The 115,343-nt window shown below is 52.0% G+C and carries 101 protein-coding genes and 2 pseudogenes; 51 read left to right on the top strand and 52 right to left on the bottom strand.

Features of this window, described 5'->3' with window-relative positions; genetic code table 11:
* Positions 1-69: 69 nt before the first annotated feature.
* The 15 genes from atpA to rpmH form a co-directional block, all read right to left on the bottom strand.
* Positions 70-1,614: a F0F1 ATP synthase subunit alpha gene (gene atpA, locus ACCI49_RS02110; protein WP_371837314.1), complete on the bottom strand. Its 1,545-nt coding sequence runs from the start codon at positions 1,612-1,614 to the stop codon at positions 70-72.
* A 49-nt stretch (positions 1,615-1,663) separates the two neighbouring features.
* Complete coding sequence (locus tag ACCI49_RS02105; RefSeq protein ID WP_371837313.1) at positions 1,664-2,200, bottom strand: F0F1 ATP synthase subunit delta; 537 nt, start codon at positions 2,198-2,200, stop codon at positions 1,664-1,666.
* A 12-nt stretch (positions 2,201-2,212) separates the two neighbouring features.
* Positions 2,213-2,683, bottom strand: coding sequence for a F0F1 ATP synthase subunit B (locus tag ACCI49_RS02100; RefSeq protein ID WP_371837312.1), 471 nt, complete (start codon positions 2,681-2,683; stop codon positions 2,213-2,215).
* Between the two features lie 52 nt (positions 2,684-2,735).
* Positions 2,736-2,981: a F0F1 ATP synthase subunit C gene (gene atpE, locus ACCI49_RS02095; protein WP_020413895.1), complete on the bottom strand. Its 246-nt coding sequence runs from the start codon at positions 2,979-2,981 to the stop codon at positions 2,736-2,738.
* Positions 2,982-3,037: 56 nt separating this feature from the next.
* A complete protein-coding gene (gene atpB / locus ACCI49_RS02090) occupies positions 3,038-3,964 on the bottom strand; it encodes a F0F1 ATP synthase subunit A (RefSeq protein WP_371837311.1) in 927 nt (308 codons plus the stop codon).
* A gap of 45 nt (positions 3,965-4,009) precedes the next feature.
* On the bottom strand, positions 4,010-4,372 hold the full coding sequence (locus ACCI49_RS02085; protein WP_371837310.1) for an ATP synthase subunit I: 363 nt from the start codon (positions 4,370-4,372) through the stop codon (positions 4,010-4,012).
* A 202-nt stretch (positions 4,373-4,574) separates the two neighbouring features.
* Positions 4,575-5,477, bottom strand: a complete 903-nt coding sequence (locus ACCI49_RS02080; protein WP_371837309.1) for a ParB/RepB/Spo0J family partition protein — start codon at positions 5,475-5,477, stop codon at positions 4,575-4,577.
* A 12-nt stretch (positions 5,478-5,489) separates the two neighbouring features.
* Positions 5,490-6,299 carry a ParA family protein gene (locus ACCI49_RS02075; RefSeq protein ID WP_371837308.1) on the bottom strand — a complete coding sequence of 270 codons (810 nt, stop codon included), beginning with the start codon at positions 6,297-6,299 and terminating at the stop codon, positions 5,490-5,492.
* Positions 6,300-6,425: 126 nt separating this feature from the next.
* Complete coding sequence (gene rsmG, locus ACCI49_RS02070) at positions 6,426-7,055, bottom strand: 16S rRNA (guanine(527)-N(7))-methyltransferase RsmG (protein WP_108735096.1); 630 nt, start codon at positions 7,053-7,055, stop codon at positions 6,426-6,428.
* Between the two features lie 85 nt (positions 7,056-7,140).
* Entirely contained in the window at positions 7,141-9,030 is a 1,890-nt protein-coding gene (gene mnmG / locus ACCI49_RS02065) for a tRNA uridine-5-carboxymethylaminomethyl(34) synthesis enzyme MnmG (RefSeq protein ID WP_371837307.1), read from the bottom strand.
* 872 nt (positions 9,031-9,902) lie between these two features.
* Complete coding sequence (gene mnmE / locus ACCI49_RS02060; RefSeq protein ID WP_371837306.1) at positions 9,903-11,279, bottom strand: tRNA uridine-5-carboxymethylaminomethyl(34) synthesis GTPase MnmE; 1,377 nt, start codon at positions 11,277-11,279, stop codon at positions 9,903-9,905.
* Positions 11,280-11,354: 75 nt separating this feature from the next.
* Entirely contained in the window at positions 11,355-13,019 is a 1,665-nt protein-coding gene (yidC, locus tag ACCI49_RS02055; protein WP_371837305.1) for a membrane protein insertase YidC, read from the bottom strand.
* Between the two features lie 8 nt (positions 13,020-13,027).
* Positions 13,028-13,261 (bottom strand): membrane protein insertion efficiency factor YidD, encoded by a 234-nt coding sequence (gene yidD, locus ACCI49_RS02050; protein WP_371837304.1) that lies wholly within the window; start codon positions 13,259-13,261, stop codon positions 13,028-13,030.
* Entirely contained in the window at positions 13,258-13,644 is a 387-nt protein-coding gene (rnpA, locus tag ACCI49_RS02045) for a ribonuclease P protein component (RefSeq protein ID WP_371837303.1), read from the bottom strand. Before rnpA ends, yidD begins: the two co-directional genes overlap by 4 nt.
* Positions 13,645-13,671: 27 nt before the next feature.
* Complete coding sequence (gene rpmH, locus ACCI49_RS02040; RefSeq protein ID WP_020413885.1) at positions 13,672-13,806, bottom strand: 50S ribosomal protein L34; 135 nt, start codon at positions 13,804-13,806, stop codon at positions 13,672-13,674.
* A 545-nt stretch (positions 13,807-14,351) separates the two neighbouring features.
* Between rpmH and dnaA the strand changes: the two genes are divergently transcribed.
* The 4 genes from dnaA to gyrB all read left to right on the top strand — a co-directional run bounded on the left by dnaA (position 14,352) and on the right by gyrB (position 20,806).
* Entirely contained in the window at positions 14,352-16,001 is a 1,650-nt protein-coding gene (gene dnaA, locus ACCI49_RS02035) for a chromosomal replication initiator protein DnaA (RefSeq protein ID WP_442928481.1), read from the top strand.
* Positions 16,002-16,033: 32 nt separating this feature from the next.
* Positions 16,034-17,140 (top strand): DNA polymerase III subunit beta, encoded by a 1,107-nt coding sequence (dnaN, locus tag ACCI49_RS02030; RefSeq protein ID WP_371837300.1) that lies wholly within the window; start codon positions 16,034-16,036, stop codon positions 17,138-17,140.
* Between the two features lie 120 nt (positions 17,141-17,260).
* A complete protein-coding gene (recF, locus tag ACCI49_RS02025) occupies positions 17,261-18,367 on the top strand; it encodes a DNA replication/repair protein RecF (protein WP_371837299.1) in 1,107 nt (368 codons plus the stop codon).
* A gap of 18 nt (positions 18,368-18,385) precedes the next feature.
* Complete coding sequence (gene gyrB / locus ACCI49_RS02020; RefSeq protein ID WP_371837298.1) at positions 18,386-20,806, top strand: DNA topoisomerase (ATP-hydrolyzing) subunit B; 2,421 nt, start codon at positions 18,386-18,388, stop codon at positions 20,804-20,806.
* A 397-nt stretch (positions 20,807-21,203) separates the two neighbouring features.
* Here the strand turns inward: gyrB and ACCI49_RS02015 are convergent, their stop codons facing one another.
* Together ACCI49_RS02015 and ACCI49_RS02010 are read right to left on the bottom strand one after the other, a co-directional pair.
* A complete protein-coding gene (locus ACCI49_RS02015; RefSeq protein ID WP_371837297.1) occupies positions 21,204-21,884 on the bottom strand; it encodes a phosphoadenosine phosphosulfate reductase domain-containing protein in 681 nt (226 codons plus the stop codon).
* Between the two features lie 139 nt (positions 21,885-22,023).
* Entirely contained in the window at positions 22,024-22,467 is a 444-nt protein-coding gene (locus tag ACCI49_RS02010) for a GNAT family N-acetyltransferase (RefSeq protein WP_371837296.1), read from the bottom strand.
* A 230-nt stretch (positions 22,468-22,697) separates the two neighbouring features.
* Between ACCI49_RS02010 and ACCI49_RS02005 the strand changes: the two genes are divergently transcribed.
* Entirely contained in the window at positions 22,698-24,887 is a 2,190-nt protein-coding gene (locus ACCI49_RS02005) for a TonB-dependent receptor family protein (protein WP_371837295.1), read from the top strand.
* 80 nt (positions 24,888-24,967) lie between these two features.
* Here the strand turns inward: ACCI49_RS02005 and ACCI49_RS02000 are convergent, their stop codons facing one another.
* Positions 24,968-26,155, bottom strand: coding sequence for a class I SAM-dependent rRNA methyltransferase (locus ACCI49_RS02000; protein ID WP_371837294.1), 1,188 nt, complete (start codon positions 26,153-26,155; stop codon positions 24,968-24,970).
* A gap of 330 nt (positions 26,156-26,485) precedes the next feature.
* Positions 26,486-29,467: a S8 family serine peptidase gene (locus ACCI49_RS01995; protein ID WP_371837293.1), complete on the bottom strand. Its 2,982-nt coding sequence runs from the start codon at positions 29,465-29,467 to the stop codon at positions 26,486-26,488.
* A gap of 582 nt (positions 29,468-30,049) precedes the next feature.
* Here ACCI49_RS01995 and ACCI49_RS01990 point away from each other — a divergent pair.
* A complete protein-coding gene (locus tag ACCI49_RS01990) occupies positions 30,050-30,283 on the top strand; it encodes a recombinase family protein (protein ID WP_371837292.1) in 234 nt (77 codons plus the stop codon).
* A 1,003-nt stretch (positions 30,284-31,286) separates the two neighbouring features.
* Here the strand turns inward: ACCI49_RS01990 and ACCI49_RS01985 are convergent.
* The 4 genes from ACCI49_RS01985 to glyQ form a co-directional block, all read right to left on the bottom strand.
* Entirely contained in the window at positions 31,287-34,268 is a 2,982-nt protein-coding gene (locus tag ACCI49_RS01985) for a S8 family serine peptidase (RefSeq protein ID WP_371837291.1), read from the bottom strand.
* A 356-nt stretch (positions 34,269-34,624) separates the two neighbouring features.
* Positions 34,625-35,176: a D-glycero-beta-D-manno-heptose 1,7-bisphosphate 7-phosphatase gene (gmhB, locus tag ACCI49_RS01980; RefSeq protein ID WP_371837290.1), complete on the bottom strand. Its 552-nt coding sequence runs from the start codon at positions 35,174-35,176 to the stop codon at positions 34,625-34,627.
* 54 nt (positions 35,177-35,230) lie between these two features.
* Positions 35,231-37,312, bottom strand: a complete 2,082-nt coding sequence (gene glyS, locus ACCI49_RS01975; protein WP_371837289.1) for a glycine--tRNA ligase subunit beta — start codon at positions 37,310-37,312, stop codon at positions 35,231-35,233.
* Positions 37,312-38,268, bottom strand: a complete 957-nt coding sequence (gene glyQ / locus ACCI49_RS01970; protein ID WP_371837288.1) for a glycine--tRNA ligase subunit alpha — start codon at positions 38,266-38,268, stop codon at positions 37,312-37,314. Before glyQ ends, glyS begins: the two co-directional genes overlap by 1 nt.
* 160 nt (positions 38,269-38,428) lie before the next feature.
* Between glyQ and ACCI49_RS01965 the strand changes: the two genes are divergently transcribed.
* The gene (locus tag ACCI49_RS01965) at positions 38,429-39,316 is read left to right on the top strand and encodes a lysophospholipid acyltransferase family protein (RefSeq protein WP_371837287.1); all 888 of its coding nucleotides are present in this window, start codon (positions 38,429-38,431) and stop codon (positions 39,314-39,316) included.
* A 45-nt stretch (positions 39,317-39,361) separates the two neighbouring features.
* Here ACCI49_RS01965 and ACCI49_RS01960 read toward each other — a convergent pair whose 3' ends face one another.
* The 9 genes from ACCI49_RS01960 to def all read right to left on the bottom strand — a co-directional run bounded on the left by ACCI49_RS01960 (position 39,362) and on the right by def (position 49,430).
* Complete coding sequence (locus ACCI49_RS01960; protein ID WP_371837286.1) at positions 39,362-40,549, bottom strand: ABC transporter permease; 1,188 nt, start codon at positions 40,547-40,549, stop codon at positions 39,362-39,364.
* 76 nt (positions 40,550-40,625) lie between these two features.
* Positions 40,626-41,786 (bottom strand): ABC transporter permease, encoded by a 1,161-nt coding sequence (locus ACCI49_RS01955; protein WP_371837285.1) that lies wholly within the window; start codon positions 41,784-41,786, stop codon positions 40,626-40,628.
* Positions 41,783-42,478, bottom strand: a complete 696-nt coding sequence (locus ACCI49_RS01950; protein ID WP_371837284.1) for an ABC transporter ATP-binding protein — start codon at positions 42,476-42,478, stop codon at positions 41,783-41,785. The genes ACCI49_RS01955 and ACCI49_RS01950 overlap by 4 nt, the downstream gene beginning before the upstream one ends.
* A gap of 51 nt (positions 42,479-42,529) precedes the next feature.
* Positions 42,530-43,552 (bottom strand): efflux RND transporter periplasmic adaptor subunit, encoded by a 1,023-nt coding sequence (locus ACCI49_RS01945; protein ID WP_371837283.1) that lies wholly within the window; start codon positions 43,550-43,552, stop codon positions 42,530-42,532.
* 98 nt (positions 43,553-43,650) lie between these two features.
* A complete protein-coding gene (locus ACCI49_RS01940) occupies positions 43,651-45,102 on the bottom strand; it encodes a TrkH family potassium uptake protein (RefSeq protein ID WP_371837282.1) in 1,452 nt (483 codons plus the stop codon).
* 85 nt (positions 45,103-45,187) lie between these two features.
* Positions 45,188-46,573, bottom strand: coding sequence for a Trk system potassium transporter TrkA (trkA, locus tag ACCI49_RS01935; protein ID WP_371837281.1), 1,386 nt, complete (start codon positions 46,571-46,573; stop codon positions 45,188-45,190).
* A gap of 30 nt (positions 46,574-46,603) precedes the next feature.
* Positions 46,604-47,911, bottom strand: coding sequence for a 16S rRNA (cytosine(967)-C(5))-methyltransferase RsmB (gene rsmB, locus ACCI49_RS01930; RefSeq protein ID WP_371837280.1), 1,308 nt, complete (start codon positions 47,909-47,911; stop codon positions 46,604-46,606).
* A 2-nt stretch (positions 47,912-47,913) separates the two neighbouring features.
* Entirely contained in the window at positions 47,914-48,861 is a 948-nt protein-coding gene (gene fmt / locus ACCI49_RS01925) for a methionyl-tRNA formyltransferase (protein ID WP_371837279.1), read from the bottom strand.
* A 62-nt stretch (positions 48,862-48,923) separates the two neighbouring features.
* Positions 48,924-49,430, bottom strand: coding sequence for a peptide deformylase (gene def / locus ACCI49_RS01920; protein ID WP_371837278.1), 507 nt, complete (start codon positions 49,428-49,430; stop codon positions 48,924-48,926).
* Between the two features lie 183 nt (positions 49,431-49,613).
* On the opposite strand from def, the gene ACCI49_RS01915 reads away from it, so the two are divergent.
* The 9 genes and pseudogenes from ACCI49_RS01915 to ACCI49_RS01875 form a co-directional block, all read left to right on the top strand.
* On the top strand, positions 49,614-50,684 hold the full coding sequence (locus ACCI49_RS01915) for a LysM peptidoglycan-binding domain-containing protein (RefSeq protein WP_371837277.1): 1,071 nt from the start codon (positions 49,614-49,616) through the stop codon (positions 50,682-50,684).
* An 84-nt stretch (positions 50,685-50,768) separates the two neighbouring features.
* Positions 50,769-51,902, top strand: a complete 1,134-nt coding sequence (gene dprA, locus ACCI49_RS01910; protein ID WP_371837276.1) for a DNA-processing protein DprA — start codon at positions 50,769-50,771, stop codon at positions 51,900-51,902.
* A gap of 243 nt (positions 51,903-52,145) precedes the next feature.
* Positions 52,146-52,658: a 5-(carboxyamino)imidazole ribonucleotide mutase gene (gene purE / locus ACCI49_RS01905; protein ID WP_371837275.1), complete on the top strand. Its 513-nt coding sequence runs from the start codon at positions 52,146-52,148 to the stop codon at positions 52,656-52,658.
* Between the two features lie 16 nt (positions 52,659-52,674).
* Positions 52,675-53,241 carry an L-threonylcarbamoyladenylate synthase type 1 TsaC gene (tsaC, locus tag ACCI49_RS01900; RefSeq protein WP_371837274.1) on the top strand — a complete coding sequence of 189 codons (567 nt, stop codon included), beginning with the start codon at positions 52,675-52,677 and terminating at the stop codon, positions 53,239-53,241.
* A gap of 29 nt (positions 53,242-53,270) precedes the next feature.
* Positions 53,271-54,176, top strand: a complete 906-nt coding sequence (gene hemF / locus ACCI49_RS01895; protein ID WP_371837273.1) for an oxygen-dependent coproporphyrinogen oxidase — start codon at positions 53,271-53,273, stop codon at positions 54,174-54,176.
* Positions 54,177-54,206: 30 nt separating this feature from the next.
* Positions 54,207-54,656: a DUF6841 family protein gene (locus tag ACCI49_RS01890; protein WP_371837272.1), complete on the top strand. Its 450-nt coding sequence runs from the start codon at positions 54,207-54,209 to the stop codon at positions 54,654-54,656.
* Positions 54,653-55,483 carry a shikimate dehydrogenase gene (aroE, locus tag ACCI49_RS01885; protein WP_371837271.1) on the top strand — a complete coding sequence of 277 codons (831 nt, stop codon included), beginning with the start codon at positions 54,653-54,655 and terminating at the stop codon, positions 55,481-55,483. The genes ACCI49_RS01890 and aroE overlap by 4 nt, the downstream gene beginning before the upstream one ends.
* A 12-nt stretch (positions 55,484-55,495) precedes the next feature.
* Complete coding sequence (locus ACCI49_RS01880) at positions 55,496-55,897, top strand: hypothetical protein (RefSeq protein ID WP_371837270.1); 402 nt, start codon at positions 55,496-55,498, stop codon at positions 55,895-55,897.
* Positions 55,898-56,589: 692 nt separating this feature from the next.
* A pseudogene (locus ACCI49_RS01875) lies at positions 56,590-56,967 on the top strand (TonB-dependent receptor plug domain-containing protein); the annotation flags it as partial.
* Here the strand turns inward: ACCI49_RS01875 and ACCI49_RS01870 are convergent.
* A complete protein-coding gene (locus ACCI49_RS01870) occupies positions 56,952-57,164 on the bottom strand; it encodes a hypothetical protein (RefSeq protein WP_371837269.1) in 213 nt (70 codons plus the stop codon). The pseudogene ACCI49_RS01875 and the gene ACCI49_RS01870 overlap by 16 nt on opposite strands.
* Before the next feature lie 109 nt (positions 57,165-57,273).
* Positions 57,274-57,837, bottom strand: a complete 564-nt coding sequence (locus tag ACCI49_RS01865; RefSeq protein ID WP_371837268.1) for a gamma carbonic anhydrase family protein — start codon at positions 57,835-57,837, stop codon at positions 57,274-57,276.
* Between the two features lie 65 nt (positions 57,838-57,902).
* On the opposite strand from ACCI49_RS01865, the gene ACCI49_RS01860 reads away from it, so the two are divergent.
* From ACCI49_RS01860 to ACCI49_RS01850, 3 genes are read left to right on the top strand one after another with little or no spacing between them, the layout of a single operon-like run.
* Positions 57,903-59,951, top strand: coding sequence for a M3 family metallopeptidase (locus tag ACCI49_RS01860; RefSeq protein WP_371837267.1), 2,049 nt, complete (start codon positions 57,903-57,905; stop codon positions 59,949-59,951).
* A 36-nt stretch (positions 59,952-59,987) separates the two neighbouring features.
* On the top strand, positions 59,988-60,266 hold the full coding sequence (locus ACCI49_RS01855) for a YheV family putative zinc ribbon protein (RefSeq protein ID WP_371837266.1): 279 nt from the start codon (positions 59,988-59,990) through the stop codon (positions 60,264-60,266).
* Between the two features lie 14 nt (positions 60,267-60,280).
* Positions 60,281-61,093, top strand: a complete 813-nt coding sequence (locus ACCI49_RS01850) for a hypothetical protein (protein ID WP_371837265.1) — start codon at positions 60,281-60,283, stop codon at positions 61,091-61,093.
* A 212-nt stretch (positions 61,094-61,305) separates the two neighbouring features.
* Here the strand turns inward: ACCI49_RS01850 and ACCI49_RS01845 are convergent, their stop codons facing one another.
* Complete coding sequence (locus ACCI49_RS01845; protein ID WP_371837264.1) at positions 61,306-62,694, bottom strand: MATE family efflux transporter; 1,389 nt, start codon at positions 62,692-62,694, stop codon at positions 61,306-61,308.
* A 1,002-nt stretch (positions 62,695-63,696) separates the two neighbouring features.
* Between ACCI49_RS01845 and coxB the strand changes: the two genes are divergently transcribed.
* The 4 genes from coxB to ACCI49_RS01825 are packed head-to-tail and all read left to right on the top strand — an operon-like array spanning position 63,697 to position 67,900.
* The gene (gene coxB / locus ACCI49_RS01840; RefSeq protein WP_371837263.1) at positions 63,697-64,842 is read left to right on the top strand and encodes a cytochrome c oxidase subunit II; all 1,146 of its coding nucleotides are present in this window, start codon (positions 63,697-63,699) and stop codon (positions 64,840-64,842) included.
* 20 nt (positions 64,843-64,862) lie between these two features.
* Positions 64,863-66,413, top strand: a complete 1,551-nt coding sequence (ctaD, locus tag ACCI49_RS01835; RefSeq protein WP_371837262.1) for a cytochrome c oxidase subunit I — start codon at positions 64,863-64,865, stop codon at positions 66,411-66,413.
* Between the two features lie 18 nt (positions 66,414-66,431).
* Positions 66,432-67,004 (top strand): cytochrome c oxidase assembly protein, encoded by a 573-nt coding sequence (locus ACCI49_RS01830; protein WP_371837261.1) that lies wholly within the window; start codon positions 66,432-66,434, stop codon positions 67,002-67,004.
* Positions 67,005-67,009: 5 nt separating this feature from the next.
* On the top strand, positions 67,010-67,900 hold the full coding sequence (locus tag ACCI49_RS01825) for a cytochrome c oxidase subunit 3 (RefSeq protein ID WP_371837260.1): 891 nt from the start codon (positions 67,010-67,012) through the stop codon (positions 67,898-67,900).
* A gap of 61 nt (positions 67,901-67,961) precedes the next feature.
* Here ACCI49_RS01825 and ACCI49_RS01820 read toward each other — a convergent pair whose 3' ends face one another.
* Positions 67,962-68,186: a DUF2909 domain-containing protein gene (locus tag ACCI49_RS01820; RefSeq protein ID WP_371837259.1), complete on the bottom strand. Its 225-nt coding sequence runs from the start codon at positions 68,184-68,186 to the stop codon at positions 67,962-67,964.
* A gap of 33 nt (positions 68,187-68,219) precedes the next feature.
* Between ACCI49_RS01820 and ACCI49_RS01815 the strand changes: the two genes are divergently transcribed.
* The 8 genes from ACCI49_RS01815 (at position 68,220) to ACCI49_RS01780 (ending at position 75,080) form a co-directional block, all read left to right on the top strand.
* Positions 68,220-68,966 carry an SURF1 family protein gene (locus ACCI49_RS01815; RefSeq protein WP_371837258.1) on the top strand — a complete coding sequence of 249 codons (747 nt, stop codon included), beginning with the start codon at positions 68,220-68,222 and terminating at the stop codon, positions 68,964-68,966.
* A 12-nt stretch (positions 68,967-68,978) separates the two neighbouring features.
* The gene (locus ACCI49_RS01810) at positions 68,979-69,620 is read left to right on the top strand and encodes a redox-active disulfide-containing membrane protein (protein ID WP_371837257.1); all 642 of its coding nucleotides are present in this window, start codon (positions 68,979-68,981) and stop codon (positions 69,618-69,620) included.
* Entirely contained in the window at positions 69,610-70,728 is a 1,119-nt protein-coding gene (locus ACCI49_RS01805) for a COX15/CtaA family protein (RefSeq protein WP_371837256.1), read from the top strand. Before ACCI49_RS01810 ends, ACCI49_RS01805 begins: the two co-directional genes overlap by 11 nt.
* Before the next feature lie 163 nt (positions 70,729-70,891).
* Positions 70,892-71,785 carry a heme o synthase gene (gene cyoE / locus ACCI49_RS01800; protein WP_371837255.1) on the top strand — a complete coding sequence of 298 codons (894 nt, stop codon included), beginning with the start codon at positions 70,892-70,894 and terminating at the stop codon, positions 71,783-71,785.
* Between the two features lie 4 nt (positions 71,786-71,789).
* The gene (locus ACCI49_RS01795; protein ID WP_371837254.1) at positions 71,790-72,476 is read left to right on the top strand and encodes an SCO family protein; all 687 of its coding nucleotides are present in this window, start codon (positions 71,790-71,792) and stop codon (positions 72,474-72,476) included.
* 191 nt (positions 72,477-72,667) lie between these two features.
* Complete coding sequence (locus tag ACCI49_RS01790; RefSeq protein ID WP_371837253.1) at positions 72,668-73,339, top strand: CPBP family intramembrane glutamic endopeptidase; 672 nt, start codon at positions 72,668-72,670, stop codon at positions 73,337-73,339.
* 106 nt (positions 73,340-73,445) lie between these two features.
* Positions 73,446-74,642, top strand: a complete 1,197-nt coding sequence (locus ACCI49_RS01785) for a dipeptidase (RefSeq protein WP_371837252.1) — start codon at positions 73,446-73,448, stop codon at positions 74,640-74,642.
* Positions 74,643-74,858: 216 nt separating this feature from the next.
* Positions 74,859-75,080, top strand: a complete 222-nt coding sequence (locus ACCI49_RS01780; RefSeq protein WP_371837251.1) for a hypothetical protein — start codon at positions 74,859-74,861, stop codon at positions 75,078-75,080.
* Positions 75,081-75,517: 437 nt separating this feature from the next.
* Here ACCI49_RS01780 and ACCI49_RS01775 read toward each other — a convergent pair whose 3' ends face one another.
* The 3 genes from ACCI49_RS01775 to znuC all read right to left on the bottom strand — a co-directional run bounded on the left by ACCI49_RS01775 (position 75,518) and on the right by znuC (position 79,947).
* Positions 75,518-78,121, bottom strand: coding sequence for a TonB-dependent receptor (locus ACCI49_RS01775; RefSeq protein ID WP_371837250.1), 2,604 nt, complete (start codon positions 78,119-78,121; stop codon positions 75,518-75,520).
* Positions 78,122-78,341: 220 nt separating this feature from the next.
* The gene (locus ACCI49_RS01770) at positions 78,342-79,151 is read right to left on the bottom strand and encodes an iron chelate uptake ABC transporter family permease subunit (RefSeq protein ID WP_371837341.1); all 810 of its coding nucleotides are present in this window, start codon (positions 79,149-79,151) and stop codon (positions 78,342-78,344) included.
* 10 nt (positions 79,152-79,161) lie between these two features.
* A complete protein-coding gene (znuC, locus tag ACCI49_RS01765) occupies positions 79,162-79,947 on the bottom strand; it encodes a zinc ABC transporter ATP-binding protein ZnuC (RefSeq protein WP_371837340.1) in 786 nt (261 codons plus the stop codon).
* Positions 79,948-80,083: 136 nt separating this feature from the next.
* Here znuC and ACCI49_RS01760 point away from each other — a divergent pair, with 136 nt between their 5' ends.
* Positions 80,084-80,989 carry a metal ABC transporter substrate-binding protein gene (locus ACCI49_RS01760; protein ID WP_371837249.1) on the top strand — a complete coding sequence of 302 codons (906 nt, stop codon included), beginning with the start codon at positions 80,084-80,086 and terminating at the stop codon, positions 80,987-80,989.
* A gap of 69 nt (positions 80,990-81,058) precedes the next feature.
* Here ACCI49_RS01760 and ACCI49_RS01755 read toward each other — a convergent pair whose 3' ends face one another.
* A complete protein-coding gene (locus ACCI49_RS01755; protein ID WP_371837248.1) occupies positions 81,059-81,355 on the bottom strand; it encodes a hypothetical protein in 297 nt (98 codons plus the stop codon).
* Between the two features lie 356 nt (positions 81,356-81,711).
* On the opposite strand from ACCI49_RS01755, the gene polA reads away from it, so the two are divergent.
* From polA to ACCI49_RS01730, 5 genes are all read left to right on the top strand, one after another.
* Complete coding sequence (gene polA, locus ACCI49_RS01750) at positions 81,712-84,450, top strand: DNA polymerase I (RefSeq protein WP_371837247.1); 2,739 nt, start codon at positions 81,712-81,714, stop codon at positions 84,448-84,450.
* Between the two features lie 514 nt (positions 84,451-84,964).
* Positions 84,965-85,609 (top strand): dienelactone hydrolase family protein, encoded by a 645-nt coding sequence (locus ACCI49_RS01745; protein ID WP_371837246.1) that lies wholly within the window; start codon positions 84,965-84,967, stop codon positions 85,607-85,609.
* The gene (locus ACCI49_RS01740) at positions 85,606-86,574 is read left to right on the top strand and encodes a ribose-phosphate diphosphokinase (protein WP_371837245.1); all 969 of its coding nucleotides are present in this window, start codon (positions 85,606-85,608) and stop codon (positions 86,572-86,574) included. Before ACCI49_RS01745 ends, ACCI49_RS01740 begins: the two co-directional genes overlap by 4 nt.
* Positions 86,575-87,191: 617 nt before the next feature.
* Complete coding sequence (locus ACCI49_RS01735) at positions 87,192-87,650, top strand: hypothetical protein (RefSeq protein ID WP_371837244.1); 459 nt, start codon at positions 87,192-87,194, stop codon at positions 87,648-87,650.
* 4 nt (positions 87,651-87,654) lie between these two features.
* Positions 87,655-87,831: a hypothetical protein gene (locus ACCI49_RS01730; protein ID WP_371837243.1), complete on the top strand. Its 177-nt coding sequence runs from the start codon at positions 87,655-87,657 to the stop codon at positions 87,829-87,831.
* A gap of 130 nt (positions 87,832-87,961) precedes the next feature.
* On the opposite strand, the gene yihA is transcribed toward ACCI49_RS01730, so the two are convergent.
* Positions 87,962-88,621, bottom strand: a complete 660-nt coding sequence (gene yihA, locus ACCI49_RS01725) for a ribosome biogenesis GTP-binding protein YihA/YsxC (RefSeq protein WP_371837242.1) — start codon at positions 88,619-88,621, stop codon at positions 87,962-87,964.
* Positions 88,622-88,745: 124 nt separating this feature from the next.
* Here yihA and ACCI49_RS01720 point away from each other — a divergent pair, with 124 nt between their 5' ends.
* The 9 genes from ACCI49_RS01720 (at position 88,746) to ACCI49_RS01680 (ending at position 96,814) form a co-directional block, all read left to right on the top strand.
* The gene (locus ACCI49_RS01720) at positions 88,746-89,405 is read left to right on the top strand and encodes a c-type cytochrome (RefSeq protein ID WP_371837241.1); all 660 of its coding nucleotides are present in this window, start codon (positions 88,746-88,748) and stop codon (positions 89,403-89,405) included.
* Between the two features lie 230 nt (positions 89,406-89,635).
* Positions 89,636-90,322 carry a thiol:disulfide interchange protein DsbA/DsbL gene (locus tag ACCI49_RS01715; RefSeq protein ID WP_371837240.1) on the top strand — a complete coding sequence of 229 codons (687 nt, stop codon included), beginning with the start codon at positions 89,636-89,638 and terminating at the stop codon, positions 90,320-90,322.
* A 115-nt stretch (positions 90,323-90,437) separates the two neighbouring features.
* The gene (locus ACCI49_RS01710) at positions 90,438-91,637 is read left to right on the top strand and encodes a c-type cytochrome (RefSeq protein WP_371837239.1); all 1,200 of its coding nucleotides are present in this window, start codon (positions 90,438-90,440) and stop codon (positions 91,635-91,637) included.
* A gap of 46 nt (positions 91,638-91,683) precedes the next feature.
* Positions 91,684-92,148, top strand: a complete 465-nt coding sequence (locus ACCI49_RS01705; protein WP_371837238.1) for an ecotin family protein — start codon at positions 91,684-91,686, stop codon at positions 92,146-92,148.
* 269 nt (positions 92,149-92,417) lie between these two features.
* Positions 92,418-92,903, top strand: coding sequence for a hypothetical protein (locus tag ACCI49_RS01700; protein ID WP_371837237.1), 486 nt, complete (start codon positions 92,418-92,420; stop codon positions 92,901-92,903).
* 88 nt (positions 92,904-92,991) lie between these two features.
* Positions 92,992-93,714: a hypothetical protein gene (locus ACCI49_RS01695; protein ID WP_371837236.1), complete on the top strand. Its 723-nt coding sequence runs from the start codon at positions 92,992-92,994 to the stop codon at positions 93,712-93,714.
* Between the two features lie 150 nt (positions 93,715-93,864).
* Positions 93,865-94,275: an ACT domain-containing protein gene (locus ACCI49_RS01690; RefSeq protein WP_371837235.1), complete on the top strand. Its 411-nt coding sequence runs from the start codon at positions 93,865-93,867 to the stop codon at positions 94,273-94,275.
* A 10-nt stretch (positions 94,276-94,285) separates the two neighbouring features.
* The gene (locus ACCI49_RS01685; protein WP_371837234.1) at positions 94,286-95,029 is read left to right on the top strand and encodes a hypothetical protein; all 744 of its coding nucleotides are present in this window, start codon (positions 94,286-94,288) and stop codon (positions 95,027-95,029) included.
* 156 nt (positions 95,030-95,185) lie between these two features.
* Positions 95,186-96,814: a M28 family metallopeptidase gene (locus ACCI49_RS01680; protein ID WP_371837233.1), complete on the top strand. Its 1,629-nt coding sequence runs from the start codon at positions 95,186-95,188 to the stop codon at positions 96,812-96,814.
* A 41-nt stretch (positions 96,815-96,855) separates the two neighbouring features.
* On the opposite strand, the gene ACCI49_RS01675 is transcribed toward ACCI49_RS01680, so the two are convergent.
* Entirely contained in the window at positions 96,856-97,737 is an 882-nt protein-coding gene (locus ACCI49_RS01675) for a LysR family transcriptional regulator (RefSeq protein WP_371837232.1), read from the bottom strand.
* 124 nt (positions 97,738-97,861) lie between these two features.
* On the opposite strand from ACCI49_RS01675, the gene ACCI49_RS01670 reads away from it, so the two are divergent.
* Complete coding sequence (locus ACCI49_RS01670) at positions 97,862-98,638, top strand: ferredoxin--NADP reductase (protein WP_371837231.1); 777 nt, start codon at positions 97,862-97,864, stop codon at positions 98,636-98,638.
* A gap of 140 nt (positions 98,639-98,778) precedes the next feature.
* Positions 98,779-99,339 (top strand): lipocalin family protein, encoded by a 561-nt coding sequence (locus tag ACCI49_RS01665; RefSeq protein WP_371837230.1) that lies wholly within the window; start codon positions 98,779-98,781, stop codon positions 99,337-99,339.
* On the opposite strand, the gene ACCI49_RS01660 is transcribed toward ACCI49_RS01665, so the two are convergent.
* From ACCI49_RS01660 to ACCI49_RS01615, 10 genes are all read right to left on the bottom strand, one after another.
* A complete protein-coding gene (locus ACCI49_RS01660; protein ID WP_371837229.1) occupies positions 99,331-101,022 on the bottom strand; it encodes a hypothetical protein in 1,692 nt (563 codons plus the stop codon). The two genes, ACCI49_RS01665 and ACCI49_RS01660, sit on opposite strands and share 9 nt — an antisense overlap.
* Entirely contained in the window at positions 101,019-103,247 is a 2,229-nt protein-coding gene (locus ACCI49_RS01655) for a hypothetical protein (RefSeq protein WP_371837228.1), read from the bottom strand. Before ACCI49_RS01655 ends, ACCI49_RS01660 begins: the two co-directional genes overlap by 4 nt.
* Positions 103,240-104,463, bottom strand: a complete 1,224-nt coding sequence (locus ACCI49_RS01650; protein WP_371837227.1) for a BatA domain-containing protein — start codon at positions 104,461-104,463, stop codon at positions 103,240-103,242. The genes ACCI49_RS01655 and ACCI49_RS01650 overlap by 8 nt, the downstream gene beginning before the upstream one ends.
* 1 nt (position 104,464) lies before the next feature.
* The gene (locus ACCI49_RS01645) at positions 104,465-105,367 is read right to left on the bottom strand and encodes a DUF58 domain-containing protein (RefSeq protein WP_371837226.1); all 903 of its coding nucleotides are present in this window, start codon (positions 105,365-105,367) and stop codon (positions 104,465-104,467) included.
* Positions 105,368-105,372: 5 nt separating this feature from the next.
* The gene (locus ACCI49_RS01640) at positions 105,373-106,371 is read right to left on the bottom strand and encodes an AAA family ATPase (protein WP_371837225.1); all 999 of its coding nucleotides are present in this window, start codon (positions 106,369-106,371) and stop codon (positions 105,373-105,375) included.
* Between the two features lie 2 nt (positions 106,372-106,373).
* A complete protein-coding gene (locus ACCI49_RS01635) occupies positions 106,374-107,099 on the bottom strand; it encodes a DUF4159 domain-containing protein (protein ID WP_371837224.1) in 726 nt (241 codons plus the stop codon).
* Between the two features lie 204 nt (positions 107,100-107,303).
* On the bottom strand, positions 107,304-108,935 hold the full coding sequence (locus ACCI49_RS01630) for a TldD/PmbA family protein (RefSeq protein WP_252084063.1): 1,632 nt from the start codon (positions 108,933-108,935) through the stop codon (positions 107,304-107,306).
* 27 nt (positions 108,936-108,962) lie between these two features.
* The gene (locus tag ACCI49_RS01625) at positions 108,963-110,294 is read right to left on the bottom strand and encodes a TldD/PmbA family protein (protein ID WP_371837223.1); all 1,332 of its coding nucleotides are present in this window, start codon (positions 110,292-110,294) and stop codon (positions 108,963-108,965) included.
* Positions 110,295-110,329: 35 nt separating this feature from the next.
* Entirely contained in the window at positions 110,330-111,961 is a 1,632-nt protein-coding gene (locus ACCI49_RS01620; protein WP_371837222.1) for a TldD/PmbA family protein, read from the bottom strand.
* A gap of 212 nt (positions 111,962-112,173) precedes the next feature.
* Positions 112,174-113,556, bottom strand: coding sequence for a nicotinate phosphoribosyltransferase (locus ACCI49_RS01615; protein WP_371837221.1), 1,383 nt, complete (start codon positions 113,554-113,556; stop codon positions 112,174-112,176).
* Between the two features lie 610 nt (positions 113,557-114,166).
* On the opposite strand from ACCI49_RS01615, the gene ACCI49_RS01610 reads away from it, so the two are divergent.
* From ACCI49_RS01610 to ACCI49_RS01600, 3 genes and pseudogenes are all read left to right on the top strand, one after another.
* Entirely contained in the window at positions 114,167-114,313 is a 147-nt protein-coding gene (locus ACCI49_RS01610) for a hypothetical protein (protein WP_371837220.1), read from the top strand.
* Positions 114,314-114,352: 39 nt separating this feature from the next.
* Positions 114,353-114,625: pseudogene (locus ACCI49_RS01605) on the top strand (flotillin domain-containing protein); the annotation flags it as partial.
* A 134-nt stretch (positions 114,626-114,759) separates the two neighbouring features.
* Positions 114,760-115,323 (top strand): TFIIB-type zinc ribbon-containing protein, encoded by a 564-nt coding sequence (locus tag ACCI49_RS01600; protein WP_371837219.1) that lies wholly within the window; start codon positions 114,760-114,762, stop codon positions 115,321-115,323.
* Positions 115,324-115,343 lie beyond the last annotated feature (20 nt).

The following is a 115,343-nucleotide window of genomic DNA, read 5'->3' as shown; positions in this document are numbered from 1 at the left end:
ACCTTGTTCGCTGGAAGTTAGATTCCGAAAGAGCGGCACTGCCGCTCTTTCGCGCTCTCCAGGGAGTTCTTACCAGCTGCTAGTAGCAACGAACTTCTCGATAGCGGCTTTGAACGCTGCATCGATTTCGTCGTTGTAGTTACCAGTGCTGTTCACTTTCTCCATCAGCTCTGCGTGTTCGCTGTTCATGTAAGCGAGCAGGGCGGCTTCGAAATCGAGAACCTTGGCAACTTCTACTTCTTTCAGATAACCCTTGTCGGCGGCGTAAACGGAAACAGCCATCTCGGCGATAGACAGCGGAGAATACTGCTTCTGCTTCATCAGCTCGGTTACGCGCTCACCGTGATCCAGCTGAGCCTTGGTGGCTTCGTCCAGGTCTGAGGCAAACTGGGAGAATGCCGCCAGTTCGCGGTACTGGGCCAGAGCGGTACGGATACCACCGGACAGCTTCTTGATCACCTTGGTCTGCGCTGCGCCACCTACACGGGATACGGAGATACCCGGGTTGATCGCAGGGCGGATACCGGAGTTGAACAGATCGGTCTCGAGGAAGATCTGGCCGTCGGTAATGGAAATCACGTTGGTCGGTACGAACGCGGAAACGTCACCAGCCTGGGTTTCAATGATCGGCAGGGCGGTCAGAGAACCGGTCTTGCCTTTCACTTCACCGTTGGTGAACTTCTCTACGTACTCAGCGTTTACACGCGCAGCGCGCTCCAGCAGACGGGAGTGCAAGTAGAAAACATCACCGGGGTAAGCTTCACGTCCTGGTGGACGCTTCAGCAACAGGGAGATCTGACGGTAGGCCCAAGCCTGCTTGGTCAGGTCATCGTATACAATCAGGGCGTCCTCACCGCGATCGCGGAAGTACTCACCCATGGTACAGCCGACGTAGGGAGCCAGGAACTGCATCGCAGCCGGATCGGCGGCGCCAGCGGCGACTACGATGGTGTGATCCATAGCGCCGTGCTCTTCGAGCTTGCGCACTACGTTGGCAATAGAGGACTGCTTCTGGCCCACGGCAACGTAGATACACTTAACGCCGGTGCCTTTCTGGTTGATGATGGCGTCGATCGCCACAGCAGTCTTACCGATCTGGCGGTCACCGATGATCAGCTCACGCTGGCCACGGCCAATCGGGATCATGGTATCAACCGCTTTCAAACCAGTTTGTACAGGCTGGTCAACGGACTGACGGGCGATAACGCCAGGCGCTACTTTTTCCACCGCATCGGTCAGTTTGTTGTTCAGCGGGCCCTTGCCGTCGATCGGGTTACCCAGCGCGTCTACAACGCGGCCGAGCAGTTCCGGACCAACCGGGGTTTCCAGGATACGGCCGGTACAACGACACTTCTGGCCTTCAGCCAGGGCCTTGTAGTCACCCAGGATTACAGCACCAACGGAGTCGCGCTCCAGGTTCAGCGCCATACCGTAAACACCGCCTTCGAACTCGATCATCTCACCGTACATCACATCGGCCAGGCCGTGGATGCGGATGATGCCGTCAGATACGGAAACAATGGTGCCCTCATTTTGGGCTTCAGTGCTCACATCGAGATTTTCGATGCGGCTCTTGATGATTTCACTGATCTCAGAGGGATTCAGTTGCTGCATGCTCTGTTCCTCAAGTCCCCCACCGGCTAATGCCGACGGGGAGAGTAATTTAGGAGTTCGTCGCCTCGGCGAGCTTGGCCAGACGGCCGCGTACGGTACCGTCGATGACTGTATCACCGGCGCGGATGATCGCGCCGCCCAGCAGGCTCTCGTCCACCGAGCTGTGCAGATGTATTTCGCGTTCAAACTTCTTGCTGAGTTTCTGGCTCAGCTCCTGCGCCTGTGCATCGCTCAGGGCGTGCGCGGAAACAACTTCCACCTCGAGGGTGGCTTCCGCATGCGCTTTCAACTCTTCGAACAGTTCGGAAATTTCCGGCAGCAGCTGCAGGCGGTGATTTTCCGCCAGCAAGCGGATGAAATTCTTTCCGTGTTCGCCGAGTTGATCTGAGCAGATCGACAGGAAACTATCTGCGCGCTCTTCGCTGGTGAGCTGTGGATTATCCAGCAGCTCACGCACTTTTTCGTTCTGGCTGACCGCTGCCGCAGTGACTAGGGCAAGACTCCAACTACTGAGGTCGGAGGCTTGTTGCGCATAGGTAAATGCAGCTTTAGCGTAGGGCCGGGCCAGTGTGCTGAGTTCCGCCATGGGGTTCCTCGCTTACAGCTCGGCTGCCAGTTTATCGATCAGGTCGTCGTGCGCTTTGGCATCGATATTGACCGCAAGAATCTTCTCCGCACCCAGAACAGACAAAGCTGCCACACGGCTGCGCAGTTGCTCTTTAGCGCGATTCACTTCCTGTTCGATCTCAGCTTTGGCTGCAGCTTTCAGGCGGTCACCCTCAGCGTGTGCAGCCTGCTTGGCTTCATCGATAATCTGATTGGCGCGCTTGTTGGCACCTTCGACAATCTCAGTCGCCTGATCTTTGGCTTCTTTTAGCTGCTCGGCAGCCTTGCGTTGGGCCAGTTCCAGATCTTTTTGCGCGTGCTCGGCATCAGCGAGACCATCAGCAATCTTCTGCTCACGCTCTTTCATCACGCCCAGCAGCGGCGGCCAAACAAACTTCCAGCAAAACCAGACGAAAAACAGGAATGTGATCGACTGGCCGATTAGAGTCAGGTTGATATTCACACCGACACCTCTTGCTCTTTAAATAGGGTTAAGGGCAATTGGAACGGCGTAATTAAACCAGACCAGGAGCTACGGCGAAGATCAGGTACATAGCGATACCAACACCGATCATCGGAACCGCGTCAAGCAGACCAGCCATCAGGAACATTTTGCCCTGTAGAGCAGGAGCCTGTTCTGGCTGACGAGCGGAACCTTCCAGCAGTTTGCCACCCAGAGTACCGAAACCGATAGCGGTGCCCAGGGCGCCCAGACCGATCAGCAGTGCACTTGCGATGTAAACCAGACCTAATGCTTCCATTGTGTTCTCCAAATCAAAGTTAAAGAGTTGCTGTAAAAGGGTTAATTGTTAAAAACTTAATGATCGTGCTCGTGTTCGTCGTCGCGATGGTGCGCCATCGCCATATATACGGTGCTCAACACCATAAACACGAACGCCTGCAAGGTAATTACCAGTACGTGGAAAATTGCCCAGCCCATGTGCAGCAGGCCCGCACCGATAAAGCCGAGGACACCCACGCCAAATACAATCGCGATCAGAATAAAGATCATCTCACCGGCGTAGAGGTTGCCGAACAGGCGCAGGCCCAGGGAGATCGGTTTGGCGATCAGGGAAACCGCTTCCAATACGAAGTTCACGGGGATCAGCAGGATGTCAAAGAACCACTTGCCGGTGTGGAAGGGGTGCAGGGTTAGTTCTTTGATAAACCCGAGCGGGCCTTTTTCACGGATGCTGAAAAAGATCATCAAAACAAATACCGCCAGCGCCATACCCAAAGTGGCATTGGGGTCAGTCGTGGGTACAACCTTAAAGAAGATATGCTCATTGCCGGAAATTTTCGCAGCCAGCTGTGGCAGCCAATCCACGGGCACCAAGTCCATCAGGTTCATCAGGAATACCCACACAAAAATGGTCAGGGCCATAGGCGCCACCATACTGTTGCGGTGCGGGAAACTCTCTCTTACCAGCTGGTCGATCTTCTCAGTCACCAGCTCCACAAAGCTCTGAAAGCCGGTAGGTCTGTCCACACTGGCTTTCTTGGCTGCACGGGCAAACAGGAAACAGAAAACAAGGCCGAGGCCGATAGCCCAGCCCAGTGTGTCCACATGCAAGGCCCAAAAGCCCATATCTGTGGCCTCTTGGGAGGAGTGCGCCATAGTCCACGTAGACTCATTAAGCACAGTACCATCGGCGCGGGTATACCCAGCCGGCAGCTTGCCATAAGTCATATTTTGCAGGTGGTGTTGGATATACGCCGTCGCGGTTTGAGCTTCGCCTGCCATAGTTCCTCAACAATCGTAAAAGTAAGAATTCTTCTTCTGCACCGGCTAGCGCACCATGCGCGCTACTAATACCCACTGCACGATCACACAGAGGCCGTAGCTGATAAACAGCGCCGCCGCATTCAGCGGCTTGACGGTGGCAAACACCGTCGCGAACCCAGCCAGGGTCAATATAAATTTGCCGGTTTCCGCGCGATAGAAATTGCCTACCACGCGCTGGGCGGCGCGCGCACCACTATCGCGGAAAGCGCGCCAGCCAAAATATGCTCCGGGCAGCGCACACAAGGCGCCACCGATCAATACGGAGAGCGCGGTCACCGGTTTGCTATTCAGATGCAAGATTGCACCAGCCACCGATACCAGCAGAAGCTGTACCGCGGCAATTCGTAATACCGGGGGTTTTGTCATAGACGGGATAAGCCGACTTATTTTGCGCTGTCCGCCCAAAATTTGGGCGTGCGAATTATGCTGCAACAGCATCGTCGATTCAACCGGCAAATGTCGTCAACTTAATTGATTTTCAGGAGGTTTTGCACGGAATTACTCGCCGCAGTGAGTATTTGCCAACAGTTATTGCGCGCGCCACCAGGACGCACATTTCATTGTGGCTTCAATCCTCGGCATAACCCAGGTGGGCGAGGATTCCATCCAGCTCTTCCAGACTGGTGTATTTGAGTACCAGGCGGCCGCTGCCCTTGTCGTTGTGATCGATAGACACGGGCACACCGACTTTTTCTGCCAGGCGCTCGGTAAGGCGGCGGATATTGGGATCGGGCTTGGGCTTTTCCGGTGCAGGAGCCGCCGGCTGTTGCAGGCGGCGCACCAGCGCCTCAGTCTGGCGCACGGTGAGACTGCGCTCAACCACTTGGCGCGCGGCGGAGCGCTGGGTAGCTCCAGAAAGGCCGAGTAGGGCCTTGGCGTGCCCCAACTCCAGGTCGCCGCGCTCGAGAAAGGTGCGCACCTCTTCGCTGAGGCTCAAAAGGCGCAGCAGGTTGGTCACTGCGGTACGGGATTTACCCACCGCATCGGCCACTTCCTGCTGAGTCAGCTTGAATTCATCCTGTAGACGCTTGAGGGCTACAGCTTCCTCTACCGGGTTCAGGTCTTCGCGCTGGATATTTTCAATCAGCGCCATGGCGATCGCAGCTTCATCGGAAACGCTGCGTACCAGCGCAGGCACTTTTTCCAATCCCGCCAACTGGGCGGCGCGCCAACGTCGCTCACCGGCAATAATCTCGTAGCTCTGCTCGCCGATACCGCGCACGACGATCGGCTGCATAATGCCTTGGGCGCGAATCGAGTCCGCCAGCTCTTGCAGGGATTCCTGTGGAAAATCCCGGCGCGGCTGGTAGCGGCCACGCTGCAAAAACTCGATTGGCAATTCTTTCAACTCACCGTCGACCGCGGCGGTTTCGGTTTCAGCCTCACCGGTAGCCTCGGCGATCGCAGTGCTGGTGTTATTGCTGATCAGGTGGGATAAACCCCGGCCCAGTCCTTTGCGTTTGGCGGCCATAGTAATTACCCCTTATACGGCTTCCGCCACAGGGCGGTTTTTCTTATTGGAAGATTGACTGGCGGGATGGCGGCGATTGATTTCGCAAGCCAGTGCCAGGTAGGCAATAGCCCCTTTCGAATGGCGGTCGTAATCCAGCGCCGGCTTGCCGAAGCTGGGAGCCTCAGCTAGGCGCACATTGCGCGGAATACAGGTTCGATACAGGCGATCGCCGAAAAACTCCTGCAACTGCGCCGACACTTCGCTGGTGAGACTGTTGCGCGGATCGTACATGGTGCGCAAGATGCCCTCGATTTTCAGGTCCGGATTGGCGGTCTGCTGGATCTGGGTAATGGTGTCCACCAGTGCTGACAATCCCTCCAGCGCATAGTATTCGCACTGCATGGGAATCAACACGCCGTGAGCCGCACAGAGGGCGTTTACCGTCAGCATATTCAGCGACGGCGGACAGTCGATGATCACGTAATCGTAACGATTACTCACCGCTGCCAGGGCGCGGCGCAGGCGGGATTCGCGCCCGTCCAGATTCAGCAACTCCACCTCTGCCGCAGACAGATCACCATTGCCGGGGATCAAATCAAAACCGCTCTCTGTGGATACAATGGCCTGCTCTACGGGTAATTCAGCGGCCAGCACATCGTAACCGGACACCTCCAGGTCACTTTTATCCACACCACTGCCCATGGTGGCATTGCCCTGGGGGTCCAGGTCAATCAGCAATACGCGCCGCTTGTTGGCAACCAAAGATGCGGCCAGGTTGACGCAGGTAGTGGTCTTGCCAACCCCGCCTTTCTGGTTGGCCACAGCAAATATCTTGCTCAAGATTCTTGTCCTTTGTTGTTTCCGGGTGCGTTTGCCCCGACGCCGGCACGGCTTCGGGCGGCGGCTGTTGTGCCCCACGATAGGGGAGCAGGATTGGGCGGGCGACAGGCCCGCCAAGCTATCATCTTATTCTGTGCGACAGAGCTGAATCATATGCCGCTCACCGTCGCAGCCAGGCACCGACAACCGGTGCACCTGCTCGACCTTAATGCCTTTTGGCAGAGCGCTCAACTCATCCTCAGGCAGCTTGCCCTTCATGGCATAAAAACGACCCTTGGGTGCCAACATGTGCTCACTGCCATTGACCATATCTTCGATGGAGGCAAAGGCGCGGGACACCACACCGGCAAAAGGCTGTTCTGGCACAAAGGCTTCTACCCGCTCATTGACTACCGTGATATTGGGCAGGGGCAAGGTGCTGGCGACTTGGAACAGGAAGCGGGTCTTCTTGCCATTGCTGTCGAGCAAGGTGATGGCGCGCTCCGGATGCACAATTGCCAGGGGAATTCCCGGCAGGCCGCCACCGCTACCCACATCGATTAAAGAGCCTTCGCCACAGAGATTTACCACACTGAGGCTGTCGATAATATGGCGCTCCAGCATCTGCTCCGGGTCGCGTATGGCGGACAGGTTGTAGGCACTGTTCCAACGGGCAAAAAGCGCCAGGTATTCCAGTAGCTGATCCTGCTGCCGGTCACTGAGTACCACCGACATCTGTGCCGCCGCCTCTAACAGGCGCGGACGAAACTGTTCCATTGAGTGAGAAATGGGTCTATCCCCCAGTAATCCCGCGAAACTCAAACCCCGCAGGGCCTCGCGGGATACCCTGTGGAAAACCGATTTATACCGCTTTTTTACGCTTCAGCAGCCCGCGCTTTTTCAACTGAATCAGCAGCAGGGATATGGATGCGGGCGTCACACCCGGTATCCGCGAGGCCCGCGCCAGGGTATCCGGGCGGGTCTCTCCCAGCTTTTGCTTTACCTCATTGGACAGACCAGAAATATCGCTGTAGTCGAAGTCCGCCGGGATCGGGGTATCTTCGTAGGCCTGCAAGCGCTCAATTTCCTCGCGCTGGCGATCGATATAGCCGGCGTACTTGGCCGAAATTTCCACCTGTTCGGCAACCTGCTCGTCGGTTACCGCTTCCCCTTTGAGGCCCGCCACATCCTGATAGCCCAGTTCCGGACGGCGCAGCAGGTCCATCAGGCTGTATTCCCGCGCCAATGGCTGCGGCAATTTGGTTTCTACAGAGGCGGCCTGGGGCGTCTTTGGGTGCACCCAGGTATCTTGCAGTCGCTGGGTCTCCCGAGCGATCGCCTCGCGCTTTTCACTGAACGCGGCCCAGCGGGTATCATCGACCAGGCCCAATTCGCGGCCTTTTTCAGTCAAACGCAGGTCAGCATTGTCCTCACGGAGTAGCAAGCGATATTCCGCACGGCTGGTAAACATGCGGTAGGGCTCTTTGGTGCCACTGTTGATCAAATCATCCACAAGCACGCCCAGGTAGGCTTCATCCCGACGCGGGGACCAGGCTTCGCGCTCTTGGGCCTGCAGGGCTGCGTTGGCGCCAGCCAGGAGTCCCTGGGCGGCCGCTTCTTCGTAGCCGGTGGTGCCATTGATCTGGCCGGCAAAATAGAGCCCCTGGATAAATTTGGCTTGCAGGGACGGCAAAAGATCGCGCGGGTCGAAGAAATCGTACTCAATCGCATAGCCTGGGCGGGTGATATGCGCCTTTTCAAAGCCCTTGATGGAGTGCACCAGCTCAATCTGTACGTCGAAGGGCAGGCTGGTGGAAATACCATTGGGGTACAGCTCGTTGGTGGTCAACCCTTCCGGCTCGATAAACACCTGGTGGCTGTCTTTGTCCGCAAAGCGGTGCACCTTGTCCTCGATGGAGGGGCAATAGCGCGGGCCAATCCCTTCAATCACGCCGGAATACATGGGCGAGCGATCGAGCCCCCCCTGGATAATTTCATGAGTGCGGGCATTGGTGTGGGTAATCCAGCAGCAGACCTGGCGCGGGTGCTGATCGCGGCTACCCAGATAAGACATTACCGGTGTGGGGCTATCTCCCCACTGCTCCTCCAACTCACTGAAATCTACTGAGCGGGCATCAATACGGGGAGGGGTGCCGGTTTTGAGGCGGTCGACGCGAAAAGGCAGTTCGCGCAGACGATCTGCAAGGGCAATCGAGGGCGGGTCTCCGGCGCGGCCGCCGGCATGGTTATCCAAGCCAATGTGTATACGCCCACCGAGGAAAGTCCCTGCGGTCAGTACCACTGTCTTGGCGCGAAAGCGCACCCCCGCATTGGTGACAACGCCCACAACGCGTTCACCTTCGACAATCAGGTCATCCGCCGCTTGTTGGAAGATCTCCAGGTTTTCCTGTGCCTCCAGGATCGAACGGATAGCGGCGCGATACAGGGCTCTATCGGCCTGGGCGCGAGTTGCCCTTACTGCGGGGCCTTTGCGGGCGTTGAGGACCCGGAACTGAATTCCGCCCAGGTCTGTTGCCGTTGCCATAGCGCCACCAAGGGCATCCACTTCCTTAACCAGATGGCTCTTGCCTATACCGCCAATGGCTGGATTACAGGACATCTGCCCAAGCGTCTCAATATTGTGTGTCAGTAGCAGGGTAGTGGCCCCCATTCGCGCGGCTGCCAAGGAGGCTTCGGTACCCGCGTGGCCTCCGCCGATCACGATCACATCATAGGTTTTGGGGAAATCCATAGTGGCTGCTACTGGTTACAACTTGGGGCGCACATTTTATAGTCAGTAAGTGTCCTCAGCAATTGGCTTTATTCAAGCCGTTTAGGAAATCTCTGCCTTTGTCTTTCTCTCTCCTTCCTGAATATCAACTTCTGATCGGATGAATTTCAAAACTCTGTCTAGCTTTCTTAAATACTCTTATTTAATGAATAGTATGTATATCTTAAAGAGTATTTTTTTATATTTGTTGTTTTTATTAGACCTGCGGCCAATTCGGTATAAACCCAAAAAAACCTTTAAAAACAATAAGTTATGAAGACGAAAACCCTGCAGACAAACCCTTGATGGACACAGGGGTAACCGCGGTATGAGGCTGTGAAAACTTGGGACAACTTTGCCCTATCTACCCTTATTAGGAAGTTATCATCATACAATTATTCTATTTTGCAGGTGCTTATCCCCTCTTTTGCCCACAGTCAGTTTTTTTTGACTAGTGTCTGTGATGCTTTACCTAGACTTTCTGGGGGGTACCTGTGAGTAGTCGAACGCAATGTATAAATCTGTGCATATACCTACTGAATGGGTGTGGGTTAATAGTGAGATAACTGCCAATAAGCTTATCCACGGGAAATCCCCGTGGACATGTATAACTTCTTTCTGTGAAAGTCCCTTACACAGCGACAAGTCGACTGTTTTCCTTACAGTTCGTGGAAAAATTTGCGGGTAAGCTGGGGATTAAATAGAAACTTTCAATAACCTAGGAATAAGCCCTAGCTTTTCCTGTGTGCAAGAGGTGTGGAACTTGTGCGGGAAGGGATATTGAGGGAGGGAATAGTAGGAGGGGCGATTGTTAGCGCCCCCAATTGGATTAGTACGTGGAACTCCACACCTTCTTATTTTCCGATACAAAAGCTGCCGAAAATTTTCCCGAGCAGCTCGTCCGCACTCATCGCACCGGTGATCTCCCCCAGCGCCTGTTGGGCTTGGCGTAAGTCTTCCGCGAGTAACTCACCTGCACCATGGCTGTGGAGCTGCTGGGAACCTTGCTCAATAAAGGCACCGGCGCGCTTAAGAGCCTCTAAATGGCGTCTACGCGCACTAAAATTGCCTTCGGCAGCACCGCTGAAGCCGATAGACTGTTTCAAATGCTCCTTCAGTGCTTCAAGGCCTGCGCCAGTCTTGGCGCTGATGGCTATTACCGGCACTCCTTCAGTGTGAGCTTGGAGTCCGGCACTGTAATCGCTGAGATCAATTTTGTTCAGTACCAGTGTGAGCTTGTCTAAGTCCTGAAGCTGGTTGGTAAATTCCGGCCAGGCCTCTGCCGGGTCTAGTGAGTGAAGTTGCTCTGCATCCATTACCAGGAGCACGCGATCCGCATGGTGAATCTCCTCCCAGGCGCGCTCGATTCCTATCTGCTCTACTTTATCTGGCGCATCCCGCAGGCCGGCGGTATCGGCGAATTGCAGGGGCATGCCGTTAATGTGAATATCTTCCCGCAAAATATCCCGTGTGGTGCCGGCGATATCTGTGACGATAGCGGTATTGCGCCCCGCGAGGGCATTGAGCAGGCTCGACTTGCCGGCATTCGGACGCCCGGCAATGGCTACCCTCATACCCTCGCGCATAATGGCGCCCTGGCGCGCTTGGGCTTCTACGCCAGCCATTTGTGCCAGTAGGGCTTGAATATCCGCAGCCACCTTGCCATCGGCGAGAAAGTCGATCTCCTCTTCGGGAAAATCGATGGCGGCTTCCACGTAGATACGCAGGTGGGTAAGACTTTCCACAAGGTCTTCAATTTTGTCGGAAAAAGCGCCCTGTAGTGAACGCATGGCGTTGCGCGCCGCTTGGGCACTACCGGCATCAATCAGATCGGCGATCGCTTCGGCTTGGGTGAGATCCATTTTGTCGTTGAGGAAGGCGCGCTCAGAAAACTCCCCGGGACGTGCCTGGCGGGCTCCCAGTTCGATCGCTGCCTTCAGCAGTTGATCGAGAATCACCGGGCCACCGTGGCCCTGCAGTTCCACCACGTCTTCTCCGGTAAACGAGTTGGGACCCGGGAAGAATAGGGCGAGCCCCTGGTCGATCAGTTGCTCACTGTGGAAAAAGTTTCGGTAATGGGCGTAGCGCGCTTTAAGTGGTTTGTCACCGCAGATTTGCTGGGCAATAAATAGGGCTTTGGGACCAGAGAGGCGGATTACACCAATACCACCGCGCCCGGGCGCGGTGGCAACGGCGGCGATGGTGTCGCGATTAAGGCTTTGTTGTGTCATCGGCTGAGTGTACTCGACATAACGGAAAAGGGCCGCAGTAGCGGCCCTTGTTGTTTGTGATCTGTGGATACTTGATCAGTATTTTCCGGCATCTACCTGCTTGTTGATATACCAGGTCTGGCCGATGGTGATCAGGTTGTTGGCAATCCAGTAGAGTACCAGGCCGGCCGGGAACCACAGGAAGAACACAGTCATCATTACTGGCATCAGTTGCATAATACGCGCCTGGGTTGGGTCGGTAGGGGCTGGGTTTAGCTTCTGCATAAACCACATGGAAGCGCCCATCAGAACCGGCAGAATAAAGTAAGGGTCCTTTGCCGACAGGTCGTGAATCCAGAATATCCAGGGGGCATGGCGCAGCTCCACAGTTTCCGTGAGCATCCAGTAGAGCGCGATAAATACCGGCATCTGTAACAGGATTGGCAAACAGCCGCCCATCGGGTTGATCTTCTCCCGGCGGTAGAGCTTCATGGTCTCTTCGGCCAGTTTCTGCCGGTTGTCCTTATATTGCTCCTGCAGTTTTTTCATCTGCGGCGCGAACTTGCGCATACGTGCCATGGACTTGGTGCCCGCGGCGGACAGGGGCAGCAATAGTGTTTTGATAAACACTGTTAGAAGTATGATCGCCCAGCCCCAGTTGCTGACAATATGCTCCTGGATAAAGTGCAGCACGCGGAACAGTGGTTTGGCAATCCACCAGAGCCAGCCGTAATCCACGGTCAGGTCCAGGTAGGGTGAGATTTCTTCCAGGCGGTAAACATCTTTGGGGCCCGCGTAGAAGGAAGCGCTGAGCTCACCCTGGTTAGCAGCGGGAATTTGAACCTGCGGAGCGGTAAAGCCCATACGGAACAGACCGTTGGAAAGCTCCTTCAATTCAAAGGTGTTGCGCTCGTCCTGGGGGGGGATCCAGGCACTGAGAAAATAGTGCTGCACCATGGCCACCCAGCCGCCTTCAACCGTAGTACGGGTGGGTTTCTCGGCGATTTCCTCAAAATCCTGTTTGAAGTAGTTTTCATCATTGGTATGCAGGGCGGCACCAAGGAACGGAGACATGCCAAAGCCTGTGTCAGTAACTGGCTCGCTGGCGTCGCGTTTGATTTGGCCAAACATGGCCGCAGACCAAGGGGTGTTGCTGGTGTTGTCTACTAGGTAGGCCACCTGGATCAGGTAGTCACCGCGTTTGAATGTGAAACGCTTAGTGATATTGGCGCCTTCCTGCTGCAGGGTCAGGTCCACAATCAGGGTGTCATCGCCTTCAACCATCGCAAATTCGTTTTTTTCCACGTTGAACACCGGGCGACCAGCAGCGCTATCAGTGCCATTCCTACCAATCAGGCCGCTCTGGGCAATATAGGTATGATTGCGGGTCTGGTTCAAAAGGATCAGTGGTTGATCTGGGGTATCCAGTTTTTCTTGGAAATCGCGCAGGGCCACTTTGACGATATCGCCGCCGTGGGGGTTGATTAGGAGATCAAAGACATCAGTGGTAACACTAATTAACTTTATTTCTGTGCCCTTAGCTTCGATTTCAGCAGGAGCCTGCGACTGTAACTGGGGTACATCGCTACTCTCGCTGGTGGCCTCAGTGGGGGCTTGAGTGATGGTTTCGCCGCCAGTTTGCACGACAGTTTCGCGGTCTACCTCGGGGGTATGCTGTTCTTGAAAAGCATTCCACTGGAAAATAAGTGCCAGGAGAACTGCGATGATTCCGCCGACCAGCGTATAGCGTTGCCAATCCATCTTAATACCTAAAGAGTGTTCTTGTATCTGGCGGGAGGGACAGGGTCCAATCCGCCTGGGTGCCAGGGATGGCATTTTATAAGGCGACGCACAGTTAAATAACCCCCTTTTAAGACTCCATAGGTGTTAAGAGCTTCCTCGGAGTAGTGGGAGCAGGTGGGGTAGAAGCGACATTGGTTGCCCACCCAGGGGCTGGCCAGGTAGCGGTAGACATGAATCAGCTTAATCAGTAACCATTTCATGGTGTGGACTGTGGCTGTTGTGCGCGTTTGGCCAATTTGCGCCAGAGTTTATTTAATATCTTCGCCAGAGCGGCTTTGTCCAGATCCGCAGCTCCCGGGCGTGCCAGGACTACGGCGTCCAACGGCGGCAATTGGTGTTGCTGCAAGCGGAAAGTTTCCCGGGTAATACGCTTGATTTGATTGCGATCGCAGGCATTGCGCACATGTTTCTTGGCGATTACCAAGCCGAGACGCGGGTGCTCCAATTCATTGGGGCGGGCGAGGATCAGGAGATGGGGATGTGCGGCGCGCACCAGGTTTTTATTAAAAACCTCGCGATACTGCGCCGCATTGAGCAGGCGCAGCGTCTTGGCAAATCCGAAGTTGCTGCGCACCTGCTGCATAAAGAGATATCTCTAAGGGAAGAGATCTTATGCAGACAGTACTTTGCGGCCTTTGGCGCGGCGACGGGCCAGGATCTTACGGCCGTTTTTGGTTGCCATACGAGCGCGGAAACCGTGAGTGCGTTTGCGCTTCAAGTTGCTGGGTTGAAATGTACGTTTCATTGTCTTGCTACCTGAGACTTTGTGTTCGAAATTTCTCGGGACCATCCCCGGCCGCGGCCTGGGCTCCGGTCCGGCACAGAGCCGGCGCAGACGGAGCTACGCGCTGCGAAGGCCGCGGATTGTATAGAAAGGGAACAGCGAAAGCAACGCACCGGCCGGGGAAATTCGATTCGTTTGCGGACAGAAACCTGGTGCCATTTTACGCTAGTGTATCAAGCCATTGAGGCGCTTGAGGTATCTCGTGATGCCCACCGATTGATCCCAAGATATGCACAGATTGCTGTGGATAAGTTTCCCCGTTAGTGCTGGATCATTGTCTAATTGTTGAGCAAATACTTGATTGTGTGGACTTTTTCGCGCTGATTTTTCAACAGCGACGGCCTTTCTTGTGGATAACCCAGCGTTGGAAAGGTATACTGCGCCGATCTTATTTGACGGCCGCGGGCGCTTTCTGTCCGGTCTTGCCGTTTTCTCCGTGGTCTTACCATATTGGGGTTTTGGGGGGTTTCTTGACTGAATCCGTTTGGAAGCAGTGCACTGGCTGTTTGCAGGACGAGTTGCCGTCGCAGCAGTTCAATACCTGGATCAGGCCGTTGCGTGTCAATCCCGCCTGTGCAGAGGGCGAATTGCGCCTGATCGCGCCGAACCGCTTCGTGTTGGACTGGGTTGGCGGTAAATTTCTAAATCGTATCCGTGAGCTTGTACACCAGTTTTCTCCTGGCCAGCCATTACAGGTGGCTTTGGAGATCACTGCGCGCCGCCCTGCGCGTTTTCAGCGCAACCACGCAGCCGTTGAGGCTGCTTCGACAACGGTGTCGTCGCCTCCGCCAGTCCCCACACCCGGTGCACATGCGTCGACGGGGGGGGGCAGAGTACATGGCGATGTAACGCCTAATACGGCTGGTTTGCAAAGTTCTTCGGGCTCATCTTTGTCGACTTCAGCAGTGTCGACGTCTCATTCTTCCACACCACCCCAGCCCATGCCTGTTGGCGGCTTTGGCAATGGTTTGCGAGGCACTCCCCATCCAGTGGTGGCGGAAGAAGCAACGGCGGAGCAGATGACTACCGGGGAACTAGCACTTACCGACCTGCGTCCACCTGCGATGAACGAAATGGCGCGCTCGGTGCCTGAGCCGCCGGCACGGCAAGTTGAAGTAGAGGGTGCTATCAAACACGGGAGCTCGCTCAACCGTAATTTTACTTTTAAATCTTTTGTAGAGGGTAAGTCGAACCAGCTGGGTTTGGCGGCAGCACAGCAGATTTCCGATAACCCCGGGGGCGCCTACAACCCGCTCTTTATTTATGGCGGTGTAGGACTCGGCAAAACCCACTTGATGCATGCCGTAGGCAATGCGCTATTGGAACGCAACCCTAATGCCAAGGTGGTTTACCTGCACTCTGAGCGCTTTGTCGCTGATATGGTGAAAGCTTTACAGCTCAATGCTATCAGTGATTTTAAGCGCTACTACCGTTCGGTGGATGCACTACTGATCGACGATATCCAATTCTTTGCTGGTAAGGAGCGCTCTCAGGAGGAATTTTTCCACACTTTTAATGCCCTGCTTGAAGGTGGCCAGCAGATTATCCTGACCTGTGACCGCTACCCGAAAGAGATTGATGGCCTTGAGGAGCGCCTTAAGTCTCGTTTTGGCTGGGGGCTGACGGTAGCGGTGGAGCCTCCGGAACTGGAAACTCGTGTGGCCATATTAATGAAGAAGGCTGAACAGTTTGGGGTAGAGCTGCCCCATGACTCTGCCTTCTTTATTGCTCAGCGTATCCGCTCCAATGTGCGGGAGCTTGAGGGAGCTCTGCGTAGGGTGATTGCTAATGCCCAGTTCACCGGTCGTGCTATCGACGATGTATTGGTGCGCGAGGCCCTTAAAGACTTGTTGGCTCTGCAGGATCGCCTAGTGAGTGTGGACAATATCCAGCGAGTGGTAGCTGAGTACTACAAGATCAAGGTGGCGGATCTGCTTTCCAAGCGGCGCAGCCGCTCCGTGGCGCGTCCGCGCCAGGTTGCCATGTCCCTCGCCAAGGAGTTGACTAACCATAGTTTGCCGGAGATCGGCGATGCTTTTGGGGGGAGGGATCATACCACCGTCCTGCACGCCTGCCGTAAAATCCGCCAGCTGCAGGAATCCGACGCTGATATCCGCGAGGATGTAAAGTTACTGACACGGTCGTTGACCACGTAATCGAATAATTGACAAACAAGGCGAAACTACCGATGAAATTCAATGTAAGCCGGGACGCCCTACTGAAACCGCTACAACTGGTAGCTGGCGTTGTCGAGAAGCGCCAGACCCTGCCGGTCCTGGCCAATGTATTGATGCAATTACAAGGTCAGGAGTTGTCCCTGACCGGTACCGATCTCGAAGTCGAGATTGTTGGTCGCTTGCCGGTGGACGGTGTGGAGATAGAAGGTGAGGTCACGGTTCCGGCACGCAAATTGTTGGATATTTGCCGCTCCCTGCCCGATGGTGCTGAATTGAAATTTGAGCGCGATGGTGAGCGCTTGGTTCTGCGCAGTGGGCGCAGCCGTTTCCAGTTATCAACTCTGCCTGCAGCCGACTTTCCTAACCAGGAGGAGGCCAGCGCCCAGACCCGTTTCGATATTTCCCAGCGTGAAATTCGCAGGCTGATAGAAGCCACTAGTTTCGCGATGGCCCAACAGGATGTTCGCTACTACCTGAATGGTCTTTTACTAGAGTGCCGCCCGCAGCAGCTGCGTGCTGTAGCCACTGACGGTCACCGCCTGGCACTGTGCGACCGCGATGCACCCGGGTTGAATGTGTCCGCCCCCATCCAGGCTATTGTGCCACGCAAGGGTGTTCTGGAGCTTGGTCGTCTCCTCGAGGATACCGATACCCAGGCGCAGGTAGTTCTGGGTAATAATCATATCCGTGTTGTCAGCGGTCAATTTACCTTTACCTCCAAGCTGGTCGACGGGAAATTCCCTGATTATGAGCGCGTGTTGCCGCGCGGAGCTGGTAATGTGGTGTACGCCGATCGCCAGGGCCTGCGCCAGGCATTCTCTCGCGCAGCAATTCTCTCTAACGAGAAATATCGTGGCGTGCGCTTACAGGTTTCTGAGGGATTGCTGCAAATAGTTGCCAACAACCCGGAACAGGAGGAGGCCGAGGAGCAGATGTTGGTGGATTACGTGGGAGAGCCGATGGAAATTGGTTTTAACGTCTCCTACCTACTGGATGTTACCGGTGCTATCCATAGCGACCAGATTCGTATCAGTCTGGCAGATGCCAACAGCAGTGCTCTGCTGCAGCAGCCGGAGGAGGGCGATGCCCTCTATGTAATAATGCCAATGCGCCTGTAAGGCGTGAAAACTCTTGCCTCTGAATAGAGAGGGGACCGCGTTGAAAGCTCTATTTGCGGTTCCCTTGTTTTTTGATGGTTTCCATCTGGGAGACTCTCGACTCCGCAAGGGAAAGTGTCTATGGCGCTGACCCGTCTCCTTTTGTCCAATTTTCGCAATATCTCCCACGCCGATTTCGCTCTGGATACGGGGGTCAACTTATTTTGTGGTGCCAATGGCAGTGGCAAGACTTCCCTTCTTGAAGCCGTACATATGCTTGCCACAGGTCGTTCATTTCGCTCCCGTCAGCATAAATCTGTTATCCAGCATGATAGTGGTGGGCTAACGGTTTTTGCCCAGTTGGATACGGGGTTCAATCTTGGGGTAGAGCGCCTTGCCGATGGTGGTGGCCGTGTGCGGATTAACCAGGCGACTGCGGACTCCAGTTCACAGCTGGCCAGCTGCTTACCACTGCAGTTAATTAACAGTGATAGTTTTTCTGCTTTGGATGGCGGCCCCGGGGTAAGGCGGCGACTTTTGGATTGGACAGTGTTCCACGTGGAACATATTTTTGCTCAGGAATGGAAAAACTACCAAATCGCTCTACGGCAGCGAAATGCATTGTTGCGTCGTGGTAAAATCGATGCGGATGTTATCGGTGTCTGGGAGGACCAGCTTGCGCAGAGCGGAGAACGAGTGGATACATTGCGCCAAGCCAGCTTCGCTCAATTGAAGGCATCTGTCGCAAGTCTCTTAGCGGAATTGCCGAAGAGCTTACTCGGGCAAGTTGAAATGAGCTACCGGCGCGGATGGCGAAAGGAGCTACAGCTGGGCCGAGCTCTGTCGGAATCCCGTGAAGGGGATCTCGCTCAGGGGCATACGCGTACAGGTCCACACCGAGCCGATGTGCGATTCACTGTTGCTGGTGAACCTGCACACAATATTTTATCGAGGGGCCAGCAAAAGATGCTGGTATGCGCTATGCGTACTGCGATGGCAGAACTGGTTTGCCGGCATCGGGAGAAGCCGGTGTTTCTGGTGGACGATCTGCCTGCGGAACTGGATGAAAGTAATCAGCAACTATTTGCACATTGGGTTAGCCGTTGTGCCAGCCAAGTGCTTGTAACTGGAATTGAGGAGGGCACTACGAGCCGCCCATGGCGACAGCTCGCGTCCCCTTGGAATTGCCCAAAAGTGTTCCACGTGGAACATGGGAATATCAGCGCCGAAGCATCGGCCGCACAATAAGTTGAATGGAGCGAATAAATGTCAGAGCAGCAAAGCTATGACTCGAGCAGTATCAAGGTATTAAAAGGCCTGGATGCGGTGCGCAAGCGCCCCGGAATGTATATTGGTGATACCGATGACGGTACCGGTCTGCACCACATGGTATTCGAGGTGGTCGACAACTCCATCGACGAAGCGCTGGCCGGCCACTGCGACGAGATCCGCGTAACTATCCACCCGGATGAATCGATTTCAGTATCCGATAATGGTCGCGGTATCCCTACAGAAATCCACCCGGAAGAGGGGGTTTCCGCTGCGGAAGTGATTATGACCGTGCTTCATGCCGGTGGTAAGTTCGATGACAATACCTATAAAGTCTCTGGCGGCTTGCACGGCGTAGGCGTCTCGGTAGTAAACGCCCTGTCCAAGGAACTCAAGCTGATTATCCGCCGTGGGGGAAAGATCCACGAGCAGATCTACCACCACGGCGTGCCGCAAGCGCCCTTGGGAATCGTTGGCGACAGCGATACCACGGGCACCACTGTGCACTTTAAGCCCTCTGAAGACACCTTCAGCAATATCGAATTCCACTTCGATGTGTTGGCCAAGCGCCTGCGCGAGCTATCTTTCCTGAACTCCGGTGTGCGTATCGTGCTGAAAGATGAGCGAAGCGGCAAGGAAGAGATCTATGAATATGAAGGTGGTCTGAGTGCTTTTGTGGAGTTTCTCAACCAGAACAAAACCCCTATCAACAAGGTGTTGCACTTCCAGAGTCAGCGCGATGATGGCATTGCGGTGGAAGTAGCTCTGCAGTGGAACGACAGCTTCCAGGAGAGCATCTTCTGCTACACCAACAATATTCCCCAGCGCGACGGTGGCACCCATCTGGCAGGTTTCCGCGCGGCACTAACCCGAGGCCTGAACAACTATATCGAGAAGGAAGGCCTGGGTAAGAAAGACAAGGTGAATACCACTGGTGACGATGCTCGTGAAGGCCTCACCGCAATTATCTCGGTGAAGGTGCCCGACCCTAAGTTTTCCTCCCAGACCAAGGATAAGCTGGTTTCCTCCGAAGTGAAGCCCGCCGTAGAACAGGAGATGGGACACCACTTCAACGACTACCTGCTGGAGAATCCGCAGGAGGCTAAGTCCGTTGTCACCAAGATGATCGATGCGGCCAAAGCCCGTGAGGCTGCTCGTAAGGCCCGTGAAATGACTCGCCGCAAGGGTGCTCTGGATATCGCCGGTCTGCCCGGCAAGCTGGCAGACTGTCAGCAGAAAGATCCGGCACTGTCCGAAATCTACCTCGTGGAGGGTGACTCAGCCGGTGGTTCTGCCAAGCAGGGCCGCGACCGCCGCACCCAGGCGATCCTACCGCTAAAGGGCAAGATCCTGAATGTGGAAAAAGCGCGCTTCGACAAGATGCTCTCCAGTGCCGAGGTGGGCACCCTGATTACCGCCCTGGGTTGTGGCATTGGTAAGAGTGAGTTCAACCCGGACAAGCTGCGCTATCACAGTATTATTATCATGACCGATGCGGACGTGGATGGCGCCCATATCCGCACGCTGTTGCTCACTTTCTTCTTCCGCCAGATGCCGGAGCTGATAGAGCGCGGTCATATCTATATTGCCCAACCGCCCCTGTACAAGATCTCCAAGGGTAAGCAGGAGCAGTACCTGAAGGATGAGGGCGCCCTGACACAGTTCCTCACCAATGCCGCCCTGGAAGGCGCCACGCTGTTCGTAAACCCGGATGCCCCTGGTTTGTCTGGCCAGTCGCTGGAGAGCCTGGTGGGCGAATACCGTAGTGTCCTGGCGACAATCGATCGTCTATCGCGCCTGTATCCAGAGGAAGTGCTGCGCAGCATGATTTACCTGCCCAGCCTCTCTCAGGAAGACCTGCAATCCAAGGAGAAGGCGACCGCCTGGTGTGCCCAATTGCAGGAAAAGCTTGCCGATGAAGAGAGCGGTGGAACACGTCGCCATGAAGTTACCGTGCAGGAGAACACCGAGCGCGGCCTGTTCCTGCCCCATATCCATATCGTCGCCCACGGTGTCGGTAGCGATTATCTGATCAACCATGAGTTCTTCGATTCCGCGGAATACGCTTCTATCTGTGCATTGGGTGAGAAGATGGTGGGCTTGCTGGAAGAGGGTGCCTTTATCCAGCGCGGCGAGAAGCAGCACGCCGTTAGCAACTTCCCGGAAGTCATGGACTGGTTGATGGGGGAAAGCCGCCGTGGTTACGGTATCCAACGCTATAAGGGACTGGGTGAGATGAACCCGGAGCAACTGTGGGAAACCACTATGGACCCCGAGAGCCGCCGTATGTTGCAGGTAACCGTCGAGGATGCCATTGCTGCGGATCAGATCTTTACCACGCTGATGGGGGATCAGGTGGAACCACGCCGTGACTTTATTGAAACTAATGCACTGGCAGTGGAAAACCTGGACGTCTAAAGCGTATAGCTGTCAATCTAGCTAGCCCCGAAGGTGACAAGGGTCAGGGTCGCCCCAGGGGCTAGGTTTACGGCTGCTCAGCGTCGAAATATTCTAGCTGCGTTCACTTATTCAGTTTTCCCTTCAGCCTCCCCTCTAGGTGCGTGAACACCACCACACACAATGCATTCAACAAAAAGAAACCGGGAAAACTTTAAAGTTATTCAGGAAATTCAAAAAATAAAATAACAACCCGCTGTTGCCTGCTGACTGGGAAAATATCTGAGATAGGAATTACAGGTGTTGCTCGATAAATCAAATACGTGAGATAAAAATCGAGGGTTTCTGAAATCTGAATATTTGATGGTAAAAAATAATCCAGTGGAGGGTGAAACCTCCACCAGAACACACCATGTACCTATTTTTCCAGCATTAAACCACATTCACGATGCTCCTCCCCCTTAGTGGGGTCATAGTAAACATCGTTATCCGGCAGCTCTTTCTCGTAAACGTATTCTTCCACATCGATTTCTCTCAAGTGGAACATGGGGGCCACACGAATAGTGCCGTGGTTGCCAGGGGTAAACACATCTAGGTTTTTTCGGTGCGCATTTTGATCGTGGCGGATACCATTCAACCACACATCGGGTTGAAGCTCCTGCATTGCTCGGTTGAAGGGTTCGAGCTTTACCGTGCGCGAAAAGAAGTCGTGCTCAGGCGTATCTAATTGGGGGATGCCACCATAGACCGCATTGTAGTGGGCCGCAGACATCTTGGGCGAATAGGTCCGCAGATTCAGCTTGAGCGTCTTCACAACATTTTCAATGTGGCGATAGGTTTCCGGGGTATTGTAGCCGTGATCTACCCAAATAACTGGGATGTCAGGTTTGGCCCTGGTAACCAGGTGCAGGAAGGCCACTGCAAGAGGGCGGAAGTTTGTGAAAACCACCGGGTTCTGTGCCTTATCCATGGTGAACTGCATGATCTCGCTGGGTTTAGCTTCCGCGAAATCCCGGTTCAGTGCTGCTAGATTGGCACCATGGTGAAAGAAACGGTTGGGAAAAACCTGCAGGGCGTTAGAGGAAGCGTTGTGTGCCATAAAAAATCAGCGCATAGGAAATTTTGGATGGAAAGCATGCTACCCGGTTAACCTGTCGCGTAGAAACAATAAATAGAAGTGAATCAATAAGCTTCAGTTATAAGTAAAGACAGTCGACTTGAACAGATGAGTATATGGCTTATCCAGGGGACTGCACACAGCACATCTGGATCAGGTGTTGGCCATACTCCGCGTTATAGCTGCGCTCAGTTTCCACAAATCCGTGCTTTTGTAGGAAGTAACGGGTGCGCAGATTCTCCCGCAGTACCTGCGCTAGTAATTGAGACTTACCCTCGCTGGCCGCAGCAATCAAGTTCGAGCCAATACCACAGCCTGAAAATATTGGGCTGACACATAAATAAGCAATCCGGTCCCCGTCAAGGAGTGTAATAAACGCCTCAGCAACAGCGCTGTGACGCCCGGTAAATACAAGGCAACGGTTGGCTTGGCGACAATCCCTGCGAAACTGAGCCGCATGATCAAGCCAGAACTGGCGGGGCAAGGAGGGGTGTGAATTGACCGCTGCGTGTAGCCAAAGTTGTTCAAGCCTGTCTAACTCTCTGAGTTCTGCCTTTCTAATCATGGGCACCCCTGAAGCGGATACATGGGCCCAATGCTAGCCAGGTCAAAGGTTAGATCCTAGAAAACATCCAGTTGTTAGGATGAAAACTAAAAAAACAGCCCTTTCTTCCTCATAAAAGCATCAAAAGGTAAGAAATAATTCTTTCCTACCATATAAATATTTGTAGTAAAATACAATCATTCTCATTAGTGAAAGCAATTACAAAGCTACAAAAATTCAATGGAGGGTTCATGAAGAGGTTTTTCCTGTCGCCTTTGGCCTTTGCCCTGGCGGCCATTACCGCGGTACCGAGTCTGGCTGAACAACGTTTGGAGACTATCACCGTTATCGGCGATCCCGAGTCCATTTCGAATTTGCCGGGTTCCGCGCACCTGGTTGATGCTGATGAGCTGGCTGAATTTGAGTATGTAGATATCAACCGCATGATGCGCTCTGTACCGGGTGTATACATCCTTGAGGAGGATGGCTATGGCCTGCGCCCGAATATTGGTATTCGTGGCGCACAGGGTGGCCGCTCTGCCAAGATCTCACTGATGGAAGATGGTGTATTGGTAGCTCCGGCACCTTACTCGGCACCGGAGGCATACTATTTCCCGAGTGCCGGCCGCATGGATGCCATTGAAGTTCTTAAAGGCCCCGCCGCATTGCAATACGGCCCATTTACTGTTGGTGGTGCGGTAAATATGTTGAGCACACCAATCCCAACTTCCAGCCAGGGCATGGTGCAGCTCGAAGCCGGTGAATATGGCGAGACCCGTCTGCACGCCCACTATGGCACTAGCACAGAAAATACCGGCTGGCTGCTGGAGACCCAGCAACAGTATGCTGACGGCTTCCGCGAAATCGATCGCTCGGACAGCGCGGATATTGCTAAAGAAGATTACCTGCTGAAAGGCCGCCTGCAGTCCGATGCGGATGCGACCTATCGCCAGCAGTTGGATATCAAGCTGCAGTACTCCGAAGAGGAGTCAGGCATGAGTTATCTAGGCCTGACGGATGCCGACTTTAACGATGATCCTAATCGTCGTTATGGCATCAGTGCCCTGGATGAAATGCAGAATCGCCACAGCACCGTCCAGCTGAACCACAGCATCGAGTTGAGTGACAACTTTACCTTGCATACCCAGGCTTATTACAACAAGTTTAAGCGCGACTGGTTTAAGGTCAGCGAGGGTGAATTGATAGATGCTGTTAATACCGGCGGCACTGTTGACGGAGTTATAGATCCCCAAGCGGTGTTGGATGGCACTGAGGACTACACCTTTGGTATCAAGCATAACAACCGCGAGTACGAGGCCGAGGGTCTGCAAATCAGTGCCGATTGGCGCTTTAACACTGGTGCTATTGTCCACGAGCTGACATTCGGCCTGCGTCAACATCAGGATGAAGTCGACAGATATCAACCTGTAGAAATTTACAACCAAATTGATGGCCAACTGGTATTTGATAGTGTTGAACTGCCTAGCGCCAGCAATAACCGTATCGAAGAAGCTGAGGCTACCTCGTTCTTTGTTTACGACGATATCAAGCTGAATGATAAGCTGACTCTCACGGCTGTTCTTCGCTACGAGGATGTGGAAACCGAACAGCAGCGCTATGGCGACGCCGATCGTACTGAGAAGGGCAGCTACCGCTCCAATCAGGTGGATGAATGGCTGCCGGGCCTGGGGCTTGTTTACCAGGCCAGTGAGCAGTGGAGCCTGCTGGCAGGAGTGCACCGTGGCTTTGCACCTCCCGGTGCAGGCGCAGCCGATGGCCAGGGCCCGGAGTTATCCACAAACTATGAATGGGGTGCTCGCTTCGATAACGGTAGCGTAAGTGCCGAGTTAATTGCCTTCTACAGCGATTATGAGAATGCTGTGCAGAACTGTTCGGTAGCTGTGGAATGCCCCAATGGTGCTGACAGTGGTACCTACCAGCTGGGTGAAGCAGAGATCAAAGGCTTGGAAGCATCCTTCGGTGGTGAGTGGGTACTTGCAAACGGCTGGGCGGTGCCAATGCGTGCTACCTACACATACACTGACGGAGAGATTTCTGCAGACCAAGACCGAATCAGTGAAGATGATGAAGACTACCTAAGAGCCGGTGATAACCTGCAGGATCTCCCAGAGAATGTCTTTGCTGTATCTGCAGGCCTGGATAGTGGTGCTGCTTGGCGTATAAATCTGACAGCGGCTTACCAAGACGAAATGTGTGTTGACTATGAATGTAACCGAGATGATAGTTCGGAGCAATTAGATTACACTGAGTCTCTGTGGGTTGTGGATGCCGCTGCGCACTACGACTTTAGCGCGGGCCTGACTGGTTACCTGAAAGTGGATAATCTGTTTGATGAGCAGGTGATTATCAGTCGCAGCCCCGATGGTGCTCGTGCTAACCGGCCGCGTACTGCCACTTTGGGTATGAAGTACACCTTCTGATCTCAGCTTCGGCAAAACCACTGGATAAGGAAAACCCCGGCTAGAACCGGGGTTTTTTATTGGGAGGTGTGAGTATCAGCCTACCAGCGGTTTCCACTCAAGTGCGCAAAATGAGCTTTGAGATAGCTCGTTTCGGGGATTGCTGGGTGTACCGGGTGGTCTGCGCCTTGGCCACCACTGGCGAGGATACGTGCATGTCTTCCCAGCCGATGTGCGGCGCCACGGACACAGTCCAGTAACTCGTCTGATTGCAGGTGCATGGAACAGGAAGCACTTACTAACAGTCCATCTTCGCCAAGCAGCCGCATGGCCAACTCGTTGATATGGCGGTAGGCTGACAGCCCGGCCTTGTGATCCTTACGTCTCTTTATGAAGGCCGGCGGGTCCAACACGATGACATCGAACTTTTCCCCATCAGCAACCATAGCCTTGAGCACGTCCAAGGCCTTGCCATGGACAGTGTTGAGCTTATCCACAAGTCCATTGTGATCCGCGTTGACCCGGCACCAGTCCAGGGCCTGTTGTGAAGCATCCACACAAGTTGTGCTGGTGGCACCGTTGGCCAGGGCCTGAACCCCCCAACCGCCGGCGTAGGAAAATAGATCCAATACCCGCTTACCCTTAACCCAGCGGTTAAGTAGCCGCCGATTTTCGCGATGATCGTAGAACCAGCCAGTTTTTTGTCCCTCATGTATCGGTGCAAGCAGAGGAACGCCATTCTCCTCAAAAGGAGCCATCTCTGGGACATCTCCAAAGACAACTTCCTTGACTTGTGGCATTCCTTCTACGGCGCGCCCCTGGTGATCATTGCGAAGTAATATGCCTTCCGGTTGGACTAACTCAATTAACTTATCCACAACCTGCTGTTGAAAGTGTTCCATTCCCCAGTTGCTCACCTGAACAGCCAGGTAATCACCAAACCTATCCACAACCAAACCGGGCAGGCCATCAGAATCCCCATATATCAATCGGTAGCTTGGGTGTTCAAAGTAGCGTTGGCGCAGGCTTAAAGATGATAGTAGGCGCTCACTTATGTCGATTTCGTCGAAACTGGATTTTCTGCTAACTAGACGCCCACAAATCAACTGACTTGGGTTAACAAAAGCAGTACCGAGAAGTTTCCCCTTGCTGTCGTGCACCTGGCACAGGCTGCCAGGCGCTATTCCCTTGAGAGGAGAGCGCTTGGTATCCACTTCATTACTGTAGATCCACAAGTGGCCACGCTTCAAGCGGCGTTCGGCGCCGCGATTCAATAGTAATTCCAGCAAAGGGAATCTCCCTGGGGTTGTGCAAATAGGTGGGCAATTTTGCTTGGCCTGTCATTCAGGTCAAGTAGTAGTCGTTATAAGGAAGTGTGTAACTAACAGACAGATGGGATAAGTTATCCACAAATTTTGGGATGGCGATATAAAAGAATGTGATGTGTGGAAAAGCTGTCGAAGACAATTGCACAGGGAAAGGTACCAGGAGAGATTGCTACCGCCCTTTGTGGCCATTGGGCGAGCTTGATCGTGAATAAAAAACCGGTCAAGGCACAAGGCCTTGACCGGTGTTCAATTTCATAATTCCCGTTATTTCTCAGCGGGGGAAATTATTCTCTACTGAGTGTCCACCATAATCTCAGTTTCAGCGAATACTTGTTCACCGTTGCCATGGCTGAGGATGCCCAAGGCGCGGGTACCCGGTGCTAGCCCCATCCACTCGAGGTTGACATTGCCATTGGTATTCATCTGCGCCTGAGAGGGAGCGGTCAGCTGGGTATTACTGTTATCGCCATTGAGGTTGAAGTTAAACAGGGTAAATGGCGAGGGACCCTCCGCAGTCACATAATCCACTACGAATACTGCATATTGGCCTGCGACGGGGTTAATCAGATCCACAGACTCGGCCGATGTCGGAGAGCCACTAGTGCCCACTTGTGGGAAATCAGGTCCGGGGCCATAGACTTGCAGGTCTAGATCATCGCTGCCACTGCCATCACCCACGTCGGCATCAAACAGGGCGACACGGGCGAGTTCGGTACCCTCGGGGATATCAAAGAAGATCAGTTGGTTACCACCGTCCTCAACAGTGCCGGGGAAGGGGACTCCTTCTGCTAGGCCTTTAATGTCCACCTCGTAATCACCGTTGTAGCCAAAGTTTACGCCCAGGTCCAGGGTGCCATCGGTGCCTTCAGTGTTAACAAGTTGGGAAGTGGATAAGTGAACCGGCCGCACAGCTATCGGGCTGCGCACGTCCTGGCGCGATCCTACCGATTTCCAAGTTAGGTCGCCAAAGACCCACTCGTTCATGGCCGCCTCTTCGGTGACTGTAAAGGTAATTTCAAACTCCGCACTGTCCCCCTCAGTCAAGCGTAAAACCCTGGGATGAACATTGACCTCGATTCCCTCCGGCGCATTTATAGAGGCCCAGTACCACCTTTGGCCGCGAGCCACACTGGTCACCCGGCGTTTAATGGTTTGGCTACTCACCAAGTCACCAATACCGATGGAGGGCAGGTTCAGATCACTGGAATCAAGAGAGTAGCCCAAGGCAGTTAAATCATTACATGTAGTACTATCGATGATTTGCGGCTGGTTTTCGGCACCACATAAAAACGCTAAGTAGTCATTGAGGCCGGCATCGTACACAAGGCCTGGGTTGAATGCCGCTGAGGGCACAATGGCACCTGCGCCAATATCAAAAGGATCAGCACTTTCCGGCCCAAATGACTTGAGGAGATCGTTGCGTGACGTGCTCATCAGAGCTGACTTAGCCATTGCTGGGGACCAGTCGGGGCGAGCTTGTTTAAGCAGCGCCATAATACCGGCAACGTGAGGGCTGGCCATGGAGGTGCCACTTTTGGCGCCGAACAGGCTGCCATCGCTCAATACCGGTGACGTACCCGCAAGTATACCGACACCCGGCGCCGACACGTCCGGCTTGATAATATCGGGCGCGCCTACATTGTAGCCGCGGGAGGAGAAGCTGGCGATTCTGTCCTCGCGGGAAATCTGCAGTTCAGGGTCCAGAATACCATTGGCGCCTGTACTGCTGGCGAGTAGCTCGCCGTCAGCGTAGCGGATCATTACACCGGGAATAGCGGTATCTGGTGCGGACATAACGATGGGGTCTACACGATCTTCAGCAGTGCCGTCGTTATACACTACGATAGCCACGGCGCCGGCATCTGCAGCATTGTTATATTTGTCGGTAAAGGAACAGCCTCCGCGCCTTACCAGGGCAATCTTGCCCTCCATGGTATCTGGATTACTGAGTACAGAGCAGGCTTCCAGAGGCTCGCTGACTGCGATTGGGGCTGAAAGTAGACCGCTATCTTCTAGCGTTACCGAACCATTGCCTTCGCGCGCATCGTATGTACCAGCGATTGCTTCTGGCGTGTCTACCTGTAAGGCGGTACCAAAGCTCTGGTCATCTTCAGCTGCAGCCACCGCGGTGATCCAGGGAACCCCTGAAGGAGTACCCATAGTGCGTGGACCGGGGCCATTATTGCCGGCGGAAGTTGCGACAAATACACCGGCATCGGCGGCGAATAGGAAGGCGATATCGTCCGCATTGGTAAAGACGGTGCTTGAACCACCGACAGAGAAATTAATTACATCGACACCGTCGGCCACGGCTTCGTCAATGGCTGCCATGGAGTCGGCAGAAGAACAGCCGCTATCATCTGGGTCTGGTGCATCCCAACACACCTTGTATGCAGCAACTCGCGCACGCGGTGCCATGCCGGTGAGGGTTTTCCCGTCCGGGGTTACTACGCCATAGTTACCTGCGGCAGTGGTCGCGGTGTGAGTGCCATGTCCGTCTGCATCGCGTGCGGACAGGAATTCATAATCCGCCAAGGTATTACTGGAGAGGAAAGCGTCAGAGAAGGACTTAGCTTTGATCAGTTTGTTGTTGCAGGTAAACCCCGCGTCATCTGGATTGAACTCGGTATTGCCGAATTCACAGCCCTCACCGATAAACGATGCAGGAACAGGCCCGTAGGCAATGTTTCTACCGCGATTACCCTGCTGCGGAGTAGGAATATCGGCGAGGCTTGGGTGCTCAGGATGGATACCAGAGTCGATGACTCCCACCACCATATCTTCACCAGTGATGCCCCACAGCCAGGGACTGGGAATACGAGTCAAGCCGAGGAAGTCCGCGGTGGAATCTGTGTGCATCTTGAGTAGACGGTCTTCCCAGACCCCTCTCACATCTTTGTGGTTGCGTAATGCTTCGGCTTCCTTCTCACTCATTACTGCGGCGAAACCGTTAAAGGCAGCCTCATACTCATGGACTTTGCGTGCGCTGGGAACCGCGGAGAGTACTTGCTGACGGCGGGACTTTAGGAAGTTGGCATAGTGACGGTAGCTACTACTGCGTGGATCGAGTTTGCGTCGTACACTGGGTTTAGTCGCGGAGAGCCCAGGAATGGTGCCACTGTAGGAGGAGAGCGGTTCTCCATCTAGCTGGACAATAAAGAGCTTTTTGTGTTTTTCCAGACTGGGGGTGAGCGTATCTCTGGGACTTTCAGCAAAGCTGCTAGCTGAAACCAGCACTCCCGCGAGAATAGAGGAAATTATTTTTTTTTTCATTGAGATATCCCATTTTTATTTTTTGTGGCAGGTGGGCTTTAGCATGAAGGAGGACTCTCCGCTGCACAAAAAAATAATAGAACTAAGAGATCAGCGGTACCAAAAAGTGATGCCTTCAAGCTGGGTCCATCCATCGTGTAGCGGAAATCAGCTTAACGAAGCTGAACAGGCCCATCCTCCTATATGCTTTTAAAGGAATATGTGGTGTAACTCAATGAACTGCCATTGAATTTAATACTTCGCATTAATTTAAATACAAAAGAATGAGAAAGAAAGGCAGTTAAATTATTTAAGACTAATAAACGAAATTAGATCTGGCTCTTTGTGGAGCCCGGGGAGTTAGCCCAATCGCAGCTTAAGTAATCCTGAAATAGCTGACTGTCCGCGTCTTTGTAGTTATTCGAAAAAATTATAATATAGAGTATGTTTCATTTGTGACATCTCCGAGTATGGAGTATGGAGTATGGAGTATGGAGTATGGAGTATGGGGACATGAGCAGTTACATATTTTAAATTACAGCCTCATGTCCTGCGTTTCCCCAACATCCGCGTGTCACTAAAATTTTGGGAGTGGTTGGAATTATGACCATTGTTGTAGCCCATCCATATATCCGCTATAGCAGCGGCATTCGGGCAAGAGGCGATTCTGTGCGTCGTCAAATAGATAAAACCAGAGAGTTTGCAGAAACTCATGGATTAGATTTTGATGATGACTTAGGGCTTCATTACCTTGGTGTAAGTGTATTTAGGGGAAACAATCTTGAAAGTGAGCAGCAGAGGCGTTTTATAAGTCTTGTCAAAAAACGGAATAGTTGAAAAGGGAGCTTACTTCTTAGTAGTGAATTTTGATCGATTCTCATGCCTAGAGGTAAGGATAACGTTGAGCCCATTTCTTCAGTTGGTCAATTATGGAATCAACATGGCAGTAATCGATAATAATAAAATTCACAATGATCAAGATAACTTTAATGTAGATTTATACAACAGATATTACGTATGAAGACACACAAATTTAATTCTGCCTATATGTCCATTTAAAAATTTCATAGAATGAAGTTTTTTTATGCCTAGATTACTAGGTGCCTATATTGCTAATAGATTAATACGATGAAGACCGAAAAGGATTTCAATATTTCTGATATAAGAAATATTGAACTTGATTTATGTAGAAATGGTAATGCATCACAGCCCAAATTTACCCATAAGGATGGGAATATACGACCTCTTAATTCGAAATTAGTTAAAGATGTTCATACAGGAATCATTTACTACTGGGGCAGAAGGAAAGAATACACTGCACTCGAGACGCGCTGTGAATACATCCCTGTAAGCTCGTAATCGGCATCCATGCCTCATATGATCCCGAGCGCAGTGTATTCTTTCCTTCCCCCTTTTTAATATTTTGAGCCATCTCATGCTGGAGTATCCGCCAATGAAGTTATTGATGGTGGTAAAAATAGATGGAAAATTACGAAAAATAGTGTAATTCCATCGGGGGTGACGATAGCTGTGGATAAGATAAATGAAGGGCATTTTCACATAATCGCAACCAGACGTATGAAACAAAGTGAATATATTCAGAAAATTGAACAGATGTTCGAAAAGGCTACGAAAGTAATCAATGTGGCAGCTGAATTAGAGTTAAACAAGAAAAAGTTAGAATTTAATCAGGACCTGATAGCTAATAGGAGATCCAAACGGTGAGTAAAGATAGTGTGGAAATATACTGGGCTGAATGTAAAAAAACCGGTCGAGGCATTAAGCCTCGACCGGTTTCTAATAACTGAATTCCCTCATTAATTAATGGGGGAATTAATCTCTACTGGGTGTTTACCATAATCTCGGTTTCAGCGAATACCTCTTGACCGTTGCCATGGCTGAGAATTCCCAGGGCACGGGTGCCGGGGGCAAGATCCATCCATTCTAGTTTGATATTGTCGTTGCTACCCACTTGCGCCTGGGAAGGCGCTGTCAGTTGAGTATTGCCGTTGTCACCGTTCAGGTTGAAATTAAACAGGGTAAATGGTGTAGGGCCCACTGCAGAGGCATAGTCCACTACATGCACCGCATACTGGCCTGGGGTGGGATTAAGCATGGTGACAGACTCGGCGGAAGTCGGAGATGTACTGTCGCCCACTTCTGGGCCGTTAGGGCCGGGACCATAGACGGTTATATCAAGATCATCGCTGCCACTACCGTCACCAACATCGGCATCAAAAAGGGCAATACGGGCCATTTCAGTACCTTCGGGGATATCGAAATAGATCACTTGATTAGCCTGATCTTCGATACTGCCGGTCACTGCCACACCTTCAGCCAGGCCGTTGATGCTGGCTTGGAAGTTGCCGCTATAGCCAAACAATACCCCCAGGTCCAGGACACCATCAATACCTTCTACATTTACTAACGCGGAAGTAGACAAGGGGGTGGGTCGCACTGCGATTGGACTGCGTACATCCTGGCGGGCACCTACGGATTTCCAAGTTAAGTCACCGAAGACCCACTTGTTTATAGTGGCAGTGTCAGTAGTACTGAAGGTAACCTCAAATTCCGCACTTTCCCCTTCTTTAAGATGCAGGACTTTCGGGTGGACACTCACTTCAATGCCTTCTGGAGCATTTACCGTGGCCCAGTACCATCTTTTACCAGGAGCTACACTGGTGACTCGACGTTTGATTGTCTGGGTGCCTACTAACTCACTAATACCGATGGAGGGCAGATTTAGGTCGCTGGAGTCCAGAGAGTAACCCATGGAAACCAACTCCTCACAGGTTGCGGGTTCGAGAATCTGTCGTTGATACTCGGCGCCACACAGGAATGCCAAGTAGTCATTTAAGCCGGCATCATAGACCAAACCTGGGCGGAAGGCGGCGGAGGGCACAATAGCACCGGCCCCCATATCGAATGGGTCTGCAGCTTCAGGACCGAAAGATTTCTGCAGGTCGCTGCGTGCGGTGGTCATTAGTGCGGACTTCGCCATTGCTGGAGACCAGTCTGGGCGAGCCTGCTTGAGCAGAGCCATAATACCGGCCACATGAGGGCTGGCCATGGAGGTGCCGTTTAGGGATTCAAACAGGCTGCCGCCGCTTAACACCGGCGAAGTACCTGCGAGGATACCGACCCCCGGTGCTGCGACATCCGGTTTAATAATATCTGGTGCACCAACGTTATGGCCGCGGGAGGAGAATTCGGCAATTCGATCCTCACGGGATACCTGCAGCTCTGGATCAAGAATTCCGCTAACACCAGAGGTAGCGGCAATAAGCTCTCCGTCTTTGTAGCGGATCATTACACCTGGGATAGTGGTATCCGGAGCAGACATCGGGAGTGGATCCATGCGGCCATCGTCAGCCCCATCGTTGTACACTACGATAGCCACGGCACCCGCATCAGCGACATTGTTGTATTTACTTGTGAAGGAGCAGCTGCCGCGTTTTACCAGAGCAATCTTGCCTTCCATTGCTTCGGGATTGCCCAGCGCGGAACAGGCTTCCAACGGCTCGCTTACAACGATAGGCCCTGATAAAAGGCCGCTATCCTCGAGGGAGACAGGTCCACCACCTTCCATCAATTCATAGGTACCAGCAATAGCCTTGGGTGCATCGACTTGGAGTACAGTTGCGAAGCTTTGGTCGTCCTCAGATGCCGCTACTGCAGTGATCCAGGGAACGCCGGAGGGCGTACCCATGGTACGTGGGCCGGGACCATCATTGCCTGCGGAAGTCGCAACAAATACGCCTGCATCGGCGGCGAAGAGGAAGGACATATCTCGAGCACCGGTAAATACGGTGCTATCACCGCCCACCGAGAAGTTGATTACGTCCACTCCATCGGCTACAGCTTCGTCAATGGCCGCCATAGAATCAGATGAATAACAGCCGCTGTCATCTGGATCTGGTGCATCCCAGCAAACTTTATATGCAGCAATTCGCGCTCTGGGTGCCATACCGGTAAGGGTCTGGCCATCCGGGGTTACCACGCCATAGTTTCCGCCGGCGGTAGTGGCAGTGTGAGTGCCGTGTCCGTCTGCATCCCGCGCGGACATAAACTCGTAGTCTGCCAAAGTATTGTATTCGAGGAAGGACGCATTGAAGGCCTTGGCCTTGATCAATTTATTATTACAGGTAAAGACGGCATCATCGGGGTTGAACTCGGTATTACCAAAGTCACAGCCCCCGCCGATAAAGGATTCGGGAACCGGTCCGTAGGGAATATCAATTCCGCGATTGCCCCGGCGAGGAGTTGGGGTATCGGCAAGGCTCGGGTGCTCGGGGTGAATGCCTGAGTCAATTACGCCAATAACAATATCCTCACCGGTAACACCCCAGAGCCAGGGGCTGGGAATCTGGGTCAGTCCGAGAAAGTCCGCGGTGGAATCCGTGTGCATCTTGAGCAGCTGGTCTTCCCAAACACCTTTTACATCTTTATGAGCGCGTAGCGTCTCAGCTTCTTTTTCACTCATTACCGCAGCGAATCCATTAAAGGCTGCTTCGTACTCATGTACTTTACGAGCACTGGGAACAGCAGAGAGCACACGTTGGCGACGGGTTTTCAAAAAGTTGGCATAGTGGCGGTAGCTGCTGCTACGAGGATCCAGCTTTCGCTGCAAAGCCGGCTTGGTGGCAGAGAGGCCTGGGATAGTACCGCGATAAGCAGAGAGCGGTTCTCCATCCAATTGAACAATGAACACTTTTTTACGCTTTTCCAGATTCGGAAAGTGTGTACTGTTAGGTGTGTCTGCAAAGCTGCTAGCTGAGGCCAGCATCCCCGCCAAAAGCGAGGAAATAATTTTTTTCTTCATTGTAAATTCCCATTATTTTTTTACGGGCAGGACTAAGTGTGAATAAATAATTTTCGCTAGTTATAAATTTATAAAAAAATTTTATAAATAAAGGGATGAGAAATTATAGTTTTTCAAACTACGCCCAATTTCTGCCTTGCCGATCAATCCAGAAACCAAGATAGATAAGCCCACCCTGCGATAAGCTTTTAAAGGAAAATGCCGCCTAACTCAATAAACTAGCGCCAGAATTAACCATTAGTAAAATTTAAATGTAAAGCAAATGGATAAACGACAGCTTGGACATTTAAGTCCAACAGGTTAATTTCTATTTTTTATCTTGTAGTGAAAAAAAGAGAGAGTGGCTGTATTAATAATTATTTGTTTAAAAAAAATTCAGAGAATTGAGTTAGATCGCCGAATACTGCAGTATCGCTGAGGCGACGGTCAGGATTCTGGATTAATGCCTGTAAAGTTTCTTTGCCTTTGCCTGTTTGTACCAACACAGGTTTACAGCCTTTTTCCAGAGCCAGTTGTAAGTCCGTTAGCTTGTCGCCAATCAGATAGCAACCGTGCAGGCTGGTATCGAATTCCGCCTCTATAGCATCGAGTAGGCCCGCCAGGGGCTTTCGGCAACGGCAATTGTCCTCAGGGCCGTGGGGGCAGTAAAAGATAGCAGCGATCTCGCCGCCGGCGTCTTCCACCAGATTTCGCATTTTGGCGTGCATCGCCTCCAGGTCATCCAGGTCAAATTGGCCCAAGGCCAGGCCGCTCTGGCTGGTTGCAATGACCAGTTGGTGGCCGGCCTGACTGAGCGCAGCCAGCGCCTCAATACTGCCGGGCAGAGGCTGCCACTCGTCTGCCGATTTCACGAAATAGTTGGGGTTTTGGTTGATCACTCCGTCGCGGCCGAAAATGATAATTGCCATATGCGTCTCCCTGTATCGTTGAACCGGGGCTCGGTGCCCCGGTTCAATTCGCCATTACTTGGCAGGAACCAACAGGGAAATGTCGGCAACTTCGAGGAACAGTGCGCGCAGCTGGGCCAATAGGGCCAGGCGGTTATTGCGCAGTTGTTCGTTGTCGCTCATCACCATTACGTGGTCGAAGAAGTTGTCCACGGTCTCGCGAAGACCTGCCAAGCCGGCGAGGCCTTCGGCGAAGAGCGCATCTTGATACAGCGGCTCCACCTCAGAACGGGCAACTTGTACCGCAGCGAATAGGGCCTTCTCTGCCTCCTCCTGTAACAATGCCTCATCGACATTGCTCGGCACGGCGGATTCCAGTTTGGCAAGGATATTCGAGACGCGCTTGTTGGCTGCTGCCAGGGCGCCAGACTCAGGCAGCTGGCTGAAGGCGTTTACCGCATGCACGCGGTTGTCGATATCCAACGGGCGAGACAGCTTGCGCGCGGCAACCGACATAAATACCTCGGCGGCAATACCCTGGTCCTCGTAGCGGGCTCGGAAGCGCTCCAGCACATATTGCAGGGTCTGCTCTACCACCTTGTCGTACTCCCCCAGGGCGGTGCGCGGGTAATTATCGCGGGCCAGTTCCAGGAGCTCGCGCAGGTCCAGGTCGAGACGCTTTTCCACCAGGATACGGATAATGCCCAGGCTGGCACGGCGCAGGGCGAATGGATCGCGGGAGCCACTGGGAGGCTGGCCGATACCAAAGATACCCACCAAGGTATCCAGACGATCTGCGAGGGCGATGACAGTGCCGGTTTCGCTGGCGGGCAGCTCGTCTCCGGCAAACTTGGGCATGTACTGCTCGTACATAGCCTTGGCCACATTTAATGGCTCGCCGTCGTTTTCCGCATAGTAGTAGCCGGCGATACCCTGCATATCGGCAAACTCGAACACCATCTCGGTAACCAGGTCCGACTTACACAGGCGGCCGGCGCGCTCGGCCCAGTCGCCGTTACTGCCGGTTTTCTCGGCGATGGTGCGCGCCAGGGCGGACACCCGCTCAGTCTTGTCGTAGACGCTGCCCAGGTGTTGCTGGAAGACGATTTGGCGCAATTTTTCGCGGCGCGATTCCAGGCTGGTCTTCTTGTCAGTTTCGAAGAAGAAGGCGGCATCGGCCAGGCGCGGGCGGATTACGCGCTCGTTGCCGTGGATAACCTGGGCGGCATCCTGGCTTTCGATATTGGATACAGTGATAAAGAAAGGTAGCAGCTGGCCGTCTTCATCTACCACGTGAAAATACTTCTGGTGCTCCTTCATGGAGGAGATCAGGGCCTCAGCGGGCACATCAAGGAAGCGCTCTTCGAATCGGCCAGTGAGGGCTACAGGCCACTCCACCAGCGCAGTCACTTCGTCGAGCAGCTCATCGTCGATTACCGCTTCACCGTTAACGTTATTGGCCTCGGCGATGACCTGAGCGCGAATGGCTTCGCGGCGCTCGGCGAAGTCGGCCATTACGTAGCCGGGCTCACGCAGTACTTGTGCATAGTCGTGGGCGGAGTGGATTTCCAGCTCACGGTTACAGTGGAAGCGATGACCACGGCTGGTGTTACCGGCCTTTAAGCCGAGTACTTCTCCATCCACCACTTTGTTGCCGAACAGCATGACCAACCAGTGCACCGGACGCACAAATTCCTCGCGGCGCGCACCCCAGCGCATACGCTTGGGGATGGGCAACTGAGCCAGTGCTTTCTCAACGGTGCCCGCCAACAGGGATTCAGTTTCAGCACCTTTCTGTTCGCTGAAAAAAGCCAGGCGCTCCCCTTTATCGGTCTCTTTCCGTCCCAGCTGTTCAACGGTTACGCCGTTGCTGCGGGCGAAACCCTCTGCGGCTTTGCTGGGCTTGCCCTCTTTGTCGAAGGCGGCTTTGAGGGCCGGGCCCAGCTTTTCAATTTGCTTGTCCTGTTGTTTGTCCGCCAAGCCGAAAACCGCCACTGCCAGGCGGCGGGGAGCCGCGTAGGCTTTTACTTCGCCAAATGACAACTCGGCGCCTTTGAGGCCTTGGGTAATACCTTCGGCGAAAGCGCTCATCAATTTGTGTAACGCCTTGGGTGGCAGCTCTTCGGTGCCCAGCTCTACCAGAAAATCCTGAGCCATTACTGCTTCTCCTCTTGCTCGATGTTTTCCGCCAGAATATCCGCACGCAGTGTCTCATCCGCCAGCGGGAAGCCTAAGGCGCGGCGCGCATCGTAGTAGGCTTGGGCTACCGCGCGGGCCAGGGAGCGCACGCGCAGAATATAGCGTTGGCGCTCGGTGACCGAGATGGCGTGGCGCGCGTCCAGCAAGTTGAAGGCGTGGGAGGCTTTCATCACCTGCTCATAAGCGGGCAGTGGTAAGCCCAGCTCGATCAGGCGTGTACTCTCACGCTCGCAGTGATCGAAGGTAGCGAACAGGAACTCCACATCGGCGTGTTCGAAGTTGTAGTGGGACATCTCCACTTCGTTTTGGTGGAAAACATCGCCGTAGGTAACGGGGCTGCCGTCCGGGTTGCGGGTCCACACCAGGTCGTAGATGGACTCGACACCCTGCAGGTACATAGCGATACGTTCGAGTCCGTAGGTAATCTCACCAGTAACCGGGTAGCACTCTAGGCCGCCCACCTGCTGGAAGTAGGTAAACTGGGTTACCTCCATTCCATTCAGCCAAACTTCCCAGCCGAGGCCCCAGGCACCCAGGGTTGGGGATTCCCAGTTGTCCTCGACAAAACGGATATCGTGGATAGCCGGATCCACGCCCATGGCGCGTAGGCTGTCGAGGTACAATTCCTGAATATTGTCTGGGGACGGCTTCATCACTACCTGATATTGGTAGTAGTGCTGCAGACGGTTGGGGTTCTCTCCATAGCGGCCATCGGTGGGGCGGCGGCAGGGCTGTACATAAGCCGCATTCCAGCTTTCTGGCCCTATGGCGCGTAGGAAGGTGGCCGGATGAAAGGTGCCAGCACCCACTTCCATATCCAGAGGCTGTAGAATGACGCACCCTTGGCGCGCCCAATAATCCTGAAGGGCAAAAATAAGCCCCTGAAAGGTACTGAGATCGTATTGCTTGGACACCGCTATCTCCGGATCAGTATCTGCTGTGGGCAAAGGGACGCAATTATAGCGGTAGCGGCTGTCGCGCTTAAAGCGTTGTGACCTCGCCGCATGATTTGAATCGCCATACTTGGCATTAGGGCCGCCTGACGGCGCCAATTTTGTATAGGAAGTAGTTACTTTGGATATTAAGGGGCACTTGGTTGCAGGTGCACTGAAACTGATGGGCAGGTTACCGCTGTCCTGGTCGCGGCGCCTGGGGCGTATCGCAGGCAAGCTGGCTGTTCTGCTGCGTAGCGAGGGCTTGCGTCTGAGTAGAATCAACCTGGCACTGTGTTACCCGGCGATGAATCCCAAGCAGCGGGAGAGGCTGGCACGGGAAAGTGTAGTGAATACCGCCATCACCGGTTTCGAAATAGCCAGTATTTGGCATCACCCCTGGGCCACCAATGAAAAAGCCATATTGCAGGTCCGCAATCAACACCTGTTATTCCAAGGGGAAGGGGACGGTTACGGTACGCTAGTATTGATGCCGCACACGGGCAACTGGGAAATTTTTGGCATGTACCTGGCTGCCATGGGGCCCTCCATGGCCTTGTACCAACCACCGAAAATTGCCGAGTTGGACCCGGTGATTCGCGGTGGCCGCGAAAAGACAGGAGCAAAAATGGTACCTACCAATATTCACGGTGTGCGTTCATTGCTCAAGTGTTTGAAAGCAGGTCATGTGGCCATGGTATTGCCGGATCAGGAACCGGATATGGGCGGTGACTTTGCCCCTTTTTTCGGGCGCCCAGCATTGACTATGACTCTCGCTCACAATCTGCTGCAACGCACTAAATGCCATGTGGTTTTCGGCTTCGGTAAGCGCGTAGAGGGAGGGTTTGAGTTGGTTTTCCTCCCGGCAGAGAATGCAATTCACAGTGAGGAACAGAAGGTTTCCCTGGCGGCGATGAATCGCGGTGTGGAAGCTTGTATTGCCCAGGCACCGGAGCAGTATCAGTGGGAGTACAAACGCTTCCGCAAACAGCCGGAGGGTAAAAGTAAAATTTACCGTAAGAAAAAATAGGGCCGCCTCGTGGCAGCCCTTTTCTGATTCAATACAGTCTCGGTTTTAAGTTGCGTGGCGAAAGGCCACTATGACCGGCATACGTGCCGCGCGCCAGGCGGGAAAAAAGCCGCTGACGAAGCCGATGACCAGTGCAAGTATGGCACCTTGCAGGAATAGGTCTGGGGACATCTCGAAACTGAACACCACCTGGGTAAAGCTACCCCCCAGGGTAGAAGTGTTGAGTCCATCGAAGAAGATAAATGCCGCCAACGAGCCCAACAGTCCGCCTGTCACTGCCAGTACCATGGCTTCGGCAATCGTACCGCAGAAGGCGGAGAAGTTACTGAAGCCGAGCGCACGCAGAGTGGCAATTTCCTTAGCGCGATCCGCCACCGAGGTGTACATGGTATTGAGCGCACCTGCGAGTGCGCCGAGAGCCATCACCGCGCTGATAATCCAACCGAAAGTGGCGATGTACTGTAATTGCTTGCCCTGGCTGGCGAAATACTCTTGTTCGGTTTGGATATCCAAGTTCAGGCGAGGTTCCCGCTCAATAGTTTCTTTCAGAGGCCCCAAGTCACCGTCATTTTCCAACTTCGCCCGGATCGACTGATAGCTGTTACCGCGGTTGTAATGACTCTGGATAATTTTGATATCTGCCCACAATTCACTTTCAAAAATATTTCCGCCAGTGGAAAACACACCAACTACAGTCCACAGATTTTTGCCAAAACGCACTTCCTTACCAATTTCAAAGCCATCAAACTCCCTGAGCACCCCTTGCCCAACTACCATTTCATTAGTGCCAGGAGTAAACATACGGCCCTCTACCAAACGCATATTGGTACGCATATTCATGCCGGTTTTATTGAGACCTCGTAAAGGAATATTGGCCTCGGTACCGGTAGATTTCTTGATGCCATCAACAATTACATAGAGCTCCGGCGAAATCAGCGGGCCACTGCTGTCGTGTGTGATCCCCTCAGACTCTCCAATCAGGTTGACTTGCTCTTGCTGGATGACTGAATTGATCTCGCTCGAGGAGCTTTTACGCATCAGGATAGCGATTTGACTAGAGCCAGCTCCGCGCATGGTTTCCTCAAAGCCCTTGGCCATGGCGAGAAACGCCAGCAATATTGCTACCACTACAGCCGAGGCTAATACCATGGCCAGCGACATCCACAAGCGCCGGCGCAAGCTGCCCAGGTTCATCAGGGTGACCGAAACTATTTGTGCAATTAGAGAACCCATTCTTTTTCCTCCATACAGGAGCTTGTTGCGATACCCAATTGCAAGAGGGTCACAACAGGGTTGAATTTCAGACGCTTCACTGTTGACGGTTAAATGCCGTGACGATATTTAGCCGCAAGGCGTTAAACGCAGGCAGTAGTCCGGTAATTATGCCAAGCAGTAACATAAAAATCAGAGCTTCTAAGGCAATATGACTGTCGAGAACTAGATTCGGGAGAAATCTTGCGAAAAAACTCTTTGTGCCTTCCAATAGCATCCAGGCGGCCGCCAAGCCAGAAAGCCCGCCGATTAATGCGATTAATATCGACTCGGACAATACCATACGAAAAATACGTGGGCTGGAAAAGCCCAGGGTTTTCAGTACAGCAATCTCTCCCGTGCGTTCACGAATAGCCAGGGCCATAGTATTGCCAACCACTACCAAAATGGTGAAAAAAGCGGTAAACACCACGGAGAAAATAATCAGGCCAATATTGCCTATTTGCTCAATAAAGGCTTTATTAAAAGCTTTCTCGGTGCTGGTGTCGGTCTCATTTTGAGAGTTGGCAAAATTGTCATCGATAGTTTTCGCAACTTTTTCATTCAGGCCCGGATCATCGGTGGTAAGTGCCATCCAGCCTATCCAGTTATCACCAAATGTTTGGGTTTCTATAAAGTACTTGTAATGAAATACCATATGTCGTGTATCGTATTGCTCAGTATTTCCCCTAAAGATTCCTGAAACTACCAACTCCCAAGTATTGCCTCCATCTCTATGGGAAAAAATTGTGGAGGAAATAGGGATTCTATCGCCAACTTTCCACCCATTAATTTGCGCGAGTTTTTCACCGACCAGGGCACCCTGGCGATTATTAAACCAAGCTTGTTTTTGTTGGTCATCTATGATGATTTCTTCGTAGACGCGCAAATAAGTCTGCGGATCTACAGCAAATGAAGCAATTTGATTGCTCGGTTCCTGATAGAAACCACCGAACCAATTAAGATGGGTAATATCTTTGACTCCCTCAAAGTTAGCTGCTTTTTGGTAGTAGGAGAGAGGTAAGGATTGGGTAAAGTTAATCCGGTTAAAAACTACCAGGCGATTATCTGCAGAAAGATTTATGGTGGAATTTAACGCATATTGCAAACTGGTAACCGCGCCAAAAATCAGGAAGGCAATAAATATTGCGAAACAGGTGAGGAACAACCTCAAAGGCTTCCTCGTCATGTTTTTATAAATTAAATAGAGATCGTTCATGCCACAATTTCCCTCTGCACAAATTGTCCCTTATCGAGATGCAGAGTGCGCTTTGCGTATTTGGCTGCGGCAGGGTCATGGGTCACCATAACAATAGTTTTGCCGTGATCCCGGTTGAGCAGCTGCAGCATTTCCAGAATTTCATCGGCGGTCGCGCGATCCAGATCACCAGTGGGTTCGTCACAGAGTATCAGTTTTGGATCGGATACTATGGCCCGGGCAATGGCGACCCGTTGCTGCTGGCCACCGGACATTTCGCTGGACATATGCTTGGCGCGGTCACTCAACCCCACTAAAGCAAGGGCGGTCTCTACATTTTTACGGCGCTGGGCCTTAGACAGTTTGGTCAGTAGCAGCGGTAATTCCACATTACGCTGAGCGTTTAACATAGGCATCAGATTATAGAACTGGAAAATAAAGCCGATATTTTCCGCTCGCCAGCGAGTCAGGGCACTTTCACTGAGGAAATCAATACGCTTGCCATCAAACCAAACCTCGCCGCCACTGGGTTGGTCAACACCGCCAAGCATATTCAGTAGGGTGGTTTTGCCGGACCCGGATGGCCCCATAATGGCGACAAAATCCCCACGTGCAATTGTCATATTGAGGTCGTCAAAAATAGAAATTTTTTCCTTACCTTTGACAAAATTTTTGCTGATATTTTTTAATTGAAACAACACATCTTCTGACATCTCCAAATTCCTCTTATAAGAATAAGCTCATTGATGCTGTAGTCTGTGCCGCTAGAGAGAAGCCTCCTCTTCGGCGAGAAATCCCACTTTTATCCCCATATCCGGCAGAATACGCGGATCTTTATTATCAATACTGATTCGTACACGCACAGTGGCCTTGGCACGATCGGCAGTTGGAATAATGGCGACCACTGTGGCTGGAATATCCCACTCAGGATAGGCATCGAGGTTGGCACTGACTTTTTGTCCGGCGGAAACCCGGCCGATAAAAGCTTCGTTAACATCCACCTCTATTTCCAGGGAGTTCATATCCACAATGGTGCAGATACCGGTGCGGGTAAAGCCGCCGCCGGCGGAACTGGGTGCGACAATCTCGCCGGGTTGCGCATTTTTTTGGGTGACTATGCCAGCGAAGGGGGCGCGGATAATATGATCCTCCAGTCGCTCTCGCTGACGCTCGGCTTCCAGTTTGGCCACTTCTATATTAGCGCGTGCACTCTTCAGATCTGCCTTCAGGCTTTCCACGCTGGACTCACTCTGGGTCAGCTGCGCTTTGCTGGAATAATTTTTATCACGCAACCCGGCAAAGCGTCGGTACTGCCGTTCCGCCTCCTTGAGCCGGGCATGAATACTGGCTTCCTGTGCTTGCAATACCTGGATTTGTGCCTGGGCAAAATCCAGGCTCACTCGCGCCTTGGCATCGTCCAGACGCGCCAAGACCTGTCCTTGTTGTACCTGCATGCCCTCTTCCACATCCACGGTACTGATCAGGCCCATGACTTCAGCGGAAACGGTGGCCATACGGCGGGCGGTGATATAACCAGAGGCGTTGAGCACGGTCTCAGCACGCTCGCTGGTGACGGCAACAGGTGTTGTAATGGACACTACCTGCTCAGGCTCGACAGTGGGTTGATCGTCGGCCATCAGGGTGGCACCGGTAAAACCGATAACCACACCGGCGATGGTACCAATAGAGGCCGCCAATAGGGTTTTACGAGGCGTTGAAGGTGTTTCGGAAACCGTATCCCGGTCAATTTTTAACTGACCGAGCAGCTCACTGGTGTTTCTGCTCATACAGCCATGTTCTTATTGGTTACTTCCTGTAGAAGACAACTTTGACAGAAACTAAAAAATATTGCTATTCGATATCGTTACTAGGAACAACTGGTACTTTAGTGGCGCCAAAATGCCGGGGTAAGCAATACAAGCAGAGTGAAAATTTCCAGGCGTCCCATCAGCATAGCCAGTATCAGGAACCACTTGGCCACTTCATTGACTGCGCCATAATGGGAGGCCGCATCTCCCAGGGCCGGGCCGATATTGCTGAGGCAGGATGCGACGGTGGTAACTGCGGTGACAAAATCCTCGCCGGTAGCGATCACAATAATGGAGAGAATAAAAAACGACAGTACATAGACGGCGAAAAATCCCCATACCGCGTCTGTTATCCGGTTCGGCACAATCTTGCGGTTAATCTTAATCGGGATTACCGCGTTGGCGTGCACAAGTCGGTTTAGCTCGCGCAGGCCGGATTTCAAAATCAACATACCGCGCACTACCTTGATACCACCGGAGGTGGAGCCGGCACAGGCACCCAGAATACCCAGCAGCAATAGCGCATAAGGTAGAAATACGGGCCATGCAGAAAAATTCTCAGAGGCGAAGCCCGCGGTAGTGCTGATGGAAACTACTTGGAAAAAACCATGTAAAAGGCTGTTGCCGGGGGAGAAAATATTTAATATCCACAGGTAGCAGCTGATCAGCAGTCCAGCGCCAAGAATTAGCATTACGTAGAAACGAAATTCGGAATCGCGCCAGTAGTGCTTGATGGTTTTATTGCGGAAAGCGTAAAAATGCAGTCCGAAGTTGATCGCCGCAGTGAACATAAACAAGATGCAGATCACCATAATCGCACGGTTGTGCGCGTAGAAGCCCATACTGGCATCGTGCGTAGAGAAACCGCCGTTGGCCACGGTTGAAAAAGCATGACCAACGGCGTCGAAAACGGTCATGCCGGCCCACCAGTAACCGATACCACACAGGATAGTGAGGATCACATAAATCACGATCAACGCTCGCGCCGTCTCGGCGATACGCGGTGTTAATTTGGTGTCTTTCACCGGTCCGGGAATTTCCGCTTTGTAGAGCTGCATGCCACCAATACCGAGCATGGGCAAGATCGCCAGCGCGATTACAATTACGCCAATACCGCCAAACCACTGTAGTTGTTGACGGTAGTAAAGGATCGCCGGAGGCAGAGAGTCCAAGCCGGTAATTACCGTAGCACCGGTGGTGGTGAGTCCCGAGATGGATTCAAATATGGAGTCGGTAATACTTAAATCCGGTTGGGGACTGATAATAAAGGGTAGGGCGCCGAAGCTACCGAGAATCAACCAGAACAGCGAAGTCACCACAAAGCCGTCGCGGGTGCGCAGATCCTGGCGCAGGTCATGCACGGGCAGCCACATAAACAGGCCAGTAATCAGAGTAATTGCAAAAGCGGCGACAAAGGCGCTGTGTGTGTCGTCGTCATACCATAAGGATACGGCGATCGGCGGCAGCAGCGTCAGGCTGAACACCGTCAGGAGAATTCCAAAAACTCGCGCAATTACCGCAATTCGCATTGGCGCCTATCAGCCTGTTATCTGAAGTTACTTTATCTGGACGGCGGAGATAGTGATCGCCGGAGTTATAAATAAGATCTAGATTTTAAAAAAAGCCGAAACCCACTTGGAACAGCTGTTCAACATGGCGTGTCTGGCGGCGATCCACCAGGAATACAATCACGTGATCGTCACTCTGCACAACTACATCGTCATGGGCCATCAATACTTCGCTGCCATTTTCTGTCTCGCGCACAATAGCGCCGATAGACGCTCCCTCGGGCAAATCGATATCCTCGATCTTTTTTCCTACTACCTTGGAGGTGCGTTCGTCACCGTGTGCCACGACTTCGATAGCCTCGGCAGCGCCGCGGCGCAGGGAGTGTACATTGACCATATCTCCACGACGCACATGGGTAAGCAGGCTGCCAATGGTGTTTTGCTGCGGGGAAATTGCAATATCAATCTCGCCGCCCTGCACCAAGTCGACATAAGCTCGGTTGTTGATCAGGGTCATGACTTTACGCGCACCCAGGCGCTTGGCCAGCAGCGATGACATGATATTAGCCTCGTCATCGTTAGTGAGTGCGAGGAACACATCGGTGTCCTCGATATTTTCCTCTAAAAGTAATTCCTGATCAGAGGCGCTGCCGTGCAGGACAATGGTGTGGGAAAGTTCTTCGGATAAAAATACGCAGCGCTCGTGACTCCGCTCAATAATCTTGACCGAGTAGCGGTTCTCCAGCTTGTTGGCGAGACGCAGACCGATATTGCCGCCACCGGCGATTATCACCCGTTTATAGCCGTGCTCGAGGCGGCGCAACTCGCTCATCACTGCGCGGATATCGGCACGTGCAGCGATAAAAAATACCTCGTCTCCGGCTTCGATAACGGTATCGCCCTGGGGAATAATAGGGCGATTGCGCCGGTAGATGGCCGCCACGCGGGTGTCCACCTTGGGCATATGCTCGCGCAGATAGCGCAATTGATGCCCTACCAGAGGGCCGCCCTGTACCGCCAGTACGGTGACCAGCTGAACACGCCCGTCGGCGAAATCCAGTACCTGTAGGGCGCCAGGGTGTTCCATCAGGCGTGCAATATATTCCGATACCAGTTGTTCGGGGCTAATCAGGACATCGATGGGAATGGCTTGATTATCGAACAGTTCGGGGTATTGCAGGTAAGAGGAGGCACGTACCCGCGCGATTTTGGTGGGTACGCGGAACAACGAGTGGGCAATTTGGCAGGCTGCCATATTAGTTTCATCGTTGTTGGTTACCGCCACCAGGATATCGGCATCCTCGATACCTGCTTCCATCAATACATCCGGGTGCGAGGCATGGCCTATCACCACGAAAATATCGATACGATCTCGCAATTCACGCAGGGTTTTCTCGTCGCTGTCGACCAGGACAATATCATTGCGCTCGGAGGCCAGGGCCTCAGCCAGTGAGCCGCCCACCTGGCCGGCACCGAGAATGACAATTTTCATATCGGTTGAGACTCGCAGCTCGCGCCGCTGTTATTCGGCTTTGCTCAGCAGAGCGTAGTAGAAACCGTCACCGCCACCGGTCTGAGGTAACCTTTGCATACCCACAGGCTGTTTTTCTCCCCAGGACTTGCCGTCTAGCAGTTCGGGAGTATTGTCGCTCGCATCCTCGGTCTCCGCAATGAAGGTAGCGACAACTTCACTGTTTTCAGCGGGTAACACTGAGCAGGTGGCGTAAACCAGGCTGCCACCGGGTTTCAGCAGTGTCCAGGTGGCACGCAATATTTCACCCTGCAGTTGGGACAGTTCGTGAATATCCTCGTCGCGTCGCAATAGCTTGATGTCCGGGTTGCGACGGATGACACCAGTGGCGGAGCAGGGTGCGTCAAGCAGGATGCGATCATATTGTTGGCCATCCCACCAGGCCTCGGGTGCGGCTGCATCAGCGCAGATCAATTGCGCACTCAGTCCGCAACGGTCGAGGTTTTCCTGCACACGATCAAGACGATTTTCCTCGATATCCAATGCGCTTAATTCGATGGCAGGTTGTTCTTCCAGCAGATGGCAGCTCTTGCCGCCTGGTGCCGCGCAGGCGTCCAGTACTCGTTCGCCTGCCTGTGGAGCCAGCAGCAAGGCTGCCAGCTGTGCAGATTCATCCTGCACACTCACCAACCCTTTGGTGAAGCCCGGCAGGGCGTCCACCGCTACCGGTTTGATCAGAGTGATGCCGACCGGCGATATGGCACAGGGTTCGGCGGACAGGCCTGTTTCATTAAGTTGCTGCAAGTAGCCCGCACGGGAAATCCTGGAGGTGTTTACCCTCAGGGTCATGGGCGGATTGGCGTTATTGGCGCGAAAAACCTCTGACGCCTGATGTGGCCAGGCGGCCTTGATGCGCTGCTGCAGCCACGCTGGGTGTATGGAGCTGAACTGGGGGTTACCGGATAGTTTACGCTGCAATTGCTCGCTATTGCGCAGGGCATTGCGCAATACACCATTAATGACACCGGTGGCTCGATCGAGGCCGAGACTGCGCGCGGCATTTACTGTAGCGGAAATGGCGGCATGATCGGGGATGCGCATATATTCCAGCTGATACAGGCCCAGCAAAATCAGTGCACTTACCAGAGTATCGCCGGGTTTCTTGCGCAGTAATTTAGCTGCAATGAGTTGCAGGCGCGGTGCGTAGCGTGCGCTGCCATAGCAGAGCTCACGCAATAGGGCGCGGTCGCGTTTTTCAACCTTATCCTCGGCTTTTGGTAACAATCGCGCCAGCGATCCCTGTTCTTCTAACAGGGAAGTGACAACTCGAGCCGCCTCCGCGCGTACATCTCTACTCATGGCTATCCCAGTTGTGTATCGGGCGCGAACTGCTCCCGGTAACCTTTTAAAATTTCGGTAGCGGGCAGCGCCTTTTTACCGGGCAGCTGCAGCAGTTGCAGACGTAGTGCCTCACGGCCACAGGCGACGAGAATACCCTCATCGTCACTGGCGATAATCTTGCCCGGACTGTAGTTATGGCAGCCGTGCTCTAAGGCGGCGCCGTAGATACGTAGGCGCTGTTCGCCCTTTTTATCCTTATAGGTGGTCCAGCATACCGGGAAGGGGTTGAATGCGCGGATCTGTCGCTGTAACTCCTCTGCGGGGCGCTGCCAATCGATGCGTGCCTCTTCTTTACTGATTTTGTTGGCGTAATTCGCCAATGCGTTATCTTGCCTTTGTGGCCGGGCGCTTCCATCGGCCATCTGTGCCAGGGCTTCAATCAGTGCCGGGCCGCCAAGCTCAGCCAACTTGTCGTGCAGGCTGCCACCAGTATCCGCTTCGGTAATGGTACAGCGGCGCTCTACCAGTACAGGGCCAGTATCCAGACCGGCCTCCATTTGCATAATGGCTACACCGCTCTCATGATCCCCAGCTTCCACGGCGCGTTGTATGGGGGCGGCCCCGCGCCAGCGTGGTAATAGCGAGGCGTGAACGTTGACGCAGCCGAATCGCGGTGTATCAAGTATTACCTGGGGCAGGATCAGACCGTAAGCCACGACCACCATAATATCTGCACTCAGCGCTGCCAGTTCTTCCTGGGCTTTGGTATCGCGCAGGCTCAGGGGTTGGAATACCGGGATATTGTGGGAGAGTGCCAGTTGCTTGACTGGACTGCCCAGTAATTTTTTACCGCGGCCTGCGGGCCTGTCTGGCTGGGTGTAAACGGCAATAATATTGTGCTCGCTGTTGAGCAGGGCTTGCAGGTGCACGGCGGCAAAATCCGGCGTGCCGGCGAAGATAATATTCACTGGCTGGCTCTCAGATTGGGTGTGGAGGGCGCGCCGGGGGTAACGGCGGCCGATTTTCTACATCAGGCGCGTCGGCGCTGGGATTTTTCCAGCTTGGAGCGAATGCGGTTGCGCTTGAGTGGAGAGATGTAATCCACGAATAGCTTGCCATCCAGATGGTCGATTTCGTGCTGGATACACACAGCCAGCAATCCCTCAGCCTCAAGGGCGAAAGGTTCGCCATTGCGATCCAGGGCTTTTATGCGCACTTTACGCGGGCGCTCCACGGTTTCGTAGAAACCTGGGACCGACAGGCAGCCTTCGTCGTACTGGTGGATTTCTTCATCCAGCACTTCAATCTCCGGATTAATAAAGGCAAGGGGTTCACTGCCGTCCTCGGAGATATCTATCACCACAACGCGTTCCTGTACATTGACCTGAATAGCGGCCAAACCTATGCCGGGAGCGTCGTACATGGTTTCGAACATATCGTCCAGCAGCTGGCGATGCGCATCGGTCACTTCAGCGACGGGTTTAGCGACTTCGCGCAGACGCGGATCGGGAAATTCCAGTATCTCGAGTTTAGCCATAACACCTGTGACAAACTTCTAGTATTCGTTGAACGTGCGCTGATAACATTATGATCGCGCTCAATATTTACCGAGTGGACCCCTGATTTTCGCTGGCGCCTGGCGCCCGGGTCCGGCCACTCTCCACCAAGAGGGTGGCCCGGCGCTGAGAATTATAGCGATAAAGAGCATAGGAATGCTTCCATGAAAAAAATAATCCTGGCCGCTGTCTCAATGTTGGCGGTTGCCCTTGGCACCGAAGCGCAGGATCAGGTACGCCTGAACCCCAGCCATCCGGATGCCTATGTCGTACAAAAGGGCGATACCCTCTGGGACATCTCCAGCGAATTCCTGGTACAGCCTTGGTATTGGCCAGAGATCTGGCAGGTGAATCCGCAAGTGGAGAATCCACATCTGATTTTTCCTGGCGATAGCCTGCGCTTGGTGTATGTGGATGGCCAACCACAACTACAGCTGCAGCGTGGCCCAAGATCGTACCAACTGTCGCCGGGGCTAAGCGGTAACCGCCTGGCACCGCAGATCCGCCGCGAAGCTGTCGAAGATGCGATCCCAGCGATTCCCCTGGATGCCATCAACGCTTTCCTGTCGCGCACCCGCATCGTTGAGCCCAACGCTTTTGAAGGTACGCCTTATGTGGTGTCAGGTTCTGACAACCATATCTTAATGGGTGCTGGCGATACTATTTACGCCCGCGGTGAATTCGAGGCTCCCCTGGCCTCTTATGGCCTCTATCGCCCCGGCCCGGTTTACGTCGATCCCGTTAGTAATGAAACCCTCGGTCGCCAGGCGCTGGGTGTCGGTGAGGTTGACCTGCTACAGCTGGACCCCGATAGCCTGCCCGGTTTTTCGGTTGCCACTTTAGGCGTGGCCAATACAGCCCGTGAGATTCGCCTGGAAGACCGCCTGATGCCGGTAGAGGAGCGCTCCATCGATGCCTTATTCCACCCTAGTGCGCCAGCTGTGCCTGTAAATGGCCTGATTGTGGGGGTGGATGAAGGTGTTACTCAGATTGGCAAGTTTGATGTGGTGATCCTTAACCTGGGAGATCGCGATGGCATAGTGCCGGGCAATGTCATGGCTGTGTATAAGCGCGGCTCCACGGTACGCGATCGCCTTGCCGGTGACAGTGTGAAGTTGCCTGATGAACGTGCCGGAGAGATGATGGTTTTCCGCACTTTTGAGAAAATGAGCTTGGCACTTATTCTCGATGCGGAGCGCCCCCTTGTGGTAATGGATCTGGTGCGTAACCCTTAAGAGTTTTGCCCTTTTAGTGCTGCGGCGGACCTTGCTGTTTGGGCCGCCGCTCAGTAACGAAAACAGAAATATGGTGAGCCGCACATGGATGCGTTAACCGCCAGCATGGCTTTATTGCGCCTTGAGGGGATTGGCCCCGCCCGCTATTGGCAACTAATTGAGCACTTCGCTTGCCCTGTGCGGGCGCTTCAGCAATTTCCCCAAACACTGTTACTCAAGCTACCTGACCGGGCCCAGTCCCAGTGGCGGGAATTTGCTCGCCTGGAGGCGCAGAGTGCCCTGCTCGGCTGGGTTGAGGAGGAGCACGCCCGCTGCGCGGAGAGCGGGGTACAGCTTCTATATTGTAGCGATACTGACTACCCAGCCCTGCTCAAAGAGATTTCCCGGCCTCCTCCGATTCTCTATCTTCGCGGTAGAAGAGAGAGTCTCAGTTTGCCCCAGGTCGCAATTGTGGGTGCGCGCAGGGCCACTGTTGCCGGCCTGGATAACGCCCGCTCCTTTGCTGCGGAGTTGGCCCGGGCAGGCTTCGCCATTACTTCCGGGCTCGCATTGGGCGTCGATGCAGCGGCGCATCAGGGGGCTCTACAGGAGGAGGGTGCCACCATTGCGGTATTGGGTAGCGGTGTGGATCGCCTTTATCCAAGGCGTAACCAAGCCCTCGCCGGGCAGATTGTGGATCGCGGCGGGGCGATTATTAGTGAGTTGCCTCTTGGTAGTGGTGCTGAAGCTAAAAACTTCCCGCGTCGCAATCGTATTATCAGTGGGCTCTCCATGGGGGTGCTATTAGTGGAGGCGGCACTGCGTTCCGGATCCCTAATCACAGCGCGCCTTGCTTTGGAGCAAAATCGCGAAGTATTTGCAATTCCTGGTTCAATTCACAATCCCATGGCTAAAGGCTGTCATCATTTAATCAGAGAAGGGGCGACATTGGTGGAAACCAGTGGAGATGTGGCTTTACAGCTGGGTGGCTTGTTGGCCGAGCCCACGGCAGATATTACCGAACAAGAAGTGCCCCTGAACCAGCACCAGCAGTTTCTTTTAAATATGTTGGCGGGCGGTCCCCGCAATATTGAGCAATTGGCGCGGGATACGGGGGAAAGTTCGGGTGAATTAATAGCCCTGCTGATGCAAATGGAACTGGAGGGTTTACTAGAGCAACTTCCCGGCGGTTATCAGCTGACATCCCGGGGAGCAGCCTATTGTACCCAGACAGCCTGATTTTTTGCTTCAGGGGTTTACTGCTTACCTTTTGAGCGGATCTATTGCAGCGGGTCAATCTATATTTTTGTTTTGAGGTGGTGTCGCGTTGGGCGTTATGTCACGCAAACTGAGAGTTTTCCTTCCCGCTTTTGGGCTTTAGCTGCATCTGGGAGCTGGGTAATGCGGTTACACCTTGTACCCAGCTGCGCAATCGGCTAGATTGCCGCGCTTCCCCCCGCTTCGACAGTAAAGAGAGTTGAAATGAGCAAGCCTTTTGTAGCAATCCTGATGGGATCTGACTCCGATCTGCCAGTCATGGAAGCCGCCTTTGGTGTTTTGGAGAAGTTTGACATTCCTTTTGAGGTGAAAGTCACTTCCGCCCACCGTACGCCAGAAGCCACCCACAACTATGTAACTGACGCCGACAAGCGTGGCTGCGCCGCCTTTATTTGTGCCGCAGGCATGGCCGCACACTTAGCGGGCGCTGTATCCGCTACTACCCTGAAGCCGGTGATTGGTGTGCCGATTAACGCTTCCCTGGATGGCCTGGATGCCCTGCTGTCCACCGTACAAATGCCCGGTGGAATTCCTGTGGCTACTGTGGCGATCGGCAAAGCCGGTGCCAAGAACGCCGCCTATCTGGCCGCCCAGATTATCGGCTCCTCCGATGCAGAAATGCACCAGAAGCTGGTAGATGAGCGCCGCGCCAATGCCGAAGCGATTATCGCTAAGGATGAGCAGCTGCAAAAAGATCTACAGCAGCGTAAAGCCTAGTAACGGCAAAGTTGCTATGTCGTATTCATCGCTCGCTGTAAAACAGGCCGCCCGTGCCCTGGCGGCGGGCGGTGTTATTGCCCACCCCACCGAGTCGGTTTGGGGACTCGCCTGTGACCCAAACAACTTGCAGGCGGTAAGGCGTTTGTTGCAACTAAAGAGCCGACCGCTGGAAAAGGGGTTGATCCTGGTTTCCGGTGAGGAAGAGAGCTTTAGTGAACTGCTCGAGAGTCTTAACGAAGAGCAGCGCCAGCAACTGAGTGATACTTGGCCTGGCCCCGTCACTTGGCTGGTCCCCCATTTGAACCGCGTACCCTACTGGGTTTGTGGTGCCCATTCGTCAGTGGCCTTGCGCTGCACTGACCACTCATTCACTGCAGCATTAACACGCACCTTTGGCGGTGCTATTGTATCCACATCCGCCAATCCAGCGGGGTGCCAGCCCGCTCGACATAAGTATCAGGTGCTGCGTTACTTCGGCGATGCGCTGGATTTTGTCGGTGGGGGTTCCACCGGTGGCCGTAGTGCGCCCAGCGAGATCCGCGACCTGCTCAGCGGAAGGTTGATGCGTCCGGGCGGTTGATTTCTGACAAGCAAAAGCAGTATTTCCCCATGAGTGATATAGATACCAAGGAAGTAAAGGCCTACTTGCTGGGCCTGCAGGATCGCATCTGCGAAGCGCTGGGTGCTGAGGATGGCCGTGAGTTCCACGAAGACGCATGGGAGAGGCCCGGCGGTGGCGGTGGAAGAACCCGCGTGCTGGAGGGCGGTAATCTGATAGAGAAGGGCGGAGTGAACTTCTCCCACGTTTTTGGTGATGGTTTGCCACCTTCAGCAACTGCTAGCCGCCCGGAGTTGGCCGGTTGTTCATTTGAGGCCATGGGTGTTTCCCTGGTGATTCACCCGCGCAACCCGTATGTACCCACCAGCCACGCCAATGTGCGCCTGTTTGTCGCCAAGAAACCCGGTGCCGAGCCTATATGGTGGTTTGGCGGAGGTTACGATCTCACGCCTTACTACGGTTTTGAAGAGGATGTTGTTCATTGGCACAGCACGGCCAAGAGGGCCTGCGAGCCATTTGGCGAGGGTGTCTATCCGCGTTTCAAACAATGGTGTGACAAGTACTTTTACTTAAAGCACCGCGATGAAGCCCGCGGTGTGGGCGGCCTGTTCTTTGATGATTTTAACGAGGGCGGTTTTGACAATGCCTTCGCGCTTATGCGCGGTGTGGGGGACAGCTATCTGGATGCCTACCTGCCTATAGTACAAAAGCGTAAAGAGACTTCTTATGGCGAGCGCGAGCGGGAGTTCCAACTGTACCGCCGCGGCCGCTACGTGGAATTTAATCTGGTATTCGATCGCGGTACTTTGTTTGGCCTGCAGAGCGGCGGGCGCACCGAGTCGATTCTGATGTCGCTGCCCTCTGTGGTGAGCTGGAAATATGATTGGCACCCCGAGCCGGGCTCCGCAGAAGAAAAGCTCTACACGAATTTCCTGCCGCATCGGGACTGGGTATAGCCAGGGGATCTGTCACTACGGAGGTTTGTCGTGCAGCAAACACGACTGGAAGGTATCAATTCACTATTTCTGGACTATCGACGTCATTTCGAAACAGGGGATGCCGAGCAGATTGCCGACTTCTACCGTTTTCCCCTGCATTACTACCGTGAAGACGGTAATAAGCTGATTATCGATCGCGGCGCTTTCGTGCAGCAGGTTGAAAAGCTGCTCAATGCTTACAGGCGTCTGGAAGTGTGTCAGATTCTCGGCACTGTCACAGAAATTATCGAGCTGAATGGCCACAGTAGCTTGGCAAGTTTGCGTTGGACCCTTTTATACAAAGGGGGTGAAGATAAGACGGTTGAGCTTTACAGCTCTCATACCCGTTACCTGATTACTGAAACGGGCCATGGCCTTAAGATAGATGGCTTGGTTATCGTTGATGAAAGCGCCAAAATTCGCGAGGCGGTGAGGGCGCGCAAGAGACCGCTACGATGAGTGATCGCTATGCAGTTGTGGGCAACCCTATAGCCCACTCCCTATCCGCACAAATTCACACCGCTTTCGCTGAGCAAACTGGCGAGGATCTTATCTATAGCAAATTGCTCGCACCACTGGATGGGTTCGCGGACAGCGTACGCACTTTTTTCAGTGAGGGCGGCTGTGGGCTCAATGTCACGGTGCCATTCAAGCTCGAAGCCCGTGACTTGGCCGACGAACTCACTGATCGCGCCGCCATCGCTGGAGCGGTGAATACCCTCATGTGCCGGAAGGATGGGCGGCTGTTAGGCGACAATACCGATGGTGCGGGACTTGTGGTTGATATTCGCGACAATCTGGACTGGCCGATTGGCAACAAGCGTGTGCTACTGCTGGGCGCCGGAGGTGCAGCACGTGGGGCTCTATTACCGCTTTTGGCGGAGCAGCCTGCCCACCTACACGTCGCTAACCGCACTGCCGCCAAAGCCGAGCAGCTGGCGGATGAATTCTCCCACTATGGCGCCTTGAGTGCGGGTGGACTGGAAGGGCTGTGCGGTAGTTTTGACCTGGTGATCAATGCCAGTTCCGCAAGCCTCGAAAATGAACTGCCCCCCCTGCCAGAACATCTTTTTACAGCGGGCGGCAAAGCCTACGATATGATGTACACAGCTGGTCCCACTCCCTTTGTACATTGGGCCCACGTCCTGGGTGTTGAGGCATCGGATGGTCTTGGGATGCTGGTGGGGCAGGCGGCCGAGTCCTTTTTTCTGTGGCGTGGTGTGCGTCCGCAGATTGCACCCGTGATGGCGCGGTTGCGACAGGAACTGAATAACAACAAGAACTAGAGGAAACAAGCTGTGCGCGATTTGGTGCGTAATCTTTCTTTGTGTTTTGCCGTGGGCTGTTTTGGCGGTCTCTGTTATGCGCTAGGCCTCTGGGCTATGGGGCACTACGGCTTTACGCAGTGGCTCGGGGTGGATCTGGCTCCCCGCCTGAGCAATGCCTATTTGTACCAACGGGTTGTGTGGGGTGGCCTTTTTGGCTTGCTGTTTTTACTGCCGTGGCGCAATGCCTGGCTGTTGCGCGGTCTGCTGCTATCACTGGTACCTGCTGGTCTGATGCTGCTGTATCTGCTGCCTCAGCGAGGTTACGATTACGGTGGGGTTGTGCTGGGTTCTATGACGCCCGTGATAATTCTTCTCGCCTGTGCCAGCGGCGCTGTCGCAGCTTCTGCGCTACGACATATGCAGGGAAAATAACGGATTGAGACAGAGAAAAGAGCGACAGCATTCGGAGATCCTCGCCCCAGCAAATGGGATATTCGAGAATTTTCATCTGATACTCAAAGAGTGGTTCGCCGTTGCTTGGTGTACCACATGCTCACTCAGTGCCTTCCACCGTCACTAGCCGAGGTAAGGGACAGGCGCACCTGGCACGGTGCGCCTGTCGATCTCCAGGTTCTCTCCGGCCTTAATCGCCTTTTGTTGCTGAGCACTACCGGCTGAAGTATTTATTTAAAAAGCCCAAGTCTCAGGATTCCGCTTGCGCCTCGATATTGCCAAGCCGTGCAAATTTCAAATGCCTTAACGTCGAAACCTGAGTAAATAATCAAACTAAAAATAACCCGTCCGCTAAGGCATTGGGGTTTCTTGTTGTTTCGGGCAAATAAATACCGATGCATAGAAATAAGAATAGAGGCCCGGGTTTGATGGCAAAGCTTTTTCACAGGCTGTTTACAAGTGTATTTCACATGGCTAATGTGTGAAGACAGCGCTGTCATCACCCTGAAGTAAGGTAATTAAGGGGGCATAAAAAGAATAACGTTCAGAGGGATTTACAGTGAACCTAGTCAAAACTAGTATCCGCGAACTGAGCGGTGGTCGAGGCCACTTTCTGCACAGTGCCCTGGCGCTCCTCACCCTGCCCAGCGTTACCGGCGCAGCCCGCCTTGGAAGAAGTTACTGTCACCGGAATCCGCGCGAGCATCACAGAATCCGTGAATGCCAAGCGCAGTGCCAACGCCATTGTTGATGCCATCACTGCCGAAGACTTGGGCAAGTTCTCGGACAAAAATGTGGCGGACTCCCTGTCCCGTATCACTGGTGTATCAGTGACCCGCGAATTTGGTGAGGGTGAAAAAATTGCTGTGCGAGGCACTTCCCCGAATCAGAATCGCACCCTGTTAAACGGCGCTGCCGTGGCCTCCGCAGATTGGTTTATTCTGGACAACCCCTCTCGAGCCTTTAACTACACGCCGCTGCCCTCGACCATAGTGTCTGCTTTTGAGGTATACAAAACGTCGGATGCGAGCATTCAGGAGGGCTCTTTATAGATTGAATTGCGGATCAACTGAGTAGGACTAACGCCAAAGCCACGCTGCATTAGCTCAGCACTGCAATTCCACCCCATTCTAGTTGGCGGATGTCTTCTAACAGCAAGTGTGTGGCTTGCCGGGCAACCCAGGTATTGGGGTGGTGCTCGGTAGTCAGTTTGTGCCAGCTCTGCCACGTCTTCGATCGCAGCCATGCAGTTTATTCCGTAGGCGTTTATTATGCGTCCGGTTTAACTGCGGGGCGAGAAGTGACAAGGCTGTCAAGTTGCTAATAGGCTGCGCGAAATTGCGTTCAAGGACAAGTTAGAAAGGCGCTGGGGTTCCCTGCATTAGGTACTGGTTTTTCAGCTTTACATAGTTTTCCGCGGAGTAGCGAAAGAAGGCTTTCTCTTGATCGGACAGTGGGCGGGCTTTCCTGCAGGGGGCGCCCACGTAGAGATAGCCACTTTCCAGGGTTTTGCCTGGCGAGACTAGCGCACCCGCCGCCAGAACTACGTCATCCCCGATCACCGCGCCATCCAGTACGATGGCACCGATACCGATTAATACCCGGCTGCCAATAGTGCAGCCATGCAGGCAGGCCTTGTGACCGATAGTGACATCTTCACCGATAGTTAGAGGCCATCCGTCAGAGTTGAAGGGGCCTGCATGGGTGATATGTAATACGGCTCCATCCTGTACACTGGTGCGCGCGCCGATCTGGATAGAATGCATGTCGCCGCGCAGAACGGCCATAGGCCACACGGAGCAATCGTCCCCGAGGGTGACGTCACCGATCACAGCCGACTGCGGATCAATATAAACACCATTTCCGATTTGCGGGACTTTTTCGCGATTAGAGTCGCTGTGGCTGCGCAATGGGGACATAAAGAAGCTCCTGTACGATGAATCCTCTATCATAGCGGTATCCTATTTCGAGCACAGGGTCTTGTATGTCCAATCCACTGCTGAATATTCCACTTCTTCCTCCGTTCGACCAATTGCAGCCCCACCAGGTTGAGCCGGCAATCTCGGAGTTGATCACAAATTGCCAGGAGCAGTTGCAGCAGGGATTAGAGAATCCCGGCTGGGAGAATACCTTGGTGCCCTTGGAGCAGGCCCAGGACCAATTGAATCGCGCCTTCTCCCCGGTGAGCCACTTAAACAGCGTATTGAGCGGAGAGTGGCGGGCACCCTATGAGGCGGCACTTGCCCAGGTCACTGCATACTGGACAGAGTTGGGCCAGAACCGCGAATTGTATGAGGTTTATCAGGAGCTGACAGCAAATCCGGCATTCAACCATTGGCCGCAGCCACGCAGGAAGTCAGTGGAGCTTGGGTTACGTGATTTTGAGTTGAGCGGAGTTGGACTGAGTGGCGAGGCACGGGAGCAATTCGCCGCTAACAGTCGGCGCCTGGCAGAGTTGTCCAGCCAATTTGCCAATAACGTGTTGGATGCCACTAATGCTTGGACTTGGCACACTGAAGATGAGTCGGAATTAGCGGGCTTACCGCAAACCGCAATGGCGGCGGCACGCAGTGCTGCACAGGGGAAAGACCTGGATGGATGGTTGATTACCTTGGAGGGGCCCAGTTACCTGGGGATCATGACTCACTCGGAAAATCGGGAGTTGCGCCGCCAGGTCCATCTGGCATTTGTCAGTCGTGCCTCAGAGGTGGGTCCTAATGCCGGTGAGTATGATAACTCTGAGGTTATGGAATCAATTTTGGCCCTGCGCGCGGAGCAGGCCAGTCTGCTGGGCATGGCCAGCTACGCAGAGCTTTCGCTGGCCAGTAAAATGGCACCGAACACTGAACGCGTGTTGGAGTTTCTCAACGATTTGGCGATAAGAGCCAAAGCGGCGGCTGAAGTGGAAATGACTGAGTTGCGGGATTTTGCCAGCAAAGAGTATGGGCTTGAAGATTTACAGCCTTGGGATATTGCTTGGGCAGCGGAAAAACTTAAACAGCAGCGTTACGCAATTAGCCAGGAAGAGCTGCGCCCTTACTTCCCCTACTCCAAGGTTGTCGATGGACTGTTTGCTGTGGTGGAACAGCTTTTCAAAATTACCGTGGAGGAAGATACTTCAGTTACTACCTGGCACGATGATGTGCAGTTCTTCTGGTTATTAAGAGATGGTAAGCGTATTGCCGGCTTCTACCTGGACGCATTTGCCAGGGAGAAAAAACGCGGTGGTGCTTGGATGGATACTGTGGCAACCCGCCGCCAAACAGAGCGGGGGGTGCAACTACCGATCGCTTATCTGGTCTGTAACTTTAGTCCGGCGGCAGGGAATATGCCGTCACTGCTTACACACTACGAAGTAACCACGCTGTTCCATGAGTTCGGCCACGGCCTGCACCATATGCTTACGCAAATTGATGTGGCAGCGGTTTCCGGCATCAACGGTGTTGCCTGGGATGCCGTGGAAATGCCCAGCCAGTTTCTGGAAAACTGGTGTTGGCAGCCAGAGGCAATAGCGATGATTTCTGCACACTTTGAAACGGATGAGCCTCTACCTCAGGAACTGTTGGATAAAATGCTTGCAGCGAAGAACTTCCAGTCCGCGATGTTCACTGTACGTCAGCTGGAATTTGCTCTATTCGATTTCCGCATACACTCTACAGAAGAACCTATGACTGCAGTTAAGATCCAACAACTGTTAGATGAAGTGCGTTCAGAGGTGACGGTGGTGCCGGTGGCCGAGGAAAATCGTTTCCAGCATGGTTTCAGCCATATTTTTGCCGGGGGCTATGCGGCTGGTTATTATAGTTATAAGTGGGCGGAGGTGCTCTCAGCCGATGCCTTTTCTCTATTCGAGGAAGAAGGTATTTTTAACCCTACTACCGGTGAGCGATTCCTGCACAGTATTTTAGAGCAAGGTGGAAGTCGCGACGCGTTGGATTTATTTATTGAATTTCGCGGACGCGAACCCAAAATCGATGCCCTGCTACGCCATTCTGGTATAGAGCAGCAGGAGCTGAATATTAGTCCGGCTTAAATATGTTTTCCTATCATGAAAGATTGAGCTGTAGTCATGATTAACACAGAAAATCCAGGCGGTGGTAAAAAAACATCAAAAAAACGTTTTATTGCAGGCGCGGTCTGTCCGCGTTGCAGTGAAATGGACAGAATAGTGAATTATCAGGAGGACGGAAAAAATTATCGGGAGTGTGTTTCCTGTGGATTTAAGGATGAAATCCGCTTGCAGTCTGGGCCATCGGAACTGTTAACCCGGGTTAATGCTGCACAAAAAAAAGGAGTCCGCGAGGAGCCAATTAAACTCATTCAATCCGAAAAAAAAAATAGAAAGTGAAGAAGATATTTTTTTTGTTGGTCGTATTGCTGGCTATGATAGCAACTGGCTTATACGGCCTTAACCATTATCGCGAAGTCAAAAAGCATCAGCAAGAGCAAATCGCTCATTTCCTGGCCAGTTGCGTTAACCAGGGAATTTTAAGTCTGTTTCGCTTGCAGGCAAACGACTGGAAGAAACATCCCGGTTTTTACCGGGAGCAGCAGCAGGCATTGCGAGCTGATATAGTGGCACTGCCACAAAAAACCCTAGATGGAAAGCCTTTCCATTCATGGAAGTATGCGGTAGAAATTTGTGACAAACTGACCAGAAACAGTAACCTCCAGCACATTACCATTTTTCGTCCTCTCGGCGAATTAGCCTCGATTGAAATGTCTGATCCTAGGACATTCAAAAAAAGGGAAGCACTACGCAAACGTAAGAAAATCATTGTGGCTCTACAAGAATCTGCCAGGGCGGCGGACAGGTATCTGAGGGATTTACAAAGTGACCTCAATACACAATTGCAAACCTATCGTTTTTCAAGCGAAGATAAAGCAATAATTTTAGGGAAAATCAATTCAGAGGTGCTCGAATTCTACCAAAAGGGAAAATTTTCACTAAAAAGTGTGGAGATATATCTTGAGAGGCTATCCAGTTTCTATCGGCTGATGGCGGAAAACCCCAGAGGATATACGGTACGAAATGGAAGTCTGTACTTTTATGATAGAAAACTCAGGTCACAAGTAGAAGCACTGAATCGGGCTATTTTGCAAGGTGAAGGAGCGTTTTTTGCAAATTATACTCAGATAGTCGTGGGCAAGCAGATTACAGTGCCAGCTATTTAAAAAATGGTGAGCGGGTTTTAGTACATTATTATGCCCGCTCAGTATTTACCATCCTGAGTTTATTGTATTTATAGCTTCCACTATTCAGCATTGGTTGAGATATCCTGCTTTGAGTTTTTACTGTTAAACGCTAAATAAAAAGGCCAGCATCTCTACAAGGCAGCATTTCCTAATTGATAAGCATTTCAGGTTTGATAACAATGCCACTTGGCTCACTCCTTATAGCTTTGAGTGTCAGTATTTTCTTTATCTTGACGTGCTCCTTCTTGTATCCAAGAGTCGGTAACAGTGTAGTATCGATAATAAAAAACAAGGCCCAAGGATCGTGCGCTAATCCACAAAAAAAGGCTGAACCAAATGCCATGATTGCCCCAGTCCCGGGTTAACCACCAGCTGGGAAAGAAAACTACAATCGTGGCAATAAACATAGTATCGCGCATTTGTCGGCTTTTCCCGGCTCCAATAAATACCCCATCAAGTTGGTAACTCCATACAGCAAATAGCGGTAAAGCACACAGCCACCAGTAGACTTGGCTGGCCTGTATAATTACAGAGTTTAAGTCGGTAAATAGTGAAAGAATGGCTGACTGCCCGATAAGCAAAATTACGGTAAATCCAGTAGCGCTACCAAGAGCCCAAATACCCGCACTGTACACAGTAGCTTGGAAAAGCCTGTTTGACTTCTGGGCAATAGATTCACCTACCAGGGCCTCAGTAGCGTGTGCAAATCCGTCTAACGCATAAGAAGTGATCATTAGAAGCTGAAGTAAAATGGCATTGGCAGCCAGCACAGTGTCCCCTTGAGAGGCCCCCTGAGCAGTAAAAAAAGTCAGAGTTAGCAACAACAGGCATGTACGAATAAATAGATCTGTATTGATATGGAGCAGTTCCAGCCAGGGCCAGCGATTGATCCAGGGCAGAAACTGCCGCTGATGGAGTTGCCGCGAAATGCTTACCCAAATAGACTCATCAACCCGATTGAGCAAATACAACCCGAGCGCAAATGCGAGAAAGTCCGCACATACGGTTGCCGCTGCAGCTCCTCTAGCACCGAGGCCAAGTCCGAGAATAAAAAGAAAGTCCAGAATGATATTGAGGAGGTTTGCTGCAAGCAACACATATAAAGGGGCACGACTATCCTGTCGACCGATAAAAAATCCCAGTATAGCGAAATTGACCAGCGCTACAGGGGCGCTGATTAGGCGAATCTGTAGATAGGAAAGCGCATGGGGGGCCGCTTCCGGACTGGCATTCATCCAGCTGACAATTAAGCCCAACAAAGGGAAGGCAATAAGTTGCAATAGAAAGCCGAGGCAAAGTGCAAGAATCAGCGCACGTAAAAACCATTCGACGCCACCCTCCTGACTGCGAGCCACCAACCCTGTAGTCCCCATACGTAGGAAGCCAAATGCCCATAGAAGCATGGACATCACACTCGCTCCAATTGCAACACCGGAAAGGTACTCCGGCGAAGGCAGGTGACCGAGAATAGCAGTATCCACCGCTCCGAGCAGAGGTACAGAGATATTGCTTAGGATCATTGGCCAAGCCAGATTCCATACCCGTTGCAGTGGTTGACTCTCAAGTTGTGATTGATGCATAAGTGAAACTACGAAAAGATGATCTGAGCTGAAAAATTCTGAATTGTGCGGGCAAACGGTTGGATGCTGAAGGGTCAACTTCTATGGCTATTAACCTGGCGATGCAATTGATGGATCATCATTGATTTCATGATCGCCCGCGAATTACTGGAGAAGATATGTGAAGTTGCCGGTATTTCGCGGTCTCGCGCCGCCCCATGGTCGACGGCGATAGATCCTTGTGCCGGAAGATTGCTCAGGTAATATCTTCCATGCAATGAAAAAAGGTCGACCGTGTAACCGGTCAGAATAGTCAGAGGCCCATTCGCACCTGTTTCCTCGTGGCAATTAGTGGAAATCAAACATGGTACAAGAACTCGCTTTTGGCGCATAAATCGTTTGTAACTAAGCTGTCGATTATACATTACGATAACCGGATAGCAGGCTAAATAAATATCATAACATTCACAAATATCTTTAAATTATCGCAAGTACATGAGTAGCGGAATTCACTGAGTGAAAAACTTCAAGTAGTTGTCATGTTTCCATAAAGAAATCGTCTTGTCACAAGGGACTCCTCCTGAGACAAACTTGAGCAAGGATATCTTATGTTTTTGATAGAATTTATTTGTAATACCCTATTAAGTTACAAAGGCTGAGGATAATTTTTTGCTATAAGCATCGATTGACTTTTTCAGAGTAATATGTTCCTGTTGTACCTGCAGTAGTTGCGACAAATAAAGAGAAACAGGTTGTTGGTTGTACCTTCCGGGCGACGGCATCTGAAGTAAAAAAATCTTTTACTAAGAATAACAAGTTGCACTGATAGCAGTAATGCGGAGATGTCTCTCCGCCCAGTGTATGTAGTCTTGTGTTACTACAGTATGTCCACAATTTTTGTGTGGAATTAATCCCGTACCTATTTATCAGTACCGGGATATTTCATTTATCCGTGAAGGCCAGCGGCCAAAATAAAAATTACGGGTTTTCCGCGAAACCCGAAACCACGGAGATCTGTAGGCGATGTTGAGAGGCTTTGATCGGCTGTTCGCCTTGCTGGCTGCTTCGCTGTCCGCCCATTCTACACTGGCGGAAGAGGAGGCTGTTGAGCGCTGGGGGGTCAATATGCCCAAAGGGGTAACAGAAGTTGCCCAAACTACTTATGAACTACACATGTTGATCCTTTGGATTTGTGTGGCAATAGGCGTCCTGGTGTTTGGCGTCATGTTTTACAGCATGTGGCGACACCGAAAGAGCAAGGGACACCAGGCTGCACAATTTCATGAGAGCACTGCGGTTGAACTGGTGTGGACGATTATTCCCACCATTATCCTTATTTTGATGGCAATCCCCGCTACTAAAACTCTCTACGATATCTATGATACGGATAAGGCCGATCTGGATATTATGATCACCGGCTACCAGTGGAAGTGGAAGTATGATTACCTGGGCTCGGATGTCTCTTTCTTTTCCAACCTCTCAACACCACGGGCACAGATCAATAACGAGCAACCCAAGGGTCCTAATTACTTGCTTGAAGTTGATGAGCCTTTGGTTGTGCCTATTAAGAAAAAAATACGTTTTCTAATCACTGCAAATGATGTCATCCATGCGTGGTGGGTGCCGGATCTTGCAGTAAAAAAAGATGCAATACCGGGTTTTATTAATGAGTCCTGGACTCGTATTGAAGAGCCGGGCATCTATCGCGGTCAATGTGCAGAACTCTGTGGTAGGGATCATGGGTTTATGCCAATTGTTATCAAGGCGGTTCCTGAAGCGGAATATACAGCTTGGCTTGGCGGTAAGGCGACTGCTGCAGCAAAAATGCGCGAGTTAACGGAGAAAACTTTTACGTTTGACGAGTTATTTACCCAGGGGGAAAAAGTCTACAACCGTGCCTGTGCTGCATGCCATCAACCTAATGGACAAGGTGTACCAGGCGTATTCCCGCCTATAGCGGGATCGAAAATAGCAACCGGGTCATTGGAGAGCCATCTGGATATTGTTATTGATGGGTCCCAGGTGAACCCCGCTATGCAGGCATTTGGAGAGCAGCTGTCGGAAGTAGACCTCGCTGCGGTTATTACCTACCAGCGCAATGCCTTCGGCAACGAGATGGGCGATACCGTTCAGCCCATTGATATTCTCAACTTTAAGAATAAGCAGTGAGCGACTGGAGGAAATTAAGCATGGCACATGGTCCTCAGGCTGGATTAAAGCGATGGCTTTACACCACGAATCATAAAGACATCGGGACATTATATCTGTGGTTCAGTTTCGCGATGTTTCTACTGGGCGGTTGTATGGCGTTGGTTATTCGCGCCGAATTATTTGAGCCAGGCTTGCAGATTGTGCAGCCGGAGTTCTTTAACCAAATGACCACAATGCACGGCCTGATAATGGTCTTCGGAGCGGTGATGCCGGCCTTTGTGGGGCTCGCCAACTGGATGATCCCGATGATGATTGGTGCTCCAGATATGGCATTGCCACGCATGAATAACTGGAGCTTCTGGATATTGCCCTTTGGGTTTGCAATGCTCGCCTCCACGCTGTTTATGGAGGGTGGCGCACCAAACTTTGGCTGGACTTTCTATGCACCGCTATCTACTGAGTATGCGCCGCCCAGTGTGACATTCTTTATCTTTTCTGTGCATATTCTGGGTGCATCCTCAATTATGGGGGCAATCAATATTATTGCCACAATCCTGAATATGCGGGCACCGGGGATGACACTGATGAAAATGCCACTGTTCGTATGGACATGGCTGATCACAGCGTACCTTTTGATTGCCGTGATGCCGGTACTCGCTGGGGTGGTGACCATGATGCTGATGGATATTCATTTTGGTACCAGCTTCTTCAGTGCAGCGGGTGGCGGTGACCCAGTGTTGTTTCAGCACGTTTTCTGGTTCTTTGGGCATCCGGAAGTCTACATAATGATTTTGCCAGCATTTGGCATTATCTCAGCGATTATTCCCACCTTTACCCGTAAACCGTTATTTGGCTACAGTTCCATGGTCTACGCTACTGCGGCAATCGCTTTCCTAAGCATGATCGTATGGGCCCACCATATGTTTACTGTGGGAATGCCTATCGCCGGTGAGTTGTTTTTTATGTATGCCACCATGCTGATCTCAGTGCCCACAGGCGTTAAGATTTTTAACTGGGTATCCACCATGTTTCGCGGTTCCATGACTTTTGAAACCCCGATGCTGTTTTCCATAGCCTTTATCATACTGTTTGCGATTGGTGGGTTTTCGGGGCTGATGTTAGCCATTGCGCCGGCAGATTTTCAGTATCACGACACCTATTTTGTTGTGGCACACTTTCACTATGTACTGGTTCCGGGCGCGATCTTCTCAATTACGGCGGGTGTTTATTACTGGCTGCCCAAATGGACCGGGCATATGTATAACGAAACAATGGGAAAGGTGCACTTCTGGTTGGCGTTTGTTGGCTTGAATTTGACCTTCTTCCCAATGCATTTTGTTGGTCTCGCTGGGATGCCAAGACGAATCCCGGACTACGCCCTGCAATTTGCTGACTTTAATCAAATGGCCAGTATAGGTGCCTTTCTTTTTGGTGCTGCCCAGATAGTTTTTCTATTTAATGTGGTTCGCACGGTAATGGGGGGTAAGAAGGCCTCAGAACAGGTTTGGGAAAACCCACAGGGGCTAGAGTGGACAGTACCGTCGCCTGCACCATATCACACTTTCAGTACTCCCCCGGTTGTTCGGTAGCGGTTAGTTAGGCAACAGATGAAATTTAGCGAAAATACCAGGGTAACAGTAAAGTTGCTGGCGCTTGCCGCCAGCATGTTGGTATTCGCCATATTTGTGATGCCACCTTTATATGATGCTTTCTGTGAGATCACTGGTCTCAATGGGAAAACTGGGGGTCGATATGAGGCAGTGCCAGCTGCTATTGATACCAGCAGGTCTATTACAGTTCAGTTTGTGGCCAGTAATAATGACAATATGCCCTGGAAATTCTCTCCCCGTGTAATGTCGATAGATGTTCATCCGGGTGAAACCATGGATACTGTATTTCTCGCCTATAACCCCACGGAGAGGGATATGATTGGGCAGGCGATTCCCAGTTTGGTGCCTTTTAAGGCTGCTGAGTATTTTCATAAAACTGAATGTTTTTGCTTCAACCAGCAGATTCTCAAAGCGGGTGAAAAAGCAGAACTTCCGTTGAGATTCATCGTTGATCCTGACATTCCACAAAGTGTAACAACCATAACCCTTTCCTACACGCTGTTCGATGTTACGGAAAGAATTTCTAAAAATATCGATAAAAACAATACTGATACCGCGCGAGAGGGATAAAAATTATGGCTACAGAAAGTAGTTATTATGTTCCGGAGCAGTCTAAGCTGCCGATTTTTGCCACCATAGGTATGTTCCTGATTGCCTTTGGTGCTGCGAATTGGATTAATGGTGGGAGTTCCTATATTTTCTTTACTGGTGCACTAACCCTAGCATCAGTCTTATGGTTTTGGTTTGCCGCAGTCATTAAGGAAAATATGGCAGGCTTGAATAGTGAGCAGCTCAAGCGATCATATGTTTGGGGTATGGGGTGGTTTATCTTCTCTGAGGTTATGTTCTTTGCAGCATTTTTTGGCGCCTTATATTATATACGGAATTTTTCAGTACCTTGGTTGGGCGGAGAAGGCGATAACGGAATTTCCAATATGCTATGGCAAGGTTTTGAGAGCTCATGGCCTGTATTTGTTACCCCAGATGCCGCCGCCCACGGAGATACAGCAAAATTCATAGGGCCGAAAGATGTCATTGATCCATGGCATCTACCGCTATGGAATACCATTATCTTATTGACCTCCAGTGTCACTGTACATTTTGCTCATGTATTTTTGAAAAAGGGGCAGCGAGCTAAGTTTAATGCTTGGCTGGGATTAACGGTGATCCTCGGAGCGGTATTCCTGTACTTGCAAGCGAAGGAATACTATGAGGCCTACCAGCACCTCGGACTTACATTGGAATCTGGAATTTACGGTACTACATTCTTTATGCTAACAGGGTTCCATGGTGCACACGTGACTTTAGGAACAATCATGCTGTTAATAATGTTACTACGGTCAGTTATTGCTCAACATTTTAAACCTAATGATCACTTTGGGTTTGAGGCCGCGAGCTGGTATTGGCACTTTGTAGATGTGGTATGGGTTGGACTTTTTATCTTTGTCTATGTTCTTGGAGCTTGATGGTGAGATAATGATCCACTTCACGATGACAATACATTGATGGAGTGGATCTAAGAAATCATCAATATTTATCGGTCCAGGGAGCGCTTTTAACTAGGATTCCGCTTTCGAATCCGTACCAAATGGCAAGCAAAAGTAGAACCGCAAGTGAAATTCTAATTCCCAGGGCATAGAGCGTGCGTTTTGATTGTGGAGCTCCCATATCCCTTAATAAAAAAAATAGGGCACTGGAAAGGCTGACCAGTACTGCAAGAAAAAGAGCAACAATAACGATTTTCAGCCACATATTATTATTTTCCACCATATGATGCAGTAGCGCATGACACTTGAAATACCATCAGTCTCTGCGAAAAAAAACAGTGTACCACTGATTCGTAACTGGCCTATAACCATCTTTTCGGCTGTATTACTTCCTTTGCTGATTTCACTGGGATTTTGGCAGTTACAGAGAGCTGAAGAGAAGGCACTTATAGTTGCAGAAGTTGACTCCGGGCTGTCGGCACAACCCATTTCTCCTGTTGAAGGGACTGTTTTAAATCGATTTACTCCTGTGATTCTAACAGGTAAGTATAGCGAAGAAATCTACTTTCTGGATAATCGAACTCGAAGAGGCCGAGCAGGTTATGAAGTGTTACAGGTTTTTAATTCTAATGACAGGCGCTGGTTGATCAATCGGGGGTGGGTGGCCATGCCGCTTAGCAGAAAAATCTACCCAGAAATCACCTACCCAAAAACCATGATGACCATTATAGGTTTCCTGCATCCGATAGATGATAAATATACTCAAACTTCCTATAAAAAACTGGATGACCGGAGAGTGCAATATATAGATAGTTGGTTCGCTGATGAAATAAAACTGACAGAAAAATTATGGGTTGTGAGATTAACTGCAGATTCACATTCAGCTCTTGAAACAGGGTGGAATCTTGTAAATAGTAGCCCTGACCGGCATCGGGCATATTCTGTTCAATGGTTCAGTATGTCAATAGCCCTTGTCATTTTATGGATGTTTGCGGCCACTAATTTTGCTAGGCTATCAAGAAATAAAATAACTAGAAAAAGTTGAGGTATTTCTGTGATGGAAAAAAAAGAACAAGTATCCATTTTTGAAAGCGCGCAAAAATCTAAGAGCTATACGCAGCGAAGGAGACTGCAGGGAATTTCTATTGTCGCTTCAGTGCTTCTTCCAATTGCTGCTGCTTATATTGTTTTCTATACGGGGATGGGAATGCCCTCGGGAACAATCAATCAGGGCGAGCTTATTCAGCCGCCTGTAAAAATCGATGACTTTAAGGTGACTTTTCAAGGGAAACAGATGCCGCTGGTAAACACTGAATCACCTAAATGGCGTTATTTGATTTTTGGGGGGGAAGAGTGTGGTTATGAATGTGAAAAACTCTTGTATACCAGCAGGCAAGTTCATATTCGTTTAGGTGAGAAGGCAAACCGGGTTGAAAGACTTTTGATAACAGGTGGAGCGATCTCTGCTGATAGGGAGGAGCAGCTCAAGAGTGAACACCCCCGTTTGAGGGTATTGCAATTAAATCAGGAAAATATACAAGCTCTCCAGGAATTGACTGCCCATCAGAATGTAGCTGACATTCGCGCAGTTCTGATCGACCAGAAGGGGTTTGCAATGATGGCATACGATAATCATCACAGCGGAAATCAGTTATTGAAGGATATCAAACGTCTATTGAGGTACTCCTATGACAAGTAAATGGGAGAAAACCACAACAAATAATCTTGATCTTAATCAGCAGGCATACACCAGCTTACGATTAAAGTTGGTGTTGGGAGGTTGTGCTCTCGCAATTGTAGTTGTTGTGTTGGGAGCTTTTACCCGGCTGGTTGATGCCGGGCTGGGTTGTCCAGATTGGCCTGGTTGCTATGGGTACCTTACCTGGCCAGATGACATAGATGAAATACAATCTGCTAATAACGCCTTTCCGGATGCTCCTGTTGATACCAGTAAAACCTGGCCTGAAATGGTGCACCGCTATTTTGCCGGAGCTTTGTTACTATTGGTGGCAACTCTCACCTATATATCCTGGCGTATTCCGAGGCAGAGAACATTTAAGCAGACCCACATCTTGATGGGGTTGATTATTTTACAAGCAGCTTTTGGCATGTGGACGGTGACATTAAAGCTCTGGCCTCAGGTGGTCACAGCGCATCTATTGGGTGGTATGGCAACCTTATCCATGCTTTGGATGTTAGCTGAGCGCCTGAGAAATGGAATTAGTTATGTTTCCACAGCGCAATATCGAGCACTGTGCAAATTATACCCCCTAGCCTTTCTGACCATTATCATGGTCATTCTCCAAATAGCCTTGGGCGGCTGGACAAGCTCAAATTATGCGGCACTTGCATGCCCGGACTTCCCCAGTTGCCATGGACAGTGGTGGCCAAGTGCTGATTTCGAAGAGGGCTTTAATATCGCCCAGCAAATAGGACCAAATTATTTGGGCGGAGTCCTTGAGAGTGATGGGCGTACGGCTATTCACTATACCCACCGCCTCGGTGCACTGGTGGTAACATTGATGGTTATTTCCCTTGCTGTACTTACTTGGCGAGCGGGCTTAAAACGATGGGCACTAGGGTTAACAGGGCTCCTGGCTTTTCAGGTCGGCCTAGGTATTGCGAACGTTATTCTTTTTCTACCGCTTTCAGTTGCAGTGGCGCACAATGCCGGTGCAGCTCTACTTCTATTGGGAACTTTGACTTTCTATTATCGAATTAAGAAAGTTAGACCAGTGGAACCGAGCGAAGAAAATGATTGTGTTGAGCCCTTGCCACATAGGCCGATTTTGACGGGTGGGCATTGACAGTACTTACTACTGGGTCAGAAGGAAAGAATACACAGCACTCGAGACGCGCTGTGAATACATCCCTGTAAGCTCGTAATCGGCATCCATGCCTCATACGGTCCCGAGCGCAGTGTATTCTTTCCAATAGGTCATATCAGGGAAGAAATAAGCGGATTAAATTATGATCGTACAAACAGGTGAGATAGTTTCAACAGGTTGGCGTGATTATTATGAACTCACCAAGCCTAGGGTGGTGATGTTAATGATACTCACGTCGGTTATAGGGATGTTGCTCTCGGTTCCGGGAATGGTGCCGCTAGATATATTACTATGGGGTAATCTTGGTATAGCCCTTTGTGCAGGTAGTGCAGCGACAGTAAATCATCTGGTCGACCGTTATATTGATACGAAGATGGCGCGGACCAGTAATCGCCCCGTCGCAAAGGGACGTGTGGAGCCCCATAAAGCACTGCTGTTTTCTTTAATACTTGGCATTATGGGAATGTCGGTTCTTATATTCTTTGTGAATGCTTTAACAGCGTGGCTTACGCTGACTTCTCTACTTGGTTATGCAGTTATCTACACAATGTTCTTAAAACATGCGACCCCTCAGAATATTGTTATTGGCGGTCTGGCTGGTGCTGCACCGCCTTTACTGGGTTGGACAGCTGTAACAGGTGAAATCCACGGGCATGCATTATTATTGGTTTTGATCATATTTGCCTGGACTCCTCCCCATTTTTGGGCATTGGCTGTTCACCGAAAGGATGATTATGCCCGTGCTAACGTTCCCATGCTTCCCGTCACCCATGGTATCCCATATACAAATTTACATATTCTGCTTTATACCCTGATTCTTTTTGCAGTGAGCCTGCTGCCCTTTGCCACAGCTATGCTGGGTTGGCTCTATTTATTGGGGGCGGTTGTGCTCGGCTTGGGTTTTGTATACTGGAGCCTGGTGATGTTACGTGGGCGTAATCCAAATTCGGGGATGGAGACATTCAAATACTCTATTATTTATTTGATGGCTTTATTTTGCATAATGCTAATAGATCACTATTTAATAGCGGTGTAACAAAATGAATAACAGTGAAACCAAAAATGCTAACTATTTAACTTTACAAAAACAGAAGCGCGGTATTCGCATCACAATTGCTATTTTACTGCTATTCATTATCGCAGTTCTAGTAGGCTTTGTTAACAAAATGAATCAGCCGCGAGTGATTACAGATTCTGAGTTACGTTTAAATGGTACTGTTAAGTTACAGCGAGCGAGAATAATTGATAACTTTCAATTACTCTCAGACACAGGAGAAGTATTCCAAATCGAAAATTTGAGTGGTAACTGGAGCTTGATATTTTTTGGTTTCACACACTGCCCAGATGTTTGTCCAACAACTTTAACTACATTGAACAATTTTTACCAATTGCTTGATGAAGATACTCGGAAAGATACCAATATAATTTTGGTATCTGTTGATCCAAAAAGGGACAAGCCTGAAACGTTACATGATTATGTGCGGTACTTTAATAGTGATTTTTTAGGCGTTACAGGGGATTTTATTGAAATAAAGCGTTTTGCCAGCCAACTTAATGTTCCTTTTAACAAAGTTATGCTGGATGATGGAAACTATACGATGGACCATGGTTCTCAGGTGGTGCTTATTAATCCGCTTGGTCACTACCATGCGTTCTTTAAAGCCCCTCTTGATCCGGCAAAAATGAAGTTGACCTTTCGATCAATCCGCGCGACCTTTAATGGGTAGCAGTCTGGGGCCCGTAAAAGACATTGATACAGGGGCCGGGCATGCATCTGTGATTTAGCAAGGATTGAATAATGGAAAATGAGAGTGCTCCCAAGCAAATAATAAGCTCCAAAGTAGGCATAGGAGCTCCAACTCCCTGGGAGGCCCCAACTCTGTTGCTTTTGTGTGTAGTCCCTTTTGGCTGGGTGGGATTGCTGGCACCGGTTATTTGGTTGGCGCTGACCGGCATAGAAATCTATAAAGGCTGGCAGCGAGGGGTGTTGTTTTTGATAACAGCCTTGTTAATGTTAGTTGCCGGCCTAAATATCATTCCTGGTAGTGAACGCATACAGGTTTTACCACCCTATACCGATAGTACTGGAAATCTGATTTATGCGAGCATAAATAGTGGCAAAGCAGTTATCGCCATAGCATTACTCGCGTTTATGTTACGTTTACGACAAACTATACAATTAGCAGAGCTGCCTTATCTGTTTGCTGCTATTGCGATTCCGGTTTTAAGTGGACTGCTTTTATATGGTTATTCATACAAAGCATCGTTAACGATTTTTATCGCAATTTTGATCAACCTACTTATAGTGTGTATTAGCGAAGAGGGATTCTTCCGCTGGATACTGCAAAGAGGGTTGGCAGAAGTTCTAGGACGCTGGCGATGGGTATCTGTGCCCGTTATTGCTTTGGTATTTACTTTATTGCATGTTGGGTGGTCTGCCGATCCTGCAGCTAAATTTTTACTGGGATTGGCTGCACTTTGTTATGCCATGCTCTGGTATCTACGCAGCAACTTTTGGCTTTGTGTCTTTGCCCACTGGGGGGTAAATCTACTTCATATGTTGATTCTGCCTTACCCTTTGCCTGGGTAGTAATATTTCCAAATCAACAGTTACGGTAAATTTCAACATATATCTTTAGCATATTACCTTTCAGTGTAAAGTAGTATTTTTGTTTTAAAAATTTCGGAGTGTCGGGATGAAAAAACTCTATATTATTTTTCTGGCAGCACTTGTAGCCTGTACAGGGGGAGTGAATAAGGATCGCCAAAAATTAGCGGAAGAGCTGGTGCAGAGCAATATCTTAGTGGATGGGCACATAGATGTCCCTTACAGGTTATCCAAGGGGAAAGTCGATGTAGGGGTAGCAACTGAAGATGGAGATTTTGATTTTCCTCGAGCCAGTAGTGGTGGTCTAAACGCTCCATTTATGTCGATATATATACCTGCTGAAAAGGAAGTAGAGGGTACGGCTAAAGAATATGCGGATGGATTAATAGATTCTGTAGAGCAGATGGTAGCAGCACATCCCCAAAAATTTGCCATTGCAAAAAATTTAGAAAATCTTAAAGAGCAAATTAGCCAGGGTAAGATCTCCATGCCGTTAGGTATGGAAAATGGAGCCGCTATAGATGGCAACCTGGAAAATCTCAAACATTTTTATGACAGGGGAGTTCGTTATATCACACTTACTCACTCAAAAAGTAATCATATCTCTGACTCTTCCTACGATAAAGAGCGCCCTTGGGGGGGGCTTAGTGATTTTGGGGAAAAGTTGATCAGAGAAATGAACACATTGGGTGTTATGGTGGATGTGTCACATATCTCAGATGAGGCTTTTTGGCAGGTGATAGAGGTTTCTGCTGTGCCGGTAATTGCTTCACATTCTTCAGCGCGACACTTCACCCCCGATTTTGAACGCAATATGAGTGACGAGATGATCAAGGCTCTGGCAAACAGGGGGGGCGTAATTATGATCAACTTTGGATCAACCTTTATCAGTGCAAAATCCCGTGATTCCAGTGCTTTGATTAACGCTTCTGTTGATCAATTTATGCAGGAAAGAAACTTCACTGAAAAAAATGAAGAGGTTAAAGCCTATATGGAGGCGTTGCGTAAGGAAAAATTTGTTTATGCCGATCTAGAGGATGTACTTGACCATTTTGATCATATTCGCAGTCTTGTGGGAGTTGATCATATTGGAATAGGCTCCGATTTTGATGGCGTCGGAGATAGTCTGCCAAATGGTTTGAAGGATGTTTCCGCATACCCAAATCTTGTTTTTGGTTTATTGGAACGTGGTTACAGCCGTGATGACATCAAAAAGATCCTGGGCGAAAATGTTTTACGCGTTTGGCGCATTAACGAAGAATATGCAATCTTACAGAGGCGCTAATCCTTTAGTAATGCCTCATACTTAAAAGGGAGAAGGGAAGAATACACTGCGCTCGGGACCGTATGAGGCATGGATGCCGATTACGAGCTTACAGGGATGTATTCACAGCGCGTTTCGAGTACAGTGTATTCTTTTCTTCTGACCCAGTAGTAAGTATATTATGCTGTCAATAATATTCTATTTTGGGAATATCATCTCGAGTGGAAATATCCTTTGATGAAAGTGATCAGACTTTCAAAGACCACGCGGTTTATAATTGGATGGGTCGGGTTATTAATTGCTGCGCCATTTTTTCTTTGGGGTCTGGCGGGTTTACTAGGTGTAGTTCCTTCGATGCTTAAAGTTTTTGGTATTGAGGGACTACGTGTACCTGCGGGCATCACTATTATAGGATTGGTAATTGCAGCTATTGGATTCTGGGATTATGAAGAGGATTAGGAGATAATAACGTGCTGAAAGTATCAGACCTTTTTATTATGTTGGCAGTTCTAATCTCTTTTGCTTTGTCTGGATACTTGTGGTTCAGTGGGCATAAGGACCAGGGTATATTTACCGCCTTATGGGTTCCAAGTATTCTTGCATTCGGTATCTATTTTAAAGTATCCGTCTTACTTGCTCGCCGAGGCTGAATGTGTCTGAGTCATTTATTCTGGCAATTGGAATTGGTGTATCAATCTGTTTGTTAATTGGAATTGTTTTAACTGTGTATGAATTCCATAAGGCTGGATCGGAACCAGTTAAAAAGCCCGCTAATAAGGATTAATCTACTATATCAATATAATTATAAAGTTAGAATGCGGAGCACTTGCCTGCTTCGCAAGAGTAAAAAGGGAAGCCATGAGCTTCCCTTTTTATTGGGAGTTACTGCCCTCTATTTAAAAAGAGTATGTCATCTTGCCGTAGATAAAGCGACCACGTGGGTCGTGCTGGGATTGCACATAGCCGTACAAGTCATCAGCTCCATCACCGATAGCAAATGGTGGTTCTTCATCGAAGAGGTTTTCTGCTCCAAGGCTGAGCACCATATTATTAAACCCAGTGTATCGTGCTTGGAAATTCACAGTCATAAATGAGTCCACTGTACGATCAGTTCGGGAAGCTCCGTGGTCGGGAACATCCTCAAATTCCCCAATGTAATTTATTCCCGCACTAAGTCCAAAATTGTCCATGGACCAGTCGGCGGTAGTCGTCCAACGGTGTTGGGGATACTCATACTCGCCAGCTAAATCTTCATTAATAGGGTCTTCACTGCTACCTAATCCTATACGGTCAAACTCGACGAGATAGGAATAGTCCAGTCGAAGTCCAAGTTCACCGCCGGCTAGTGCCAAGCCACTGTAAACCGCGGTGAAATCGATACCAGAGACATCCTGCTCACCGATATTCAGGTAGGTGCCGTAGATTTCCTGAATTGGGCCCAAAGTATCTTCAGGTCTTAGGGGATCTGCACGATTACAGATCACACTATCCTGGCTATCACAGTACTTATCATAAAGGTGCTGTGCAGGTTGATCCTCAATTTTGTTTTCCTGAGTGATATTCCAGTAGTCCAGGGACAACTGCAGCCCTTCCAATGGTTCAAGTACAGCACCGATATTGAATGATTCAGATTCTTCAGGTTCCAAATCGGGATTACCTGTAAAGACAATGGTGTAGTCAGTTGAACTACAAAGGGTTTCATTCTCCGCGCAACCGTAGGTATCATTATCCTCTAGGAATACTGATTTCTGTGATGGACCCAGTCCAACTTGAGCCAGTGAGGGGGCGCGGAACCCTGTGCCCCAAGAAGTGCGCAGGGTAAGCATTTCATTGACGGGCCACAGCAGGCTGGCCATGGGATTGGTTGAGCTGCCGAAATCGCTATAGTCATCATAACGGCCAGCGAGGCTGAGTTCGATGTCGGCTGGTAGAGGGATGGCGAACTCCACGAAAGCCGAGGTGATGTCCCGGCTAGCCTTAGCATAAACAGATTCAGTACCAAAAATCAGTCCGCGTTGGAATTGGTCATCGGGTATATCAGAGATTTTTTCTTCACGGTATTCGAGACCCGTGGCCATAGCTACGGTACCGTTGCTGGTTTCAAATAGATCGCCATTAATGGAAAAGTCGTAACCGGTGAACTCTGATTTGCCTTGGCGAACCAGGCTGGTAGTTATCGCATCTATGACAGATTCCGGATTTTCCACGCCGCCAAAGGGATTGTAATTACCGGCATTGATCTGCTCTTGTAACAGATCAGTGCGTACCCAGCCTTGGGATTTACTACCGGTTTGTTTCGATTCGCTACGGGAACGCTGTACAGAGGCCTCCCAATCCCACTCGGCGATGCTGCCGCGTAGCCCAAAAACGCCACGTAAATTATCAGTTTCTATTTCCCAATGGCGCGCACCGGCATCCACGGTACGAAAACGGTAGATTTCCACATCTTCGCCAAATGGGTTGTCGGGATGATCAGCTAGTACATAGAGTCCCGCAGTTTCATCTAAAGGCGTTGGTGCTCCCTGGGCGACAGAGGTGTTATGCTGTACGGCGATTTCACTGAAGAACTCCAGGTTTTCGGTGAGATCTGTATGACTGAGCATTAATAAACCTGTGCGCTCCGCTTCCGGAGTGATAAGAGTCCAGGGCCCGTAATCGTAAAGACAGGTTTTGCCGTTATCGCGCTCCTCTGGGCAACTTGGGTCGGGTACACTTGTGCCATCTCCTGATGCAAGAATAAAACTACCTGGGAAGCCACGGGATGACCAGTTGTTATTGCCTCCGCGGCTCGCCAAATTCGGGTTGTCCAGGCCTCGTTCAGAGCTGGAAAGTCGTGAGTTTTTGTGGTGGTCCAAAATAACGGTGAAATTGGAGTTTTCTCCATTGACCCCCCAGACTGCGCTGAATGACTGCTCGTCGTAGCCATCGGCACTGCCATAGTCCATAGAGACTTCGGCGCCTTCAAAGTCTTTGCGCAATACCAGGTTGACCACACCAGCTATGGCGTCAGAACCGTAAATAGCGGAGGCTCCATCTTTCAGTATTTCCACCCTTTCAACTGCTGCTAGCGGAATACTGTTGATATCTACAAAGTTAGTACCGATGTTTTCGGCGAAGGAGCTGATAGCTACACGCTTGCCATTGACCAATACCAGGGTTGCGTCGGCGCCCATACCACGCAAACTAACCGCCGCTGCACCATTGGCGGTTGAGTCCTGATTATTGCCACGGGTGGAGAAAGTGCCATTACCGGCGGCAGGGTTTTTCTCAAACAGTTGCTGCAGGTTGGTATAACCGGAATTCTCGATAGTCTCACGATCCATCACTTGGACCGGGGTAGCATTCTCGAACTCGGAGTTGCGACTGATACGTGAGCCAACAACAGTGACTTCCTCAAGAGCTTCCTCCTCAGCGGCAAGGAGGGTTTGGGGCGTTGTAGCGGCAATTGTAGCCAGTATGGCGCTTGCTAATACGTTGCGACGGAGAGTGAATTTTTCCATGTTTTGCTGAACCTTTTTATTGTCATAGTCCGTGACTGGCCAAGTGGCTGGTCGTTGGGCAACACTAGCAACGGCGGAAAATTGAAACAATTGGCTGGAGGCGGAGCACAAGCTTATTGGGAAGATAGGTGATACAAGTCGCTTTTATGGGTGTGATTAGGTGCCAAAATGCGATAAATGGCACCTATCAAGAAGGTCATAAGAGAGTATTGTTTTGGCGTCATTTACTACCAAGTGGGCGTAGCTGGCAGATGAGGAAGAACAGCGAAGCGGCCAGGACAATAGAAGGCCCGGCGGGGGTATTCCACAAAATTGAGGCCAGCAGACCAAGCACCACGGCGAGACAGCCGATCAGTGATGCCAGCAGGGCCATCTTTTCCGGTGTACGGGAGAGCTTGCGCGCCGCAGCGGCGGGAATTATCAGCAGTGCTGTAATCAGCAATACGCCGACAACTTTCATGGCGATAGCAATTAGCAGCGCCAACATCAACATCAGGGCCATGCGCACCCGTTCCACCGATATGCCTTCAACGGAAGCTAACTCCTCGTGCAGGGTAAAGGCCAGAAGTTTTTCCCAAAGGAAATAGAGTAGGGCAAGAATACCCACCGCTGTCACGGACATCAGCACAAGATCATGACTGCCCACTGCGAGAAGGTCGCCCAGTAGCAGAGAGAGTAAGTCCACTTTTATCTGGAACAGGCTCACGGTTACTATGCCGAGAGCCAGCATTGAATGGGAGAGGATACCCAGCAAGGTATCTACCGCCAGTTTTTGTCGCCGTTGCAGATACATCAAGAGTACCGCCAGCAGGCAGCAGGTGGCGCCAACGGCCAGTGTTGGCATGATATGCAGGACAAAGCCCAAGGTAACGCCGAGCAGAGCAGAGTGGGCGAGGGTGTCGCCAAAATAGGCCATGCGTCGCCACACAGCAAAACAGCCGAGTGGGCCGCTGACCACGGCCACCAGTAGGCCGGCGCACAGGGCGTACCAGAGAAATTGGCTGTGCAGTAACTCACTGAAGTCGACCACTTTTGGCTCTCTATTTTTTATTGCTGGGAGTTTTCTTGGGGTGGTCGTGTATACACTCGCCCGCATCAGCAATATCACCACTCAATTTGTGTTGGTGGTTGTGTTGGTGCGTGTAGGGAGCCACTTTGTCACCAAAGAGTTCCAGATAGGCTGGGTCCTTGCTCACTTGTTCAGGGTGGCCATGGCAACAGATGTGTTGGTTGAGACACAGTACGCGGTCAGTTGCGGCCATTACCAGGTGCAGGTCGTGAGAAACCAGTAATACCCCACAGCCGAGCTCGTCTCTCAGAGTAGCAATCAACTGGTACAATTCACTCTGTCCTCCTACATCCACCCCTTGAGTGGGTTCATCCAGCACCAGTAATTGTGGCTTGCGGGATGCCGCACGGGCGAGCAGAACTCTCTGCATCTCTCCGCCGGAGAGGTTGGCCAGGCTGGCTTTGAGAAGTTGCCCGGCACCGACTCTATCCAGTGCTTTTTGGGCCTGGGCTACGTCCATACCGGGTTGGCCAAGCAGCAGGAAGCGCTCCACGGACATGGGCATGGAGCTATCAATTTGCAGTCGCTGTGGCATGTAGCCGATACGCAGTCCCGGCAAGCGCCAGATGCTCCCACTGCTAGGCTTGGTAAGGTCCAGTAGCAACCTGAGTAGAGTGGTTTTACCTGCACCATTTGGGCCTATCAGGGTCACAATTTCCCCCTGTAGCAATTCCAGGGTTATGCCCTTGAGCAGCTGCCGGCCGGTTAATTGCAGAGAGATACTGTCGGCGGTAATTAGCGGCGCGGAAGGGCTCAGGGTGGAATCTCCGGGGTTGGCAAGGAAAACGGTTTCTTCTTTCCGGCTTTAACGGCGCGCCACCGGATGCGTATCTGGCCAATCGGGCTGGCGGCTTTAAGCCGGTTGTGATTATATCCCAGTTTTGTGTCACTAAATGTTTCCGATGTCCCCCTCTATACGTGTTTCCTTCACTTCCGTCCTGGTCATACTGAGTTTGTGCCTGCTGGCCTGTAGTAAACCGCAACAGCCTAGTGGGCAGGCGGAAGTAGTGGTCAGTGTAGGTCCCCTGGCTCTGATTGCCCGAGAAATTACCGGGGAGGAGCTGCCCGTGCGTCAGCTGATAAAGGGAGCCGATCCTCATCACTATGCCCCCAGTGTCTCCGAGCGCGCCTTATTGGAGCGTTCACTACTCCTTGTGTGGCTGGGGCCGCAAATGGAAGGTGTTCTCGCTAAGCAGGCGTCATTTCTTGCTGATGAGCGGCAGCTGCAACTGCTGAGTCGTGACGATTATGAATACAAGGGTGCCAGCGTTACCGACCCTCACCTGTGGTTGCGCCCGCGCAATGCGGCGATTGTGGCTGCGCAGATCGCCGAACGTCTGGCCGAGTTGCGGCCACGGCAGGCCGAGCTATATCGCAGTCGCGCGCGGGATTTCTCCCAGTCCATGGCCAATTTGCAAAAGGTGCTAGATCGCGCCTTGTGGGGTTACCGTGATGTCCCAATAGTGGTTACCCACGATGCCTATGGGCACTTCTTTGGATCTGCTGGGGTGACAACTCACGCGCTCGGGGATGGCAGCGGCGGTGGCTACGGTGCTCGCACTATGCTCGATCTCTCCGCAATGGAGCAGGGTTGCCTTTTTGGGGAGGTGCCAGAAAATGACCGCGACCGACAGCTGGCGGAGCACCTGGGGCTGAAATACGCGGCGCTGGATCTACTTGGCGAGAAGCTGGCAGATAATGCCAGTTATCGAGACCTGATCGAATCCCTACTAACGCAGGCGCGTAGTTGTCTGAGCCAGATTCCCGACACGGGTCATGGCCGTGCCTCACAGGAGTGATTGCCTGGAGGCGGAAAGGGCACCCGGCGCTAGCTACTGCCGGGTGCAGAGAAAAATTGAAGGGAAGGGTTAACCGGCGTTGTCACTTTCATCTTTTATTTTTTGTAGTTTTTCCACGCGCATGGCATTGCCTTCGGCCTGCCGGCGCAGCTTTTCCAGCTGGCGCATTTGGCGTTTAAACAGGGCCTTTTCTTGTTCCCGTGTTGCTTCCTCCAACATCAACTCGTGACTTGGCGAGTATGGAAAAGCCGCTGTTGCAGAGTTCGCCTTTTGAGCCTTCTCCGTTTCGCAGGCTGAAACCGCGCCAGCTTGTATAGCCAAGATGTGGGCAGCCAGTGAAAGAGCGGCGTACATCACTCCTCTCATAATTAGAGTCCTTCCTTTAAATATCTGATGGGCACTGTTTCCGTAGGAACAACAATCCCTGTGCCGCCTGTAGGCAGCCAGTCACTGATGGTCCCTGGGGAGATAGCGAATGGTTAAAGTCGCTACCGGCAAGACTAGACAAGCCTGAGGGTTTGGTGAGGCTAATACGCCGATAGTTGTCGCCGCCGCGCCGAGATGAGTTGGCTTAGATGTAAAGGGGATTCAGGCGAAGGGGGTGGCGGCAAATATTATTCTCAGCCTTGATAGGCGGAAAAACTGTGTGAAGGGCGTTATCCTATCGACCTCTCTCGCGCCCCGAGCGCCAAACATAGCCAAGTAAAAGAACTCCGTACTTTATGAGTAAACAAAACACCGATGCCGCTCCGCTGATTTTGGTGGATGGCTCCTCTTACCTGTATCGCGCCTTCCATGCCCTACCGCCGTTAACCACTAGCCAGGGTAAACCTACTGGTGCGGTGCGAGGTGTGATTAGTATGTTGCGCCGCCACTTGAAGGAGCATCCGGATAGCCCTGTGGTAGTGGTGTTTGATGCTAAGGGCAAAACTTTCCGCGATGAGATGTTCGCCGAATACAAATCTCACCGCCCACCTATGCCCGATGACCTGCGCGAACAGATTCAGCCGATTCATGACATTATCGACGCTATGGGATTGCCCCGCCTGGTGGTGGATGGCGTCGAGGCGGATGATGTTATTGGCACCCTGGCCCTGGAGGCCCAACAACAGGGGCTTGAGGTGATTATTTCCACCGGTGATAAGGATATGGCGCAATTGGTGCGCCCTGGCGTCACCTTGGTTAATACCATGTCTAATACCGAGCTGGACAGCGAAGGCGTGGTAAAGAAATTCGGTATTGGCCCCGAGTTGATCATCGACTTCCTGGCCTTGATGGGAGACAAGTCTGACAATATCCCAGGCGTACCGGGGGTTGGTGAGAAGACCGCACTGGCTCTGCTGCAGAATCTCGGCGAGCTAAAGACAATCTACGCCGACCTTGACGCGATTACACCCCTGGCGTTTCGCGGAGCCAAGACGCTTGGCAAGAAAATGGCAGAACATCGTGAAGCAGCGGAGCTTTCTTACAAGCTGGCCACGATCAAGACCGATGTAGAAATGCCCTACCATCCACAGGACCTGCATAACTCAGCCCCCAACACTGAGGCACTGATCAAGCTGTTCACTCAGAATGAGTTCCGTGCTTGGTTGGAAGAGCTGACCACTGAGGAAGCCGATGAAGCAATGTCTGAGGCCGCCGAACGGGATTATGTCATCGTGACTGAGATGGCGGAGTTGGATACTTGGATACAGCAGCTCAAGGGCGCCAATATTTTCTCTTTTGATACAGAGACCACCAGCCTCAATTACATGCAGGCAAAACTGGTGGGCGTGTCTTTTGCCGTGGAGCCTTACCGCGCTGCTTATGTGCCCCTGGCCCACGACTATATGGGCGCACCAGAACAGTTGCCTATTGAAGAAGTGCTGCAAAAACTGAAGCCGCTGCTGGAGAGTGAAAAGCAGAGAAAGGTGGGGCAGAACCTCAAATACGATAGCCATATATTGGCCAATTACGGTATTGAACTGCGCGGCATCGCGCGAGATACCATGTTGGAATCTTATGTACTCGACAGTACTGGCAGTCGTCACGATATGGACAGCCTGGCCCTCAAATACCTAGGCGAGCACACGGTACATTTTGAAGATATCGCTGGTAAAGGTGTCAAGCAGCTTACTTTCAATCAGATTGAGCTGGACAAGGCTGGGCCCTACGCTGCCGAGGATGCCGATATTACTTTACGTCTGCACAATGAGCTGAGTACGCGCCTGGAGCGGGAGCCCACCCTGGTAAAAGTGCTCAATGAGATTGAAATGCCACTGTTGCCTGTGCTCGCGCGCATGGAGCGCAATGGCGCTTATATCGATGCGAAGATGCTTGCGGCGCAGAGTGCCGAGCTGGAGCAGTCAATGCGCGAGCTGGAGCAGAAGGCTTATGCTGTGGCTGGAGAGGAATTCAATCTGGGTTCCACCAAGCAACTTGGCGTCATTTTATTTGAGAAACTGCAGATCCCAGTGATCAAGAAAACGCCTAAGGGTGCCCCCTCCACAGCGGAGGCGGTGCTGCAGGAACTGGCACATAACCATGAATTGCCGGCGCTGATCATGCAGTACCGCGGCTTGGCCAAATTGAAAAACACCTATACCGACAAGCTACCGAAGATGATTGATCCGGCTAGTGGTCGCGTCCACACTTCCTATCATCAGGCAGTAGCGGCTACCGGACGCCTGTCTTCCAGCGACCCCAACCTGCAGAATATTCCGATTCGCACCGATGAGGGCCGCCGTATTCGCCGCGCCTTTACCGCCGACCCGCGTATCAATGGCGGCAGTGAAATCATCGCCGCGGACTATTCGCAGATCGAATTGCGCATTATGGCGCATCTGTCTGGTGATAAAGGTTTAGTGGATGCCTTTGCCCATGACGCGGATATTCACCGTGCCACTGCCGCTGAAGTGTTTGAAGTCGCTCTGGATGAGGTCAGTGACGAGCAGCGCCGCCGTGCCAAGGCTATCAATTTCGGCCTGATTTACGGCATGTCTGCTTTCGGCCTGGCCAAGCAGCTGGATATCCCCCGCGCCGATGCCCAGATTTATATCGATCGTTATTTCGAGCGCTACCCAGGCGTGCTGCGCTATATGGAGACTACCCGTACGCAGGCTGCGGAGAAGGGCTATGTGGAAACCCTGTTCGGCCGCCGCTTGTATCTGCCGGAAATTAACTCGCGCAATGGAATGCAGCGTCAGGCGGCTGAACGCACTGCCATCAATGCACCCATGCAGGGTACTGCCGCCGATATTATCAAGCTGGCTATGATCGCTGTAGATACCTGGCTCAGGGAGCAAAATTTACAGACCAAACTGATTATGCAGGTACACGATGAGCTGGTTCTTGAGGTACCCAAGATGGAAACTGAAACTGTCGCCAGCGGTCTGGTTGAATTAATGCAGGGTGCGGCGCAGTTGGATGTACCACTGATTGTCGATCTGGGTCGTGGCAAAAACTGGGATGAGGCCCACTAAAAATGGCCTTTTGTTGATTCCTGTGCCTGCAACCTTATTCGCTGCCACCGAAATTTTGGCAATGGGGTAGCTGCAGAGGACGTTTAACGAATATTGCGCCAATTTTCATGTTTTGATCGGCGTTTTTACGATCTTTGTGGGAATTCGTGGAACTGTTCCGGCGCAGGGCTCTCTAAAAGGGCAAGATTGTTGGAATGCGTCATCATCCCCCAAGGAAGTCAGATGTTTGCCCCGGTACTCCCCCAAGTCCGGGGCATTTTTTTTGCCCTCTTACCGGAAAAGTTTTTGCTCCCTCCCTGCTCTTCCAAGCTTTTTCATGGATTAGGTGACACTACCGCGGCGGTTGGGCTCACTGGCGTTTGGCTGGTCTAGTCTGAGCACTACAGAGTTTGCATTTAATCAAAAAATCTTTAGGCATCTTTTCCGAGGATCGCGCTCTTCCTAGGAGTGGATGCGGGGCAGGGAAGTGCTGCTTAGGCGCAACCCCTGGCCGATTTCAGCCGGGAGACAATTAATGCAGAGCAGGGTCATTGCGTTGGCAGCGGAGGGCAAAACCTTAAACGCCTCGCTCACTCTGCCGCAAGATGCGCGGGCGCTTGTGATTTTTGCCCATGGCAGTGGCAGCAGCCGCACCAGCCCGCGCAATATTGCTGTGGCCGGTAAGTTAAATGATGCTGGCTTTGCCACCCTATTGTTTGATCTATTAAGTGCTGATGAAAGCCGTGCCGATGCCGCCACTTGCGAGTATCGCTTTGACATCGACTTGAGCGCGCGCCGCCTGGTGGAAGTGGTCGACTGGGCCGCACATGATGAGAGTACCCGGAAACTCCAGGTTGGTCTATTTGGCGCCAGTACCGGGGCAGCTGTCGCGCTGGTAGCAGCTGCAGAACGCCCCTCACTGGTGAATGCAGTGGTTTCCCGAGGCGGTCGCCCAGACTTGGCCGGAGCAGACCTATCGTTGGTAAAGGCCCCGACACTATTGCTTGTTGGCGGAGATGACAAGCAGGTGCTGGAATTGAATAAAGAGGCGTTGACCCACATGGTAAATGGGCCCCGACTACAAATCATTCCCCATGCGAGTCACCTATTTGAGGAGCCTGGGACAATGGATGAGGTGGTGCGCCTGACAACCCGTTGGTTTCGCGCGAACCTGATATGAGTCGCTTAAAACTGTTCAGCCTGGATGCCGGTGCTGATTTCGGTGGACGAGTTGCGGCCGCACTGGGGGAACCTCTCGCTAAACATGAGGAGCGTTGCTTTGCTGATGGTGAGCACAAGGTGCGCCCGCTGGATGACGTGGAGGGTGCTGATGTTTTCCTGGTGCAATCCCTTTACGCCGATTCTGTTAGCAGCGTGGATGAGAAGTTGCTGCGTAGTTTATTCTTTATCGGTGCCTTGCGGGATGCTGGCGCCGCGCGGGTTGCAGCAGTAATACCCTACCTATGTTACGGCCGAAAGGATCGGCGCACCAAACTGCGCGATCCCCTGCCCACCCGGTACCTGGCCAGCCTCCTGGAAGCAGTGGGCACCCAGGCAGTAATCACTCTTGAAGCCCACAATCTGTCCGCTTTCGAAAATGCCTTCCGCTGTCGCACGGTCCATCTATTGGCAGATCCTCTATTGTTGGAATTGGCTGTGGCACGAATGTCCTCTGAAAAGAGGCCACTAGTGGTGCTATCACCGGATGAGGGCGGCATAAAGCGAGCGGAAAAATTTCGCAGAGCTCTAAGCGAGGGGTTGCAAAGGCCGATCGGTAGGGCGTATGTGGAGAAGTACCGCAGTGGCGAGCATCTGAGTGGCGGTACCCTGGTTGGTGAGGTTGCTGAGGCTGCAGTACTGATTGTGGATGACCTGATTGCCAGCGGTGCAACCCTGTGCAGCGCCGTGCGCGCCGTGCAGACCGCTGGGGCAGGGCGGATACTGGCGCTAGCCAGTCATGGCCAGTTCAGCGGCGAGGCGCGGGCTGCACTGGCGCGTTTGCCGCTAGAGTGTATTGCGGTGACAAATTCACTGCCGCAGGTGGGGCTGCCAGGAAATTATGCGCTGCTGGATTGCGCTCCATTGATAGCAGAGGCGATTCGCCGTCTGCATCACGCCGGTCCAGTAAGTGAACTGACGATTTGATGATGATGGGAATTGTTGCCCTTTCCAACTAACTAAGCCTTTGGAAGGAAAGCACCTGCTTCCACATATATTTCCAGGTTTACATTTATTTACTTAAGCCTTGGGAACAAACGTGAGCACCAGAGTATCGAAACAGACAGATCATTGTTGCTCCCTAACCCTAAAGCGTTCAGCTTTTTAACCCCGGACTGTCCCCAACTCCGGGGTTTTTTTTGCCTGCTGAATATAACCACCGATTGCCGCCCATAATTCCGGTCAAGGAAATAACCTGCTAGTTAACGTGATTGGAATCTATTTCCGGAATTAATTTACATGGCAGCATAGTATTCACACTGCCTTGATGACGCTGGTTGATGGTTGGGAATGTTCCCGGTATCAGCCTAACCTTTGAATAGGTGAAAAGTTTGTTATCGAGGAATCCTCAGGCGTATCCGTCCCCCTGGATGCGTCTGGAAGTGCCCCACCCCAAGGGCACTGACCCCTAGCCGGCAGCCCCCATCTGCCGGCTTTTTTTTTCTGTAAAAGGTCACTTAGATTTTCGGCAAAAGCCTCTTTTTGTACTTGCAAATGATAATGGTTCGCATTAGTGTTAATTGAGTTCTAACAGGGGGGGTACCGTGAATTTACGTTACCTATGTGCAAATCACCGTCAGTGGTTGGTTGATAACAAGGATTGTGCGGAAAAGGCGTGGTGGGATTGGATGGAGCGAGGCAAGCTCCTGTCAGAGGAGGGCAACCACTTGGAGGCAATTCCCTATCTGGGATGTGCCTTTGACGTGGCGGGCATGTTACTGACATGTCAGTGGCCCTGTTATGCAACGTCTGCACAGCGCTTTAGTGAGAGCGCTGTCGGCTTGATGGAAGCTTACCGGGAGCAGGGCGATGAAAAACTACACCAATACATCCTCGCCGGGGCCAGCTCTGCACTCGCCCGCCAGCTGGGAGAGCGCGACAAACAGGAAGTTGCCGCTGGCTGTATCGGTGCCCTCTATGCAAATGGTTCCGGAGAGCCTATCCCAGCAATTACCGGGGGGGAAACCCCAGCGGGAGTTGGATCAAATCTGCGCCCGCACTGAGAAAATGGCAGTAGAGTCCTCGCGCCTGCTCACCATTTCCATTCGAGAGGAGACCCTGATTGCCTTGCTGGCACAGCGTCACCTCTGTGCTGAAGATTTGTATTGCCCGACACCGAGGGCACACCAACAACTACGAAGGGCACTATTGCGTACCTTGGTACCGGTTACGAAGCCCGGTTGAAACCTTTGGATTTGTATGGAGTTGGTGGCCCCCTCGAGTCTCACCACCTTTTAATAGGCGTATGCGCGGCATAGCCAGTCAGAGAAGTGTTGGCTGCGAAGATTGATTGGGGCCAATTCAGAGTATGCAATCAGTCCTCCGCTGAAGCTTCTTCTGCTTGGGGGGCAAGCCATGCGTTCAATTTACGCTCCAGCTTGTCCAGGCCGGCTTTCTTGGTGGAGGAGAAAGTCTGTACGGTAACTCCGCGGTCCAGGCCCAATTGCTTGATGGCTTTTTCCACGGCAAAGCGGGCGTTGTTAGCGGGACCGTTTTTTAGCTTATCCGCCTTGGTGAGTAGGATATGCACAGGTAGGCCGGCTTCAACGGCCCAAGTGAGCATATGTATATCGAACTCCTTGAGTGGCTGGCGTATGTCCATCAACAGCACCAGGCCCTTCAGGCAGGTGCGTTGCTCCAGGTATTCGGCCAGGTGGCGCTGCCACTCATCCTTCATGGCACGGGCTACCTTAGCGTAGCCGTAGCCTGGTAGGTCCACTAGGCGCTGCTGTTCGGACAGGCTGAAGAAATTGATCAGCTGGGTGCGGCCAGGGGTTTTGGAGGTCCGTGCCAGCTTGTTGTTACCAGTTAGGGCATTGATGGCGCTGGATTTCCCTGCATTAGAGCGGCCGGCGAATGCCACCTCGGCACCTGAGTCCTCTGGACACTCGGTTAGGGTGGGGGCACTGGTAAGAAATCGTATAGTACGATAGTTCAGTTTCTGCGGTTGGGCTTCAAATTTGGTAATTGACATGGTTTAAGTCTGCTGATTCGGTACACTCGCTTGGCGCGCAAGTATATAATGCCGCGGTTTTCGCGTCGCAGGACTATTGGGGGCGACACGAAATGCCATATCTCAGCGCGCAACGGGACGACGTATGAACAGCTTTATCAAGAACACTGCTCTGGCACTCGGTTTAGTTATCGGCCTGGGGTCCGTACCCTTTGCAATGGCCTCGGGCGATGCTGCTGCGGGCAAGGCAAAAGCCGCCCAGTGCGCGGCCTGTCACGGTGTTGACGGCAACAGCCTGGCTCCGGCCTTCCCCAAAATTGCCGGCCTCGGGGAAAAATATCTTTATAAGCAGCTTAAGGATATCCAGAATAAAACCCGTGATATTCCACAGATGATCGGCCAGCTGGACAATTTCAATGACCAGGATCTTCAGGATATCGCTGCCTACTTTGCCTCCCAGCCGATGCAGCTTTCTGGCTCCGAGGCCATCGCCATCAAATTGAACAGTGGCGACAGTGTTGATGGCTTGACCTTTGGGCGCAACCTGTACCGCGCAGGTAACATGGAAACCGGCGTACCCGCTTGCATGGGCTGTCACTCCCCCATTGGCCTGGGTAATGCGCCAGCGGGTTATCCGCGTCTGTCTGGTCAGTACCCCGAGTACATAGAGATGCAACTGAAAGCCTTCCGTGCTGGCACTCGCGATAATGACGGCGATACCCGCACTATGCGCACTGTGGCCAAGCAACTCTCAGATGCAGAGATCAAGGCAGTCGCCAATTATATTGCTGGCCTGACAGAGTAAACTTGTCAGTCATAGTTACGAGAGGCCGGTCACACACCGGCCTTTTTTGTGCCCAGTACTCGCTTACAGGCCCAGGAATTAGGTAAAGTATTGCAGCTTTTGCGGAGTTTCCTTGCCTGTGGCAATGGGAACTTAAATAATCTGTGTTGTCTATTGTGACCTCAGTGGTCCGGCAACCAGCCGCAAAGAGGCGCTCGAACCACGAAAGTAAAAGCTGGAGAAGACTTATTATGAGAGCAGTTCTCGCCCCAATAACGATGGTATTGGCTGTATTGTTCAGCCTTGTCGCCTGCGCCCAGGAAAGCGGCGAGTTTAAAGCCGGCCAACACTACCAAGTATTGCCGCAGACGGTTGCGCAGAAAAATGACAACAAGATCGAAGTAACTGAGATGTTCTGGTACGGTTGTGCCCACTGTTACCATTTTGAGTCGACCCTCGAGCGCTGGAAGGAGAAAATGCCCAGTGATGTTGCCCTTCTGAAGCTACCTGCTATCTGGCAGCCGGTGATGGATGTGCATGCGCGTCTGTTCTACGTCGCTGATGCCATGGGTGTTCTGGATACAATGCATACCCCTCTGTTTAACACTATTTATAATCAGCGCCAGATGCTTGCCATTCGTGAGGGACGCAATTGGAAGCCGGATTTGGGTGCGATTGAGGCGTTATTCAATAAGCACGGTGCAGATGGCGCCAAGGCTGCCAAATTGATGAACTCCTTCGCAATTAACAGCAAGGTAAAGCAGGGAATGGCTAACCAGCGTGCCTATAAGATGACTGGTACTCCAGAAGTGGTTGTGGCCGGTAAGTACCGCATCAGCTCTTCCCTCCCAGGCTACAAGGGAAAGAGCAACAGCCAGGAAGTGATGTTGCAGGTAGCTGACTACCTGATCGCCAAGGAGCGCGCCGACCGCGGCTAATTCCTCAGCTGAGTCAAACCCCGCCGTGAGCGGGGTTTTTTGTATCCCGTTTCTTTGCTCCAGACTTTTTCTATTGCAGCGCTTTCTCGCTGTGATCCCCATCGGGAAGTACCCCATGAGATACCAATGGATCTGGCTCTGCTTTTGCTTCCTGGCCCTCTTTCTCCAGCCTCTATGGGCACAGCAATCCCCAGAAAACGATAGGCTGGCTGCACGCGCCAGCAACCTGCTTTCCTATATAGCGGTAGATTATGGCGATGCCATTGATGAGGGAAGACTGTTGGATACTGAGCTCTATCAATTGCAGCAACAGCATGCTCTACAGGCTCTGCAACTGGTACAGCAATTGCCGGCCCGGCCAGGACGGGCAACCCTGGAAAAAAGCATTGCTGAGTTGGGACAAGCGATAGAACACAGGGAGAGTGCGAAGAAGGTGCGCCGACGCGCAAATGAAACGGCCGATCGGCTCGCAGCCCTATACCAGATGCAGAGATCACCGGCCCACACGCTACCCGCAGCGACTTTGGCCATGCCTCTATACAGACAACGCTGTGTCAGTTGCCACGGTGAACAGGGTGAAGGGGGAGCCGGTGGGCCAGATTTGCAGGATGCAACTCGAATCGCTAATTTCAGTTTGTACGATCTCTACAACACTCTGGACCCAACGGTGGAGGGCGCCCATGAGGGTGATGTTGATGGAACACTGAGTGCTTGGCAGCGCTGGGCGCTGGCTGTCACTGTGGCTGCTTTTTCGGTAGAGGGGCAGTTGCCCCCATCCGTTGACCTCGCGGAGCGCTACCCCGCCCTAGTGGGACTACCAGGTATGGCAGTCACGCGCCCAGTGGAATTACCAGATGATGCCGCGAGTGCCTTGATGTGGTGGCGCGCCCATCCCCATCTGGTGCGTGCTTTGGAGCCCCCTCTGGCCCGAGCCGACGGCCTGTTGCGACTGGCGGTAACGGATTACCGTGGCGGTGACAGTGCCGGTGCCTATCACAAGCTGATGCTCGCTTATCGCGAGGGGTACCTGCCCCTACGTGCCCAGATCGGGGCACGTGATGAGGTATTGATAACCCAGTTGCAGGCCCGCTGGCAAAAGCTGCGCCGTCAGGTGCTTACAGGTGCGCCTAATGCCGAGGTGATAGCCTCCTTTCAGGATCTGCGTGCAATGCTTGCGGTTGCACAGGCGCGCATTGGGTCCCCTGTGGGCAATGAACGTGGATATCTGTGGGCAGGGCTGCTCTTTGCCCTGGCGCTGACACTGACACTGGGCCTGTGGTGGGGGCTGCGCAGGAGAAAGCTGTCTAGACTGTAAGAAGGTTTGTGCGCCAGAGAAATGATCTTAAGGTGAGGAAATCTCCATGGCAAGATCCTTCGTTGCAGTTCTTATTCTGTTCGCTGTGGTCTTAGCCCAGGCTGCGGAGCCATTGGATGCTTTCCCAGCGGAAGTGGACGGCAAGCGGCGCCACGTCATTCAGTTACCCAAGGTGGTTGATGAGAGTCGCTTTATGGTGGAGTTGGTGCCAGGAAAAAGCGCTATCGCCGATTGCAATCTGCGCAGTTTCAGTGCGCCGCTGCAGCGCCAAGTGTTACCGGGTTGGAGCTACCCCTACTATGTCCTATCTGAATTGAAACCAACACCAGGTACACAAAAGGTGTGTGCGCCCGGTTCCGAATCCCGGCGCTTTATCAGTGTACGGGGGGAGGGCTTGATACTGCCCTATAATAGTAGCCTGCCGCTGGTGGTGTACCTGCCAGAGGGTGTACAGCTCAAATATCGCGTGTGGCGAGCAGATAAGAACCTGTCCGACGCCCGAACTCATTAAAGATTCTGCTTCATTCCCTCTGGGTAAACCAATCTATTCCTGAAGGCCATATGGCGCCTCAATAAATATTTTTAATGCTTCCAATGCCACTGTTGGATTTTGCGTCTAGCCTTACTAAGCAAAGGATGTGAAAAAGAGCGCCTATGCAATTTTTCACGCCGGTCGCCAAGGCTGCTACCGGATAGGAAAATTGGCGGCGATCCCTGCCGCCGTTCGCAGCAACCCCAACCCGTGGTGACCTCTACGGGGCAGACACAGTAGAGCAGCGCATGAAGTATTTGCGTAATTACCTATCAAGTCGCGTTCTGGTTTCCCTCCCGCAGGCCTATACGGCAATTCTGGTGCTTTGCCTGCTGTTGCCACTCACCGCGGCAGCAGAGTCGGCCCAACAGAAATGGGCGGGAAACTGGCTGGTTGTCAGCGAGGGCGATGACCAACTGGTTTGGCAACTTAATGCCGATGGTTCCGGTTATGCCTACGGCTTTAATTCCGGAGGTCGCCTGACCCATGGCTTTGCCATTAACTGGCAATTGGATGGTGACCGCGTGCGAGTTCGTACCGGTGCCTCGGTGCATTGTAAGGGCGGTGTGGTGTCAGTGTCCTTTCGTGGCTGGAGTCGATCCACTTTGCTTTTCGCCGTAATTGACGGTCGTCACTGGCTCCAGGCGGGTGGAGGTCTTTTAAGCTTCCAGCGCCGACTCAGTGATTGGCGCACACCCAAGGCGGGTACCCATTGTCCGAATATTGCCAGCTGAGATTGCTTCTGTGCCATTACTTTCCAGCAGTACCAGAAACAGGGAACATCCGCTCAGGGAGAAGTTTGGGAAAAAGTGGAGTAAAGCTGTGACGCAGTGGCCCCTGGCAATGGCTATGGTTTTTTTGTTCGCCTGCGCTGCAGCTTCCGCTAAACAGGAAAATAAACCGGAAAAAAAAGAGCACCAAGAAAAAAGTAAACCATCGGGCTGGCAGGCGCGATCGCGCCTTGATGCCAACCAATGGGTCGGTGCCTGGCTAATTTCCAGGGACGGTGAGGCCCGCCATGTTTGGAGCTTGAAATCCGATGGTACAGGTCGTTCCTATGCTTTCCTACCGCGTAACGGCGAAATGCAGTTTGCATTTGGATACGATATAAATTGGTATTTTGACCCTTTTACACAGATGGCAAATATTAAAACCGGCCGCAGGATTATTTGTCGTCGGGGAAAAATATATCCCTATTTCCTCACCTTAAAGTCCTATGAAAGTGACTATGCGGTGCGGGGAAAATTCGCTTGGCAGACCACGTGGACCGAAGTCAGCATCGGCCGTAACCGATTGCATAAATCTCTAGTGGTATTCGTCGCGCCACTATCTGCTTGGCATGATCCAGAGCGAGATACCCCATGCCCGGAATTTCCCAGCTTACGTATAGAAAAAGATATCGATATGATCCTACAAAGCTGGAAGAAAGAAGAATCGCCTGATGAGCAAGTAGATACCACCCCAGCGCAAGGCGAGCCTGAGTTTGAGGGAGAGGAACTGAAGAAACCAGAAAAAAAAGGCGTGAAAACGCGTAAGCGAAATTAGAATAAAAGGCCGAATTAGCGCTGAGGCTAATGGGTAAAATAGTACGCCTAGTTCACTAGCAGCGCTTTTTCAAAATTATTCTCGACGTAACATGAACCTAAGTGTCTGCCGTTGGCTACTTGTCAAAGGTCTCAAATATGGCAATAGGGTATGAGTGCTGAAGTTCCCCTCGTGAAAATTTTGCGGACTATGTACCCAAAATTGCAGGAGGAAACCTACGTTTTTTGTCAGGTATCGGACTCACGGCTTGAAGAAGTACTGGCGGAAAGCCTGTGTATCTTTCGAGAGGGGGAGGGCACGAGTGCAATTTTGCCACTGCATTTAGCGAAACAATATGGGATCGCTTCCAGTGCACCCTTTCGACAAATTACCTTACAAGTATTTTCCAGTCTCAGTGCGGTGGGATTAACCGCGACAATTACCGGGGAGTTGGCGGAGGCGGGTATAGTTGCCAATGTGGTGACAGCCCTGCGCCACGATCATATTTTTGTCCCGGAAGATAGCGCTGAGCGTGCCCTGCAGCTGCTCCGCGGCATCAGTAATCGGGTTTACTACACCTGAGCCCCATACCGTGCAAATCAATTATCCCAAGCCCCAGCCTCACGGAGAAATCCGCCAGCTGTTACCGGATTTGTTCTGTGTTCCTGGGACGGTAAAACTGGCTCCGGCAGTGACTATCAATCGCAATATGGCCATAGTCCGCTGGAGAGAAGATCTCATATTAGTGAATCCGGTGCGTCTGCGTCCCTCATTGGAGGAGAAGTTGCAGGATCTTGGCCAGGTGCGCCACGCAGTGCGTCTGGGTTACCACCATGGTCAGGACGATCTCTACTATCGCGACCACTTTGACCTTACCTTCTGGCGGCAGACGGGATCGGATTTTTACCCCCCCGGCGCTGACCAACCGCTCAAGGATGGCGGTGACTGCCCGGTGCCCGGTGGTCGTTTCCTGGAGTTTTCCTGTGGTCGCTTCCCGGAAGCCGTTCTCTGGTTGCCGTTTAATGGGGGGCTGCTGCTGAGTTGTGATGCTTTGCAATACTGGGGCAAATGGCGCGGCTGCAACTGGCTTGGCAGGAATCTACTGCGGTTTTCCGGGATGCGCGTTGGTATGCAAATACCCCCGGCTTGGCGTATTCGTATGACTCCCCAGGGGCGTGATGTTCGCTGTTGTTTGCAGCAGGACTTTGAGCGCTTGTTGCAATTGAGTTTTCTGCACCTCTTGGCCGCCCACGGGGAATTTTGCCCGGATCGTGCCCATGAAGAGGTGGTTACTGCCGTAGAGCAAGCCTTCCCCGGCATAGAGAGAGCGGCCTGATGCCTTTCTTTTAATCCAACAGTCGATGAGAATAACTAAAGTGTGGAGAATCGCTCGTCTTATACCGCGCCCCGTTTTTGTGGATCATGGTAAGCTTGCGCTCTATTTAGCGCGGCGCTATTCAGTCGCAATGGTTTATTGAGAAGTAGAGCTCCCATGAGAAGCAAGATCCTGTTCAGTGCCCTACTGGCGGCACTGTTGGTGGCCTGCACCACTGTCACTGTCCCCACAACTTTTGTCCCCAGTGCCAATACAGACGATATTCGTCGGGATGTAAATTACCTAGCCTCGGCTGAACTGGCGGGTCGCGATACTGGCAGTGAGGGTTACCGCAAGGCCGCACAGTATGTAGCGGAACAGTTCGAGCGTATGGGGCTGGCTCCCGCCGGCGATCAGGGTTACTTCCAGGATGTGCCTTTCCGCAGTGCAAGCTGGAATGGTTCAGAGCCCAGTTTTGTTCTGAAAGGGAAGAGTGGCAACGTCTCTTTCAGCTTTGGCGAGGAATTTATTGCAGGTCCCTCGGCGGTCAGTGAGCGCAGTAGCCTGGAAGCAGATCTGGTGTTTGTCGGATACGGAATCGAGGCCCCTGAGTACAACCTCAATGATTATGCTGGCTTAAATGTTCAGGGTAAGGTGGCGGTGATACTGAGTGGACGTCCCGAGAGCCTGCCCAGTGAAGTTGGAGCCCACTACGCTTCAAGCCGTAATAAGCGTGAAACTGCCGCCCGCCACGGGGCCGTTGGCTACATCACCGTATATACCCCGGAAAGGGAAAAGCGTCGTCCCTTTGCCCGCTATGCCGAGCATCGTCACGATGACACCTTTGATTGGGTTAATAGGGAAGGCAACCCGGGCAGCGCAACGCCCGGGCTGCATCCAGGCGTTATGCTCAGTAGCGAAGCCGCGGGCAAGCTGTTTGTCGGTGCGCAACGCAGCCTGGAAAGCATCTTCAATGAAATTGAAAAAGGCCAAAACCCGAAGGGGTTTGCGCTGCCTTACAGTGCGGCACTCAGCACAAGTTCTAAACACAAGGAAGTTACCAGCCCCAATGTAGTAGCAGTATTACCTGGTAGTGATCCCCTACTAAAAAATGAATATGTAGTTTTCTCGGCCCATCTGGATCATATTGGTAAAAAAGAGGATGGTCAGATTTACTATGGTGCCCAGGACAATGCAGCTGGCATAGCAGTAATGCTGGAAACTGCACGCCTGTTTGTGGAATCCGGTCAGGCACCACGGCGCTCACTATTATTTGTGGCTGTGACCGGAGAAGAGAAGGGGTTGCTAGGGTCGGATTACTTTGCTGAATATCCTACTGTTCCTTTGCAGTCCATCGTAGCCAATATCAATCTTGATATGCCCATGCTGCTCTATCCGTTTCGCGACATTATCGCCTTCGGTGCCGAGCACTCCTCCCTGGGCCAGATTGCCGAGCGTGCCGCAGTCCACAGTGGCTTAAAACTGAGCCCAGATCCTATGCCGGAAGAAGTGATCTTTGTGCGCAGTGATCACTACAATTTTGTGCGCCGCGGTATTCCCTCAATTTACCTGATTACTGGACGAGAGGCTCAGGATCCAAATATTGATGGTACCGCTATGCAAGTGGCTTTCCTGAAAGAGAGCTATCACAAGCCCGGAGATGCCCCCGATGCAGGGGTGAATTATATTGCTGCCAAGCAGTTTACCGAGGTGAATTACCTAATTGCCAGGGAAGTGGCAGATACTGAGGGCAGACCATCTTGGTATGAGGGGGATTTCTTTGGGGACTTGTTTGGCACTAATTAGACTCTGCTAATCAATCGTGCCCGATGCTTTTTGGTATCGGGCTATTTAGTGTTTTGACACAACTCCAACCACCTCTCAATCCCCGCACTTCTATATTTCTGCCGATGTAGAGCAAAGTAAAATTCTCTGTGGAAATCCCTATGTGCTACCGGCAGTTCGATCAATGAGCCCCTTTTCAGAGCGTCAGCTAAAGAGACTCTTGATAGACAGCTGATGCCGAAGCCAGCTTCCACGGCTCGCTTAATTGCCTCTGTATGCTGCAGTTCCAACAAAATATGGAGATTGGGAAGCAGTCCCACCATTGCTCGCTCAAAAGTTTGGCGAGTGCCGGAACCGGGTTCCCGGGTAATCCAGGTTGCTTTGAGCAGGTCTTTGTCTGTTAGGCGCTTGCGCTTGGCCAGGGGGTGGGAGGGCGCGCAAAAGACGACAAGTTCGTCACTGCGCCAGGGAATCATTTCCAGGTCCGGGTGATTAAATTCTCCTTCGATAAGCCCAAGGTCTAACTCAAAGCTGAGTACCCGCTCTGTAATTACAGAAGTATTGGCGACTTCCAACTCGACTCTTGTGCTGGGTTGTTCCTCCATGTAACGCGCCATCACGTTCGCAGCCAGGTAATTCCCAATGGTTAGGGTTGCGCCTATTTTTAGGCGTCCCAGATCGTGGTGGCTGGCCAGGCTCTGTTCCAGTTCTTGTGCCCGCTCCAGCAGCTCCTCCGCCCTGGGCCATAGTTGCCTGCCCAACTCATTTAAGCGCAAACGCTTGCCAGTGCGCTCAAACAGGCGCAGCTCAAACTGCTGTTCGAACTCTTTTAGGGCTGTGGAGGCGGCGGACTGGGACATACTCAGGCTGTCTGCCGCGCGGCTCACGTTCTCGTGGTGAGCACAAGCGAGGAACACCTCCAATTGGCGCAACGTATAGCGCAAAGGGAATTCTCCAGTTGATCGTTAAAATAGATAAGGAATATCGAAATATCCCACTTTGCCAATAGATCTTCCAGGGCTAAAATTCAACTATCAAGAGACTCGTGGAATAACCGGTTTTAAGTTTATGTCCAAATTGAATATAGAGAAGGTGTTGGATGTTCATCACTGGAACGACACACTGTTTAGCTTTAAGACCACCCGGGATTCGGGTTTTCGCTTCGAGAACGGACATTTCACGATGATCGGCTTACAGCAGGACAACGGCCGTCCACTACTGCGCGCCTATTCCATTGCCAGTGCCAACTACGAAGATGAGTTGGAATTCTTCAGTATCAAGGTTCCCGATGGCCCCCTGACTTCCCGCCTGCAAAAGATTGTGCCGGGCGACGAGATTTACGTGAGCCAAAAGCCCACTGGTACTCTGGTTGCAGATCACCTGCTGCCGGGCAAGCGCCTTTGGCTGCTGTCTACGGGTACTGGTTTGGCACCTTTCATGAGCATCATCAAAGACCCCACCGTCTACGAGCGTTTTGACCAGGTAATCCTTACCCACGGTGTTCGCTATGTTTCTGAACTGGCTTACCAGGAGCAGATCGAGAACGAATTGCCAGAGCACGAGTACTTCGGCGAGATGGTGCGCGAGCAGCTGCTCTACTACCCAACCGTGACCCGTGAGCCTTACCGCAACACCGGCCGCCTGACCGACCTGATGCTGTCTGGCAAACTTTTTACAGATCTGGATGTGCCCAAGCCGAATGTTGAGAAAGACCGCTTTATGTTGTGCGGCAGTCCGGCAATGCTGAAGGACCTCACCAATATCCTCGATGACTGGGGATTCAAGGAAACCCGGGCAGGTGTGCCTCACGAGTATGTGATTGAGCGCGCTTTCGTCGAAAAATAAGTTGGCCAGTCCAGCGATAAAAAAACCACCCTCGCGGTGGTTTTTTTATGAGTGAAATACAGGCTCCTGAAACTATCCTGATCTTGTGAAACCCCTGCCTTCTACTCTGATTTGAGGGTGGGTTTGCTGGGAGTGGCCAGATGAAGCTGTTTTCGCTGGGTGTATTGTTGTTGCCCCTGTTGTTTCTAAATGCCTGTACGCGGGTGCCGGAGGGAGTTGAGCCAGTACAGAATTTCCAGCTACAGCGCTATTTGGGTCACTGGTATGAGATAGCTCGCCTGGATCACTCTTTCGAGCGCGGGCTGACCCTGGTAACTACGGACTACAGCCTCAACCCTGATGGTTCCGTCGCGGTAACTAATACGGGTTACTCAAAAGCACGTGATGCCTGGCAATTAGCGGAGGGACGGGCCGAGTTTGTCGGCCCTAAAAATGTGGGCCATTTGAAAGTCTCTTTTCTCGGCCCCTTTTACTCATCCTATATCGTGATTGCCCTATCGGATGACTATCAATATGCGATGGTGTCCGGTTATGACAAATCCTATCTGTGGATATTGTCCCGCACCCCGACTATGCCCAAGGATGTACTGGAGCAGTTTTTACAAAAGGCCAAGGCTATGGGCTATCCCGTCGATCAGCTTATATTTCCCAAGCAGGAGGCACAGCCTGGCAATAAACCCTCAGCGCAGCCATCAAGATAGCGATCTGTTCGATAGTCTGCGCTCTCGCCACCAGCTTGTACACACCAGTAACAGTAAGATGAGGGCCGGCCACTGGCGCTCAATAGGCATTTTGCCTGAGTGACGATTATCAACTGGCCCCAAGCGTGCGGCAGCCATTTGTCGGGTCTCCCTGGCATTTAGGGACCGCTGCCATTGGGGCCAGTCCTCCTTGGCAAAGATATAGAAGTCTAATGCCGACTCTCCTTCCAATTCAGTCCAAAGCTGGTGCCAACCTGAACTTTGGGGCCAGAAGCTGTAGCACTGGCCCTGGGAGCTTTTGCTTGCGGCGATTCCTCTGGTAGAGCGGGAGCTATTTTGAAATTCTGATAAGAATGGACTCTGATAAGAAAAAAGTGGGCTGCATAGGGTGATGCGTTCCTGAGTCCGCGGTAACTCATCGGAGAGGGTTACTGGCTGCTGACTTCCCAAGTGTTTGAGTTGGTAATCAATAATCGACTTCCACAGGCTGGCGAATTCAGTAGCAAACCCACTGGTCAGCCAGCGGTGGCTGTCGCTAAATAGGATAAAACCCAGGTGTTGTCTCTGGGATGAACGCCCCCAGAAAAGTGGGGTTTCTGCATTGCCCAGTAAGAAGTCACTGGAGCCGGGCTGCAAGGCTATAAAGCCTAGGTTGCGCAGTGGGGGAGTCTCCGGATTGTCCGCTTTTAGGTAGTCAAAGTCAGAATGTAAATGGGTAGCTTCTCCCTTTTGCAGAGGCATGGAATGGCCAGCAGCGTATTTGAGAAACTCTTCAGAGCTATCGCCACTGACCAACCATAACACTGACTTCGTAGTGGCCAGCTCACTGAGCTGACGCTTTTGTTGAGAGGAGAGATGTGGCCACAAACTGCTATCGAGTATGACTAAATCGAAGGGACTTTCCTTGGTAAGCAGATCCGCAGACTCAGTAAGTGGAAGCCCGTTGAGAGTTTCTTTTCTACTAATTTCAGGTGCCAACTGGGTCATCACTTGTGCCGCTACGCCGGATTGACGCAGCCAGCGGGAGAGGGCGGCCGTCTCAAAAGAGGGGCGTGCCAGCCACAGTAACAACTTGGGCTGAAGCGGCTCTCGCACCAGGATGGGTAAGGGATCTGTATGGGTTTCGCCGGCTTCGCTTTCCGTCCGTACTCGGTATAGCTGGGGGCCTGCGAGTTTTGGAGTGGCAGTGAGTTGTGCCTGAATTGCTTCTCCCACTTTCAACTCAAGGCTGTCTTCAATATGGCCGTAGGGATTGAGCAGACTAATTTGTACGTTTTCAGTCAGTGGTTGGTTGTTGTGAACCTTTAACTTTAAAGAATCACCCAAGGTAATTCGTCGCTGCCAGTCGAACTCCCAGCTGCTATCAGATTCCTGGATCTTCGATAACTCCAGGCGCACCGGTGCCAGGTCCCGCAGTTTGTCGCGGCCGAGTGGTTTTCCATCGAGGGAGAGACTTTCAACACCATTGAGATTTATTGGATGTGAGCTCGCCAGCTGTTTACTGTTGATAGAGATATTACGCTCGGCCGGAATGATTGCTGGAGGCTGCCAGAGCATCCAGGCACTCAACCAAATCGCCAGTTGCAGGCCATAGTCGAACGGCTTGGCGCCTCGGCGGCGCAATAGTACGAGTGATGCTAAACAGGCCAACAGGCACAGGCCGGGTATCAAGAAATCAATCACAATGACTTCTCCCCTTGCTGGTGTAGCCAACGGCTGAAATGGCCGTCTGCCTCAGTTTGCAAAGGCAGTGAAGGCGCAGATTCCGGTGCTGGCAGTAGCTGATAGAGCAGTTGATTCAGGGAGTTCGTGCAATCAATGCAATTCGGTTGCTGGTGGCGCTGCTGGTAGAAACGCAGCTGTTTGGACAGCTCCAGGCCAAGATCTAGTGATTGCTCTGTGGCTAGCTCATTTATCTGCACCAGTAGATCAGTATCGAGTTCGGCACCAGCGTCTACCTGGGCCATTAGGGCGAGCACCTGTGCTCTTTGTTTTTGTTCAAAGGCTTTGTCGACGGTTTCTGGCGCTACACCTTCCCGTTCGCCGCTAAGCCGACGGCTTTCGTCTATGGGGGGCGCCTCGAAGCCGACTCTCTGTAAGTAAATACGCGAAGCCTGCTGTACTTCTTTGATAAAGAGCAGAGCTCGGTGCTGATGGGGCAGGGAGGCCTGGGGCTCTATAACCGACAGGTCGCGCCAGGAACTCCACATGGCATTCAGTGCGTTGCGCAGTAGCTCCTTGGTTTGGGGGTCAAACAGGGTGGCATGCTCTGAGCTGTCATGTCGGTGTCCGGCAGAAGCAGCTATGCGCTCTGCCTGTTGGAAATGGGAGTCCTGCTGTGCAAAGGGAGTGGCATTTTCTTCGCCATGTGTCTGGTGCTCAGCGCCTTTGTTATGGTGATGATTATCGCCGTGTTCGGACTCCTCTTCATCATCGTGCTCCTCGCTCTCTGCGCCAGAATGCTCCACTTCCGAATCCTCTTCGCCGAGAAAGCGGCCGTAGCGCATGCGCAACAAATTCTGTTCATAGGCTAAACCTTCGGAACGTTTGCGAAACTCCTGCGGATGCAGCTGTTCTCGCTCGGCTAGCAGGGCCTCGGTATCAATAATCAGCTGGCGTTGGCTGCGGAAGTACTCCGGTAATATTTTAATCGCCATACCCTCGCTGTCACTCAGCCCGAAAATCTCTTCTTGCGGCCAGCGCAAGATAAAGTGTTGGCTCTTGGCCAAGTTAGCGCTGGGCTCGCGGTTATCCCTGGCCTCCAGATACCAGTAGAGTTCATCTCCCGCTTCCATGGAAAACTGCTGGATGGGCAGGATAAAATCGTAGCGAGCTGTTTTCTTATCTTCCGAGGGGTTTGTTGATAAAGCAGTGGATTGCAAACTGGTGAGTGCAATACGCTCTTCGCGAAAGCGTAAATTTTCCCCGGTGCCGCTGGCGAGGGTGACCAATAAATCCGCAGCACTCACCTGGTAATCATCATTAATTATTACTTTCACGGGAATACCTTCGGTGCTCCCTTGAATGGTATCGACGCGTAGGCTAGGTGCCTCAAAGGTAAATTCCGGAGCATTGTCTTTTTGTACGCGGATATTGTGAATTTCCGGCAATAGTATCTGGCTCTCCGCGAGTTGTACTGAGAGCTGGTAAAAGTCTGCCTCAGCAATAGTGCGTTGTAGTTGCCATTTTTCACTGGGTAGATCACCTAGCGGAGAAAAGATGAAGCGCTCAGCTTCGGCCAGCATTTCCAGCCCTTGCACCGGTTGATTCAATTCAAGTTGCCATTCGACCGCAGACTGCTCCGGCACATCGACTTGTAGCGATTGGCTGTTGGCTGCGAGCCCAGTGTAGGCGGGCGGCTGGATATGGGTTGTCGCGCGCGTTATGGCAAGCTTTTCGGCAACGGGAATAGCTGTACTTTGTTGCGTGGTCTCAGTTTTATCCCCGGTGAAGTGAGAATCGCTCAGTACAAATAACAATAGTCCCAGGCAGGTACCAAAAGCATTTGTCAGGGCACTGCGGAGTTTTTTCGGACCGAAAGATGACCGGTCGCCACTTTCCAGCAGTTGTTGCAGCGCTGTTTCGATACGCGTGCGCTGTAATTGCTGCAATGGACTTAGGTTGGTTTTCTGTTGGCTAAGCAACTGGCTGCTGTCTTGCAGCTGTGGATATTGTCCATCCAACTGTCGACATAGGCTTTCAGGGCTTGGGCGCCAGCTGCGATCCAATAGAATTGCTACAACAATAATTCCGAGCCAGGCGAGCAATAGCCACTGTGGCCAGCCGAATACAAAAATACCCAAGCCAGCCAGAAGGCTGAGGCCAGTGGCAAGCCAGAGATAGGGCCGCAGGGCTGCCAGTTGCCAGCGCCTGCGCACAGCGTTAAGGGTTAACTGACGCTTATCCATGGTCAGCCTCCCCTTTACTAACAGTTGCCATAATGGCTGCAGGTCGCGATAGGGCAATTAGGCGTTCAAAGGCCAGAAGTAACAGTAGGGCGATAATTAACCAGGGTTGCAGTTGTTCAATACGACGGTTTTCCACCTCGCTGTCTTCTACAGGAAGGCCTGCCCCAGCTATGTCTGCCACTACTTTTTTATTGGCAGACCAGTAGCCACGATTTTGGTGTTGCAGAGCCCAGTCTTGCCCAGACCACTGCTGCCATAAACGTTCAGGTAAATCTGCGCGGCGATAAAAGGCCTCGCTGTACCAGTCACTTTCGTAGCGCAGCCAACTTCCCTGTCCCATTGGGGCCACTTGAGCTGACTGGCTGTTATCCACAGCAACGAAGTTGAGCTTATCGGCAGGGGGGATACTGTTGTCAGTGAGTAACAGGCCCCCATCTGTAACAAACTCCAGTACGGCTTGTGGCAGGGGAGCGGGGTCTGTGTAGATAAGCCAATCTGTCTGTTCGACGCTGGGCGCCTCTTCTCGTTCCAGAGTTTGCACCGATAGTCCCGGCATGTTGTTGTGCCAGTCTTCCAGCACAGGCGCCCACCAGCTGGGCGCCTTGCCCATTAAAGCGATACTCGGTAATACCGGGCTCGGAGCTGTGGATGTTTTGTCGAGGCCGTGCCACTGCCAATGGGGACTGGCTCTTAGTGCCTGGTGGGATGCTGGAACCCCGTTGTTTATCAACAGGATATGAGCCCTGCGCAAATCCGCCCGGCGTGATAGTGCTGATAGAGTTTTCCACAGGTCCACATTTTGTGGTGGGGGTGAGGTTACGGAAGGCATTTCTGGGGATAACCACAGCACTTTATTACCTTCCCCCACAAGCTGCGGCAGTGAATTGTGGATAAATGTATTCGCTTCGCCCGCCCCAATTCTGGGGTCTACCAGTATCACGCCCTCTTGGGGATAAATTTCCCGTTTAATCAGCGGCTGTGCCAATAAACTTGCCAGCAGGGCGACGATTAGCAGGCGCAATAGCAGCAACCACTTGTTATCCACAATAGGGCGGCGCGCGCGACTCTGTGAATATCTTTGTACCCATTGCAGCGCAGCAAAGGAGACCTGTTGTGGATTACTTCGGCGCAGCAAATGAATGGCGATAGGGATAATCAGGGCTGTGAATAGCCATAGCCACTGTGGGGATTGAAATAAGTTATTTATCCACAACATCTCAGCACAACCTGCCGTGCAGCTGAATAAATTGCCGCAGTGACTTTTCCACAGGCTGCTCGATAAGGTCGGTCTGTAGTGAACACTCCTGTGCGGCAAAGCGTGCTTTTAACTCGCTCTGTGCTTGAGCAAAAGCATCTAGGTAAGACTGGCGTTGCCGCTCGGCGTCCACTTCTAAAGTTGCGGGAGTACTGGCGCTTACTTCTGGATTGAGCAGCTTTAGCTCTCCGCCAAAAGGAAAAGTCTGTTCTGCCTCAATTAACAATTGCAGTGGCAGGCAGGGGCGGCCGGCGGCATGCAGGCGTGCGGCAAAATCGCCGATCTCATTGCCCTGTTGAAAAAAATCACTCAGCAATACCACCTGACAGGGCCGTTCAAAGTATTGCCACAGCGGCGCCAGTTGAGCGCGATCTGGCCAGTGGTCGCTGGCGTCGAGTTGTTGTAGCTGAAGGGCGATTTGGCGCTGGTGGCCCTCGCCCTGGCCTTCGGGCACATAAACCGTCCGGCTACTGTTAAACGCCAATAGGGAAAAGCTGTCTCCCTGGGCGTTGAGTAGCCAGCAGAGGCTGGCAATCCAACACTTGGCGTAATGCAGTTTATTCAGGCTGGGCTCGACAAAGCTTGCCTGGCTCAGGGAGGCGCTGGTATCGAGCACAAAGCACACGTGCATGCGGCTCTCCTGCTCGGTCTCGCGCACATAGTAGCGATCGCTGCGGGCGAATAGTTTCCAGTCGATATGGCGGATGGAATCGCCCGCTTGATAGCCTCGGTATTGGTGAAATTCCAGGCCGGTGCCACGGCGCTGGCTGTGTTGCACACCGAGCATCACGCCCTCGGCAATATGTCGCGACAGCCACACCAGGTCGCGACAACTGGCCAGGGTTTTGGGGGACAGGTATTCCACGCTGATCAGTCCCGGCCCGGTTCCGGCACCGCTGCCAGTAGTTCTTCAATCAGCTGTGGCATCTGCACGCCATCGGCCTGGGCCTGGAAGCTGAGCAGCACCCGGTGGCGCAGTACCGGCAGTAACAGGCTGCGGATATCCTCGCGGGTGACGGCGAGCCGTCGTTGCAAAAGGGCCCGTGCCTTGGCGGCGAGAATTAGAGCCTGCCCCGCGCGGGGGCCGGCGCCCCACTTGATCCACTGTTGCAGGGTATCGCTGCCGCTGGTTTCCATACGGGTAGCGCGCACTAGTGCCGCCACGTAGCGGTACAGATCGTCGCTGACATGAATTTCCCGCACCAGTTTCTGCATTTCGCGCAATTGCTCTGCATCCAGGCTGGGGCTGGGTTTGACCCTGCTGGCACCGGTGGTGGAGCGCAGGATTTCCACTTCATCCCGCTCATCGGGATAGTCGATATGAATATTTAACAGGAAGCGGTCCAGCTGAGCTTCCGGCAGCGGATAGGTGCCGGCCTGTTCGATGGGGTTTTGTGTGGCCAGTACGAAATAGGGATCGGGCAATTTGAGTGTTTTACCGCCCACGGTTACTGAGCCTTCCTGCATGGACTCCAATAGGGCTGCCTGGGTTTTCGGCGGTGTGCGGTTAATTTCATCGGCGAGCAGGATATTGGTGAAAACCGGGCCCTGCTGGAATTTAAAAAAGCGCTTGCCGGTGCTGTGATCCTCTTCGAGGATCTCACTGCCAAGAATATCTCCGGGCATTAAATCCGGGGTGAACTGTACCCGCTTAAAATCCAGCGCACTGGCATCGGCGAGGGTTTTTACCAGCAGGGTCTTACCCAGCCCCGGCACCCCTTCGAGTAGGGCGTGGCCCCCGGCCAATAGGCAGATCAACATCTGCTCCACCACGGGTTTTTGGCCGACAATCACCCGCGCAATCTCCTGTTGCAGATTGTCGAGGCTGTGCAGTTGTTCTTCGATACTATTTTCCAGGGTGGTCAGCATAATCAGCTCGTCAGTGCGTAAATAACAATGTTCACCGCAAATTTTGTGTTATCGATGGCGAGCCAGCGTTTGTTGCGGTAATCGTAGTCCCATTCGCAGCCGAAATCTTTGTTGCTGTAGAGCACGGCGATACGGCCGTTAACAACAATGGCTTTCAGGTAGTCGTGTACCAGATCATCACCCCAGCCATTTAATTCAAAACTGGTTACCGGCAATTCATCGAATTGAAAGAAGCAGCGGTAGAGGTCGTGATCGTCCGGGAGCTTTTGCAGGCAGTCTTCGCCAAATAGCTCGACCATTTGCGCTTCGAAGGATTTGGCAAAGAGACCGTCGATATCGTGGTTGCAGTCGTCGACAAATACAAAGCCACCGCGATTGACGTAATCGAGAAAATTCTTTGCCTCTTCAGTGGTGAATTGCACCAGCTTGTGTCCGGCCAGGTAGCAGAAAGGTGCCAGCAGCATTTTCTTATCGGCCAGCGGCACTATGTGCTCTTTGGGATCAACCCTGAGATTGGTGTATTCCACCAGTGAATTGAGCAGGTTGGAAGGCATGCGCTGATCCACATCCCAGTCACCGGACTCGTACATCAAGCGGGTGAAATAAAAATCGTAGTGCTCCTGCGCACTACCCGGTGCGGTATTTTGTGCGCGTGTGCCCAGCGGCAGCGCTGCGGCGCAGCTACCCAGGATCAGGCGCTGGAGAAAAGCCTTGCGGGTGAGGGACACGGGATAACTCTGTTACTGCGTTGGTTTATTGTTAACTAGAAAGGAAAGTAGGTACTTCACTCAAGACCGTATGAGGCATGGATGCCGATTACGAGCGTACAGGGACGTATTCACAGCGTGTCTTGAGTGAAGTGCCTGCTTTCCTTTATTCATAACGCGAGGGCCATACCGGTTTTCCGGCCTGACCCCTGCATGGATCAGTGATTAGCCCAGCTTGCGCTTGGTGTTAATCACATTGATACCGTCGAAGCGTGCAGTAGAACTACCGTGGGATACCGCACTGGTTTGCATCGGCTGTCCCTTACCGTCAAAGAAGGAACCACCCAGGCGGTAATCATCTTTGTCGCAGACCTGCGAACAGGCATTCCAGAATTCCTGGGTGTTGGACTGGTAAGCGACGTCCTCCACCATGCCGGTAATCTTGCCGTCTTCAATCTCGTAGAACAGCTGACCACCGAACTGGAAGTTGTAGCGCTGCTGATCGATGGAGAAGGAACCGGCACCCACAATATAAATGCCTTTTTCCACATCCTTGATCATATCGTCGACGCTCAGCTCCTCCTTGCCAGGCAACAGCGAAACGTTGGACATGCGCTGGAATTGCACGCTGGACCAACTATCTGCGTAGCAGCAGCCGTGGGATTTCTTTTGCCCCAGCATATGTACCTGATCGCGGGTGGCCTGGTAGTTCACCAGCACACCGTCTTTTACCAGATCCCAGTTGCGGGTCTTCACGCCTTCATCGTCGTAGCCGACGGCACCGAGAGAGCCGGGCTGTACCTTATCGGCAAACAGATTGACCTTGTCGCTGCCGTATTGGAATTTGCCGCTGCGCCATTTATCGATAGTGGCGAAAGAGGTACCCGCAAAGTTGGCTTCGTAGCCGAGTACGCGGTCCAGCTCCAATGGGTGGCCGACAGATTCATGGATGGTGAGCCACAGGTGGCTTGGGTCCAGCACCAGGTCGTACTTGCCCGGTTTGACCGATTTAGCCGTGAGCTTTTCCTTGGCTTGTTGCGCCGCCAGGCGTGCGTCTTCGGCCATATCGTAGGAATCGCGGTAGAGCACTGTCTGTGCTTGGATCTTGTCTTCGGCGCGGCCATCCAGGTATTCAAAGCCGCGTCCTACCGGCTGGCTAAGGCCCTGGCGCGTGCGGAAGCCGCCGGTTTTCTTGTCCACTGCGGTGACCGAGAAGGGCGCCCACAAACGGTGAACATCCTGGTCGATATAGGAGCCGTCGGTAGAGGCAAAATACTTTTGCTCATTCACCAGGTACAACATGGAGTTGATATAGCTGGCGCCGGCATCCAGGGCGGACTTGTTTACATCCATCAACAGATCCACCTTGTCGGCCAGGGGGATCTGCATAGCGTTTTTCTGGATGGGTGTCTGCCAGCTCACCTCGCCGTGGCCTTTTACCGGAGCCAGCTGTACGGGCTCCTGCTGGTACTTGGAGTTGGCCTTAGCGGTAGCTACTGCCTGGCGGGTGGCGCGAGCGACGCCATCGGCGGTCAGGTCATTGGTGGCAGCAAAGCCCCAGGTGCCGTTGGCAATAACCCGAATCCCCATGCCGATAGATTCAGTGTTCACCACGTCCTGCACTTTCATCTCGCGGGTGATTACGTATTGGTTCAGGTAGCGACCAATACGCACATCGGCATAAGTGGCGCCGAGTTTGGTGGCGGTATTCAGGGCGACATCGGCAAATTCTTTTTTTACCGAGAGATCAATACCGCTTTGCGTCAGTTTGCTCTCAGCCACCAGATTGCCGGACAGCGGCAACATGGAAACCCCCAGGCCGGCACCGCTGAGCTGGAGAAATTTTCTTCTATCCATTTCGTTATCCTCAAGTGGTGCTGGCGGTTAAACGGCGTCGGAAAGGCTGCTGAAAGTAAAATCGCGTACTTTCAGTGCGGGAATCATGGCGGACATGCCCCACATCCCCACTCGCTGGGGGACGCCCATATCCTCGATATTGTTGAGCATGATTACCGGGCTCTCGTTGAAGCGGAAGTTCTTCACCGGGTATTTGATCTTGCCGTTTTCGATATAGAAGGTGCCGTCGCGGGTGAGGCCGGTGAGCAACATGGACTGCGGATCGACCATACGGATATACCAGGTGCGGGATACCAAAATGCCGCGGCGGGTATTTTTGATCAGTTCTTCGGTGGATTTATCGCCGCCCACCATAATCAGGTTGTTGGGCTCGGGGACCACTTCGCCTTTACTTTGCTCGGCCCAGTAGCGACTGCGCGCCAGGTTTTTCACCACGCCATTTTTCACCCACTCGATGCGTCCAAGCTGCATAAAGTCATCGTCGGTCCAGGGTTGGGCCGGCACATCGAGACTGGTGGGGTCGGAGTAGAAATTTACGCGCTTGTCGAACATCTTTTCGCCGGTACGGTTGCCGCCGCCCTTTTTGCTCATAAAGCTGCGGCCTTCGTCGGCACTGCGCGCATCGAAGCCGCTCATCATGTAACCCACCAGGCCGGACACCGCATTGGGCTCCAGAATCACGGTGTACTTGCCCGGTTCCAGGGCGCGAGCTTCCTGGGACAGGACCGCCTTGTCGATGGCGACAGAGGAAGTGTTGCCAGTATTCATTGCACCGAAATCGGTGACATCACTTTCGGCCCAACCGGAACCCAGGCCATTCTCGGTGCGCATGGTTACAGTGAAGTTGGCGGAAGTAGAGGCGTGGTAGCCGAACAGGCCCTTGCTGGTGGCGACTGCGGCAAAAGAGCGCTCGTCTTCCAGGTAACCCGCGGCAACCACCTTCTTTTCCTTGGCCGCAATAATGGAATCTGCGGCTGCCTTGGCGCGCTGGTCCGGGGTGATATCTGCGGTGGACTTGGCGAAGCCGTCCACGCTGACATATTTCTGTGGGCCCAGCATCGGCATGGCTTCCGGATTTTCCGGGGACAGCTTGGCCAGCTCTTCGGCGCGACGCATCACTTTTTCCAGGGAGGCATCGCTGAATTCGTTGATGGTGGCTACGCCGGATTTCTTGCCGAAACGGGCCTCTACCGCCAGCTCGATATCGTTGACGATGCCACTGGTGGAAACACTGTTGCGCGCGTAGCGAATATTGCCGGTCTCGCTGCCGGCCAGTTGCGCGCTGGCTTCATCGGCGCGGCTGTATTTTAAAACCTTGTCGAGAATACGCTTCGCTTCACTTCTACTCAGAATTGCCATTGCCTTTTCTCCAATTACTTATTCTTGTGCGCCCTTCAGGAAATCTTGCGCTTGGTATTGATTACATTAATTTTGTCAAAACGGGTGGTGGAGCAGCCGTGGGATACCGCGCTCACCTGGCTGGGCTGGCCCTTGCCATCGAAGAAGGTTCCGCCCAGGCGGTAATCACTGCTGTCGCATATCGCCGAGCAGGAATTCCAGAATTCCTGGGTGTTGGACTGGTAGGCGACGTCCTCAACCTGGCCGACGATTTCACCGTTTTTGATCTCGTAGAACAGCTGTCCGCCGAACTGGAAGTTGTAGCGCTGCTGATCAATGGAGTAGGAGCCGCGCCCGACGATGTAAATGCCTTTTTCCACATCGCGGATCATGTCTTTGGCTGAGTACTTCTTCTCGCCCGGAGCCAGGGAGACATTGGGCATGCGCTGGAACTGCACGCTGGACCAGCTATCGCCGTAGCTGCAGCCGTGGGATTCCTTTTGGTCGATCATATGCGCCTGATCGCGAGTGGCCTGGTAGTTCACCAGGATGCCGTCTTTTACCAAGTCCCAACGCTTGGTTTTAACCCCTTCGTCGTCATAGGCGACGGCACCGAGGGAGCCTGGTTGTACCTTGTCGGCAAACAGGGTGACTTTGTCGCTGCCGTACTGGAACTTGCCGCTGCGCCACTTATCCAGGGTGGCGAAGGAAGTTCCCGCATAGTTGGCCTCGTAACCCAGCACGCGGTCCAGCTCTAATGGGTGGCCCACAGATTCGTGGATGGTCAGGCATAGGTGCGAGGGTTCCAGTACCAAATCATACTTGCCCGGATCGATAGACTTGGCCGATAGCTTGGCCTGGGCTTGCTCGGCTGCAAGCACTGCATCCTCGGCCATATCATAGGAAGCTTTATAGAGCGTGGTCTGACCGGGAATCTTGTCTTTGTCGTGACCGGCCAGGTATTCATAGCCTCTCCCCACTGGATCACTGAGACCGTTGCGAGTCTTAAAAGCACCGCTCTGCTTATCAACAGCGGTTACCTGCATAGGTGCCCATAGGCGATGGACATCCTGGTCAATATAGGAGCCGTCGCTAGAGGCAAAGTACTTCTGCTCATTAACCAAATACAGGGAAGAGCGGATATAGCTGGCCCCAGCTTTGAGTGCCCCATTGTTAACATCCATCAAAAAATCGACTTTTTCACTGATGGGCACCTGCAGGGCATTCTGTTTGATCGGTGTCTGCCAGGAAACCTCGCCCACCCCTTTTACCGGTGCCAAACGTACGGGCTCAGTTTGGTATTTGGCGTTGGCCTTGGCGACGGCAACCGCCTGGCGGGCAGCAAGTGCTACACCATCGGCTGTCAGATCGTTGGTGGCGGCGAAACCCCAGGTACCGTTGGCGATGACACGAATACCGGCACCGAAGGATTCCGTATTGACGATATCCTCTACGTTGGTTTCGCGAGTCATAACGAACTGGTTGAGATAGCGACCGATGCGCACATCGGTATAGCTGGCCCCGGCCTTGCGCGCCGTATTTAGGACTACATCAGCCAGATGTCGTTTATGAGAGCTGTGCATGCCCTCGTTGAGTAGCTGGTCGGCGCTGACCTGAATGCCCTGCAGAGGTAACAAAATACCACTGGAGCCGACGCCGGCGATCTTGAGGAATTTTCTTCTTTCCATTGGCTACCTTTGTCTCACCAGGCGATAGCACGCCCTAGAGTGAGTTTATTGTTATTGTGCCCGGTACCAAATGAGCCCGGTCGGGCACTTGGTTCAGACTTTGGAAATGCACAACTATCAGGAGTAACCCACTACTGTAAAGTGTTCGCTCGGTGAAGTGAGGTTTGTTAAGGGCAAGTGGTTTGGTGATGGAAGAGAGCGAGACGTGTTGTCTAAACAGCGGCGTTTTTACGTACCTCGTCAAAGTTTGTATCTATAAGGAGCCTGCCGTTACGGAACACTGGTCTCAATAGGTTTTTCTGCTGATCAAGCTCCTCTAGGCGAATGGTTTTTAGCTCGCCATTCTCCAGCTGAATCAGAGCCAGGCGTCCTCGTTTGGATTTTTTCTCAGGGCCTGTGCGTGGATCTTTATAGATATCCCGCCAGCTCCCGTTGATACGAATGCCACTGGCTTTCATTGCAAAGCTCATCAGATCCCGATCAACCTTTTGTAGAAGCTCTCCCCCCATACCAAAGGCGATATTTTCAGCGCTCTGGCGGTGTTCCTTCATAGCCTGAAGAATTTGTGGAATGGTAATGCGTGAGACGCTGTCTCCTTGAATAACCCGGATATAGTTAGGTAGAACACGATAGCCTTTACTGTTGGTGTGAGCGCCAAAAATCCTCATCAGTCGCTCTACACACTCGACAACAATCTGTACAGGGTTGCCAGAATCGGGGCGGATAACCAGGGTGCCGCCATTACTCTTTACGGAATTTTTTAACTGGCCACCCCAGATATTTTCTACCGCGTGCCATAGGTCGTAACTGTCACTGACCACGGCAACAGTTTTGTTCTTACCGGAAAAGTGATGCAGGATATTCTGGTAAGCTGAAGCTTCCCCATCGCGCCCCCAAGCGGTGATAGTGCTGTGTTCCGCTGCGGGAATTGAAAGCCCTGGCATATCGGCATTATAGAATTTTTTTGCACCTAAAATACCAGAGATAGTATCGGTTCCCTGAAAATTCACGAGGTGAGCCATTCCGCCTAGCATGGCACTTTCCAGGCTGCTGGCACCGCGGGCACCAAAGTCATGGAGTTGAAAAGGTAAGTTCTTTGTGGAATCTGCTGTTTCCCGCAAAAAGTGCGCGATAGTTTTTTTTATCTCCCGGCTTTGAGTGGCGACAGTAGAGGGGTACCAGATGGCGCGTACTAATGCAGTTTCCACATAGCTGGTGAGCCAGAAGCATGCAGGGCAGGTGTTGACGATTTGCGCAGTTATATTGTGCAGTGGAATCACCGAGCCCTCTTCCACTGCACTTATTTCCAATGGGAGCAGCCCCGCATGCTTTTGGACTATGTGTTCCCAGCCAGGGCGAAAAAATGGCAAACCGTGAGCATGTAGTAGATGCTCAGCTTCCTCAATATCGGATGTAGTAATGGCCCTTTGTAAGTATTGTTTTATAAAGGCCTGCAGACCAAAAAAAACAGTTTGTTCAAACTCCCCTCCACGACATTCGATATAGCTACTGACATATTCAGTGCCCGGCGGATATTGCAGGTAATGGCTCGCCTTATAACTATCAACATTGAGAATCAGGTTTTGTATCGACATTAAATACGTCTGTTGGTACTGGAATTGCCAAGATGGATTGTCACCAAAAGCCTGTTTTGGTGGTTTAGCTGAAAGAATGTTTGTAAACGGGGTTTATCACTGAAAGAGCTTGTAATTTAACAAAAAATGCTAACTGCCGAGTCCCCGTTCATAAAAAACTACTTGAATTATAGATAGCACAGCAGGTGAATAAAAATTCTCCATTGTCAGCTGGTTCAACTGTACCAACAAGTCATATGGATTTTTATTGGCCTATGTATACAGATATGTACATTCGTATACGTGGCAAGGAAAGGATCAACATGCTCAATAAATCTCAATCCATATCACCCGCGAACAGGCCGCTCAGGAGCGTGCTGCACGCCAGGCGGAAATTGAAGCCCAACGTGAGGTCAGTCAATCCCAGATCGCTGCAGAGCAGGCCACAAAGCTGCTGGAGATTGAAAAAGAGCGCCGTCTAAAAGAACAGGAAATTGAGCGCGAGCGAATTCTTAGTGAGCAGCGTATCTCCAAGGAAAATTCTGTTGAGATTGCTGAGCAGGAGCGAGCAATTGTCGTGGCGGAGAAATCCAAATAGCAATCCCAGGCCGATCAGCAGGCCTATGTTGCTTTGGCTGAAGCAGTAAAGGCTGAGGAGCGGGTACGCACAGCCAAGGATGTGGAAGTGGCCGAGCGTGACAAGCGCATTGAAATTATTGAGGCACAAAAGGCCATTGAACGCCAGGTTACGGGTATCAAGGTTATGGCGGGAGCTTAGAAAGCGGCCGCTGAAGACAAGGCCGAAGCCTTACGCCTACATGAGAATCTGCCCAATATTATCCGTGAAAGCGTTAAGCCACTGGAAAGTATTGAGAGTATGAAGATTATTTCTGTTGAAGGCCTTAGCGGAGTCGATGGTCGCGCCTCTTCCGGTGTTCTCGATGGCGAAACGGAAGCTAAAGGCCAGAGTCTGCCAGAAGCCTTGGTAGGAAGTGCACTGAGGCATCGGGCCATGGCACCGCTTGTGGATTCTTTATTGAAAGAGGCTGGTGTTGGAAACTTGAGTAAGTCTGTTGAAAAGGGAGTTTAATGTGAAACTCAATTTAGAAAACATGAATTTTTCGACGTATTGTCGCTTTAAATAGCCTGATTAACAGTAACTTAAGCTTTTTAACCCGGATCTGCTTAAATAGATCCGGGTTATTTATTTGGGAGAAGGAAGATATGAAGCGTTGTACCAGTTGTAAAGAAGGCGTGCTTAAACCAGGTTTTATCGAAGAATTGTTTCGTGCGCACACTTGTTCAAGCTGTGGTGGCAACTGGATTCTCGTTGAAGACTTTCTAATCTGGAAAAGGCAAAATCCTGAACATCAATTTCCGGATGATTTAGAAAATTTAAATGATGTAGTTGCCGAAGATACCAAGCGAGCTATTTTATGCCCAGTATCAGGTGTGATTATGCAGAAATTTAAAATCATGTCAGGTAGTGAACATCGCCTTGATTACAGCGCTATGGTTGGCGGGATTTGGCTGGATAAGGGTGAATGGGAACTTCTGAAAGCTGAAGGACTTGCTGGATCACTGAACTTTCTGGTAACTCATGAGTGGCAGAAGAAAATTAGAAGCACTAAAGCTCAAGAGACTTTTTCTGAGATTTATAAAGCCAGATTTGGTGAAGAGCTATATGCGAAAGTTAAAGACGTTCGTGAGTGGCTACATTCTCAAGAGCAGAAAATAGATATTCTTGCATATTTGACTGCGGAAGACCCTTATTCCGCAGAGCGTTAATGATTAATGTTCCCGCTGTT

Source organism: Microbulbifer epialgicus (assembly GCF_041447265.1).
Lineage (GTDB): Bacteria > Pseudomonadota > Gammaproteobacteria > Pseudomonadales > Cellvibrionaceae > Microbulbifer > Microbulbifer epialgicus.
Note: the sequence above shows the minus strand (reverse complement) of the source record. Positions and strands in the feature narration are given on the sequence as shown.

What these genes read in the sequence shown, in the direction of transcription:
- ACCI49_RS01715 (WP_371837240.1), top strand. Translation starts at nt 89,636, where the DNA reads ATGAGAGCAGTTCTCGCCCCAATAACGATGGTATTGGCTGTATTGTTC.
- dnaN (WP_371837300.1), top strand. Translation starts at nt 16,034, where the DNA reads ATGAAATTCAATGTAAGCCGGGACGCCCTACTGAAACCGCTACAACTG.
- ACCI49_RS01940 (WP_371837282.1), bottom strand. Translation starts at nt 45,102, where the DNA reads ATGCGAATTGCGGTAATTGCGCGAGTTTTTGGAATTCTCCTGACGGTG.
- ACCI49_RS01740 (WP_371837245.1), top strand. Translation starts at nt 85,606, where the DNA reads ATGAGTCGCTTAAAACTGTTCAGCCTGGATGCCGGTGCTGATTTCGGT.
- mnmE (WP_371837306.1), bottom strand. Translation starts at nt 11,279, where the DNA reads ATGACACAACAAAGCCTTAATCGCGACACCATCGCCGCCGTTGCCACC.
- ACCI49_RS01860 (WP_371837267.1), top strand. Translation starts at nt 57,903, where the DNA reads ATGTCCAATCCACTGCTGAATATTCCACTTCTTCCTCCGTTCGACCAA.
- ACCI49_RS01650 (WP_371837227.1), bottom strand. Translation starts at nt 104,463, where the DNA reads ATGTTGTGGATAAATAACTTATTTCAATCCCCACAGTGGCTATGGCTA.
- ctaD (WP_371837262.1), top strand. Translation starts at nt 64,863, where the DNA reads ATGGCACATGGTCCTCAGGCTGGATTAAAGCGATGGCTTTACACCACG.
- ACCI49_RS01670 (WP_371837231.1), top strand. Translation starts at nt 97,862, where the DNA reads ATGTCCAAATTGAATATAGAGAAGGTGTTGGATGTTCATCACTGGAAC.
- rpmH (WP_020413885.1), bottom strand. Translation starts at nt 13,806, where the DNA reads ATGAAACGTACATTTCAACCCAGCAACTTGAAGCGCAAACGCACTCAC.
- rnpA (WP_371837303.1), bottom strand. Translation starts at nt 13,644, where the DNA reads ATGCAGCAGGTGCGCAGCAACTTCGGATTTGCCAAGACGCTGCGCCTG.
- atpE (WP_020413895.1), bottom strand. Translation starts at nt 2,981, where the DNA reads ATGGAAGCATTAGGTCTGGTTTACATCGCAAGTGCACTGCTGATCGGT.
- ACCI49_RS01855 (WP_371837266.1), top strand. Translation starts at nt 59,988, where the DNA reads ATGATTAACACAGAAAATCCAGGCGGTGGTAAAAAAACATCAAAAAAA.
- ACCI49_RS01700 (WP_371837237.1), top strand. Translation starts at nt 92,418, where the DNA reads ATGAAGTATTTGCGTAATTACCTATCAAGTCGCGTTCTGGTTTCCCTC.
- ACCI49_RS02085 (WP_371837310.1), bottom strand. Translation starts at nt 4,372, where the DNA reads ATGACAAAACCCCCGGTATTACGAATTGCCGCGGTACAGCTTCTGCTG.
- ACCI49_RS02015 (WP_371837297.1), bottom strand. Translation starts at nt 21,884, where the DNA reads ATGGCACACAACGCTTCCTCTAACGCCCTGCAGGTTTTTCCCAACCGT.
- yidD (WP_371837304.1), bottom strand. Translation starts at nt 13,261, where the DNA reads ATGAAATGGTTACTGATTAAGCTGATTCATGTCTACCGCTACCTGGCC.
- ACCI49_RS01720 (WP_371837241.1), top strand. Translation starts at nt 88,746, where the DNA reads ATGAACAGCTTTATCAAGAACACTGCTCTGGCACTCGGTTTAGTTATC.
- ACCI49_RS01680 (WP_371837233.1), top strand. Translation starts at nt 95,186, where the DNA reads ATGAGAAGCAAGATCCTGTTCAGTGCCCTACTGGCGGCACTGTTGGTG.
- ACCI49_RS01810 (WP_371837257.1), top strand. Translation starts at nt 68,979, where the DNA reads ATGGAAAAAAAAGAACAAGTATCCATTTTTGAAAGCGCGCAAAAATCT.
- ACCI49_RS01950 (WP_371837284.1), bottom strand. Translation starts at nt 42,478, where the DNA reads ATGTCAGAAGATGTGTTGTTTCAATTAAAAAATATCAGCAAAAATTTT.
- tsaC (WP_371837274.1), top strand. Translation starts at nt 52,675, where the DNA reads ATGTCGTATTCATCGCTCGCTGTAAAACAGGCCGCCCGTGCCCTGGCG.
- gyrB (WP_371837298.1), top strand. Translation starts at nt 18,386, where the DNA reads ATGTCAGAGCAGCAAAGCTATGACTCGAGCAGTATCAAGGTATTAAAA.
- ACCI49_RS01620 (WP_371837222.1), bottom strand. Translation starts at nt 111,961, where the DNA reads ATGGAAAGAAGAAAATTCCTCAAGATCGCCGGCGTCGGCTCCAGTGGT.
- ACCI49_RS01990 (WP_371837292.1), top strand. Translation starts at nt 30,050, where the DNA reads ATGACCATTGTTGTAGCCCATCCATATATCCGCTATAGCAGCGGCATT.
- ACCI49_RS01830 (WP_371837261.1), top strand. Translation starts at nt 66,432, where the DNA reads ATGAAATTTAGCGAAAATACCAGGGTAACAGTAAAGTTGCTGGCGCTT.
- cyoE (WP_371837255.1), top strand. Translation starts at nt 70,892, where the DNA reads ATGATCGTACAAACAGGTGAGATAGTTTCAACAGGTTGGCGTGATTAT.
- hemF (WP_371837273.1), top strand. Translation starts at nt 53,271, where the DNA reads ATGAGTGATATAGATACCAAGGAAGTAAAGGCCTACTTGCTGGGCCTG.
- ACCI49_RS01820 (WP_371837259.1), bottom strand. Translation starts at nt 68,186, where the DNA reads ATGTGGCTGAAAATCGTTATTGTTGCTCTTTTTCTTGCAGTACTGGTC.
- ACCI49_RS01795 (WP_371837254.1), top strand. Translation starts at nt 71,790, where the DNA reads ATGAATAACAGTGAAACCAAAAATGCTAACTATTTAACTTTACAAAAA.
- rsmB (WP_371837280.1), bottom strand. Translation starts at nt 47,911, where the DNA reads ATGAGTAGAGATGTACGCGCGGAGGCGGCTCGAGTTGTCACTTCCCTG.
- ACCI49_RS01745 (WP_371837246.1), top strand. Translation starts at nt 84,965, where the DNA reads ATGCAGAGCAGGGTCATTGCGTTGGCAGCGGAGGGCAAAACCTTAAAC.
- ACCI49_RS01995 (WP_371837293.1), bottom strand. Translation starts at nt 29,467, where the DNA reads ATGAAAAAAAAAATAATTTCCTCTATTCTCGCGGGAGTGCTGGTTTCA.
- ACCI49_RS01845 (WP_371837264.1), bottom strand. Translation starts at nt 62,694, where the DNA reads ATGCATCAATCACAACTTGAGAGTCAACCACTGCAACGGGTATGGAAT.
- dprA (WP_371837276.1), top strand. Translation starts at nt 50,769, where the DNA reads ATGGATGCGTTAACCGCCAGCATGGCTTTATTGCGCCTTGAGGGGATT.
- ACCI49_RS01705 (WP_371837238.1), top strand. Translation starts at nt 91,684, where the DNA reads ATGGCAAGATCCTTCGTTGCAGTTCTTATTCTGTTCGCTGTGGTCTTA.
- ACCI49_RS01985 (WP_371837291.1), bottom strand. Translation starts at nt 34,268, where the DNA reads ATGAAGAAAAAAATTATTTCCTCGCTTTTGGCGGGGATGCTGGCCTCA.
- ACCI49_RS01615 (WP_371837221.1), bottom strand. Translation starts at nt 113,556, where the DNA reads ATGTCGATACAAAACCTGATTCTCAATGTTGATAGTTATAAGGCGAGC.
- ACCI49_RS02010 (WP_371837296.1), bottom strand. Translation starts at nt 22,467, where the DNA reads ATGATTAGAAAGGCAGAACTCAGAGAGTTAGACAGGCTTGAACAACTT.
- ACCI49_RS01755 (WP_371837248.1), bottom strand. Translation starts at nt 81,355, where the DNA reads ATGAGAGGAGTGATGTACGCCGCTCTTTCACTGGCTGCCCACATCTTG.
- ACCI49_RS01915 (WP_371837277.1), top strand. Translation starts at nt 49,614, where the DNA reads ATGAAAAAAATAATCCTGGCCGCTGTCTCAATGTTGGCGGTTGCCCTT.
- ACCI49_RS01640 (WP_371837225.1), bottom strand. Translation starts at nt 106,371, where the DNA reads ATGCTGACCACCCTGGAAAATAGTATCGAAGAACAACTGCACAGCCTC.
- ACCI49_RS01690 (WP_371837235.1), top strand. Translation starts at nt 93,865, where the DNA reads ATGAGTGCTGAAGTTCCCCTCGTGAAAATTTTGCGGACTATGTACCCA.
- ACCI49_RS01805 (WP_371837256.1), top strand. Translation starts at nt 69,610, where the DNA reads ATGACAAGTAAATGGGAGAAAACCACAACAAATAATCTTGATCTTAAT.
- def (WP_371837278.1), bottom strand. Translation starts at nt 49,430, where the DNA reads ATGGCTAAACTCGAGATACTGGAATTTCCCGATCCGCGTCTGCGCGAA.
- ACCI49_RS01630 (WP_252084063.1), bottom strand. Translation starts at nt 108,935, where the DNA reads ATGGATAGAAGAAAATTTCTCCAGCTCAGCGGTGCCGGCCTGGGGGTT.
- atpA (WP_371837314.1), bottom strand. Translation starts at nt 1,614, where the DNA reads ATGCAGCAACTGAATCCCTCTGAGATCAGTGAAATCATCAAGAGCCGC.
- ACCI49_RS01870 (WP_371837269.1), bottom strand. Translation starts at nt 57,164, where the DNA reads ATGGCTGCGATCGAAGACGTGGCAGAGCTGGCACAAACTGACTACCGA.
- ACCI49_RS01825 (WP_371837260.1), top strand. Translation starts at nt 67,010, where the DNA reads ATGGCTACAGAAAGTAGTTATTATGTTCCGGAGCAGTCTAAGCTGCCG.
- ACCI49_RS01945 (WP_371837283.1), bottom strand. Translation starts at nt 43,552, where the DNA reads ATGAGCAGAAACACCAGTGAGCTGCTCGGTCAGTTAAAAATTGACCGG.
- ACCI49_RS01655 (WP_371837228.1), bottom strand. Translation starts at nt 103,247, where the DNA reads ATGGATAAGCGTCAGTTAACCCTTAACGCTGTGCGCAGGCGCTGGCAA.
- coxB (WP_371837263.1), top strand. Translation starts at nt 63,697, where the DNA reads ATGTTGAGAGGCTTTGATCGGCTGTTCGCCTTGCTGGCTGCTTCGCTG.
- ACCI49_RS01730 (WP_371837243.1), top strand. Translation starts at nt 87,655, where the DNA reads ATGGCAGTAGAGTCCTCGCGCCTGCTCACCATTTCCATTCGAGAGGAG.
- ACCI49_RS02105 (WP_371837313.1), bottom strand. Translation starts at nt 2,200, where the DNA reads ATGGCGGAACTCAGCACACTGGCCCGGCCCTACGCTAAAGCTGCATTT.
- gmhB (WP_371837290.1), bottom strand. Translation starts at nt 35,176, where the DNA reads ATGGCAATTATCATTTTCGGCCGCGACGGAGTGATCAACCAAAACCCC.
- aroE (WP_371837271.1), top strand. Translation starts at nt 54,653, where the DNA reads ATGAGTGATCGCTATGCAGTTGTGGGCAACCCTATAGCCCACTCCCTA.
- ACCI49_RS01665 (WP_371837230.1), top strand. Translation starts at nt 98,779, where the DNA reads ATGAAGCTGTTTTCGCTGGGTGTATTGTTGTTGCCCCTGTTGTTTCTA.
- ACCI49_RS01780 (WP_371837251.1), top strand. Translation starts at nt 74,859, where the DNA reads ATGAAAGTGATCAGACTTTCAAAGACCACGCGGTTTATAATTGGATGG.
- recF (WP_371837299.1), top strand. Translation starts at nt 17,261, where the DNA reads ATGGCGCTGACCCGTCTCCTTTTGTCCAATTTTCGCAATATCTCCCAC.
- polA (WP_371837247.1), top strand. Translation starts at nt 81,712, where the DNA reads ATGAGTAAACAAAACACCGATGCCGCTCCGCTGATTTTGGTGGATGGC.
- ACCI49_RS02005 (WP_371837295.1), top strand. Translation starts at nt 22,698, where the DNA reads ATGAAGAGGTTTTTCCTGTCGCCTTTGGCCTTTGCCCTGGCGGCCATT.
- ACCI49_RS01865 (WP_371837268.1), bottom strand. Translation starts at nt 57,837, where the DNA reads ATGTCCCCATTGCGCAGCCACAGCGACTCTAATCGCGAAAAAGTCCCG.
- ACCI49_RS01600 (WP_371837219.1), top strand. Translation starts at nt 114,760, where the DNA reads ATGAAGCGTTGTACCAGTTGTAAAGAAGGCGTGCTTAAACCAGGTTTT.
- trkA (WP_371837281.1), bottom strand. Translation starts at nt 46,573, where the DNA reads ATGAAAATTGTCATTCTCGGTGCCGGCCAGGTGGGCGGCTCACTGGCT.
- ACCI49_RS01710 (WP_371837239.1), top strand. Translation starts at nt 90,438, where the DNA reads ATGAGATACCAATGGATCTGGCTCTGCTTTTGCTTCCTGGCCCTCTTT.
- yihA (WP_371837242.1), bottom strand. Translation starts at nt 88,621, where the DNA reads ATGTCAATTACCAAATTTGAAGCCCAACCGCAGAAACTGAACTATCGT.
- ACCI49_RS01760 (WP_371837249.1), top strand. Translation starts at nt 80,084, where the DNA reads ATGTTTCCGATGTCCCCCTCTATACGTGTTTCCTTCACTTCCGTCCTG.
- yidC (WP_371837305.1), bottom strand. Translation starts at nt 13,019, where the DNA reads ATGGATTGGCAACGCTATACGCTGGTCGGCGGAATCATCGCAGTTCTC.
- ACCI49_RS01955 (WP_371837285.1), bottom strand. Translation starts at nt 41,786, where the DNA reads ATGAACGATCTCTATTTAATTTATAAAAACATGACGAGGAAGCCTTTG.
- ACCI49_RS01625 (WP_371837223.1), bottom strand. Translation starts at nt 110,294, where the DNA reads ATGGCAATTCTGAGTAGAAGTGAAGCGAAGCGTATTCTCGACAAGGTT.
- ACCI49_RS01775 (WP_371837250.1), bottom strand. Translation starts at nt 78,121, where the DNA reads ATGGAAAAATTCACTCTCCGTCGCAACGTATTAGCAAGCGCCATACTG.
- ACCI49_RS02080 (WP_371837309.1), bottom strand. Translation starts at nt 5,477, where the DNA reads ATGGCCGCCAAACGCAAAGGACTGGGCCGGGGTTTATCCCACCTGATC.
- rsmG (WP_108735096.1), bottom strand. Translation starts at nt 7,055, where the DNA reads ATGGAACAGTTTCGTCCGCGCCTGTTAGAGGCGGCGGCACAGATGTCG.
- ACCI49_RS01815 (WP_371837258.1), top strand. Translation starts at nt 68,220, where the DNA reads ATGACACTTGAAATACCATCAGTCTCTGCGAAAAAAAACAGTGTACCA.
- mnmG (WP_371837307.1), bottom strand. Translation starts at nt 9,030, where the DNA reads ATGGATTTCCCCAAAACCTATGATGTGATCGTGATCGGCGGAGGCCAC.
- ACCI49_RS01960 (WP_371837286.1), bottom strand. Translation starts at nt 40,549, where the DNA reads ATGGGTTCTCTAATTGCACAAATAGTTTCGGTCACCCTGATGAACCTG.
- ACCI49_RS01785 (WP_371837252.1), top strand. Translation starts at nt 73,446, where the DNA reads ATGAAAAAACTCTATATTATTTTTCTGGCAGCACTTGTAGCCTGTACA.
- atpB (WP_371837311.1), bottom strand. Translation starts at nt 3,964, where the DNA reads ATGGCAGGCGAAGCTCAAACCGCGACGGCGTATATCCAACACCACCTG.
- glyS (WP_371837289.1), bottom strand. Translation starts at nt 37,312, where the DNA reads ATGGCTCAGGATTTTCTGGTAGAGCTGGGCACCGAAGAGCTGCCACCC.
- purE (WP_371837275.1), top strand. Translation starts at nt 52,146, where the DNA reads ATGAGCAAGCCTTTTGTAGCAATCCTGATGGGATCTGACTCCGATCTG.